The sequence below is a fragment of the Bradyrhizobium sp. 521_C7_N1_3 genome (genome assembly GCF_052075975.1).
Taxonomy (GTDB): Bacteria; Pseudomonadota; Alphaproteobacteria; order Rhizobiales; family Xanthobacteraceae; genus Bradyrhizobium; species Bradyrhizobium japonicum.
Genome location: NZ_CP197232.1, coordinates 5,578,439 through 5,693,215, shown reverse-complemented (window position 1 = coordinate 5,693,215; position 114,777 = coordinate 5,578,439). Strand labels below are relative to the sequence as shown.

Annotated in this window: 100 protein-coding genes, 1 tRNA gene and 2 pseudogenes (2 of these 103 only partly in view); 56 read left to right on the top strand and 47 right to left on the bottom strand. The window is 63.7% G+C overall.

From position 1 onward, the window contains the following. The 5 genes from AB7008_RS26450 to AB7008_RS26430 all read left to right on the top strand — a co-directional run. On the top strand, positions 1 to 2,126 hold the 3' portion of the coding sequence (locus tag AB7008_RS26450) for an alpha/beta hydrolase (protein ID WP_304489832.1). It extends 382 nt beyond the left edge of the window; 2,126 of the gene's 2,508 nt are visible here — the last part of the coding sequence; its start codon lies off the left edge, out of view; the stop codon is at positions 2,124 to 2,126. Between the two features lie 9 nt (positions 2,127 to 2,135). Beyond that, on the top strand, positions 2,136 to 2,999 hold the full coding sequence (locus tag AB7008_RS26445) for an alpha/beta fold hydrolase (protein WP_304489831.1): 864 nt from the start codon (positions 2,136 to 2,138) through the stop codon (positions 2,997 to 2,999). Between the two features lie 27 nt (positions 3,000 to 3,026). Continuing rightward, a complete protein-coding gene (locus AB7008_RS26440) occupies positions 3,027 to 3,377 on the top strand; it encodes a phasin (protein WP_304489830.1) in 351 nt (116 codons plus the stop codon). Positions 3,378 to 3,426: 49 nt separating this feature from the next. Continuing rightward, a complete protein-coding gene (locus tag AB7008_RS26435) occupies positions 3,427 to 3,603 on the top strand; it encodes a hypothetical protein (protein WP_304489829.1) in 177 nt (58 codons plus the stop codon). Between the two features lie 176 nt (positions 3,604 to 3,779). After that, positions 3,780 to 4,469, top strand: coding sequence for a MarC family protein (locus AB7008_RS26430; protein WP_304489828.1), 690 nt, complete (start codon positions 3,780 to 3,782; stop codon positions 4,467 to 4,469). Positions 4,470 to 5,005: 536 nt separating this feature from the next. Here AB7008_RS26430 and AB7008_RS26425 read toward each other — a convergent pair. Both AB7008_RS26425 and AB7008_RS26420 read right to left on the bottom strand, forming a co-directional pair. After that, on the bottom strand, positions 5,006 to 5,980 hold the full coding sequence (locus tag AB7008_RS26425) for an ABC transporter substrate-binding protein (RefSeq protein WP_304489827.1): 975 nt from the start codon (positions 5,978 to 5,980) through the stop codon (positions 5,006 to 5,008). Between the two features lie 457 nt (positions 5,981 to 6,437). Continuing rightward, positions 6,438 to 9,653 carry an ATP-binding protein gene (locus AB7008_RS26420; protein WP_441259786.1) on the bottom strand — a complete coding sequence of 1,072 codons (3,216 nt, stop codon included), beginning with the start codon at positions 9,651 to 9,653 and terminating at the stop codon, positions 6,438 to 6,440. 1,736 nt (positions 9,654 to 11,389) lie between these two features. On the opposite strand from AB7008_RS26420, the gene AB7008_RS26415 reads away from it, so the two are divergent. Both AB7008_RS26415 and AB7008_RS26410 read left to right on the top strand, forming a co-directional pair. Beyond that, positions 11,390 to 11,998 carry an acyl-CoA dehydrogenase family protein gene (locus AB7008_RS26415; protein WP_369525486.1) on the top strand — a complete coding sequence of 203 codons (609 nt, stop codon included), beginning with the start codon at positions 11,390 to 11,392 and terminating at the stop codon, positions 11,996 to 11,998. Positions 11,999 to 12,203: 205 nt separating this feature from the next. Further along, on the top strand, positions 12,204 to 14,759 hold the full coding sequence (locus AB7008_RS26410; protein WP_304494828.1) for an ATP-binding protein: 2,556 nt from the start codon (positions 12,204 to 12,206) through the stop codon (positions 14,757 to 14,759). A gap of 120 nt (positions 14,760 to 14,879) precedes the next feature. Here the strand turns inward: AB7008_RS26410 and AB7008_RS26405 are convergent, their stop codons facing one another. The 3 genes and pseudogenes from AB7008_RS26405 to AB7008_RS26395 all read right to left on the bottom strand — a co-directional run bounded on the left by AB7008_RS26405 (position 14,880) and on the right by AB7008_RS26395 (position 18,134). After that, entirely contained in the window at positions 14,880 to 15,686 is an 807-nt protein-coding gene (locus AB7008_RS26405; RefSeq protein ID WP_264621140.1) for a response regulator, read from the bottom strand. Between the two features lie 337 nt (positions 15,687 to 16,023). Beyond that, entirely contained in the window at positions 16,024 to 17,187 is a 1,164-nt protein-coding gene (locus tag AB7008_RS26400) for a VOC family protein (RefSeq protein ID WP_441259785.1), read from the bottom strand. Next, positions 17,184 to 18,134: pseudogene (locus tag AB7008_RS26395) on the bottom strand (LysR substrate-binding domain-containing protein). Before AB7008_RS26395 ends, AB7008_RS26400 begins: the two are co-directional and overlap by 4 nt. 149 nt (positions 18,135 to 18,283) lie before the next feature. On the opposite strand from AB7008_RS26395, the gene AB7008_RS26390 reads away from it, so the two are divergent. From AB7008_RS26390 to AB7008_RS26360, 7 genes are all read left to right on the top strand, one after another. After that, entirely contained in the window at positions 18,284 to 18,613 is a 330-nt protein-coding gene (locus tag AB7008_RS26390; protein ID WP_304489820.1) for a hypothetical protein, read from the top strand. Positions 18,614 to 18,986: 373 nt separating this feature from the next. Further along, positions 18,987 to 20,372, top strand: coding sequence for an FAD-binding oxidoreductase (locus AB7008_RS26385; protein ID WP_304489819.1), 1,386 nt, complete (start codon positions 18,987 to 18,989; stop codon positions 20,370 to 20,372). Then, positions 20,369 to 22,024 (top strand): indolepyruvate/phenylpyruvate decarboxylase, encoded by a 1,656-nt coding sequence (ipdC, locus tag AB7008_RS26380; RefSeq protein WP_441259784.1) that lies wholly within the window; start codon positions 20,369 to 20,371, stop codon positions 22,022 to 22,024. The genes AB7008_RS26385 and ipdC overlap by 4 nt, the downstream gene beginning before the upstream one ends. 198 nt (positions 22,025 to 22,222) lie before the next feature. Then, positions 22,223 to 22,948 carry a response regulator gene (locus tag AB7008_RS26375; protein WP_441259783.1) on the top strand — a complete coding sequence of 242 codons (726 nt, stop codon included), beginning with the start codon at positions 22,223 to 22,225 and terminating at the stop codon, positions 22,946 to 22,948. Between the two features lie 355 nt (positions 22,949 to 23,303). Next, on the top strand, positions 23,304 to 23,885 hold the full coding sequence (locus tag AB7008_RS26370; protein ID WP_028158823.1) for an isochorismatase family protein: 582 nt from the start codon (positions 23,304 to 23,306) through the stop codon (positions 23,883 to 23,885). Between the two features lie 230 nt (positions 23,886 to 24,115). After that, a complete protein-coding gene (locus AB7008_RS26365) occupies positions 24,116 to 24,727 on the top strand; it encodes a DUF1127 domain-containing protein (protein ID WP_155256071.1) in 612 nt (203 codons plus the stop codon). 183 nt (positions 24,728 to 24,910) lie between these two features. Continuing rightward, positions 24,911 to 25,189: a hypothetical protein gene (locus tag AB7008_RS26360; protein WP_441259782.1), complete on the top strand. Its 279-nt coding sequence runs from the start codon at positions 24,911 to 24,913 to the stop codon at positions 25,187 to 25,189. 311 nt (positions 25,190 to 25,500) lie between these two features. Here AB7008_RS26360 and AB7008_RS26355 read toward each other — a convergent pair whose 3' ends face one another. From AB7008_RS26355 to AB7008_RS26340, 4 genes are all read right to left on the bottom strand, one after another. After that, on the bottom strand, positions 25,501 to 25,923 hold the full coding sequence (locus AB7008_RS26355) for an Arm DNA-binding domain-containing protein (RefSeq protein WP_441259781.1): 423 nt from the start codon (positions 25,921 to 25,923) through the stop codon (positions 25,501 to 25,503). Between the two features lie 161 nt (positions 25,924 to 26,084). Further along, positions 26,085 to 26,174 (bottom strand) — tRNA-Ser (locus AB7008_RS26350). A gap of 203 nt (positions 26,175 to 26,377) precedes the next feature. Then, positions 26,378 to 26,650, bottom strand: coding sequence for a hypothetical protein (locus AB7008_RS26345; RefSeq protein WP_028158844.1), 273 nt, complete (start codon positions 26,648 to 26,650; stop codon positions 26,378 to 26,380). A gap of 505 nt (positions 26,651 to 27,155) precedes the next feature. After that, positions 27,156 to 27,446, bottom strand: coding sequence for a hypothetical protein (locus AB7008_RS26340; RefSeq protein ID WP_028158845.1), 291 nt, complete (start codon positions 27,444 to 27,446; stop codon positions 27,156 to 27,158). 576 nt (positions 27,447 to 28,022) lie between these two features. Between AB7008_RS26340 and AB7008_RS26335 the strand changes: the two genes are divergently transcribed. The 7 genes from AB7008_RS26335 to AB7008_RS26305 all read left to right on the top strand — a co-directional run bounded on the left by AB7008_RS26335 (position 28,023) and on the right by AB7008_RS26305 (position 37,202). Beyond that, on the top strand, positions 28,023 to 30,131 hold the full coding sequence (locus tag AB7008_RS26335) for a tyrosinase family protein (protein ID WP_441259780.1): 2,109 nt from the start codon (positions 28,023 to 28,025) through the stop codon (positions 30,129 to 30,131). Between the two features lie 34 nt (positions 30,132 to 30,165). Further along, the gene (locus AB7008_RS26330; RefSeq protein WP_441259779.1) at positions 30,166 to 32,445 is read left to right on the top strand and encodes a LodA/GoxA family CTQ-dependent oxidase; all 2,280 of its coding nucleotides are present in this window, start codon (positions 30,166 to 30,168) and stop codon (positions 32,443 to 32,445) included. After that, complete coding sequence (locus AB7008_RS26325; RefSeq protein ID WP_014495276.1) at positions 32,442 to 32,858, top strand: hypothetical protein; 417 nt, start codon at positions 32,442 to 32,444, stop codon at positions 32,856 to 32,858. Before AB7008_RS26330 ends, AB7008_RS26325 begins: the two co-directional genes overlap by 4 nt. A 92-nt stretch (positions 32,859 to 32,950) precedes the next feature. Continuing rightward, positions 32,951 to 33,994, top strand: coding sequence for an NAD(P)/FAD-dependent oxidoreductase (locus tag AB7008_RS26320; protein WP_441259778.1), 1,044 nt, complete (start codon positions 32,951 to 32,953; stop codon positions 33,992 to 33,994). A 10-nt stretch (positions 33,995 to 34,004) separates the two neighbouring features. Beyond that, positions 34,005 to 36,212: a multicopper oxidase family protein gene (locus AB7008_RS26315; RefSeq protein WP_248883345.1), complete on the top strand. Its 2,208-nt coding sequence runs from the start codon at positions 34,005 to 34,007 to the stop codon at positions 36,210 to 36,212. A gap of 31 nt (positions 36,213 to 36,243) precedes the next feature. Beyond that, the gene (locus tag AB7008_RS26310) at positions 36,244 to 36,891 is read left to right on the top strand and encodes a DJ-1/PfpI family protein (RefSeq protein ID WP_028158850.1); all 648 of its coding nucleotides are present in this window, start codon (positions 36,244 to 36,246) and stop codon (positions 36,889 to 36,891) included. Between the two features lie 119 nt (positions 36,892 to 37,010). Next, positions 37,011 to 37,202, top strand: a complete 192-nt coding sequence (locus AB7008_RS26305) for a hypothetical protein (RefSeq protein WP_028158851.1) — start codon at positions 37,011 to 37,013, stop codon at positions 37,200 to 37,202. Positions 37,203 to 37,260: 58 nt separating this feature from the next. Here AB7008_RS26305 and AB7008_RS26300 read toward each other — a convergent pair whose 3' ends face one another. Further along, positions 37,261 to 37,485, bottom strand: coding sequence for a hypothetical protein (locus AB7008_RS26300; protein WP_028153369.1), 225 nt, complete (start codon positions 37,483 to 37,485; stop codon positions 37,261 to 37,263). A 261-nt stretch (positions 37,486 to 37,746) separates the two neighbouring features. On the opposite strand from AB7008_RS26300, the gene AB7008_RS26295 reads away from it, so the two are divergent. Then, the gene (locus tag AB7008_RS26295) at positions 37,747 to 38,061 is read left to right on the top strand and encodes a DUF1476 domain-containing protein (protein ID WP_248883343.1); all 315 of its coding nucleotides are present in this window, start codon (positions 37,747 to 37,749) and stop codon (positions 38,059 to 38,061) included. A gap of 16 nt (positions 38,062 to 38,077) precedes the next feature. Here the strand turns inward: AB7008_RS26295 and AB7008_RS26290 are convergent, their stop codons facing one another. Continuing rightward, the gene (locus AB7008_RS26290) at positions 38,078 to 38,656 is read right to left on the bottom strand and encodes a TIGR00645 family protein (protein WP_028158853.1); all 579 of its coding nucleotides are present in this window, start codon (positions 38,654 to 38,656) and stop codon (positions 38,078 to 38,080) included. A 162-nt stretch (positions 38,657 to 38,818) separates the two neighbouring features. Between AB7008_RS26290 and AB7008_RS26285 the strand changes: the two genes are divergently transcribed. After that, positions 38,819 to 39,109: a hypothetical protein gene (locus tag AB7008_RS26285; RefSeq protein ID WP_014495284.1), complete on the top strand. Its 291-nt coding sequence runs from the start codon at positions 38,819 to 38,821 to the stop codon at positions 39,107 to 39,109. A gap of 32 nt (positions 39,110 to 39,141) precedes the next feature. Here the strand turns inward: AB7008_RS26285 and AB7008_RS26280 are convergent, their stop codons facing one another. Continuing rightward, positions 39,142 to 39,270: a hypothetical protein gene (locus tag AB7008_RS26280; RefSeq protein ID WP_441259777.1), complete on the bottom strand. Its 129-nt coding sequence runs from the start codon at positions 39,268 to 39,270 to the stop codon at positions 39,142 to 39,144. Positions 39,271 to 40,075: 805 nt separating this feature from the next. On the opposite strand from AB7008_RS26280, the gene AB7008_RS26275 reads away from it, so the two are divergent. Beyond that, positions 40,076 to 41,008, top strand: a complete 933-nt coding sequence (locus tag AB7008_RS26275; RefSeq protein ID WP_441259776.1) for a septal ring lytic transglycosylase RlpA family protein — start codon at positions 40,076 to 40,078, stop codon at positions 41,006 to 41,008. 68 nt (positions 41,009 to 41,076) lie between these two features. Here AB7008_RS26275 and AB7008_RS26270 read toward each other — a convergent pair whose 3' ends face one another. Continuing rightward, positions 41,077 to 45,603, bottom strand: a complete 4,527-nt coding sequence (locus AB7008_RS26270) for an IPT/TIG domain-containing protein (protein WP_441259775.1) — start codon at positions 45,601 to 45,603, stop codon at positions 41,077 to 41,079. A gap of 548 nt (positions 45,604 to 46,151) precedes the next feature. Here AB7008_RS26270 and AB7008_RS26265 point away from each other — a divergent pair. The 4 genes from AB7008_RS26265 (at position 46,152) to AB7008_RS26250 (ending at position 48,423) form a co-directional block, all read left to right on the top strand. Continuing rightward, positions 46,152 to 46,694 carry a phage tail protein gene (locus AB7008_RS26265; protein ID WP_441259774.1) on the top strand — a complete coding sequence of 181 codons (543 nt, stop codon included), beginning with the start codon at positions 46,152 to 46,154 and terminating at the stop codon, positions 46,692 to 46,694. A gap of 79 nt (positions 46,695 to 46,773) precedes the next feature. After that, positions 46,774 to 47,301, top strand: a complete 528-nt coding sequence (locus tag AB7008_RS26260) for a phage tail protein (protein WP_028158858.1) — start codon at positions 46,774 to 46,776, stop codon at positions 47,299 to 47,301. 48 nt (positions 47,302 to 47,349) lie between these two features. Next, positions 47,350 to 47,892, top strand: coding sequence for a phage tail protein (locus tag AB7008_RS26255; protein ID WP_441259773.1), 543 nt, complete (start codon positions 47,350 to 47,352; stop codon positions 47,890 to 47,892). A 12-nt stretch (positions 47,893 to 47,904) separates the two neighbouring features. After that, entirely contained in the window at positions 47,905 to 48,423 is a 519-nt protein-coding gene (locus AB7008_RS26250) for a GNAT family N-acetyltransferase (protein WP_441259772.1), read from the top strand. On the opposite strand, the gene AB7008_RS26245 is transcribed toward AB7008_RS26250, so the two are convergent. Beyond that, positions 48,420 to 49,376, bottom strand: coding sequence for an alpha/beta fold hydrolase (locus tag AB7008_RS26245; protein WP_441259771.1), 957 nt, complete (start codon positions 49,374 to 49,376; stop codon positions 48,420 to 48,422). The two genes, AB7008_RS26250 and AB7008_RS26245, sit on opposite strands and share 4 nt — an antisense overlap. Positions 49,377 to 49,528: 152 nt before the next feature. Here AB7008_RS26245 and AB7008_RS26240 point away from each other — a divergent pair, with 152 nt between their 5' ends. Genes AB7008_RS26240 through AB7008_RS26215 form a run of 6 tightly spaced genes read left to right on the top strand, consistent with a single transcriptional unit; the run spans position 49,529 to position 56,172 of the window. Beyond that, positions 49,529 to 50,791, top strand: a complete 1,263-nt coding sequence (locus AB7008_RS26240) for a serine hydrolase (protein ID WP_441259770.1) — start codon at positions 49,529 to 49,531, stop codon at positions 50,789 to 50,791. 2 nt (positions 50,792 to 50,793) lie between these two features. Further along, complete coding sequence (gene tmk / locus AB7008_RS26235; protein ID WP_248883334.1) at positions 50,794 to 51,480, top strand: dTMP kinase; 687 nt, start codon at positions 50,794 to 50,796, stop codon at positions 51,478 to 51,480. After that, positions 51,477 to 52,523 (top strand): DNA polymerase III subunit delta', encoded by a 1,047-nt coding sequence (locus tag AB7008_RS26230; protein ID WP_039148631.1) that lies wholly within the window; start codon positions 51,477 to 51,479, stop codon positions 52,521 to 52,523. Before tmk ends, AB7008_RS26230 begins: the two co-directional genes overlap by 4 nt. A 48-nt stretch (positions 52,524 to 52,571) precedes the next feature. After that, the gene (gene metG, locus AB7008_RS26225; protein ID WP_441259769.1) at positions 52,572 to 54,572 is read left to right on the top strand and encodes a methionine--tRNA ligase; all 2,001 of its coding nucleotides are present in this window, start codon (positions 52,572 to 52,574) and stop codon (positions 54,570 to 54,572) included. Between the two features lie 12 nt (positions 54,573 to 54,584). Further along, complete coding sequence (locus AB7008_RS26220; RefSeq protein WP_441259768.1) at positions 54,585 to 55,361, top strand: TatD family hydrolase; 777 nt, start codon at positions 54,585 to 54,587, stop codon at positions 55,359 to 55,361. 13 nt (positions 55,362 to 55,374) lie between these two features. Then, the gene (locus AB7008_RS26215) at positions 55,375 to 56,172 is read left to right on the top strand and encodes an MBL fold metallo-hydrolase (protein ID WP_441259767.1); all 798 of its coding nucleotides are present in this window, start codon (positions 55,375 to 55,377) and stop codon (positions 56,170 to 56,172) included. Positions 56,173 to 56,187: 15 nt separating this feature from the next. Here AB7008_RS26215 and AB7008_RS26210 read toward each other — a convergent pair whose 3' ends face one another. The 6 genes from AB7008_RS26210 to AB7008_RS26185 all read right to left on the bottom strand — a co-directional run bounded on the left by AB7008_RS26210 (position 56,188) and on the right by AB7008_RS26185 (position 63,778). Then, a complete protein-coding gene (locus AB7008_RS26210) occupies positions 56,188 to 57,837 on the bottom strand; it encodes an acyl-CoA synthetase (RefSeq protein WP_441259766.1) in 1,650 nt (549 codons plus the stop codon). Between the two features lie 23 nt (positions 57,838 to 57,860). Then, positions 57,861 to 59,750, bottom strand: a complete 1,890-nt coding sequence (locus tag AB7008_RS26205; protein ID WP_441259765.1) for a TRAP transporter large permease — start codon at positions 59,748 to 59,750, stop codon at positions 57,861 to 57,863. A 30-nt stretch (positions 59,751 to 59,780) separates the two neighbouring features. Further along, positions 59,781 to 60,800 (bottom strand): TRAP transporter substrate-binding protein, encoded by a 1,020-nt coding sequence (locus AB7008_RS26200; RefSeq protein ID WP_441259764.1) that lies wholly within the window; start codon positions 60,798 to 60,800, stop codon positions 59,781 to 59,783. Positions 60,801 to 61,305: 505 nt separating this feature from the next. Continuing rightward, complete coding sequence (locus AB7008_RS26195; RefSeq protein WP_441259763.1) at positions 61,306 to 61,845, bottom strand: 4-hydroxylaminobenzoate lyase; 540 nt, start codon at positions 61,843 to 61,845, stop codon at positions 61,306 to 61,308. After that, positions 61,824 to 62,573 (bottom strand): nitroreductase, encoded by a 750-nt coding sequence (locus tag AB7008_RS26190; RefSeq protein WP_441259762.1) that lies wholly within the window; start codon positions 62,571 to 62,573, stop codon positions 61,824 to 61,826. The genes AB7008_RS26195 and AB7008_RS26190 overlap by 22 nt, the downstream gene beginning before the upstream one ends. Then, the gene (locus tag AB7008_RS26185) at positions 62,570 to 63,778 is read right to left on the bottom strand and encodes an ABC transporter substrate-binding protein (protein ID WP_441259761.1); all 1,209 of its coding nucleotides are present in this window, start codon (positions 63,776 to 63,778) and stop codon (positions 62,570 to 62,572) included. Before AB7008_RS26185 ends, AB7008_RS26190 begins: the two co-directional genes overlap by 4 nt. Before the next feature lie 228 nt (positions 63,779 to 64,006). On the opposite strand from AB7008_RS26185, the gene AB7008_RS26180 reads away from it, so the two are divergent. Next, on the top strand, positions 64,007 to 64,984 hold the full coding sequence (locus tag AB7008_RS26180; protein ID WP_441259760.1) for a LysR family transcriptional regulator: 978 nt from the start codon (positions 64,007 to 64,009) through the stop codon (positions 64,982 to 64,984). 122 nt (positions 64,985 to 65,106) lie between these two features. On the opposite strand, the gene AB7008_RS26175 is transcribed toward AB7008_RS26180, so the two are convergent. The 4 genes from AB7008_RS26175 to AB7008_RS26160 form a co-directional block, all read right to left on the bottom strand. After that, complete coding sequence (locus tag AB7008_RS26175) at positions 65,107 to 65,622, bottom strand: YqhA family protein (RefSeq protein ID WP_039148654.1); 516 nt, start codon at positions 65,620 to 65,622, stop codon at positions 65,107 to 65,109. Positions 65,623 to 65,704: 82 nt separating this feature from the next. Further along, positions 65,705 to 66,634, bottom strand: coding sequence for an AEC family transporter (locus AB7008_RS26170; protein ID WP_441259759.1), 930 nt, complete (start codon positions 66,632 to 66,634; stop codon positions 65,705 to 65,707). After that, a complete protein-coding gene (locus AB7008_RS26165; protein WP_441259758.1) occupies positions 66,631 to 67,203 on the bottom strand; it encodes a DUF1097 domain-containing protein in 573 nt (190 codons plus the stop codon). The genes AB7008_RS26170 and AB7008_RS26165 overlap by 4 nt, the downstream gene beginning before the upstream one ends. 91 nt (positions 67,204 to 67,294) lie before the next feature. Beyond that, positions 67,295 to 68,467 (bottom strand): alpha/beta hydrolase family protein, encoded by a 1,173-nt coding sequence (locus tag AB7008_RS26160; protein WP_155256079.1) that lies wholly within the window; start codon positions 68,465 to 68,467, stop codon positions 67,295 to 67,297. Between the two features lie 127 nt (positions 68,468 to 68,594). On the opposite strand from AB7008_RS26160, the gene AB7008_RS26155 reads away from it, so the two are divergent. Together AB7008_RS26155 and AB7008_RS26150 are read left to right on the top strand one after the other, a co-directional pair. Next, positions 68,595 to 69,494: a LysR family transcriptional regulator gene (locus AB7008_RS26155; RefSeq protein ID WP_028158879.1), complete on the top strand. Its 900-nt coding sequence runs from the start codon at positions 68,595 to 68,597 to the stop codon at positions 69,492 to 69,494. Positions 69,495 to 69,586: 92 nt separating this feature from the next. Next, positions 69,587 to 70,558 carry a tripartite tricarboxylate transporter substrate binding protein gene (locus AB7008_RS26150; RefSeq protein WP_028158880.1) on the top strand — a complete coding sequence of 324 codons (972 nt, stop codon included), beginning with the start codon at positions 69,587 to 69,589 and terminating at the stop codon, positions 70,556 to 70,558. Between the two features lie 118 nt (positions 70,559 to 70,676). Here AB7008_RS26150 and AB7008_RS26145 read toward each other — a convergent pair. Together AB7008_RS26145 and AB7008_RS26140 are read right to left on the bottom strand one after the other, a co-directional pair. Next, a pseudogene (locus AB7008_RS26145) lies at positions 70,677 to 70,886 on the bottom strand (hypothetical protein); the annotation flags it as partial. Between the two features lie 169 nt (positions 70,887 to 71,055). Further along, positions 71,056 to 71,880 carry a helix-turn-helix domain-containing protein gene (locus AB7008_RS26140; protein WP_248883318.1) on the bottom strand — a complete coding sequence of 275 codons (825 nt, stop codon included), beginning with the start codon at positions 71,878 to 71,880 and terminating at the stop codon, positions 71,056 to 71,058. Positions 71,881 to 72,189: 309 nt separating this feature from the next. On the opposite strand from AB7008_RS26140, the gene AB7008_RS26135 reads away from it, so the two are divergent. The 5 genes from AB7008_RS26135 (at position 72,190) to AB7008_RS26115 (ending at position 78,231) form a co-directional block, all read left to right on the top strand. Continuing rightward, complete coding sequence (locus AB7008_RS26135; RefSeq protein ID WP_441259757.1) at positions 72,190 to 73,410, top strand: amino acid ABC transporter substrate-binding protein; 1,221 nt, start codon at positions 72,190 to 72,192, stop codon at positions 73,408 to 73,410. 64 nt (positions 73,411 to 73,474) lie between these two features. Beyond that, a complete protein-coding gene (locus tag AB7008_RS26130; RefSeq protein WP_441259756.1) occupies positions 73,475 to 74,350 on the top strand; it encodes a branched-chain amino acid ABC transporter permease in 876 nt (291 codons plus the stop codon). Further along, on the top strand, positions 74,347 to 76,017 hold the full coding sequence (locus AB7008_RS26125) for a branched-chain amino acid ABC transporter ATP-binding protein/permease (protein ID WP_441259755.1): 1,671 nt from the start codon (positions 74,347 to 74,349) through the stop codon (positions 76,015 to 76,017). Before AB7008_RS26130 ends, AB7008_RS26125 begins: the two co-directional genes overlap by 4 nt. Continuing rightward, the gene (locus AB7008_RS26120; RefSeq protein WP_304489792.1) at positions 76,010 to 76,753 is read left to right on the top strand and encodes an ABC transporter ATP-binding protein; all 744 of its coding nucleotides are present in this window, start codon (positions 76,010 to 76,012) and stop codon (positions 76,751 to 76,753) included. The genes AB7008_RS26125 and AB7008_RS26120 overlap by 8 nt, the downstream gene beginning before the upstream one ends. A 26-nt stretch (positions 76,754 to 76,779) precedes the next feature. Beyond that, complete coding sequence (locus tag AB7008_RS26115) at positions 76,780 to 78,231, top strand: aldehyde dehydrogenase (protein WP_041958123.1); 1,452 nt, start codon at positions 76,780 to 76,782, stop codon at positions 78,229 to 78,231. An 86-nt stretch (positions 78,232 to 78,317) separates the two neighbouring features. Here the strand turns inward: AB7008_RS26115 and AB7008_RS26110 are convergent, their stop codons facing one another. The 7 genes from AB7008_RS26110 to AB7008_RS26080 form a co-directional block, all read right to left on the bottom strand. Further along, on the bottom strand, positions 78,318 to 79,133 hold the full coding sequence (locus AB7008_RS26110) for a hypothetical protein (protein ID WP_248883313.1): 816 nt from the start codon (positions 79,131 to 79,133) through the stop codon (positions 78,318 to 78,320). 87 nt (positions 79,134 to 79,220) lie between these two features. Next, complete coding sequence (fsrB, locus tag AB7008_RS26105; RefSeq protein ID WP_304489791.1) at positions 79,221 to 80,513, bottom strand: siderophore utilization protein FsrB; 1,293 nt, start codon at positions 80,511 to 80,513, stop codon at positions 79,221 to 79,223. A gap of 59 nt (positions 80,514 to 80,572) precedes the next feature. Beyond that, on the bottom strand, positions 80,573 to 82,567 hold the full coding sequence (locus tag AB7008_RS26100; RefSeq protein ID WP_441261248.1) for a TonB-dependent siderophore receptor: 1,995 nt from the start codon (positions 82,565 to 82,567) through the stop codon (positions 80,573 to 80,575). Between the two features lie 629 nt (positions 82,568 to 83,196). Further along, positions 83,197 to 84,603 carry a Dyp-type peroxidase gene (locus tag AB7008_RS26095; RefSeq protein ID WP_441259754.1) on the bottom strand — a complete coding sequence of 469 codons (1,407 nt, stop codon included), beginning with the start codon at positions 84,601 to 84,603 and terminating at the stop codon, positions 83,197 to 83,199. 78 nt (positions 84,604 to 84,681) lie between these two features. After that, on the bottom strand, positions 84,682 to 85,386 hold the full coding sequence (locus tag AB7008_RS26090) for a hypothetical protein (protein ID WP_441259753.1): 705 nt from the start codon (positions 85,384 to 85,386) through the stop codon (positions 84,682 to 84,684). Continuing rightward, a complete protein-coding gene (locus AB7008_RS26085; protein WP_441259752.1) occupies positions 85,346 to 87,346 on the bottom strand; it encodes a primary-amine oxidase in 2,001 nt (666 codons plus the stop codon). Before AB7008_RS26085 ends, AB7008_RS26090 begins: the two co-directional genes overlap by 41 nt. Before the next feature lie 15 nt (positions 87,347 to 87,361). Next, a complete protein-coding gene (locus AB7008_RS26080) occupies positions 87,362 to 88,558 on the bottom strand; it encodes a serine hydrolase domain-containing protein (protein ID WP_441259751.1) in 1,197 nt (398 codons plus the stop codon). A 178-nt stretch (positions 88,559 to 88,736) separates the two neighbouring features. Here AB7008_RS26080 and AB7008_RS26075 point away from each other — a divergent pair, with 178 nt between their 5' ends. Then, the gene (locus AB7008_RS26075; RefSeq protein WP_028158894.1) at positions 88,737 to 89,726 is read left to right on the top strand and encodes a helix-turn-helix domain-containing protein; all 990 of its coding nucleotides are present in this window, start codon (positions 88,737 to 88,739) and stop codon (positions 89,724 to 89,726) included. A 13-nt stretch (positions 89,727 to 89,739) separates the two neighbouring features. On the opposite strand, the gene AB7008_RS26070 is transcribed toward AB7008_RS26075, so the two are convergent. From AB7008_RS26070 to AB7008_RS26050, 5 genes are all read right to left on the bottom strand, one after another. Further along, positions 89,740 to 90,513 (bottom strand): MetQ/NlpA family ABC transporter substrate-binding protein, encoded by a 774-nt coding sequence (locus tag AB7008_RS26070; RefSeq protein ID WP_441259750.1) that lies wholly within the window; start codon positions 90,511 to 90,513, stop codon positions 89,740 to 89,742. A 28-nt stretch (positions 90,514 to 90,541) separates the two neighbouring features. Beyond that, complete coding sequence (locus tag AB7008_RS26065; RefSeq protein ID WP_014495321.1) at positions 90,542 to 91,207, bottom strand: methionine ABC transporter permease; 666 nt, start codon at positions 91,205 to 91,207, stop codon at positions 90,542 to 90,544. After that, complete coding sequence (locus tag AB7008_RS26060; RefSeq protein WP_441259749.1) at positions 91,197 to 92,348, bottom strand: methionine ABC transporter ATP-binding protein; 1,152 nt, start codon at positions 92,346 to 92,348, stop codon at positions 91,197 to 91,199. The genes AB7008_RS26065 and AB7008_RS26060 overlap by 11 nt, the downstream gene beginning before the upstream one ends. A 232-nt stretch (positions 92,349 to 92,580) precedes the next feature. Continuing rightward, positions 92,581 to 94,053 carry a DASS family sodium-coupled anion symporter gene (locus tag AB7008_RS26055; protein ID WP_441259748.1) on the bottom strand — a complete coding sequence of 491 codons (1,473 nt, stop codon included), beginning with the start codon at positions 94,051 to 94,053 and terminating at the stop codon, positions 92,581 to 92,583. 115 nt (positions 94,054 to 94,168) lie between these two features. After that, positions 94,169 to 94,975, bottom strand: coding sequence for an enoyl-CoA hydratase/isomerase family protein (locus AB7008_RS26050; RefSeq protein WP_441259747.1), 807 nt, complete (start codon positions 94,973 to 94,975; stop codon positions 94,169 to 94,171). Between the two features lie 120 nt (positions 94,976 to 95,095). On the opposite strand from AB7008_RS26050, the gene nthA reads away from it, so the two are divergent. Genes nthA through AB7008_RS26035 form a run of 3 tightly spaced genes read left to right on the top strand, consistent with a single transcriptional unit; the run spans position 95,096 to position 96,752 of the window. Then, complete coding sequence (gene nthA / locus AB7008_RS26045; RefSeq protein WP_248883303.1) at positions 95,096 to 95,719, top strand: nitrile hydratase subunit alpha; 624 nt, start codon at positions 95,096 to 95,098, stop codon at positions 95,717 to 95,719. Then, the gene (nthB, locus tag AB7008_RS26040) at positions 95,716 to 96,375 is read left to right on the top strand and encodes a nitrile hydratase subunit beta (protein WP_248883302.1); all 660 of its coding nucleotides are present in this window, start codon (positions 95,716 to 95,718) and stop codon (positions 96,373 to 96,375) included. The genes nthA and nthB overlap by 4 nt, the downstream gene beginning before the upstream one ends. Further along, positions 96,375 to 96,752: a nitrile hydratase accessory protein gene (locus AB7008_RS26035; RefSeq protein WP_439034983.1), complete on the top strand. Its 378-nt coding sequence runs from the start codon at positions 96,375 to 96,377 to the stop codon at positions 96,750 to 96,752. Before nthB ends, AB7008_RS26035 begins: the two co-directional genes overlap by 1 nt. A gap of 148 nt (positions 96,753 to 96,900) precedes the next feature. Here AB7008_RS26035 and queC read toward each other — a convergent pair whose 3' ends face one another. After that, positions 96,901 to 97,614: a 7-cyano-7-deazaguanine synthase QueC gene (gene queC, locus AB7008_RS26030; RefSeq protein ID WP_248883300.1), complete on the bottom strand. Its 714-nt coding sequence runs from the start codon at positions 97,612 to 97,614 to the stop codon at positions 96,901 to 96,903. 126 nt (positions 97,615 to 97,740) lie between these two features. Between queC and mazG the strand changes: the two genes are divergently transcribed. Together mazG and AB7008_RS26020 are read left to right on the top strand one after the other, a co-directional pair. Further along, entirely contained in the window at positions 97,741 to 98,595 is an 855-nt protein-coding gene (gene mazG / locus AB7008_RS26025; protein WP_304489780.1) for a nucleoside triphosphate pyrophosphohydrolase, read from the top strand. Between the two features lie 187 nt (positions 98,596 to 98,782). Beyond that, complete coding sequence (locus AB7008_RS26020; RefSeq protein WP_441259746.1) at positions 98,783 to 99,805, top strand: DUF2278 family protein; 1,023 nt, start codon at positions 98,783 to 98,785, stop codon at positions 99,803 to 99,805. Positions 99,806 to 99,879: 74 nt separating this feature from the next. On the opposite strand, the gene hflX is transcribed toward AB7008_RS26020, so the two are convergent. The 4 genes from hflX to AB7008_RS26000 form a co-directional block, all read right to left on the bottom strand. After that, positions 99,880 to 101,259 carry a GTPase HflX gene (gene hflX / locus AB7008_RS26015; RefSeq protein WP_304489778.1) on the bottom strand — a complete coding sequence of 460 codons (1,380 nt, stop codon included), beginning with the start codon at positions 101,257 to 101,259 and terminating at the stop codon, positions 99,880 to 99,882. An 11-nt stretch (positions 101,260 to 101,270) separates the two neighbouring features. Then, positions 101,271 to 101,519, bottom strand: a complete 249-nt coding sequence (gene hfq, locus AB7008_RS26010) for an RNA chaperone Hfq (protein ID WP_007591126.1) — start codon at positions 101,517 to 101,519, stop codon at positions 101,271 to 101,273. 248 nt (positions 101,520 to 101,767) lie between these two features. After that, complete coding sequence (ntrX, locus tag AB7008_RS26005) at positions 101,768 to 103,138, bottom strand: nitrogen assimilation response regulator NtrX (protein WP_014495332.1); 1,371 nt, start codon at positions 103,136 to 103,138, stop codon at positions 101,768 to 101,770. A gap of 17 nt (positions 103,139 to 103,155) precedes the next feature. Next, positions 103,156 to 105,543, bottom strand: coding sequence for a sensor histidine kinase (locus AB7008_RS26000; protein WP_304489777.1), 2,388 nt, complete (start codon positions 105,541 to 105,543; stop codon positions 103,156 to 103,158). 45 nt (positions 105,544 to 105,588) lie between these two features. On the opposite strand from AB7008_RS26000, the gene AB7008_RS25995 reads away from it, so the two are divergent. Continuing rightward, positions 105,589 to 105,873, top strand: coding sequence for a histidine kinase (locus AB7008_RS25995; RefSeq protein ID WP_247310338.1), 285 nt, complete (start codon positions 105,589 to 105,591; stop codon positions 105,871 to 105,873). 167 nt (positions 105,874 to 106,040) lie between these two features. Here AB7008_RS25995 and ntrC read toward each other — a convergent pair whose 3' ends face one another. From ntrC to dusB, 3 genes are read right to left on the bottom strand one after another with little or no spacing between them, the layout of a single operon-like run. Further along, entirely contained in the window at positions 106,041 to 107,483 is a 1,443-nt protein-coding gene (gene ntrC, locus AB7008_RS25990) for a nitrogen regulation protein NR(I) (RefSeq protein WP_028147560.1), read from the bottom strand. 9 nt (positions 107,484 to 107,492) lie between these two features. Beyond that, positions 107,493 to 108,668 carry a two-component system sensor histidine kinase NtrB gene (locus AB7008_RS25985; RefSeq protein WP_014495336.1) on the bottom strand — a complete coding sequence of 392 codons (1,176 nt, stop codon included), beginning with the start codon at positions 108,666 to 108,668 and terminating at the stop codon, positions 107,493 to 107,495. Then, complete coding sequence (gene dusB, locus AB7008_RS25980; protein WP_304489776.1) at positions 108,665 to 109,666, bottom strand: tRNA dihydrouridine synthase DusB; 1,002 nt, start codon at positions 109,664 to 109,666, stop codon at positions 108,665 to 108,667. The genes AB7008_RS25985 and dusB overlap by 4 nt, the downstream gene beginning before the upstream one ends. 281 nt (positions 109,667 to 109,947) lie before the next feature. Between dusB and AB7008_RS25975 the strand changes: the two genes are divergently transcribed. Then, positions 109,948 to 111,129: a bifunctional 2-C-methyl-D-erythritol 4-phosphate cytidylyltransferase/2-C-methyl-D-erythritol 2,4-cyclodiphosphate synthase gene (locus AB7008_RS25975; protein WP_028161430.1), complete on the top strand. Its 1,182-nt coding sequence runs from the start codon at positions 109,948 to 109,950 to the stop codon at positions 111,127 to 111,129. 3 nt (positions 111,130 to 111,132) lie between these two features. Further along, positions 111,133 to 111,744 (top strand): CinA family protein, encoded by a 612-nt coding sequence (locus AB7008_RS25970; protein WP_028161429.1) that lies wholly within the window; start codon positions 111,133 to 111,135, stop codon positions 111,742 to 111,744. A gap of 68 nt (positions 111,745 to 111,812) precedes the next feature. Here the strand turns inward: AB7008_RS25970 and AB7008_RS25965 are convergent, their stop codons facing one another. Further along, on the bottom strand, positions 111,813 to 111,992 hold the full coding sequence (locus tag AB7008_RS25965; RefSeq protein WP_014495340.1) for a hypothetical protein: 180 nt from the start codon (positions 111,990 to 111,992) through the stop codon (positions 111,813 to 111,815). A gap of 164 nt (positions 111,993 to 112,156) precedes the next feature. Between AB7008_RS25965 and AB7008_RS25960 the strand changes: the two genes are divergently transcribed. The 5 genes in view from AB7008_RS25960 to AB7008_RS25940 are tightly spaced (at most 58 nt apart) and all read left to right on the top strand, a layout consistent with a single transcriptional unit that may run on beyond the window. Further along, positions 112,157 to 112,399 (top strand): hypothetical protein, encoded by a 243-nt coding sequence (locus AB7008_RS25960; protein ID WP_152621321.1) that lies wholly within the window; start codon positions 112,157 to 112,159, stop codon positions 112,397 to 112,399. A gap of 58 nt (positions 112,400 to 112,457) precedes the next feature. Next, positions 112,458 to 113,165 carry a c-type cytochrome gene (locus AB7008_RS25955; protein WP_212451464.1) on the top strand — a complete coding sequence of 236 codons (708 nt, stop codon included), beginning with the start codon at positions 112,458 to 112,460 and terminating at the stop codon, positions 113,163 to 113,165. An 8-nt stretch (positions 113,166 to 113,173) separates the two neighbouring features. Beyond that, positions 113,174 to 114,430 (top strand): cytochrome c, encoded by a 1,257-nt coding sequence (locus AB7008_RS25950; RefSeq protein ID WP_304489775.1) that lies wholly within the window; start codon positions 113,174 to 113,176, stop codon positions 114,428 to 114,430. A gap of 19 nt (positions 114,431 to 114,449) precedes the next feature. Then, positions 114,450 to 114,626, top strand: coding sequence for a hypothetical protein (locus tag AB7008_RS25945; RefSeq protein WP_028147568.1), 177 nt, complete (start codon positions 114,450 to 114,452; stop codon positions 114,624 to 114,626). Then, positions 114,623 to 114,777, top strand: partial view of a cytochrome C oxidase subunit II gene (locus AB7008_RS25940; RefSeq protein WP_304489774.1) — the start only. The gene runs 409 nt beyond the window's last position; only the first 155 of its 564 coding nucleotides appear in the window; its start codon is at positions 114,623 to 114,625; its stop codon lies off the right edge, out of view. The genes AB7008_RS25945 and AB7008_RS25940 overlap by 4 nt, the downstream gene beginning before the upstream one ends.

Below are 114,777 nucleotides of genomic sequence, written 5' to 3'. Positions count from 1 at the left end.
CGGGCGGCGTCCCGATCATCGGCCCCGGACGGCCGATCGACACCGACCGCTACTACGTCATCATGGTCGACCCGTTGGGCACTTGGGGCGCCAGCAAACCGTCCGACGGCCTTGGCATCAAGTTTCCGCAGTACAGCTACTACGACATGGTGCAGGCGAACTACCGCCTGCTGCGCGACGAGTTGAAGGTCGCGCGCGTCGCGCTTGTCACGGGCGTCTCAATGGGCGGCACCCAGACCTATGTGTGGGGCGTCATGCATCCGGAATATATCGGCGCCCTGATGCCGATCGGCGGCACCACGCAGTCGGACGGCGACGACCCCGTCGGCAACTGGACTTTCCAGATGATGACGGCGGCGATCGAGGGCGATCCGGTCTGGCAAGCGACCAAGGGCGACTACTACAAGCTGCCCAAAGAGAAGCATCCGGTGCCGGGCGTGGCGTTCGGTTGGTCGATCCTGGGAATGACAGGCTACGACTTTGCTTATCGGACCACCCAGAATTGGACCGCAGTGCAGCCTGAGATATTCTACTGGGATGCGCCGAACGAGAAGGCGGGACTGAACGTCACCAATCGCGCCAAGATCTACGACGCCGTTGATCTCGTCTGGCGCAACCGGGTCGGTGAGACCCATAACGTCAATCCCTATCTCGGCCGCATCCAGGCGCGCACACTGGTGATGCACATCACCAACGATCTCTGGCTGAACTTCAAGCTGGCCCAAAAAGCCGTGGATCGCGTGCCGGGCGCGGACCTGATCGCGCAGGAGAGCCCGGTCGCCCATTACGGCGTGTTCCCGATCATCAACCAGCGCAAGAACGATCCGAAGTTCGTCGCTTTCATGGACGACGTCGCGGCTCTCGATCGCGCGGGGATGTTCGTCGACAAGAATTATCGCGTACCGGGCGTCGCCGGAAACATCGATCCGAGCAAGTCCTTCTGGAAGGACTTCGTGACCTATCCCTATCCGGTCAAATACGCCAACGCCAAGGACAAGATCGGCAACACCTGGCAGATCGGCTACATGGATGAGTATGCCGGCACCGACAAGGATCCCAAGGTCCTCGTCATCATCCACGGCAAGGGCGCGTTCGGCGGGCACTATGGCAACATCATGCAATATGCGCTGCGGAGTGGCTTGCGTGTGATCGTGCCGGACTTGCCGAACTACGGCATGTCCGGGCCCGGTAATCTCGATAAGAGCCCGGCGCGCACCATGCAGGATATGCGCGAGGTCATCTACGATCTCGTCGTAAACCAGCTTGGCGTCAAGAAAGCCTATTATCTCGGCCACTCGCTCGGTGGTCAGTTCGTCACGGGGTACGCCCTGACCTGGCCGGATGCGGTGCAGGGCCTCGCGCTCGAAGCACCATCCGGGCTCGAGGAGTACCCCCGCGACATTACGATCGCGAAAGACAAGAAGGCACCTCTGTTCCAACCGGGACTCGGTCGCGACTTCGACAAGTGGAAGCAGATCTGGGACCAGACCGGCATCCTGGCGGCGGAGAAGGCCCGCGACGAGCAGAGCGTTCGTGACTTCTTCTATTTCAAGAAGCGCGACCCCGACAGCGGCGTGGTGTCGGCGGCGAAGAGCGGCTACTTCTTCAGCGACAGCGAATATGCGCGCTTCCATACCGAGCAGCGCGTCGGGCTTACCAAGGGCAACCCCAAGGAGCTCGAACAGTGGTGCAACGTCTTCATCTTCGACATCTACACGATCGGGGCTGAGCTCCAGCAGGATGATCCGAAGAACCTTTACGAGCGGGTCACCCAGATCAAGACGCCGATCTTCCTCGCCTTCGGTGACAAGGAGCCGTTCATCCCGACGCCCGCTTTCAACGGGCTGACCGATCTCGGACGCGACGTCATCACGCCGTTCATGACGCGCATGACCAATGCGGGCAACCGGCCGATTCTGAAAATCTATCCGGAGACCGGGCACTTCATCCACACCGACAATCCGGTGGAATATTCCGCCGATGTCGTGGACTTCGTCACGAAGGGAACGGTCGACACCTCATCGCCGCTCGGCACAGATCGCATGATCAAGGGTTCCGTGGTATCCGCCCTGCCAGTGGCGCCGACACCTCCCGGTGCGGCACCAACCGCCGGTCTCAACAAATAGGATCGGTCTATGCCACGGGTGCAGGCGGGTGAAATCGAGCTTGGCTGGCGGGAGTGGGGCCGAGGCGAAGTGACCGTCGTCTTCATCCACGGCAATCTCGCCAGCAAGGACTGGATCGAGCTCGCTGCGCCGTTGTTTCCAACGGGCCTGCGCGTCATCGCGATCGACTGGCGCGGCTGCGGGGACAGCGACCGGCCGAAGCCTACCGCCGATTACTCGAACTACTCCATGCAGCAGCATGCCGAGGACATGCTGGCGGCACTCGACATGCTCGACATCGGCTATTGCCATCTCGCGACGCATTCGACCGGCGGCATCATCGCCGCCCGCATGCTCTTGATGCAGCCGCAGCGTTTCGGGCGCGTGTTCGCACTCGATCCGGTGACGCCGCTCGGCATGGCTTTCAATGCCGACCAGATCGGCCTGTTTCGGGAGATGATGGCGAGCAAGGACCTGACACGAACGATGATGGCGACCGCGGCGTCCTCGCTGTTCGTGCCCGAGAGCATGGAGCTGAACGCCGTGCCTCGATTTCGGGAGGGATTGAAAGATATCCAGGCGTTGTTCGACCGTATCATCGAGCAGACCTTTGGCGTCTCCGAGGGCATCTGGATCGGAACGCCGGTCAACCTCACGAAGGAAAGAGAGAGCAGAGAGCTCGAGCGCCGCATGCCTGAGCTGAGGCATCCGCATCTGGTGCTGTGGGGCGAATGGGACGGCTGGATTCCGCCAGCCGATCTTCACGTCATGGCTGATGCGATGCCGGATTGCCGTCTCGTGATCGTGCCTCGCGTCGGGCACTCGATGAATCTCGAAGTACCGGCGCTCTACGCCGGCTATTTCGGCGCCTGGTTCGGCGGACTTGCCGCGTAATTGCTAGCACCTGAAGGGAGACACGTCATGGCAGAGATCAATCTATCCTCGGATAACGTCCGTGCCGCGCTGAGCGAGGCACTTGGCCGCCTGCGCAAGGCCAACGCCGACTATTTCGAGATGCTGGAGAAGGGGATCAGTTCGTCGCCTCTGCCGATCGCGAACCAGGCGAAGGAGTTTTGCAGTTTCATGCAGCGCAATGTCACAGCGACCCTGGACCTCAGCGACAAGCTGATCCATGCCAAGGATGTCCAGGACGCGCTCAAGCTTCAGGCCGATTTCTTCCAGGAGCAGATGCGGGCCCTGACCGACCAGACCAAGACCATGGGTGAGGCGGCGATGAAGGCGGCCGGCGGCATGTTCAGTCCGAAGAGCTGAGACTGCAACCACGGTACTGACAGACGCGGTGGCGTCAGAAAGGTCTAGTATGGCCGAGACCAACAAGCTTTCTGTCGAAAAGGCACTCCAGAAGTTGCTTCGCGACGAACCTTTGGAAACGGCGAGCGAGCAGCGAGACGAAAAAGCCGAGGCGCTCAGGGAGGAGATCAAGCGCATGCGCGCGCAGAGATCGCGTCTTGAGCGATCACCCGGCAGGGACAAGTGAGATCCGGTATCATCGGATGATGCCCCGTTTTTTTTGTCGGCATGCTGGCCCGTATCGCCAACAGCGGGTCGGCGGCCGTGCTGTTCGAGGTTCTGCGCACGGCGCTCGACCATCTGGCCGATGTCGAAGCGTCCGGCTTCACATGCCCGTAAGCCGAAGAGCGGCGCGGGCGCAGCATGCGTGATATCGCCACATCGGGGCTCGTTGCCGATTTCCTGTTCGGCTTTGGCGCGCTGTTCGCGATCATCAATCCCTACGGACTGGCCTTCATCTTTCTCGACAAGACCACAGGTCTTTCTGAAGACGAGCGCGCGAGCCTTGCGCTGCGGGTTGCCGGATACGCCTTCGTGGTCCTGCTGGTGTCGCTGTTTCTGGGCAGCCAGATCCTCAATTTCTTCGGCGTGACGATCCCGGCGCTTCGGATTGCCGGCGGCCTCGTAGTCGCAGCGACAGGCTGGTCCATGCTCCACGCGCCCTCGGACCCGGCCGGACCTCACGAGGTCTCGTCCCCAGATCATGCGACCATGAAGCGCATGGCTTTCTTTCCTCTCACAATTCCGCTGACGACCGGGCCGGGAACGATCGCGACAGCCATCGCGATCGGGATTAGCCGCACCGGCAGCCTCGATGCGATGTTCCAGTCATCGATCGTTTCGCTTCTGGTGGCGTTCGCCGTGACTGCCGCGATCTATCACGCCTACCGGAAATCGAGCGCAATGGCGCGCCTGTTCGGCGAGGAGGGCACCAGCGTGGTGACGAAATTGTCAGCTTTCCTGCTGGTCTGCATCGGCGTGCAGATCATCCTCACCGGCGTTTCCGAGGTCGCTCGGTCCATATTGGACAGCGCTTCGCGCGCTATTCAATAGGTGCTCTCGAGATTGCAAGAATGCCGGCCACTGCGAAGTACAGTTCTCTGGCGCAAGTCTCTGATTTTGCTGGGGACTTCGAGTAGCGACGAACAGAGCAGAACAATACGATATATTGGCGGAAGGGGTGTCCCGTCAATCCTCTTCAAATTGCTAGTGTTTTCGGCTTACGACGCCAGCGATCTGATCCCAACCACGGTCTTTCCGGTGACATCCTGACCGTAGTTTTCGGCCATTTCGATGAGTGCGCTGCGCTCCAGGGCCTCGGCGCTTTTCATCAGCCAAATGCCGGCAGTGGGCCCCGTGCGCACGCACTCGTCGATCTCGTGCTAATGGGGCCACTAGCGCCTTTGCCACGTCCTATAGAAGAGGTCTGCCGATCGCGCAGACTTTTGAAGCTAAAGTCGATAGTCACCTGCTAGGGCATTTACTCATCAAGCGGCCGGCCAACTGATGTCCGGTCAACTCCCAACAACGCCCCAATCGGAGACGTTCTCCCGCGTCGCAGATGGGCCAGGCGCGGAAATGGTCCGCGTCTACTCAATGACCCGATCGGCCCGCGCTAAGATATTGTCCGGAATAATAACGCCAAGCGCCGCGGCCGTCTTCAGATTTACACCAAGCTCGAAAACTACCGGCTGTTCGACTGGGTAATCGGCCGGGTTGGCCCCTTTGAAAATCCGGTCGACGTACCGCGCGACCTTCACGTAGATCGCCTCGATCTTGGGATGATAACTCGCCAGCGCGCCTAGTGGCATGAATGGGCTCGATTGGTAGACTGCCGGCAGTTTTGACTTGGCTGCCAAGCCGGGAATGGTCGGTCGCGTGACATCCCCGAGCACAAAGAGGGCATCGCAGCCTTCTCGCTTCATTGTCTCGAAAGCGGCCTCAAGATCGTCAGGCGTCGGAGCTGCTACCTGAATCGCCGACACTCCCAGAGTATTTGCGGCAATTCTGGCCAATTGGTACTGTTCAGCATGTGTTGGATTGTTGGACGTCAACACGGCAATGCGCTTAGCCGATGGGACTATTGCGTGGAGGAGTTCGACGGCTTTGCCGACGGAATCGCCCATCATGTTGGCCATGCCGGTAATATTGCCGCCCGGATGGGAGAAGCTCTTGATGAAGCCCGATCCAATAGGATCCGTCGCTGGTGCCATGATGATTGGGATGGTGGCTGTTGCGCGTTGAGCTGCAGCAATGGCCGGAGTCGTGATGGCAACAATGACGTCAGGATTTAGACCAATCAACTCAGTCAAGAATGCGGGCAAACGTTCAAGCTTTCCCTCGGCGCTCCGGTCGTCTATGACAAGGTTCTGACCTTCGATATAGCCAAGACGCTTCATCTCCGCTCGAAAAACATCGAATACCGCATGATCAGCCGAGTTCGCGAGAGAGCCCGGATAGAGATATGCGATACGCCACACCTTCGTCTTTGTCTGGCCCGTTGCCAGACTAGGGAAGGCCAAAACTGTACCGCCCAAAATTTGAATGAAGTTGCGTCGCAGCATATCTGCCCCCCGAAGACGACGGAACGATCACGCTGGCCGATCTTTGTCGCAAGAGGTGGCCTTGTACAGAGGGTGTCTTACCGTGCTGGGACGAGCGCGGTGGTGTCTGTACCTCCAATGTCACCTTTTGGGTCACAAGGGCGGTCGAGGCACGCAACCTCCGCGTCCGGTCCACCGCCGACAGCCGACATCACAATAGCTTCAGCCTTGTTCGGCTAAGGGCCACATCCGGACTCACGCAGCGCAACAAGATACGCACTCAGCCGATCACTTTATCAGTGCGCGCGAGTACCATCGGGAGTCGAACCTTGCAATTCGCTTCGAATTGCGCGGTGCTTCATTCGGCTAACTTTGTGCGTCGGCGCCAAGTTCGAGGCCATGTCCTGCGATTGGTCGAATCTTGGCCTTCAGGCTCCACGCATCACCGGCTCCAACGGTCCGATCTTAGGCGCCAACACTAGTTCAACACTCTCACCAGATCATCAGCCTCGCGCAGATCGCGGGAAGTTTCCGCGGATGCGAATTTCGCCCGGGTCGATATTAGCAGGTCTCGTGCCTCAGAGCGTCCGTCTGCGCTCTCGCCTGCGCTGACCAGCCGCGCGATGCTGATCGCCGTGCGCAATTCCCAGCCGACCGCCCCGAGCTGCCTGGCGGAGACGAGCGAGCGTTTGAACATGCGCATGGCAGCCCGGTCGTCCCGCAACGGTTCGCGAGACAGCAGCGTGCCGTGGATCCGATAGATCTCGGGAGCAGCCCAGCGTTCGCCGGTTTGCTTCATCAGGGTCGCAGCCGAAGCGGCGAAGCTCCGGGCCCTTTCTATCTGCCCGATCCGTCCGAATTCCGTGGCCAGCAGAATTCGATAGAGCGGCATCTGAATGCACTGGTTCTCGGGGGGGAGCTTATCGAGCAAGCCGCATAGTTGTTCGAGCACGTCCGGTGCGGGGCTTCGTGCCGCCAACGCGGCGGTCGCCCACAATGGGCCGATGACCCGGTACATCGGATAGCCATACTCATCAGCGACCTTTAGGCCGCGCTTTACGCTGGTAAGGTTCTCCGCGAGATCGCCCTCATACCAGTGATCGGCAACGCCGAGAATCGAGGCAAAGGCCACCATGAACGGATGCCCGATCTCGTTCGCGTGCTGCCGCGCCGTCATGCAACACTCCCTGGCCCGGCAGGGCCGGCCCAACAGCCATTCGATGTGTCCGGAATAGACCAGCGATACGATCAACGGATCATGCTGGTAGATCTGGACCAGCTTGCCGTGCTCGCGCGGATTGTAGCGTGCGCGGACCAGGGCTGCGAGCTCACTCGCCTGCTGCAAGCGACCGAGAAAGAAGTTGGCGATGACGGCAGCCGTGTAGGCCATGAGAGCGGCCTCGTCGTTGCGCCACTCTTCTGCCCGCCGGACGAAATCCTGCGCGTGTTCGAGCCCCTTGGTAAGCTCGCAGTTGACCAGCTTTGCTATGGTACTTCCCCACAGCACCGTCGCCTTCTCGCGAATGGTGCCATGGCTCGCGCAAAGCTCGAGTGCACGACTGTACGGGCCATAGACGTTCGGATCGGACCATCCGGCGTTGGCCGTGTACGCCATCGCCAGATTGGATTGCAGTCCGATTTCAGCCTCGAAGCGCCGTGGCGACGCCGGCATCTTGGAGATCAGCGAGAGACCTTCGCGAAGATGAGCCACGGCTTCCTTGGTCGCAGATCTGCGTAGTGCGGATTTGCCAGCCTGGAGCCAGGCCTCGATCGCCTCCGGAACGTTGCCCGCGCGCGCATAATGATAGCCCAGCACCGCTGGCTGGCTGCTTTCTTCAATGGAGGCGTCCTGGAGCAGCCACGATGCGACGCGCGCATGGAGTTCACGCCTTTCCTCCATGAGCAACGAGGAGTAGGCGACTTCCTGTATCATCGCGTGCTTGAACGTGAAGACCTCGCCCTGGGGTTCCTTGGTGCGATACACGATCCCCGCTCTCTCGAGAGCCCGCAGCGCTTTTGGCAGCGTTTGGCTCTGGTCCGGAAGCACGTTGAAAATCCCTGAATAGTCGAAACGCCTTCCGAAAACGGAGGCGATCTGGGCGACGCGCTTGGCGGGACCGAGACGGTCGAGGCGTTCCATCAGTGAATCGTGGATACTTGCCGGCACCAGTGTTTCCGGCAACTTCGGCGCAGGGCTCTCTGCGGCCAGCGGGACCGCGCCGGCGTCGACGACGGCTCGCGTGAACTCCTCGACGAAGAGCGGCACGCCGTCGGTCCTCTCCACGATCTGGCTGGTGATCCGGCGCGGTACGAGATCGCTGCCCGCGACGGCTGCGACCATCTGCTCGCATTCATGCGCCGCCAGCTTCTGCAGGGTGATCCGTCGAATGGCCGGGCCCGACAGCCAGTCGGCCTTGTAGTCGTCGCGATGCGTGATCAGGACCATTATCCGTTCGCCAGGACAGCGGGCTCTCACGCGTCCCAGCAGCTCGATGGTGGTCGGATCCATCCACTGGACGTCCTCGACGATTCCGAGGATCGGCTGCTTGCGCGAGGCGGCGACGAGGGCATCGACAAACACCTGGAACGCACGCTCGCGCTCAAACGGAGATCCGAAATCCGCAGGCTCGTATCCCGGACATGCGGGGATCGACAGCGCCGCTCCGTAGTAGCGAAGCGCCTGCCCGAGATCGGTGACGGAGTCCTCCAGGAGCGATCGCAGTTTCGCCAACGCGACTTCTGCGTCATCGGCCTCCTGGATGCCGGTCGCGCGCGTCAGCCGCTCGATTTCCGGGGCAAGCGGCGTGTTGACGTGGAATGGCGAACATTGCAGCGACAGAACATTACGGGGAGACACACCAAGCGAATTGCGAAACTGGCGGATCAGACGTGACTTGCCGATGCCGGGCTCGCCGGAAATGACGCCGACCTGCCCCGAGCCTGCGAGAGTTTGCTGCCACATCTCGGCAAGCAACGCACTTTCGCCGGTTCGATTTATCATCGGGGCAAGAGGTGATCTCCGCGCGCGGTCGAACCTGCTCTCGTGTGACCCAAGCGCCTCTGCACGCCAGGCCTCAACCGGCTCCTCCACGCCCTTGAGAGCTTGCCGGCCAAGCGGCGCATAGCTGAACGTCCTGCGGGTCAGGTCGTAAGTGCTCGAGCCGACCACGATACCGTTCTCGTTCGCCAATCCCTGCAGGCGGGCAGCGACATGCGCCGTACTGCCGAACACCTCCCGTCGATCGGGGGGCTCGCCGGGCACGCTGCCGACGACGACGACCCCGGTGTTGACCCCGATGCGCACGCCCAGGCGAACGAAGCTGCCGTCCGATAGCAGAAACTTGTGTTCCTTGATCGCCGCGGCAATCGCCAGAGAGGCGCGGACCGCGCGCTCAGGATCATTTTCATGGGCTTGCGGGACGCCAAAAAATGCGAGCAACCCGTCACCAATCATTCTGGCGATATGACCGCCGTAGCGGCGAATCTGCTCGTCGCAGATATCGCGGTAAGTTCTGATAATCGCGAAGAACTCCTCGGGATCGATCCGCTCGCTCAGGGGTGTCGAACCGACGATATCGATAAATGTCACGGTGAGCTGGCGGCGTTCGGCATGCGGGGCCTCATTCTCGACATTCGGCGGCCCCTGTGTCCGCTGAAGTCCGCCCAAACGATCGGGCTTCGGCTCGCTGCTCATGACCCACCAAGTTCACTTTCCGCCGTACCTGCGCGAGGCAAGATAGACGGTGAGCCGCATCCAGTTGACGCTGCCGAGCGGACCGTGCCCAGGCAGACAGTTCCAGGGATTGAATACCATGTGCTCGCAGTCGTACAGCGCATTCTGCGTCAAACTCGCGAAATGGCAGTGCTTCCCAGGCGCGCTTTAGGACGGGTCCACGGCCGCGAAGCATCCCCGACGTCATCCGACGTGACGGCGTGCCGTACCCTTTTGGAGAAATCGAACACGACGTCATCGCCGCCTTGTTGACGCGCGCGCAGAGTTGCTGCGGTCCAGACCAGCCGAGCAGTCTCAGCCTCCTGTACCCGAATTCAAAGTAGCTGATGCTTCTTCCGAACCCGGTACGAGCACGACGGCCCCTATACAAGCGGTACCCGACCTGCATCGACGTGCCAGCCAGCTCACGTCGGAGTTCTCCGTGCCGCCCCAAGTTGACGTAGAGAAGCTTCTTGCGGCCGCAAGTGACGTCGCTGCTGCCTCGATGCCCCCGGCTCTGCCGGTGGGCATGCGGCCTAGGGGGGCGGCGATGAGGGGAGGGACTGGGCGGTGACCTGGTTGGGCTTGCTGCTGATCGTCTTAGGCATCGGCTCCGTATTGAGCTCAAGCCGTGGGCTACGCGAAGCCGTTATGTTGCGCTATTGGGAATTGACGGGTCTCGGAGCCGCACCAGGAAGAGCGAACTACGGCATGTCCGCCTTCGCCAGCCGAGCGGTGCTGCGCTAATTGAGCACCATGTCGCGTAGCACAAATGAAGGCGAGGTACGTTGTTTGGTATGAGCGACCGAAAACCGGCCGGTTCACCGTACTGGATATTTCAGAGGATGTGCTGCGATTGGAAAAGGCGGAAACCTCTGTCGAGCTTGTCGCATTCCGCTGCTGAAGCAGAGGCCGAGAGATTGACGCTGTGAATCGTGTCCGCAGCCGACCGAGGGGGCCAGAAAGGGGATGATAGGGGGGCAATTGGACCGCCAGGCACCGATTGGGCACCAGCCGCGCGACCGGCATCGGCAGATGACGAATCGTCTGCGTTTACAACCCTGCAATAACGAAGGCCACAGCGAGTGAAGTCGTTCCAGCTTCTGCCAAGGCTGGAGCCGGAGCGTCTTCCGCGGCTCACGGCCGCTTCGTGAATGCAAATTTCGGCGGCTTCCTGATGTCACGCGCGGAGACATGCACACGTTGCTCGGACTGCACGCTGCCAAAGGCGACCTATTCGTGCTGATGACGATGCTCGGTTAGTCCAGCTACATGCTGATGCAATCACGTACAGCGGCGAGCGCTTCGACGGCCAAAAGCGGCCTCAGTGTCGGTCATTAATGGTGAGGTCCTCAACCGATGCCGCTGTGGCTCGTGCTGTCGTCGCGTTTAAAGGCCAATCCGATCAGCTTGAGTAATCTCATTAGAAACCCTCGGGTGATCGGTCTTATTGGAGTTACGTCGGCGAGCCGATCCGATCGCTGCGATCTCTAGGCGAGCGATCAAGGTCCCGCAACTCTTTCACCAAGGTACTTCTACGCATCGGGTTTGGTCACAATTGTAACGCGCTTCGTCCGCGCTGAAACCATGCTGTGACAGGCAGGTCGCCTCATATTTGCGCACGTCGGCGAAGATGGCGGCTGCTGCGATGGAGTGTTAGCGGCGTACTGACTCGTCCTTTGGCGTCAACACCTATTTCCAGAAAGAGCAGGTGCGCAATGGTTGACCAACACGCAGCTGAGTTTCCGCAAACACAAAAAGCGAGGGCGCGTCATAAAGCGAATATCGGAAATCTTGCCGATACCAGGTGCGGTTCTTCGGCGGGGGTGGATGAATCAGTCGTGGCTCGCGTCCGGAACCTTGTTCCAGAGCTCCGTCGCCGCTCGGAGGAGATTCACGCACTCGGCAGAATTCCGCACGATCTTTTCGACCGCCTCCTTGCGGAGGGGCTGTTTGGGCTGTCGACGCCCCAAAGCTACGGCGGCTTGCAAGCTAATGTGAGGACCAGAAAGGCCACAATCGCAGAGCTGGGACGCGGCGATCTATCCGTTGGCTGGGTTGCGGCTGTGATGAACAACGCCGCGTGGTGTCTCTACGCGTTGTTTCCAAAACACATCACAGACCGGTTGTCCGCCACGCACGGTGGCTTTCGGGGGTGCGTCACTGTGTCTTCCGTCAAGACCCCGAACGTGATGCACTGTTATCAAACCAGCGTTGGCTTCGGGCCAACAATCCGGTCGGGCTCGTCGAGGCTGACGGGTATGATCCGTTCTGGCTCCAGACCCGGCATCAGGATGTGTACGAAGTTGGCCGGCAGAACAGCCTGACCGGCGAGCCGAAGCGCTCCGCCTCGACGTTCGTCGGCGGTCCCAAGACGCTCCCGGTGCGATTCGTACTCCGGTAGTCGCCATCAGGGGTGTAGCCAACGCTCCTCTGGAAAACCTGTTTGAACCGGAGTGGCAATCGTCTCCGGTGAACGAATATTCTTAGGTTGGGGCCAGATCGCAAGTGACTCTCCTGTCAAGGCTATTCGTGCTGGTGGCTGTCGCGCTTTTGCCGGCGATCGCGCTCCAGGCGTACAACGAATTCGATCGGCGCCGCGCGCGCCAACTCGAAGTGCAGGACCATGCGCTCAGCCTGGCCAAGCTCGCGGCGGCAGACCAGCGACAGATCGTCCAGGGAATTCGTCAGGTCTTGATCGCGCTGTCGGAACTCCCACAGATCAAGTCGAGGGATAGCCTAGGATGCACGACTTACCTCGCTACGGTGAAGGAGCGGTTTCCCGCTTTCATTACCTTCTTCGCGACCGACTTGAACGGCGTGAGTTTTTGCCACACCGGCGATCAAAAGCAGATTGACGTTTCCAAGCGCGCCTACTTCGCGAGAGCGCTCGCGACCGGTGCATTCGCGGTAGGAGAATTCTCCATAGGTCTGGCGTCAGGCCGCAAGGTCATACTGTTTGCACTGCCGTTCTACGACGACAATGGGAGTATGGGCGGCGTTGTCGCTGCGAGTCTGGGCCTGGAGTGGCTCGCCGACGACATCGCTCAAAAGGGAGCTTCGAAAGGAGTCGCGCTCGCCGTCACGGACCGCAACGGAACCTATCTTGCCCGCTATCCCGACAACGACCGGTTTGTCGGTACAAAGATGCCCGGTGACAAACATTTGACGGTGGACGACCGCGGCGCGGTCGATATCGTCGATGTCGATGGCGTCGAGCGGATCGAAGGCTACTCCGCCCTTCAGGACGACTCCGGCGGGCTTGTCGTCAGCTTCGGCCTCGACAAGGCGCAGGCTTTCGCCGAGATCCGACGTGAAACGCTGCGCGACACATTCCTGATCCTCTTGAGCACCGCGCTGGTGTTGGCACTGGTGTCGTTGGGCGCCCGGCAGTTTATCCATCGCCCGCTTGGGCAGCTGGTCGATGCCGCATACCAATGGCGGCTCGGTGAATTTTCCCGCCGCGTAGACATCAGCGGAAATGCAGAAATCGCGCGGGTGGCTGACGCGTTCAACACCATGGCGGACGCGTTGGAGCACCGTGAGCAGGAATTGTCTAAGGCAAAGGAGATAGCCGAGGAGGCGGCCGCCCGGATCACTACGATCTTTGAAAGCACAAACGACAGCATAGTCATCATCGATCGGGACTGGCGCGTCAGCTATATCAACGGGCCGGCCTGGGCACAGGTCGCCGAGGGCCGCGATATCATCGGCATGACTCTGTTCGAGGCGTTTCGAGGCGACCGTGACAGGGAAATCTTGCACCAAATTCGGGAGAAAGTATCAGAGGATCATCCGGCGTTCGCCGAAGTGTACTGTCCGCGCCGGAATATCTGGTACGCAATCAATGCGTTTCCTTCCAGCCAGGGCATCGCAATTTTTTTCCGCGATATCACCGAACACAAGCATGCCCTGGAGGCGCGCCGCCTGGCCGAGGAGCAGTTGCACCAGAGCCACAAGATGGAGTCCGTAGGCCAGCTCACTGGCGGAGTTGCGCACGACTTCAACAACCTGCTCACGGTGGTCTCCGGGAATCTCGAACTCGTCGAGGCGGCCACGGATGTTGGCAAGGTTCGCAAGTTCGCCGCGGCCGCACGGCGTGCCATTAACCGGGGGACAGAACTGACAGCGCAGCTTCTGGCGTTTTCACGGCGGCAAACATTGAACCCAAAGGTGGTCAACGCTAACCAGCTCATTTCCGCGTTTCAGGGGCTCGTTCGGCAGGCCGTCGGGGCGGCATGCGAGGTCTGGCTGCGGACCGATGATCAATTATGGCTGTGCCAGGTTGATCCGTCGCTGCTGGAAACCGCTCTCCTCAACCTGGTGCTGAACGCACGTGATGCCATGCCGGATGGCGGTGTGCTCCAGATCGAAACGCGGAACATCGTGGCGGAGGAGGGCGCCATTGCGGGGTGTTTGGCGGGGGCCTACGTCAGGCTGTCCGTCACAGACACCGGGTGCGGGATGTCTCCTGAAGTGCTGGATCGGGTGTTTGAGCCCTTCTTCACGACCAAGGAGGTCGGCAAGGGGACCGGGCTTGGCCTCAGCATGGTCTATGGCTTTGTCCGACAGTCCGGAGGACACATTACCATTGAAAGTGCACCTGGAGCGGGAACCACGATTGCTCTGTATCTGCCTAAGGCCACGCAGAAACTTGAACCGGAGGAAGAGACCCGACAGGCTCAGCCTATAGCAACCGGCTCCGAGCGAATCCTGTTGGTCGATGACAACGACGATATTCTGGAAGTCACGTCGGAAATGCTGACCGTACATGGCTATCAGGTTTCTTGTGCCCGGAGCGGCGCGGAGGCGCTTCGGATCCTTCAGAGCGACCAGGAATTTGAACTTTTGTTCAGCGATATCGTGATGCAAAAAGGTATGAGCGGAGTTGAGCTTGCTCGCGAAGCGAGGCGACTGCGGAAAGGCATCAAGATACTGCTCACGTCGGGTTACGCGAGAGATGTGTTGCAACGACATGATGCGGTGGATGAGTTTTCGATCATACGCAAACCTTTTCGCTCTGTAGACCTGGCGCGGAGCCTCCAGGAAGTCCTGCGCCGTGCAGGGTCCTCGTCAGCCGACCGATAAAGCTGGGGCAGCTGTACCTGCTGCATTTTCGTTCGACCTTGATAGCAAATTGCCGGAGTTTTATCGTATCAATTTCAGCCCGTCATCAGGCAATAGGGCGGGAAAGCCCGAGCCTCGGTATCATGAGGTCGCCACAGGAAGCGTGAAAACGTAGCCGACGCCGCGTTCGGCGCGGATGATCGAGGGGCTACGCCCGCTGTCCTCGAGTTTGCGGCGCAAGCGCATGACTTGCATGTCGATGCTGCGGTCGAATACGTCTTCGTGGACACGCGTCGCTTGCAGCAGGTGTTCGCGGGACAGCGGCCGCTGTGGTGCATCGAGGAATGCTGTCAACAGCGCATATTGCCCCTTGGTAAGGGCGACCGGTTCGCCTCGCGGATTGGTGAGGCGGCGCGTCCGCCGCTCGAGGCGCCATCCCCCGAAGCGAAGGCTGCCTCTCTCGCTCTCGCGCTGCCGTTTGGTCGGTTCCGCGTCTCGGCGTCGCAAGATGGTGCGGATGCGGGCCAACAATTCCCTCAAGCTAAATGGCTTGGTGATGTAGTCGTCAGCTCCGAGCTCCAACCCGACGATACGGTCGATCTCGTCGGGCCGGTGCCCGGTCGTGATGATGACGGGTATATCGGATCGCGCGCGGAGTTCACGAAGCAGATCGAGGCCATCTTCTCGCCCGAGCCGCAAGTCGAGCACGATCAGGTCGGGTTGGTTGCGCGCGAGCAGCGGTGCCACGTCGCACAGCCGGGATGCGCAGATCACGCGGACGTCATTTTCCTCCAGATAATTCGCTACCAGGAGGCGGAGGGCGTCATCGTCCTCGACGAGGAGGCATGTGAACGTCGGGTGCTCTTTGCTGGGTGTGTCCGTTGGTCCAAGCGGTCCACCTGCCGCGCCGGCGAAAAGAGCGGTTGTTCTATCGATACATTCGTCCATTTTATTTCTCCGACGCTCCCGGATCGTTTTAGGATGCGCCATATCGAATACGCGTCTTGCGACGATAGTCCGCGGATCAAGTAATTGGCCGCGCCAGGACAAGAGTTGGTCGCAGCGCTGATGCGAAAAGGCCGGTCGTGAAATCAATTCGTATCGATTTGCCAAATGGGCCCTTTATGGGGGCCGACTACGACCTCTCCGTTGGCAGAACGTGCACACGATTACATCGGTGCGCTGGTTGATTTCCGACTGCATGAACGCTTCGCCGGAAATGGAGGCGTGGCCTGGAAGTGACCTCCTTTCGATGGGGCGCGGCAGCACCGCGCCCCAACGACTCTCACTCAGGGAGGATCGGCGTCGGTGCTGGCCGAAACGCAAGGTGTCGTTCAATTTCGGCGCGGCGCGGTTCAAGCGATTCGGGCAAACAGAGAGATTGACCGAGATCTTCCCTATCCTCGTCTACAGTAAAGTCGCTGGGCGTCGAGACGGCACAGATATGGCCGTCGGGATCACGAAAATGGAAGAGCTTCGAATAGATTGCGTCCTGAATGCCGGAAACCTCGACGCCGGCGCGCTTCAGGCGTACGCGTTGATCGGCAAGCGCCGGCTCGTTTTCGACCTCCAACGTGAAATGATGGGAAAGACCGGTTCCGAGCCGTCCCGGAGCATAGTTGGGCAGGCCGAAGAATGTGATCACCGAGCCGGGAGAAAGGTCTTGATCGCAGGCATAGTAGTAATGCGTTCCACCCTTCTCGTCGAGGTAGTCGGTCCTCTTGATCAGATGCAGTCCAACTGTTTCGACGAAAAATTTCTCCGTGCGCTCTGCGTTGCTGGAAATTGACGTGATATGGTGGAAGCCGCGCAACGCGTAATCATCGCCGATAACAGGCATCGGAGCCGGCCAGGTCTCTGACGCGATGGACAATTCGCTCCGGCCGCCGACCAGATTTTCCGCAGGCTGATGCTTGAATTCCGATCCCAGAACAACTTCGTCATGACCGAAGCCGGGTTCCGACGTTGCGATTTCGATGATCGCGCCGTCCGGGTCGGGGAAATAGATCGCATGGAAGTAGTGTCGGTTATATGGGCCAGTGACATGAATGCCAAAGTCCGTAAGCCGCCGCTTCCACTTCAAAAGTCCGTTTCGATTAGGGACGTGAAGGGCAAGATGATGGTTGGTGCCGGCGCCCCAGCGCCCCTTAGGATCACCTGCGCGCGGGTTTGAAACAGCATCTGCCACGAGGGAGGGATCGGTAAATCCCTCCTTCGGCATCATGTAGAAGATCGGATTCCATTCGAGGTAGGTTATGGTTTGCGATCGTGGCTCCTCCGCGAGGCTGTTGAAGCCGAAGGTGATCACTGGCAATCGTCCATCGAGATGGCTGACAGTGCGCTTGACAACGCGAAGACCGAGCATGAGCGTATAAAAATGCTCGACTTTTTGGAGATCCGAGCAGACGAAAGTCTGGCTGTTGACGCCGTTGATGATCATCTGATTCATGATTTTAGCTTCTCCTGTTGTTCTGCGCTAAGCCGGCTCTCCCAGCGAGGCGGACTTCCGATGTGGGCGATGATGGCAGCGGACAGCGCTCTTACTTTCCTTGCCAGAAAACGGTTCTGCGGATAAACGATGCAAAGGTCGTCTGGCACCAACTGCCAATCGAGGTCGACGATCTGGACCTCGCGCGCCTCGATCGCCCTGTGAACGATGAAGAGGGGCAGTGCTGCAATCGCCACGCCGTCTTTCACAGCCGCCAGCTGGATATCGCCGCTATTGACCCTCATGCGGCTCTTTGGCGTCACGCTCTTGATCTCGTCGCCTCGGCGGAAAATCCATTCCGACTAGGGGGTGAGATTGGCATAGCTGACGGCGTAGTGGTTCTCGAGACTCTCGATCGAGTGGGGTTTTCCGTTCTCGGCAATGTAGCGCGGCGAGCAGACCACTACCCGATTGCTCAGCCCGAACCGGCGCGCAATCAGCGCGGAATTCTTCAGCCTTCCAATTCGGACCGCCATGTCGAAGGAGTCGCCGACCAGATCATGCATGCGGTCGTCGAATTCGATCTGGAGATCGATCAAGGGATGGGTCTGCAAGAAAGTCGAAAACACGTCAGTCAGATGTAGTACAGCAAAACTCATCGGGGCGGCGATGCGGATCGTGCCGGAGAACTCGTCCTGCCGATCGCTCACTTCTTCGGCTGCGAGTTGGAAATCCTCGGCGATTTTCTGGCAACGCTCAAAAAAATATTTGCCGCTATCGGTGAGGGCCTGCTGCCGCGTCGACCGGCTCAGCAGCCGGACATTCAGGGCTGCCTCCAGTGCGCTGAGGCGTTGACTGACGACAGACTTGGAGACGCCAAGACGCCGACTGGCTTCTCGCATGCTTCCCGCTTCGACGATTGCGATAAACGTCGTGATGACATCGATACGAAGGTTGGCGGGTTTCATGCCGTTCCGTGTGAGTTCGTGAGCAACTACACCTCCCTTTGATTCATCCAAACACAAGCCCCTTTGGGTCGACCTGTCACTTTCGCCCGATGTTTTCGCCGAGTGCTCACTTCGAGAAGTAGATATTGATGCGGAAGGCAGTGTGCTCCTTGACGATGTCCATCACGCCTTCGGTGATGACCTGCCGCTTTCCGTCCGGTTGCCTCCACGGCGGAGACGAAGCCGGAGTCGAGCCAGGCATTGATCGACGCGCGATCCTGGATCGGATCATTGGGAAAGACATCCTTGGCGACCTCGGGCACGAAGGGGCCGGCGGAGGCGTTCGCGGTTGCGGTCGTCAGCAAGGTCGGAAACTTGAAGAGCTTGGCAGCCTTGGCGATGATCTGCGGATTGCATCTGAGTTTCAGGCGGTCATGGCTCTCAACGCCCATGAACATCTGCGGCTGGAAATCAATAACGAGCGCTGCGTCCTCGGGTGAGACATGCTGGAGTAAACTAGTCGGCATCGTCTTTCCTTTGAGTCGTGAACACTTCGTTGCGGAAGAGTCATAAGCCTAAGGAAGGGCGGACAGTCCAAGTAGTGCCCTGCAGACATACTCTGTATCCGACAAAACCGGACAATTGTCGCTGTATCGCCGGTGCAGCCGGCCTTCCCCGCGGCGAGATCGGGGACCGACCGAGCGCGCGGATTGTGAGCATATCGCAAGACACTACAAGGCGAGCGCTGACGCTACAATCCGTAACATCTGTAACGAATTAGACCGCACTTGAAATGGCTTTGGTACGGCTTGGCGGCCAAGCTTCACGCCTGTTGTTGGGGAAGTCGTCACGAACAACCGTCAGGAAGCCGGTATGCTAGAAAAGACTCAGGATATTGATGGTGCCCTCCGTAGGCTCAGTGGCCAGCTCGAAGGTCGGATCTCAACACAAGGCGATGAAGGCTATAAGGCCGCCTGCGCCATCTGGGCGAAGCCGGTCGGGCGGCAGCCTCGTGCCATCGTCCATTGTCGGGCGCCGCAGGACATCCAGTTTGCCGTTGCGGCCGCGCGTTCCGCAGACCTGCCGCTATCCGTGCTAGGCGGCGGCCATGATTGGGCCGGTCGCGCGTTGTGCGATGGGCTCGTGCTTGACCTTGGTGGTATGCGGGATGTGGTCGTTGAAGCCGACATTGCCTCGGTCTCCGGCGGGAGCCGTGCCTCCGATCTGCTCGCGGCGACCGATCCACTCGGGCTCGCCGCGGTGACAGGCTCGTGCAGTACGGTCGGCATGGCCGGGCTTACACTGGGTGGCGGCTACGGTCCGCTGAACGGACGTTTTGGGCTTGCGCTCGACAATCTGATAGCGGCCGACGTCGTCCTGTCGGACGGCCAGCTAGTGATCGCGGAGCGCGGGCGCAACGAAGACCTATTCTGGGCCTTGCGCGGCGGCGGCGGCAATTTTGGCGTGGTGACGGCTATGCGGATTCAGCTGCACCAACTGCCCTTCGTCGTTTCCGGCGCGCTAGTCTATCCGTTCTCGCAAGCCCGGGACGTACTTCGACGCTACGCCGACGTGGCTCGGTTCGCGCCGGACGAACTGACCGTGCAGGTCGTCGCGGGGGCGGGGCCTGATGGCACGCCGGTCATCATGATTGTGCCGACCTGGAGTGGTTCGCGCGACGAGGCCGACACCTATCTAGCGCCATTCCTTGAGCTTGGGACGGCGCTCTCCAATACTGTGGGAACGGTTCGCTACGGCGCTTCCGTGTCGCTGTTTGATCCGGCCATCGTGAATGGGCGGCGTGTGTTTATGGAAACGTGCCTGCTTCCCGTACTCGACGAGGCCGGCATCGACATGCTTTCGAAAGTAATGGCGAATGCGCCATCGGCCGGCTGTTCCATGATCACCCATGAGTTCAAGGGAGCAGCCTCGCAGGTCCCATTGGAAACGACTGCGTTTGGTCTGCGTCGGGACCATGTGTCCATCGAGATCCTTGCGTCATTTGACGACGGATCGCGGACGGAAGAACGGCGGCATCGACAATGGGTACGTGAGGCTCGCGAGGCGTTTACGAATATCGCGCTCCCTGGCGGATACCCAAACATGCTGGGCGAGGGTGAGGTCGCGCGCGCTGCAGCGAGCTTTGGCCAGAACGCCGATCGACTGCTCAGGGCCAAGCGTCTTTATGACCCGGACAATGTGTTCCGGTCCGCTATCCCGCTGCCGATCGTTGCCGAAGCTCGGGCGCGCGAAGCATGACCACGCTCGCGGCCGCGTTGCTCGAGGGCCTGAAGGAGCACGGCGCGCGCGAGATTTTCGGCATCCCGGGCGATTTCGTCCTTCCGTTCTACAAGGCGATCGAGGAATCGCGCATCCTGCCGCACTACACGCTGAGCCACGAGCCGGGGGTCGGCTTCGCGGCCGACGCGGCCGCACGCTATCACCAGGGCCTGGGCGTCGCCGTGGTCACTTATGGGGCCGGCGCGTTCAACCTGGTCAATGCAGTCGCCGGCGCCTACGCGGAGCGCTCGCCCGTGGTGGTGATCGCCGGCGCGCCGGGCGCGCGCGAGCGCGCGGGCGGCTTCCTGCTGCATCACCAGGCGCGCAGCATCGACACCCAGCTCGCGGTGTTTCGCGAGATCACCTGCGACCAGGCGGTGCTCGACGATCCCGGACGCGCGCCCGAGGCGATCGCGCGCGTGCTGCGCAACGCGCGCGAGCAGTCGCTGCCGGTTTACATCGAGGCGCCGCGCGACCTCGTCGGCGCGAGGACCGCGGCGGTGCCGACGCTGGCGTGCCGGCCGGCCGATCCCGGCGCGCTCGCCGAATGCGCCGAGGAGATCTTGGCAAGGCTCGCACAAGCGCGCGCGCCGGTCATGATCGTCGATGTCGAGATCCGCCGCTACAGGATCGAGGCCAAGACCGCAAAGCTCGCGCGGGCGCTCGAGCTGCCGGTGGTCACCACCTTCATGGGGCGCGGCCTGATGGAGGAGGCCGCCGACGTCATGGCCGGGACTTATCTCGGCGCCGCCGGCCATCCCGAGATCACCCGGCTGGTCGAGGACGCCGACGCCATGCTGCTGCTCGGTGTGATCGTCAGCGACACCAATTTCGCGCTATCGCAGCGCCAGCTCGATGCGCAGCGCACGATGCTGGCGGTCGGCCGCGAGGTGCGGGTCGGGCACCACGTCTACCGTAACGTGCCGATCGAGTACCTGGTGGACGAGCTGGTGCGGCGCACGCCCCGCCGAAACAAGCCCGCGGGTCGCAAGCGGCTGGTGCTGCCCTATCCGCGCGGGCTCGCGGCGGACGACCGCCCGATTGCGCCGTCCGACGTGGCGGCGGCGATCAACGACCTGTTCGACCGGCACGGCAAGATGCCAATGGCGGCCGACATGGGCGATTGCCTGTTCGTCGCCATGGAGATCGACAACACCGCGCTGGCGGCGCCCGGCTACTACGCCGGCATGGGGTTCGGCGTGCCGGACGGCATCGGCGTCGCGGTGGCGACACAACGCCGCCCGCTCGTGTTGGTCGGCGACGGCGCATTCCAGATGACCGGATGGGAGCTCGGCAACTGCCGCCGCCACGGTCTCGATCCGATTGTGGTGCTGCTCAACAACCGCAGCTGGGAGATGCTGCGCGCGTTTCAGCCCGAGTCCGCGTTCAACGATCTCGACGACTGGCATTTCGCCGAGATCGCGCCGGCGCTCGGCGGCACCGGCGAGCGGGTGACGACGCGGCGCGAGTTCGCGGCCGCGCTGGAGCGGGCGGTACAGAACCGCGGCCGCTTCGCGCTGATCGAGGTGATGCTGCCCCGTGGAAGGACGTCGGACACGCTGGCGCGGTTCGTCGCCGGCTTCAAGGCGGTGCGGGCGCCGGGGCCGGCGGACGCACACGGTGAATCCTGACCTGCCTGCCATTGTTGGAGGGCGTATAGGGTAGGCAAAAGCGGCCCATGCCTCGCGCGCGGCACGGTGCGGGCAAGATCGCCGGCGGCATACCGGGGCTAATTCTCGTTTCAGCCGCAGCAAGCAGCATTTCCCGTCCCAACCCAGACATAACGCAGCAATCGGGATTGCTGCTACGGCAAGTTTGAGAGATCAAATATGTTGGCAGACGTCAGCCATATCATTGTCGTCGATGATGATGCCGCTTTGCGGCAGATGGTGATCGGATATCTGGAAGAGCACAGTGTGCCGTGCAGGGCCGCATCCAGCTGGGCCGAACTGCATCTTCATCTTCAACGAACGCAGCCTAGTCTGATCATTCTCGACCTTCGTCTAGGTCAGGACGATGGATTGAATATGCTGCAAGAAATTCGCGCACATTCCGATGTGCCTGTCATCATCACGACCGGGCACCGGCTCGACGAAACCGACCGCATCGTCGGGCTCGAGCTCGGCGCCGACGACTACATCATCAAGCCATTCAGCTTGAGAGAGCTCCTGGCGCGCGTCCGCGCCGTGTTGCGCCGTCAGGAAGCGGCGCGGGCAGCGCGTGGCCGTGATCCGGAACGCGGCGGCTATCGCTTCAACGGCTGGAAACTCGAACGTCGCGGCCGCAGACTGATAGACGCCAACAACACGCAAGTCCCCCTGAGCAAGGGCGAATACACCCTGTTGCTGGCTTTTCTTGATGCGCCGCAGCGCCCCCTGACGCGCGAGCACCTGCTTCAGGCGACCCGCGTCCACGAAGACATCTTTGACCGGAGCATCGATGTTCAAGTGCTGCGGCTGCGGCGCAAGCTGGAGACCGACCCACGCGCGACGCGCATCATTCAGACCGAGCGCGGCGTTGGTTACGTCTTCACTATCCCGGTCGAGCCGTTCTAGGTTGCGACGATTGCAATTGGATGTTGCGCGCGAACGCGATCCGGCCCCGCGAGCGTATCCTGTGCCCATGGCGGGGAGAGGCAGCAGGGATGGTGAACGTGGAGGCGGCAGCCTGCAGTCGTGACCGTTTTCGCTGTGGCCGTGATGGCCGCGTGTCAGGGAGGCTTCAAGATATCTCCTGCAAACATCGCGCAGGAGAAAATCCGCGGATCGTCCATAAAAAGCGGACGAAGTGTTGCGATTTTTCCGACTTTTGCGCGGATCTTTCACTCGCTAGCTTTTACTGCGCGCAGGCAGCTTGTTTGAGGCTTGGGCGCTCCGCCGTCGCAAAAAGTTGCCTTAAGGGAGTTTTGACATGCACAAGAACGCCTTCACGCCCGACAATGCCGCGATGGTGCTGATCGATCACCAGGTCGGTACGATGTCGTGGACGCACTCTCTCGATATCAACATCGTCAGGAAAAACACGCTCAAGCTCGCGCAAATTGCAAAGGCTTTGGAAATGCCGGTGGTGTTGACCTCGAGCATGGAGGATCAGATCAATTTCACCGGCCCGCTCATCCCGGAGCTCGAACAAATCCTGCCTGAGGCATTTGCTGCAAGGATCCGGCGCCCGGGCATCGTCAACGCGATGCATCACGAAGGCTTCAACAAGGCTGTCAAGGCAACCGGTCGTAAGAAGCTCTTCGTGGCTGGTATTACCACCGAAATTTGTATCACTTTTCCAGTGCTGCAAATGCTGGAGGAGGGGTATGAGGTGCAGGTGTCGGCTGACGCCTCGGCTTCGTTTTCGCAAGTCGGTAATGATCTGGCACTGCAGCGCATGCACAAGGCGGGCGCAGCGATCGTGACCGTTCCACAGATCGTTTCCGAGTTGGCGCTCGATTGGACCAGCCCGAACGGCAGGAAGCTGGTCTCGATCATTGAATATTCGTGAGGCCGCCTGTCGTACGAGCGACCTCTCGGCTGCGGTCACGAACATTTCGCTGGTGACAGCGATGACGGTATTTCGTCGATCAGCAAGTCCGCTTCGTGACCGGCGCAAACGACTATCCAGCTCGATGCGGCCGGCTGCGGTTGTAACCATTTTTGCTGTAGCCGTGACGCCCCCGTGACAGGGGAGCTTCAGGATATCTCTTGCAAACATCGCGCAGGAGAAATCTTACCATGCTCAAACAGTACCTCTCTTCAAACGTGAATCGGATGGTTCGGCCTTGCCGGATGCGGATCGGCCAGATTGCGGACGGACTCGGCGGCAAGCTCGTCCGCGCAGTGTATCCCGATATGCCGGGATACACTCGACGGCAGCCTGTGGCGCCGACTGTGGAGGCAGATAGTCCGACCAGCCGTTGGTGCAGGACGGACTTGGCGTTCTTCATCGCAGGTTTCGCCCTCTACGGCGAGTGGTTACATCCGAGCACGACGTTCATCGCTGAGGCTGCGCTGGTCACCGCGCATGCGGCGTTGGCCACCGCACATGCTCGCCAGGCGCGCCGAGCCGTTCCGCCTTCCATGACGCACGGGCAGGGCGGCTTACGGCCGCCAAAGGTCGCGCCGGAGTTCGCAGCGAGGGCTGAGTTATGTCCGCGTCGCCGCGGAAGCTGGATGAGCGAGCTTAGTGAGAAGTTCACGGCGCTGTGGGCGCATTGGCGCCGGGAGCGGGAGATCAAAAGCGCGATCGCAGCCCTGTCGAAATACGACGAGCGGACCTTGCGGAACCTTGGCATCCACGGCCGAGCGGATATCGAGCGGATGGTGAGGTACTGCCGTGATTGCTGACACAGCTTTTGCCGGTCAACGGATATCACAGGGTTCTTGATGTGCGGTGCGAAGATGCGCCCAAAGCACGTGGCCTCGGCGAGCGCCATCGCAGAGAGCTAAATCACCCATCAATCTTCACTGCCAACAGAAATCGACGAGGACGGCGGCGTCCACGTCTGGCCAACTCAGAGGATCTCGCAGATGTACAAATTGATCCGGACCATAATTCCAATCTTGCTCCTCAGCGGCCGCGCCGCTGCCGCACACGTGATTGCGCCGGGAAGATTGTTGATCAGTTCGGCGAGCGTGCAAATCTCCTCGTCACAGCCATCCGGTCCGGGACTGCTCGGACGCCCGCCGGTTGGCCATCGACAGCCGAAGATCAGAGATGTCATTTTTGAAAACCCGAACGACCTCGAACGGCGCAGCGAAGAGGATATCAAGATCGATCGCAAGCTCATCATTTGCCGCGGCTGCTGACCAGAGCTGCCCGCGCCCGACGCCGAAGTCCGGCTGATACCAGCGTGCACCGCCAGATCCATCTAAACTCAGGGTTCTTTCTTCCCCGAAACTCAGCAAACCCAAGCTACGCACCGGAGGTGGAGGCGGCACCGAAGCCAATCCGGCCTACAACTTCTGCGACTTCGTGCGATGTCCGTTCTTCCGCCGCTGTTGGGGGAGCGGACATCGGTCGGGTCAGACGCTTAATGAGTACACGCCCTAGTGCTTCCACAACCAGCCGCGCTCGATCGCGTGTTTGAGCCCGACGCCGAACTCGCTGCCGATGCCCTTTAGCTTGAACAAGAAGGGGCGTTGATCCTCTCGATATGGATCCGGCCATCCTGAACAGCCTCAACGTTGGCTGCGAGCTCGACAAGCTTGCGCGCGGCCGCTTCCGGATTTGCATAGGGTCGTTCGTCGGCGTGCTTCATTGGCTTGTCCCATTGGCGTTCGTGGACGATGTCAACGCCGGCCGTGCTGCGATCGCCTTTGACGCGCAGCCGGGCCGCATCCTGGGCAAGCCGTGCGTCCTTTAGCGATACCTCCTTCAACGAGCCAAGACCGTGCCACCGCTCTTTCCCGTCTTTCCAATATCTGTAAGACCAGCTTTTCGAGGTTGGTCCTGTGACGATCAGGTAGAGACCGCCGCCGTCGGCGTATTTGCCGGGCTTTATAAGGCGCTCTACGTCGAGTGGTTTGAGCCGTCCAGCCATTGTTCCTCCGAAAGAATCGTCCTCCGAACCCACGGTCTTCAGCTACGGTCAGTGACCCGATTAGGAAGAACACCGACGAACTGTGAAGTACAGTCTTTCGGCATAAGTTACTGAATTTGCTGTGGAGTTCGAACGACCACGAACAGTGGTGAACAATATACTGGCGGAAGGGGTGGGATTCGAACCCACGGTACCCTTGCGGGCACGCCGGTTTTCAAGACCGGTGCCTTAAACCACTCGGCCACCCTTCCGGATCAACAGGATCAGGCACTTAGCCTAGCGGACGACCGAACGCAACGCGAACTTGGACCCAGCCCGGACCCAAAGAGCTCAGGACCCAAGAAAACCGGTAGCGAAGGCCGACAAGGTCGAGTTCAGCGGCTCGTCCGTCTGCTTCGCGCGCTTGCGCTTCGCGTAGTTTCGCAAGAGCACCGCCGGGTCCGCCGACGAACCGTTAGTTCGTTCGTTGAGCGCGCGCCTGTTTGACATTGCGAGAGACGACACGATCGTAGGCCGATAAAGCGGCATCGGTCGCCAGCTCAACCATTTCTCGATAAGCGGCGTCGTTCGTTTGAGTGAAGCTTTCGTGGATTGCTCCGGCAAGCTGTTCGTCTGATACGGCGCCCCCCGGGGCCGCTCGTCCGGTGAGTCGGCTATACAGATTCAAGCGATACACGTCGGCGGCGATTTGCCAGGCCCAATCCTCCAGTCCCAGTTGTTCAACCACCCAGCCGACCCCTTGCTCCATGCGCAGAAAAATTGGGGTAGTCGACGCCGGGCATAGAAAAAACTAACTCAGGTTAGAAAAAAATCTGCCTTACAAATTCAGGTGGAAGCCGCCGCTCAAGGCGCTGCTAAAGACCAGGCCCGCCGGTTCACGCCACGCCAGGTGCTCTAATGCATTGTCCCGGCGGTGGTGTTCATTTCCAGCCCCGGAGATGGGAACTAACAAAAACCTCGGATACAGATTTTGCGCGCGAAAGCTGGGAAGGTTTCAGGCCCTGTCAGTGCACGCTGGCGCGCCTAGCACTCCCGGGAAGCCCACCAGCGGATGATGAGGCATGGCCGGCTGTCCCACTAGTTTCAAAATAGAACGCTGCCGGGCTCGAAATACATGTCCCGGCAGCGCCTCATTCTCAAACTGAGCACTGAAATCCCAGTTAGGGCTAATTTTGCAATGGGCGTGCCACAGGTTTGTGACTGCGCCCGCCGGCTCATGCTGGCGGGATTCGCTAGTTGGGGGTGCTGCCGCTCTTGGTCTTGGACGAATTTTTCACGACCGGTTTGGCCGGCGTGGCCGGCTTCTTCGCTTCGTCGCCGCGGGCAGCTCCCCACGGATCGACTGCCTTCTGGTTGGGAACATTGCCGAGGGAGCGTTGATAGGCGCGCTCGGCCCGAATGTCGTTTGCCTTCTCGGCCTCCGTCTTGGCCTTGGACTCTTCGCCGTACATTGGAACATGGTCCTCAGCCAATGCGGTCTGTGCGATCAGGGCGAACATGACAGCGACGGCGATTTTGCGCATCGAGAAACTCCCGGTTCTGCAACCAGCATAACATCGCGCCGATTGCGGCATCAATGCATCGGAGTGGACGAAGCCGCTCGCCTTCCAAGACCGGTGCCTTAAACTACTCGGCCACCCTTCCGGACAGAGAATGCTTGTCGCTTAACGCAGTCGACCGCGCAAGGCAACGCGAAGTTGGCGCTTGCGCGGGGAAAACCAACTCCGTTGAGGAAACAGGCCGGGAAGGGCGAAGCTCGGCTTCGTCGAACAGTCGTTCGGCGCGGATTCGCTCACGGTGTGGCTCGGCTTCGTCCCACGACGACTTGCACGCTGCGCTCAATCGCGCAGCGTTTGATGACCGGACACCTCCGATGGCCGGCGCTGAGCTTGAGCAACGCACTCGTGCTCGCATCCGCCTCATCCGCACGACGCATGGCCAGATCTGTCGATTTGATAAAGGTTGTATGAAATAGATCACGCAACCCTGAAAAATATTCGCGCTTGCTTCGACGTTGAAGGTGCGTGTCTACGTGACATCACCCCAAAGTTGTGCTTAGTCTCCGACCGCCTTCTTCGTCTTGCCGTCCGGGGGCTGGAATGGACACCGAAGCATTGACCGTTGCTTATGCGCGCGTGAAGGCGATCCTGGATGAAGCTGCCGGCGACAGCACCGCTGATTATGGTGGCGCTGGACGGTTTTGGGACAAGGGCGCACAGGCGCTGGAGGCGGCCGAGATCTTCGGCATCAAGATGGTTGCTCCTGTGCCGGAGGGGCACGCCTGCTGCATCCCGCCGCATGCGCGCAGCGACGCGTCCGGATTGATCAAGGGATTGCGCGGTGACGCACCGTTCGACGGCGGCCGGTTCCCGGGGCTGCCATGGGGCGGCAAGCGCGTCGCGCCCACTGACGTCGACCGCATTGCCGACTGGATCGACGCCGGCTGCCCCGATGATGCGACCAGCGTCGCAGTCGAGCTTGCGCCTGGCAAGCCGGCGAAGACCGCGACGGTGAAGGTGAGCGAGATCGCCGAATTTGCGGTGGCTGCCGACGGCTATTCGCCGGCCGCGGATGCCGGCGAGCCCAGGCGGCGCATGAACATCGACTGCATGAGCGAGCCGCAGCTCGAACGGCTGCGCCGCGGCTTCCGTCGGCTTTACGATCTCGACCACTGGCCGGAAGACCGGCGCAACTACAACAACCAGGCGCTGATCCACCAGAACCATTGCCAGCACGGCTGGGAGCGCTTCCTGCCCTGGCACCGCGCCTATCTCTACGAGTTCGAACAGAACCTTCAGGACTTCGAGCCCGGGCTGATGCTCCCATACTGGGACTTCACGATGCCGGAGTACCGGCCGGAGGAGCCGGACAAGGGCCGCATCATTCCGAATTCGATGAAGGCCTATCTCACCGAGGAAGCGGCCGAGACGCTGTTGGCGGCGCTCGATCCGGTGCCGACGGCGGCTCAGAAGAAGGCGATCCTGGCGCTCGCGCACGACCGCGTCACCTTCACCTCGCAGCACAGCTTCTTCTGCCACCTGATCACCACGATCGGCTATTCGGCCGTCACGCCCGATCCCGCGAATGCCAACCGGCAGTGCTTCATCGACGCGCTGCTGCACTCGAACTCGCTCTGGTACCCGCTGCGCTATCCTGCGGAGTATGACGGCGGCGGCACCATCAACCAGGTCATTCACTATCATTACCCCTCGGCCGACGACATCGCCCAGATCCTGAGCCTCAACAATTTCCGCGACTTCGGCGGCGGCAGCATCTACGACGCGGCGTTCGGATTCCTCGACCAGAATCCGCACAACACCATGCACATCTGGACTGGCGGCCAGAACCCCGATGCCGGGAAGGCGGCCTATGTTTGCCAGGGCGGGCCGACCGCGACAGGAACGACACCGCAGCCGGGCGCGGAGACGGCGCGCCTGCGTGCGCTCACGACGCGTCGCAACAGCGCCGCGCAGGTTGGCGGCCGCCGCTTCCATGCCCGGCCGGATCTCTATTCGCAGCCGGATTTCGGCGACATGTTCAGCAATCTGACCGCGTCCTACGACCCGGTGTTCTGGCCGATCCACGTCAACATCGATCGGATCTGGTGGGAGTGGCAGAAGCTCAATCCGAATGCGCTGCCGGCGGATCTCGATTCCGTGCTGTCGCCGTGGAACTACACCATCCGCGACACGCTCGACATCGCGCCGTTCGGCTACGAATACGTCCGCAGCTCGCATTTCATACCGGTTGGACTCGAGGCGCCGGTCAGCCGCTTCGTGTCGCAGCTGATCAACGTGCCGCCGGCCGCGCGCAGCTTCAAACGCGCGGAGATCCGCCTGCATCAGGTGCCGCAATTGATGCGCTCCTGCTTCGTGCGCGCCTTCCTGAACGAACCCGGGGCCGATGCCTCGACGCCGATCAAGGGCAATCCGCACTACGCCGGCTACATCTCGATCTTCGGACACGGGGCCTGTTACGGCGGTCCCGGCCATTGCGATATCCCGCCGCCACAGCCGCGGCGCTTCGATCAGCGCGGCCGCAGCCACAACACGCCGCGCGTCCATCGCATCGACGTCACGGCCGCCGCCAGGCAGGCGCTCAAGAAGAAGAGCCCGCTGCAGATCACGCTGGTCGTGATCGGCGGCGACTACCAGGAGGAGAGGGAGCTTCTGAAGCTGGAAGGCGTGTCGATCAGTTTCCTGGATTGAGCAATTCCTGGGTTGAGAAGGTGGCGGGGAAGTCATGGCGACGTATCGAATCCATCCGGGCATCGGCATCGCGCGCCTGGGCAACAGCGACAGCGAATTCTATCTCGCGCCGGAGACGCCCGCGGCGATGCCGCTCGCCTGCGACAGTTTCGGCAATCCCCTGCACGGCCCCGACGGGGTCACACCCGTTCCGGTCAAGACCTTCAAGGATGCGCAGGGCCGCGTGAAGCGCCAGGCCGCGCGCTTCCAGATCTTCGTCTATGACGAAGAGTCCCCGGAAGGCAGGCCGCTGGCGCTCGGCGATGCCGTGGAGGGCGGCGGCAATCACGGCGTTCTCGTCGACATCCAGTGGCGCGTCTATGTCGCCAACAAGAAGGCCTCCTGGTACCCGTTCACCGAGCTCAAGGGCGAGCACGGTTACGCCCCCGGCAGCGCGCGCCGCAACGCCGACGTCACCGGTCAGGACCGCGACCTGCTCATCATTGATCCCGGCCCGCGCAGCGTGAACGCGACCACCAACCGGCGCGCGCATTTCGATCGTTCGGGCGGGCCCGGCGGCTACGCCACCACGTTTCCGCCGAAGGGACTCCAGCCGTTCGACATCGACACGCTGGGCGAGATGATGACCGACAACAAGGGCCGCCTGGTCGTGCTCGGCGGTCACGGCAATTCGGGCATGGACGTCAGCGGCAGCTTCGGTCCGAAGATCGAGGACTATGCCAACACCGACGGCTGGTACGACGACATCTCCGACGGCCCGGTAATGGCGCGGCTGATCATGTATTCGAAACAGGTCGGCCAGACCCGCTACATCGACGTCGAGTTTCCGGCCTGGGTCGTGGTCGGCTACCCGCGCTTCGTACCTGAGATCCTCGACATGATCACGATGGACGAGGTGCTGTACGATCTCTATGTGCGCCAGTTCGCCACCGACACCGGCATCTACGGTACGCTCGGCACCTATGACGATCCGCAGCAGATCCCGTTCCGCGACGAAGCGGCGTTGCGTCATTGGCAGGCCGGCCGTCTTGCCTGGAATCGCAATTATCGGCCATGGTTCTATCGCGACATCTGGCCGATCCTGTTCCGGCCGGATGAATTCAGGTATCTGAACGATATCCTTCAGCAATCGAACTACCCGCACGATCAGGCGCAGCGCGGCACGTTCGATCCCGACAAATTGTCGCAGGCCCCGAAACGCGCGACGCGGCCGACGGCAACGGCAACACCGTCGGATGCGCCGTTGCGCGATGCCAGTCAGGGCGAAGCGGTCATGGCGGTGGCGGCGGTCGCAGGTCCGACCCACTATTCCAAGGCCGACGATCCCTACGGACCGATGCGCCGCTTCCTGTTCGATCTGTTGCGCCGTGCGGGCGAGGCCAATTCGTTCCAGGTGCAGGACCGGGCATCGTCGCGCGTCCATTCGCTGCCGCTGATGCCATTGCTGTGCGGCGACAATCCGCTGACCAACGAGACGCCGTCGAAGTTTCTTCATCTCACCGAGTACCAGCTCTTCATCCTCGGCCAATGGGCGCGCGGCTGGTTCATCAACGAGAAGGAGGAGGGCTGGCTGCCCGACGGCTATTCACCCTTCGCGCCTTATCCGAAGACACCGCCGAAGACCGGCCGCGAGCTCGACCGCGGCGTGCTCAGCAACGTGCTCGGCGGCGCCTTTTGTCCGGGCGCCGAGCTCGGCTGGGTGATGCGCAACCCTTCGATCTACCGGGCGCCGTATCGCATCAACGCCGATCGCAGCGTCTCGGATTTCCTGCAGAGCGCCGCCCAGGCCAATCAGGACCACGGCACCGTGATTGCCGACCCGACCTTCAACGTCAACTCGCCGCTCAGCCAGGACAACGACTTCGAGACCGGTCTCCAGCCGGGTGACCTCACCAAATATATGGGGTTGCCCTGGCAGTCCGATTTCAACGAGTGCACCACGCAGCCGATCAATATCACCTACGCCGACTGGAACAATCTCTGGCCCGGCAGCGACAATGACGATCGCTTGCGGCGCGACGAGAAGACCTGGACCACGCTGTGGTGGCCGGCGCATCGGCCGTTGCAGTCGTTCGAGATCGCCTCGGTCTCGAACGGAAAGCCCAATTACGTCTGGACCACGTGGAGCCGCGGCGTCCCGCAGACGCCGGTCGGCGACCTCAAGATGGTCACCGAGTGGTCGCTGCTCGGTTTCATCGTGCGCAATCCCTACGAGCCGGCCGTCAAGCCCGCCGACAGTTATCAAGGGCCCAAATACGTCAGCGTCGAGCGAACAACCGGGTCGAGGCCCGATCCCAAAAGCGAGGCATCATGAGCGACAATCCATTCGTCGGACATTGGACCTATCGCAGCCTGCTCAATGATCCCGACGTCAACACGGCCTTCAACAATCTCGAATTCGGCCGCGGCACGATCGAGATCGTGGACGGGCCGATGCAGCTGCTGACCGGCACGATCGGCGGCCCGGGCTGGTCGCTCGCGCTGAAGGGATCGCGCGCCTATGGATCGCCGATGCAGGTGCGCTTCCAGGGCACCGGCGTCGTCGGCGGCGAGGAATGGATCTACGATTATTGGGGCTCGCTGGTGCCGGCCTGGCCCAATGGCGTCGACCAGCGTCCGGCCATCGTCGGCTCGGTGATCCGGACCATCCCGCACAGCGGCGGCTCGCCCGGCACGGTGGCGCCTGCCGGTGTGGTGGCGTCGTTCTACGCAGTCCGGGCCGACTGACCTTGGCCGCGTTCGACATCATCGTTGCAGGCGCAGGTCCAGCGGGAGCGGCCGCTTCCCGCGCGCTTGCGATGTGCGCGCCGGAGCTTCGGGTGGCCGTGATCGCGCCGTCCGAGCGGCGCGGGCGAGGCGAAGGACGGGGCCGAGGACGAGGCGAGGTCTTGTCACCGCTGGTCCAGCCGGTGCTGCGGCAGCTGGGTCTGTGGCCGACTTTCCTGGCGCAGGGCTTTGCGCCGTCGCACCGCACGCTCACCTCCTGGGACCAGGCCGGCTTGACGTCGAGCGAATTGCTGCTGGAAGCGCGCGGGCCGTCATGGCGCGTTGACCGCCGGGCGTTCGATGGCTGGCTTACGGCGGCGGGGTGCCGCGCGGCCGAGCGCGTCGATGCGAAGGTCTGTCAGCTCGCGCGCGAGGCGGACGGCTGGTCGGTCGTTTGCGACGACGGCAACAGCCATTCGGCCCGGCTGATCATCGACGCGACGGGCCGCGCCCGCGCACTCGCCGACCGCCAGGGTTCGCGGGCGAAAGCGCAGGACCGCCTGATTGCAGCCTATGCCGAGGCGACGACATCGGGGCCGGCCGCACCGGAACTGCTCGTCGAGGCCTTTGAAGACGGCTGGTGGTACACGATGGCACTCGACCAGGGCAGGCGCGCCTTTGCCTGCATGACCGATGCCGATCTGGCGCGTGGCCTCGGGCTGAACACGCCGGACGGCTGGCGCGCCGCTCTCGCCAGGACGCAATTCGTCTCGGCGCTCGGGAGCAGGATCATTCGGCTCGAGCAACCCCGCTTGATCCCTGCGGGCAGTCGGTACGCCGCAACGACTGCCGGCTTCCATTTCCTCTGCGCAGGCGATGCCGCAAGCGCTTTTGATCCGATCTCGGGCCACGGCGTGGTCAAGGCCATGCGCTCGGGCGTGTTCGCTGCCTATGCCGCCTGCGATTGCCTCGCGCGCGGTGATGCGGCCGCTCTCGATCGCTACGGCGCGTGGATCGCGCGCGAGGCTGCGGCCTACGCGACGACGCTGAGCGAACACTACGGCAGTGTTTCGCGCTGGTCCGAGCGGCCGTTCTGGCGGCGCCGGCGTGCCGACGCGCCTTCACGCAATCCTTCGAGCAGTCTTCTGGAACAGTAGGGCGGACAACATGATGAAGAGCTTCGCGCGAATTGGTCTTGTCATCGCCGCGCTGGGACCGAGCCTTCCAGCATTCGCGGCGCCGGTTCCCCGTGCTTTCGAACCGCCGCCGACGCTGCCCGGGCAGGGCAATGTCGTGGCCCTGGAGGCCGCCGTGGCGCCGGCCGTCGGCGGCTGCCGGCCGCAAGGATCGATCTCGCGCAGCGGCTCGATCGTCTCGGTGGTGCTCAACTTCGTGCGCGGCCGCTTCTTCATCAACAACCCGGATCCGACCGATCCGCAGCCGGATGGCCTCGACCCCGTCGAGCTGCGCTCCTATGGCGGCTGCAAGTCGGGCCCGGCGATCTTCGTCAAGCCCGGCGACACGCTGCGCGTCGACCTGATCAACCAGCTCGCGAAGGACGACCCGAGCTGTTTGCCCAATCCGCCGGAGGGGCTGGGCTTGCCGGCGTTGGTCGGGTGCTTCAACACCACCAACCTGCACACGCACGGCCTGCACGTTTCGCCTGCCGGCAACAGCGACAACGTGCTGCTCAACATCGCCCCGCAGACGAAGTTTCCGTATGAGATCAACATCCCCAACGACCATCCAGCGGGGACGTTCTGGTATCACGCCCACCGTCATGGTTCGACGGCAGTGCAGGTGGCGAGCGGCGCCTCGGGGGTGCTGGTCGTCAAGGGCGAGCGTCCCTATACGCCACCGTCACCGCAGAACCCGAAGCCGATTGCCGATATCGACACGGTACTGCATGACGTCAACGGCGCCCCGTTCAAGGAGCAGCTCTTCCTGTTTCAGCAGATCGCCTATGCCTGCTTCGCCAACCAGCCGAACCAGTCCGGCGGCCCGTGGCAGCAGATCTACACCACGCAGGGACTTTACAACGCCAGCAGTCCGGCAAATATCGCCAACGCGCCGTGGACGTGCCCGCTGGCGACGTCAGGCAATCCGGTAAGCCCCGGCGTCGTCGAGAACTTTGGCTTGCAACTGGACTCATCGTCGATCTGGGACACCAATGGCCGCTTCACCAGCGTCAATGGCATCGTGCAGCCGACGCTCACCGTGCCGGCGGGCGAGATCCAGCGCTGGCGCTTCGTGCATGCCGGCATTCACGACACGATCAACATTCAGCTCGTGCGCGCCACGCCGGTCGGCACAACGAACCTGATCGCGACCTCGGCTCTGAGCGGCAACCGCCAGCAGCAGAAGGCCGATCTTCTGGCCGCCTGCAACGCTTCGCCGGGCACGCTGATCCCGCAGTTCGAGATCGCATCCGACGGTCTGACCCGGACCAAATTGCGCACCGTGCACGCCTCGCAAGTCGGCGGCGTGCTCGAATCGAACTACATGCAGCCCGGCTATCGCAGCGACGTCCTCGTCGTATTCCCCTCGGACGGTGACTATTGCCTGCTCAACCAGGCGGCGCCGAAGGCAGAGCGCGTGTCCAACGGCAATGGCGGCGGGCAGGGGCCGTCGACCCCGCAATTGCTGGCCTACGTCCATGTGCGCGGAGGCCAGCCCGTGACCGGCGACCTGCAGGCCTATGTCGGCAAGGCGCTGTACGATGCCAATCCGACGCTGCCGGACGCCGTTCGCACCGGGCTGCGTGACGGCGATCTGCGGCCGTGGGCGCCATTCGAAAACCTTGCGCCGCCGGCTGCCGGCAGCCAGCAGCAGCAGGCGGCCTTCGCGATCAACTTCCCGGCCTTCACGGTCAACAACGCCTCGTACGATCCCGACGTGGTGAACTTCACGCGCGAGGTCAACACCACGGACGATTGGCTGCTGTCCGCGCAAGGCGAGCCGCACATCTTCCATATCCACGTCAATCCGTTCCAGGTGATCGACGTCACCACCACCAACACCAACGGTCAGCAGATCTCGATCTACAATCCCGACGGCACCTGCAAACCTGACATCGTGTATGCCGACAAGCAGCAACTGGCGAACCAGTATTGCGGCATGTGGCACACATTCCGCGACACGATCATCGTCGAGAACAACTATCAGATCCGCGTCAGGACGCGGTACGACCGCTACATCGGCGAGTATGTCCTGCATTGCCACATCCTGGACCACGAGGACGCGGGCATGATGGCCAACATCGCGATCGTTCCCGACCTCAACGCGCCGGGCGGCGGCCTCGGGATGGCGGGGATGCGCCATGCCAAGCAGCCGACGGCGACACCCGCGGCGACGCCCGTCGGCCACAAACATTGATCGTCACAGGAAGCAGGGAGGATTGCGCGCGATGAAGATCGGCATCCCCGTCTATGACGGCGTCGACATGCTCGACGTCGCCGGTCCCTTCGAAATGTTCGACTGGGCCGACTTCGACGTCGAGATCGTTGCGGCAAAGCCGGGAATGAAACGGTTTCGCAACCGGGGATTTCCGTTCGAGGTCGCAAAATCTTTCGCGGAATGCACCCAGTATGATGCCGTCTGGATTCCCGGCGGCGATCCAGACGCGCTCACCGAGATCATCAACGATCCGCACCGGACCTACGTCCAGTTTCTGACCAGGCAGGCCGCCGGTGCGAAGTACATGTGCTCGGTCTGCGAGGGAGCGATGCTGTTCGCGGCATCGGGTCTTCTCGACGACCACTGGGCGACGACGCACTGGGCTTTCCTGGAATGCTTCCCGACGCTGTTCCCGAAGGTGAAGGTTGCCGACGGACATCCGCGTTTCGTGCTGGATCGCAATCGCCTGACTGGAGGCGGAATATCCGCGGGCCTCGACGAGGCGCTGATGTTGATCACGCTGCTCGGAGGCACGGAGCTGGCGCGCGAGGTTCAGCAAAACACCCAATACTATCCGGAGCCGCCGGTCCGCAGTGCGATTCCCGCAGCACCGCAGTGCCCTCTCACAGGCATCAAGCCGCCGGGAGCGACGCAATAGGTCCGGCCGCGCGACGAGTGAATCATCTAACTATCTGATATGTCGAGACTTCAATCGACCGCGCCGGCCTACTTGGTTCAACTCGTGGAACCGTTTCGCTGCCTGCGCGTTGTCTCCGCATGACCGAAGACCTTTCCTTCCGACGCAAACCCTTGACCCCTGAGCAGCGCCAGGCTCGTGATGCCGCACGCCGGATCGAGGCCGAACAGGCCATGCGTGATCACGAAGAGGCGCAGAAGGCGTTTTACGCCAACAAGGAACGGCTGAGGGCCGAGCGGCTCGCGCGCGAAGCGGCCGAGGCGAAGGGCTGACCGAACGCGGTCACCGCCTCCAATCTTCTGAAGCGCTCTCCCAACCGGAGACCGGCGGCTAGTGCCGGTTGGACATGCCCGTTGCGCTCAAAGCCAGCTTGAGCGCCTGGACGGCGCCGGCGAACGCGCCGCGGGGCGCTTGCGCCTCGATCGCTTCGGCTGCGATGCGACAATCGTCGGCGACCTTGAGCAGCCCGCTTCGCGCGAGATCCATGGTGGAGAGGGCGGCCTGCTCGAGGCAGACCCGTTCAAGCCGTCGAAACTCCCGCAGCTCTTTGTTCATGCGTCAGCTCTCGATGTCCCCCGGCCCATCCGGCGCCGAGTCTGCTTAACGGACGGTAAACATCTCTACCTAGCCGATTTGGCTGGCGCGGCGCTGGCGCGTGCCGTGCCCACGCCCGGGCTGCGGCGCACCACCGCGCAGGCTTGACGGCCTCTGCCTTCCGGGAGGAAGATTCAAATGATCCTAAACTGACGAGAACCACGGAGACGTTCGCTCCCAGCCAGTCCGATTCTCCTCAGCGAAAACGCATTGGAGCTGACCATGACCACGTTCGACAAGCGCGAGCAGGGCTTTGAGGCCAAATTCGCCCACGACGAGGAATTCATGTTCAAGGCCACGGCCCGGTCCAACAAGCTGCTCGGGCTCTGGGCCGCGGGCCAGCTCGGGCTCAGCGGCGATGCCGCGGCAAGCTACGCAACGGCGCTGGTGACGGACAATCTGGAGAGCCAGACCGACGATGTCGTGAGCAAGGTGTCTGGCGATCTTGCCGCCAAGGGCGTCGCGCGCGAGCAGGTCGCGCAGAAGCTTCAGGAGTGCCTGCACCAGGCGCTCGCGCAGCTCGAAGCAGACAAGTAGAAGGCAGCTTCGCGCCTCACTCGGCGTGCCTGCGCATGCCTGAATCGCTGAGCTTATCGACGAAGGCGATGCCGAGCGCCGAGACGATGAAGGTGAGGTGGATCAGCACCTGCCACATCACGCCGGTCTCGGTAAAGCCGGCGCGGTTCGAGCCGAGATTGCCGGCCTCGATGAAGGTCCGCAGCAGCGCGATCGAGGAGATACCGATGATGGCCATGGCGAGCTTGATCTTCAGAACGCTCGCATTGACGTGGCCGAGCCATTCCGGCTCGTCGGGATGGCCCTGGAGGTCGAGCCGCGAAACGAAGGTTTCGTAGCCGCCGACGATGACCATCACGAGCAGGTTGGAGATCATCACGACGTCGATGAGCGCCAGCACGCTCATCATGATCTGCTGCTCGGTGAGGTCGATCGCGTGCCAGGAGAGATGCCAGAGCTCCTTGAGGAACAGCACGATGTAGACGCATTGCGCCACGATCAGTCCGAGATAGAGCGGCAGTTGCAGCCAGCGCGAGCCGAAGATGATCATCGGGAGCACGCCCAAACGCGGCGACGGCGGGCGGGGTTCGGTCCTGGGTGCAGGCTCAACCGACATTCAGGCAGCATCCTCGCGAGCTGAAATGATCTCGCTTTCATGTAACCCGACAAGATGGCCGGCGGAAGACGGCCAAGCCGCCGGCTGCGGCCGACAGGTCGCGCAGTCTCGTGCTACCGTGCCGAACGGCCAAAGAGCCAGGGCTTGAATCGGGAGGCGGGGGTGTCTTGGAGCGGCTTCGGCAAAGGGCTCGGCGGCATCGCGGTCGCCGTCGCAATCGTGGTTGGCGCCGGTGGCGCGGAGGTCTCGGCGACACCGCTGACGCCGTTTCGCTACGAGGCGCAGGCGCAACGTCATTGCCCGCACGATCAGGTGGTCTGGCTCGATTTCAGGAAAGGCGTCTATTACGGCAAGAGCCAGAAGCGGTACGGGCAGGGTTTCGACGGCAGCTTCGTCTGCCTGAGCGAGGCCCGCGACGGCCTTTATCGCCGCTCGTTATTGGGCCTGCGCTGAGCAGCGCGTGATTCGGAAAGCTTGGAGGACGGCTATTTCTGGGCGGGCAGATTCACCGGCACGTGCGGGGAGGTGCTGATCACCCGGGGGCTTCCGTCGGGATAGGTGCGGTCGCCGCGGATCAGCGATTCCAGAACCAGAAAAAATTTCTCAGCAAGCATTTGCGTCACCCTCGTTGGTGATGGCCTCTTGAAATGAGTCGAGGCGCCGAACGCAGAAATTCAATCAACTAAACGGGAGCAGGGCAATACCGGACAGCGCTGTATGCTGCATCGCGGTGTGGTTGTGGTTGGAAAGCAAGAGCGTGGTGGTGGTGCTCAGCCGAAGGCCAGTGCCACGAGGCTCGAGCAGAGAAGAACCAAGCCGCCGGCGGTCAGTGCCAGGAAGCTATCGGATACGAAGTCATGGTTGCGCATGGGACACCTGCCGCTCTCGTGTTCGATGCTCGGTCGGATCAATTAAGATTGTCCGAACGTGCCGTCTTGAAGAGGTGATCCTTGCCGTCCGCCCGAATGCCCTCAGGCCCTCGTGCGGTAACCTTCAAACGCATGGGCCAGGAAGATCCCCGCGCTTACCAGACCCATCAGTGCCGAAACCGTCTCGATCATCGTCAAATTCCAGTTCGCCCCTGCAACCGAGAAAACGCGTGCGGCCTTGCACAGTCAAAAGAATTCCAGTGAGCCACAAGACAATGGGGGTGGAGTGAGGATTTGGCGCAACAGAATGTCTAGGAGTGGCACAGAGCAGGGTGCTTGCGCTCCGTAGATCAACGGGGGAGAGGCGAACGTCCCGTTTACCATCCCAGCGCGAAGGCTGTGGGCTCCCCATTTCCGCCGTGTTCGGGTTGCGTTATCCTTACTGCTTCCGACGCGGTGGTGGGCCGCCTCGGATTTTGGGACCGGACAGCGCTCCCCCGTAGCCAAAGCGGGGTTGGGTGCGCCTCCGGCGAAGTGGTATTTGGGGCGCATGGGGATCCGACGGTCAGATTCGGTTTTGCGGGCCGCACGCGGTGTTGCCGCGGTCGCGACCTGCCTCGCGCTTGCCAATTGCGCCTCCTCGAACAAGTTCGCCAGCCGGGTCGATCCGAAGTACGGCGTGTCCTCGAGCCCGCGGGTCGTGGCGTTTGGGGATCCGGTTCCGAAAGGCGGCGGCACCTACCGCGTCGGCAAGCCCTATGTCGTTGCCGGCCGGACCTACGTGCCGGAGGAGGACGTCAACTACCGCGCCGAGGGTATGGCGTCCTGGTACGGCGACGATTTCCACGGCCGCCTGACCGCGAATGGCGAAGTGTTCGACATGACCTCGCTGACGGCGGCGCATCCGACCCTGCCGATGCCGTCCTATGCGCGGGTGACCAATGTCTCGAACGGAAAATCGCTGATCGTGCGCGTCAACGACCGCGGACCCTATCACGGCAACCGGCTCATCGACGTCTCGAACAAAGCTGCTGAACTGCTTGAATTCAAAGGCAATGGCGTCGCCAAGGTCCGTGTCGAATATGTCGGCCGGGCGCCGCTGGAAGGCTCCGACGACCGCCAGCTGATGGCGACCCTGCGCACCGGAATCCCGGCGCCGTCGCCCTCGATGGTGCGGGTTGCCTCGGCAAGGCCTTTCGTGCCGGAGCTGCCATCGTCGAACCGTGGCGCCATTCGCGGCGAGGTTCCGACGCCGGAAGGGCGGCCCTATAATCTCGGCAACACCTCCGCCGACATTGCGTCGCTCAACGCGACCTCGGAGATGTCGGCCTCGAGCCGCAGCCGGGGCCGGGGCCGGGCGCTCCAGAACGCGCGCGCCGTGTCCTATGACGAGGATGGCCGCTACGCGACCGAGAACGCGCCGTCATCGGCCGACGGCGCCGCCGAGGCCCGCAGCATCCTGAGCGGCCGCGGCCTCTACTAGGCAGGTACCAAGCCGGCAAATCCGGCGGCGGCGTGGCGCCGCCGCTGGCGCGTCGTCGCGCCCAGTGATCAGAATGGGATGCGCGCGCGTCCCGTGAACGTCCATATCTGCGTGTTGCTGCCGATGCCGCCGAGTTCGGCGCCGAAGCCGACCGTGCTGCCGCCCGCGAGCCTTGCGCCGATGCCGCCCGTGAAGCGGGCTGACCAGCCTTGGAGTAATGGTGTCGAAGCAAGCGGGATGCCGCCCGCAGCAACGATCGCGGCCGCATCGTCCTGCGTGAAGTAATAGTCGGCAAAGACGCCGGCATAGGGGACCAGCAGCACGCTATCGAGCCACGGCACGGGATAGGAGACCCTGTTGCCGGCAGACGCGCGGCCGCTCGAGAAGGTGCGGGCCGCCTGCTGGGTGCCGAGCGAGTCGACATAGGCGTTTTCCCGCTCCCAGATCGCGTAGACCTTGGCCGACGGTTCGATATTGAAATTGGCCCAGCTGTAGCTGCCGGTGAAGCCGGTCGCGAAAATCCAGCGATTGCCGTTGAAATTGCCTTGGGCCGTCCCGGCGGTGCCGTCATAGCCGATGCCGGAATAGGTCACGGCCACGTCGTAACGCAGCGTCGGGATGATCTTCCAGCCGAGATAGGCGCCGACGGTCCAGCCGTCGCCCTTCAGCTTTCCGTTGATGTCGGTCTGGGTGTAGCTGAAGTTCTCGTAGCCGCCGGTCACACCGACCAGCAAATTGGGTCTCGCCCGGTAGGTCAGTCCGGACAGCAGGTTGACCTGCTGGCCGAAGAGCGTGGCCTGGGTTGCACCCTGACCGATGTTGCCGGACGAGCCCCATTGATCGATGCCGCTGCCGCGCACGTCGATCCAGAACAGCCAGTCCTTCTGCTCCCTGAAGCGCGCAGCCGGTGCCTTGGTCGGAGCGGCCCGATCGATCGCGGCGAAGGCGTCATCGATCCGCGAGGAGCCGCGCCCGCGGCCGCCGGTCCGGCCGGGGCCGCCGTCGCCCGAATAGGCGTTCAAACTTTGAGAACCGGGCTGCTGACCGGATTTGGGCTTGTCGTCCTCATCGCCGTCGGGCGCGGCGGCGAAATTGACGCGCAGCCCGCCCGCGCCCGGCGTGATGTATTGCCCGCCGTCGCTGAACCCTTCGGAAATCGCGGTGTCAATCGAACCGGAGATCGCCTGTCCCGAACTCTGCGCCACGATCTTGGTGACGTTGAGCTGGAGGGCGCGCAGCTTGGCGCTGTCGGCGGGAATGTCGACCGACTGGTTCAGGGCCGGCGAGGTCGAGGCGTTGAAGGCCACACTGCCGTTGTAGCTCGCCGTGATGCTGTGATTGCCGACGGCGAGCGTGGTCGTGGCAAAGGTGGCGACACCGGCCGACAGGCTAGACGTGCCGATCGGCGTGCCGCCGTCGTTGAAAGTGACCGTTCCCGTCGGCGTTCCGCCCAAGCTGTTCACCTTGGCCGTGAACGTTACAGACTCGCCGTAGCTGCTCGGATTCTTCGACGAGGTGAGCTCCGTGGTGGTCGTCGCGGACAGATAGGTGAACCTGTCTGCCGCCGAGGTCGGCGACGTCCCTCCGCCCGTCGTCACGGTGACATCGACCGTGCCGGCGCCGGGCGGCGAGGTTGCCGTGATCGACGTTGCCGAATTAACTGTGAAGCTGGTCGCGTTGTTGGCGCCGAACTTCACTGCGGTGGCGCCGGTGAATCCGGTCCCCGTGATCGCCACGGAGATGCCGCCGATCGCGGATCCGGAGTTCGGTGAGATCGAGCCGACCGTCGGTGCCGGCGTGTAGCTGAATTGGTCCGATGCCGATGTCGCGGACGTTCCGCCTGGTGTCATCACGGTGATATCAACCGTACCGGCGCCGGCCGGCGAGACCGCGGTGATCGAGGTTGCCGAATTGACAGTGAAGCTGGTCGCATTGGTTGTGCCGAACTTCACCGCGGTGGCTCCGGACAGCGCGGTGCCCGTGATGGTGACCGAGGTGCCACCCGTCGTCGAGCCCGCATTCGGCGCAACCGACGTCACCGCCGGCGTCGCGGCGTAGCTGAACTGATCCGCCGCGGAGGAGGCCGACGTTCCGCCCACCGTCGTGACCCTGACGTCCACGGTGCCGGTCCCAGCAGGCGATGTCGCGGTGATCTGGGTTGCCGAATTGACGGTGAAGCCGGCCGCCGCCGTGGCGCCGAACGTCACCGCCGTTGCACCTGACAGATTGGCGCCGGTGATCGTGACAATGGTGCCGCCGGCCAGGGGGCCGCCTGTCGGCGAAATCGACGTGACGGAGGGAGAGCCGGCATAAGTGAACTGATCAGCGGCCGAGGTTGCGGACGTCCCGCCAGGGGTCGTCACCCTGACGTCCACGACGCCGGTCCCGGGCGGCGATGTCGCGGTGATCGAGGTCGCTGAATTGAACGTGAAGCCGGCCGCTGTACCGCCGAATGACACGGCCGTGACGCCGGTGAAATTCGTGCCTGTGATCGTCACCACCGTGCCGCCTGTCTGCGGGCCGGCGGTGGGCGAGATCGAGGTGACGGTCGGGGAGGGAGCATAGGTGAACTGGTCCGCTGCAGATGTTGCCGACGTGCCGCCGGCTGTCGTCACCCTGATGTCGATCGTGCTGGTTCCTGCCGGCGATGTCGCGGTGATCTGGGTCGCCGAATTGACCGTGAAGCCAGTCGCAGCCGTTGCTCCGAACACCACGGCCGTCGCGCCTGTGAAGTTGGTGCCGGTGATGGTTACGGTGGTGCCGCCGGAGCCCGGCCCCGAGGTCGGCGAAATCGAAGTGACCGTCGGTGCCGGGATATAAGTGAATTGATCGGCAGCCGATGTGGCGGAGGTTCCGCCCACGGTCGTCACCGTGATGTCGACCGTGCCAGTGCCTGCGGGCGACGTCGCGGTGATCTGGGTCGCCGAATTGACCGCGAAACCGGTTGCCGCCGTTGCGCCGAACGTGACCGCAGTTGCTCCGGAGAAGTTCGTGCCGGTGATGACCACGGTTGTGCCGCCGGTCTGCGGGCCTGATGTCGGCGAGATCGATGTCACGGTCGGCGGACCAGCATAGGTGAACTGATCCGCAGCCGAGGCCGCTGATGTCCCGCCCGGTGTCGTGACCCTGACGTCAACAGCACCGGCGGCACCTGCCGGCGAGGTCGCCGTGATCGATGTCGCTGAATTGAACGTGAAGCCGGCCGCCGCGGTCCCGCCGAACGTCACGGCCGTGACTCCGGTGAAGTTGGTGCCGGTGATCGTCACCGACGTCCCGCCGGCCGCCGGACCTGCGGTCGGGGAGATCGAGGTGACGGTGGGAGCGGCAATATAGGTGAACTGGTCCGCTGCGGATGTTGCCGACGTCCCGCCGGCCGTCGTCACTCGGACATCCACGGTGTTGATCCCGGCCGGAGATGTCGCGGTGATCTGTGTTGCCGAATTGACTGTGAAGCCAGTCGCAGCCGTTGCTCCGAACGTCACGGCCGTCGCGCCTGTGAAGTTGGTGCCGGTTATGGTCACGGTGGTGCCGCCGCCACCCGGGCCCGTCGTCGGCGAGATCGAGGTGACGGTGGGCGCGGCTACATAGGTGAACTGGTCGGAGGCCGTGGTCGCGGATGTCCCGCCTACTGTCGTGACGGTGACGTCGACGGTGCCGGTTCCGGCAGGCGCGGTGGCCGTGATCTGTGTATTGGAATTGACCGTGTAGCTCGCGGCATTGGTGGCGCCGAACTTCACGCCGGCAGCGCCCGTGGTCGTGCTGAAATTCGTGCCGGTGATGATCACCGATGTGCCGCCACCGGTTGGACCTGACGTCGGCGAGATCGAGGTCACCGTTGGCGCGGCAACATAGGTGAATTGGTCCACCGCCGATGTCGGCGATGTCGAGCCGTTCGTGACCGTAATATCGACGGTCCCGGCGGACCCCGCGGGCGCGGTCGCCGTGATCTGCGTATTGGAATTGACGGTATAGCTCGTCGCGTTGGTGGCGTCGAACTTGACGCCGCCCGCGCCGGTCGTGCCGGTGAAGTTGGTGCCGGTGATGACCACCGAAGTGCCGCCCGCGAGCGGCCCGGACGTCGGCGAGATCGACGTCACTGTGGGGCTGGGCAGATTGATCGTGAAAACGAAGGGGGTGTTCGCGATCGAACTGCCGGAGCAGCTTGCGGTGAAGTCGCTGCAGCCCGGCGCGTAATAGAGCGTGATCGCTTCGGCTCCGCTGCCCGTCTTGCTGTTCAGCGTAATGTCGATCTCGGCATGGCCGGAGTTCGCGGTCTGACCGTTCTGGTTCGGGTTGGTCGGATGAAACGTATAGGTCGCCTTCGCCGTCGTCGGATTGTAGTCGGCGGCGGTGAGCTGCTGGTTGCCCTGATTGGTACCGCTCGAATTGGCGATCGGCGCGTTGTAAAAGGAATCGGTGCCGGCGACGGAGTATAGGCCCCACACAACGGAGTCGTCGGCTGGGGCGGAGCCCGTGCCGATGGTGAAACACAGGCGGTAGACCTGACCGACTGACGTGAAGTTCACGGTCACGCCTGATGTGGAATTCGTTGTCTGATCGCAGGCGGCGTTCGCCGCCGCCATCGCGCCGAGCATCAAGACAGCCGCGATGCAAACGCGCTGAGCCGCTCGCCAAAGAGCGAGCCAGATCCGCCAAGGCAAAGCTCCGCCATCGCGCATCCGGACCGCAAATTCTCCGGTCGCTTCTGGCACGGCCACCGCAATTGCGTGACTCAACGGCCCCCCTCGGCGGCGGCTCTCACAGGAGAACTCCCGCTACGAAATCCCTGATTGTGAAATTGTTCGCGTATATTCTTGCGTGTATTTAGGACTGGAGGCTGCTTCCAAATGCAAGCAGGTGCGGGCTGCAACATCCCGAAAAGTCATCTTTCAGGACCACTTTGCGGCGAACCGTTGCGCCGCGGCAACAACTGCGTGTGCAAGTCATGACTGCCGAAATAACGCTAGAACTATTTATGATTGTATCTATTTATAATTGTACCCACGCTTGACTGTCAGCGTGAGCTGTTGAACAATCTCGGCGAGCAAAAGATATCGATACGCCCAGTCGTTCTTCAAACCACATTTGAGAAGTCGCGCATCATCAGGCGAATGCGTTCGCATGCGCGCATTTGGAGGGGAAATTGCCCGCAACACCCATTCTTGGGCAGATTATGCCTTTTGCCGGCTCCATCATTCCCAGGGGATGGGCCTTGTGCAACGGCGCATTGCTGTCGATCCAGCAGAACACCGCGCTGTTCTCGCTGCTCGGCACGTATTATGGCGGCAACGGCGTGACGGTGTTCGGACTGCCGAACCTGATGGGACGCGCTATCCTTGGCGCGGACAGCCAGGGCAGCTACGTGCCGGGAATGATCAGCGGCACGACCGCAGTCAACCTGACCACGGCCACGCTGCCGAGCCATCCGCACGGGATCCAGGCCAAGACCGATCAGGGCGGCGGCCGCGGCAACGTTGTGCCGACGGGCAACACCTTCGCAACGAACACGCTGCCTGCCGCAAATCCGACCAAGATATTCGTCGCTGCCGGCCAGCAGGAGACCCCACTCGCCATCGGCACCAATGTCCTGAACGAAGGCGGCGGCGCGCCGCACAACAACATGCAGCCCTACCTCACGATCAGTTATCTGATCGCGCTGCAAGGCGTTTATCCGTCGCGGGACTGAGCGCGCGCCGACGGCGGCAGGCGACAACTTTCACTCCGCACTTAGACCACGCATTCGCGACACGATTGGAAACGCGACCATGTCAGATCCCTTTATCGGTGAAATCAGGCTCTTTGCCTTTCCGCGCGTGCCGAACGGCTGGCTCGCCTGCAACGGGCAGAGCGTGTCGATCGCGGAATACCAGACGCTGTATGCGATCATCGGCACGATCTATGGCGGCGATGGGCAGACGACTTTCAACCTTCCCGATCTGCAGGGACGCGTCGCTATCGGACAGGGGCAGGGCACGGGTTTGCCGAACTTCAGTCTCGGGCAACCGGGTGGTGAAGAAGCGCACACATTGAACGAGCCGGAGATGCCGGTCCACAGCCATGCGTTGATGTCGTCAACGGCGACGGGCGACGCGGTAACCCCGGGCCCGACGCTGCATCTGGCGACGGCGACGGACGGGACTCTCTATGCACCGGCTGCCAACATCCCGTCCTATGATGTCATGGCGGCGTGCGTCGTCCCCGCCGGCAACAGCGTTCCGCACGACAACATGATGCCGACCGTCACATGCAATTACTGCATCTGCTGGGCGGGTATTTTCCCATCACAGGGCTGATCGTGCCGTCGAGGCAATCAAGCTCGCGCAATCGTCAGGGAGAACAAGGTGTCAGATCCGTTTGTCGGTGAAATCCAGGCGTTTCCGTTTTCTTTTGCTGTCCAAGGTTTCAACAATGCCTGGCTGCCGTGTCTGGGACAGCTCGTTCCCATCCAACGCTTCACGCCACTGTTCAGCCTGATCGGCACCTATTACGGCGGCAACGGCCAGACCAATTTTGCGTTGCCGAATCTTTCCGGCTCGGTCGTCATGAGCCAGGGCCAGGGACGGGGACTTTCACTGCGGAACATTGGTGAAGTCGTGGGCTCCCCCACGGTCACGCTGACAACAGATAATATGGCCCGTCACACCCACGGGCTGCAGCTTGGCGTCAAGACGGCCACGAACGCCACCACCGGCCCCGGAACGTCCTCAAACCTGACGGCGATCGATCCGGCGTTCAACGGCTTTGCCGCGCTCCCCGGCAACACGGTGCTGTCGCCGAACGCGATCGCGCCTAACGGCCAGGGCCAGCCTCACGACAACATGCAGCCGACCCAGGTGCTGATCTGGTGCATTGCCTACTCCGGGGTATTTCCAAGCTTCAGCTGAGCGGTCCCGGCCGTGGCGGCGCCCGCGCCGGGCGAGATGATCGGCATCGGGCATCACGGCTTGGCCATGCGGCTGACCGAAACGGGGGACGAGTCGTTCGTCCGGCATTTGTTCAAGACGGCGCGCGCCGAGAGCCTCGCGGTCGCCGGACTGCCTCCGGCGGCGCTCGACTCTCTGCTCGAACAGCAGTTCCGCGCGCAGTCCGCCGGCTACGCCGCACAATTTCCCGATGCCGTCTCGCTCCTGATCGTGCGACGGGATGAACCGATCGGGCGCCTGATCCTGCACTGCACGGCGCTTCGCTGGCATATCGTCGATATCGTGCTGTTGCCGGCCGAGCGCGGCCATGGTCTCGGGACAGAGGTCATCGACGCTCTCGAAGCGAGCGCTCGGCAGCAGGGTGTCGGTGCGCTGACGCTCTCGGTGCTTGCGGGCAATCCGGCCGCACATAGGTTTTACCTGAGGCGAGGGTTTGCCGAGACCGGGCAGGCGGGCGCCGCCCACATCGCAATGAGAAGGGATCTCGCCTAACGCTCAGCCGCCTCGCGCAGGAACTTCAGCAGCGCAGCGTTGACCTCGTCGGGCCGTTCCTGCTGGACCCAATGGCCGGCGCCCTCGATGATCAGCTTCCGCGTCAGATTGGGCAGCACGCGCTCGAGCTCGTTGACGCGCTTGGCGCCGATCAGGCCGGTGATGACGGCGTCTTTCGAGCCGGCAATGAAGAGCGATGGCTGATGGATCTGCGCGTCCTGCCAGGGCGCCGTCAGCTCCCAATTGCGGTCGAGGTTGCGGTACCAGTTCAGCCCGCCGCGGAAGCCGGACTTGCGGAAGCTTTCGGTGAAATAGGCGAGGTCAGCCTCGCTGAGCCAGCTGGGCAGCGGCTCCTCGGCGAGCGCGTGACCGAGAAAGCCCTTGCCCTCCTGGACGAACATCGCGGCGCTGGGATCGGCAAGGCCGCGCCCGCCGAGCACGATGCGCATGGTGCGGGCGATGTCACGCTCGAACTCGGCCTCGGCGACGCCGGGTGTCTGGAAATACTGCCAGTAGAAATTGGTGACGCCGCCCTGGCGGAGCAGATCGAGCGGCTTGCCGCGGCCGCGGAATGGCGGCGGTACGCTGAGGCCCGCCACCGCGGTGAAGATGTCGGGCCGGAACAACGCCGCGTGCCAGGCGACCGGCGCGCCCCAGTCGTGGCCGACCACCATCGCCTTGCTCTCGTCGAGCGCGTGCACGAGGCCAACGATGTCGCCGACCGTGTCGAAGATCGAGTAGGCGGCAACGTCCGCCGGAGCCGCGCTCTGGCCGTAGCCGCGCATGTCGGGGGCCACGACGCGAAATCCGGCGTCGGCGAGCGCCGGGATCTGGTGGCGCCAGGAGTAGGATAGCTCGGGCCAGCCATGGCACAGCACCACCAGCGGACCCTGGCCGGCTTCGCGGATGAACAGGTCGATCCCGTTGGCCTTGATGACGCGGGTGGACAACATCGCTTTTCCGCCTTGTTTCAGGGGTTTGGTCGGGAAATATGAGGTGCCACGATAGGGGCGCGCCGAGAATCGTGCAATCTCGGGTTCGGCGGCCAGCCCCGTGTTGTTCGCACCGGTTCCTGCTGTTAGAACGCCGCTCTCAGGGCTTCGCCATGGCATTTCGTCTTTTTCCGCTCCGTCGCACCCGGTTCTCAGCCGGTGCGCTGGCGCGTGGGCTGATCGCGGCGGTTCTGGTGGCGGGCATCGGCTGGGGCGGAGCGCTCTACGCCGCCAACCAGAGCATCCAGGGCGCCAAGAAAACGGAGGATTCCGGCTTCGATGGCGACGCCCCCACCGCGATCCTGATCGAGGCCTCCAGCGGCAGCGTGCTGTTCGAGAAGAGCGCCGACGAGCTGCGCGCGCCCTCCAGCATGATGAAGCTGATGACGGCGGAAGTCGTCTTCAATGCCATCAAGAAGGGCGACATCAAGCCGACCGACGAGTACCGGATCAGCGAGAACGCCTGGCGCAAGGGCGGGGCGCCCTCGGGCGGCTCGACCATGTTCGCCGCCATCAACAGCAAGGTTTCGGTCGACGATCTCCTGCATGGTGCGATCATCCAGAGCGGCAATGACGCCTGCATCGCGCTGGCCGAGGGCATCGCCGGCAACGAGAAGATCTTTGCCGCCGACTTCATGACCAAGCGTGCCCGCGAGCTCGGCATGACGAAGTCGACCTTCGGCAATTCCAACGGCTTGCCCGATCCCGGCAACAAGATGACGGTGCGCGAGCTCGGCATCCTCGCCCGCCACATCATTCTCGACTTCCCCGAATTCTACAAACTGTTCGGCGAGAAGGAGTACACTTGGAACAAGATCCGCCAGCCCAACCGCAATCCTCTGCTCAATTCGATGGAAGGCGCTGACGGTCTGAAAACCGGCTACACCAAGGAAGGCGGCTACGGCATGGTCGGCTCGGCCGTGCAGAACGGCACGCGGCTGATCGTGGTCGTCAATGGCCTGGAAGATCCTGAGGATCGCGCCACCGAAGCCAAGAAGATGCTGGAATGGGGCTTCCGCAATTTCGAGACCCGCACCTTGATCGCGGCCGACCAGCAGGTTGGCTACGCAAAAGTGTTTGGCGGCGAGAGCCGCTCGGTCAAGCTTGTCGCCAAGACGCCCGTCAAGGTGATGGTGCACAAGAACAGCAGCGACAAGCTGATTGCGCGCGTCGTCTATAGCGGACCGGTGCGCGCGCCGATCGAAGTCGGCCAGAAGGTCGGCGTGGTCAAGGTCTGGCGCAGCGGCAATATCGCGGTGGAGACGCCCGTCTATGCCGCCGAAGCGATCGGCACCGGCTCGACCATGCGCCGCGCGATCGACGGTGCCAGCGAGCTCGTGATCGGCATGTTCCGCGCGGGCGCCGAGAAGCTCTGATCATGAGTGAGAGCGCAGCACAGCGGACGTCCGGGCGCGGACGCTTCATCACCTTTGAAGGCGGCGAGGGCACCGGCAAGTCGACCCAGATCAAGAAGCTCGCCGACCGCCTCAATGCGGCCAGGATGCGGACCCTCGTCACGCGCGAGCCCGGCGGCTCGCCGGGTGCCGAGATCATGCGCCATCTCGTGCTGTCGGGGATGGGCAAGCTGCTCGGGCCCGAAGCCGAGACGCTGCTGTTCGCGGCTGCTCGCGATGACCATGTCCGCACCGTGATCCAGCCTGCGCTCAATCGGGGCGCCTGGGTGCTGTGCGATCGCTTCGCCGACTCGACGCGGGCCTATCAGGGCAGCCTCGGCCGCGTGCCGATGGGCCTGATCAACGCGATGCAGCGGGTCACGATCGGCGATCTCAAGCCGGACCTCACCTTCATCCTCGATTTGCCGGTCGAGATTGGATTGCAGCGCGCCGCCGTGCGTCGTGGTAGCGGCACACCTGACAGGTTCGAGGGCGAGAAGCTCAGCTTCCATCAGGGCCTGCGCGAGGCCTATCGCAAGATCGCCGAGGACGATCCCGGCCGTTGCGTCCTGATCGATGCCAATTCCGATCCTGACACGGTTGCTGGACGAGTCTGGGCGGCGCTGCGCGATCGCCTTCTCCCAACCCCTGCATCGGTGGTTTCCCTATGAGCCCGCGCCAGGCCGAACGTGAAACCGCCATTCCGCATCCACGCGAGACGAGCCTTCTGTTCGGCCATCGCGAGGCCGAGACAGCGCTGCTCGCGGCCTATCGCAGCGGGCGCATCCCGCATGCCTGGCTGATCGGCGGGCCGCAGGGGATCGGCAAGGCGACGCTGGCCTATCGCATGGCGCGCTTCGTGCTTTCCAATGGCCAGCCGCTGGCGCCGTCCGTGCAGCGCGCCGAGACCCTCGCGGTCGATCCTGATGACGCCGTGGCGCGGCAGGTTGCGGCCAGCTCGCATGGTGGGCTGTTGACGCTGGAACGCACCGCCAATGATCGCGGCGTGATGCGCACGGTGATCACCGTGGACGAGACGCGGGAGACGATCGGTTTCTTCGGCTCGACTGCCGCGGCAGAAGGCTGGCGCGTCTGCATCGTCGACACCGTCGACGAGCTCAATCCGAATGCCGCCAACGCGCTGCTGAAAATCCTTGAGGAGCCGCCGCAGCAATCGCTGTTCCTCCTGGTCAGCCACGCACCGGCGCGCGTGCTCGCCACGATCCAGTCGCGCTGCCGCAAGCTGCGCCTGCGCCCGCTCGACACGGATGATGTGATCGGCGCCGCAGCTTCGACGGCTGACCTCGATCCGAACGATCCGGCGCTGCGCGAGGCCGCGGAGGCCTCCGAGGGCAGCGTCGCGAGGGCGCTGACGCTGCTCGGCGGTGATGCCCTGAAGCTGCAGCAGCGCACGGCGGCGCTGCTCGCGCGCCTGCCACAGGTCGATCCGCGCGAATTGCACACACTCGGCGATTCGCTCGGCACCAGCGATCGAGTCGCGCTGGCGGCCTTCATCGACGGCATCGATCGCTGGATCGCGGAACGCCTGCACTCCGACGAGGCCAATGCCAACCAGAATCTGCCGCGCCTTGCGCGCCTAGCTGAGGTATGGGAAAAGATCGTCCGCGCCGCGCGCGACACCGAAACCTACAATCTGGAGCGAAAGCCCTTGGTTTTCTCGGTGTTCGGCTGGCTGGCGGACGCAACGCGCTAGGCGCAGGTTCGTTTCCAAATTTTTAGAAGCCGGTAAAGGAAATTCGTCGTGGCCACGCGAGCTAAAAAATCCGTCAAGCGCAAGAGCGGCAAGAAGGCTGCGAAGAAGGCCACCAAAAAGGCCGCGAAGGCGCATGCAGGTGCCAAGAAGGTCAAGAAGAGCAAGAAGGCAGCGGCCAAGAAGGGCGTAAAGAAGAGCGCTGCGAAGACGACAAAGAAGGCCGGCAAGAAGGCCGCGAAGAAGCAGGTCGTCGCCAAGAAGGCGGTGAAGAAAGCGGCCAAAAAGGCAGCCAAGTCTTCGGCGAAGAACAAGGCTCCGGCCAAGAAGGTCGCCAAGAAAGCGAAAGTGACCGCGCCTGCCGTGACCGCCGCACCGGCTCCTGTCGCCGTGCCGCCGAAGGTCGTGAAGCCGAAGGTGTCGATGCCCAAGGTGCCGAAGCCTGAGGCGCCGCCTGCGCCGAAGCCCGTGGCCGCTCCGCAAGCCGCAACTCCCGTTGCTACGCCCGTGCGCGACAACGTCTTCTATATCTCGACTGCCATCGCCTATCCCAACGGCAGCCCGCATATTGGCCACGCCTATGAGGCGATCTCGGCCGACGTGCTGGCGCGCTTTGCGCGGCTCGACGGCAAGGACGTGTTCTTCCTGACCGGCACCGACGAGCATGGTCAGAAGATGGTCCAGACCGCGCAGAACGAGGGCCTGACCCCGTCCGCGCTCGCGACCCGCAATGCTGGCCGCTTCAAGGAGATGGACGAGCGTCTGAACGTGTCGTTCGACCGCTTCATCCGCACCACCGAAGAGCAGCACCATCGCTCCAGCCAGGAAATCTGGCGACGCATGGAAGCGAACGGCGACATCTACGCCGACACCTATGCCGGCTGGTACTCGGTGCGCGACGAGGCGTATTACGCCGAGGACGAGACGCGGCTGAACGACGACGGCGTGCGCCTCGGCCCGCAAGGCACGCCAGTCGAATGGGTCGAGGAGAAGAGCTATTTCTTCCGCCTGTCGGCCTATCAGGACAAGCTTCTGGAGCTCTACGAAGATCATCCCGAATTCATTGGCCCGGACTCGCGCAAGAACGAGGTGGTGAGCTTCGTGCGCGGCGGCCTGCGCGATCTCTCGATCTCGCGCACGACCTTCGATTGGGGCGTGAAAGTGCCCAGCGACGAAGAGCACGTGATGTATGTCTGGGTCGACGCGCTGACCAATTACATCACCGGCGTCGGATTCCCCGACGAGAGGGACAAGAACTGGCGCTACTGGCCGGCTGACGTGCACATCATCGGCAAGGACATCATCCGCTTCCACGCGGTCTACTGGCCCGCATTCCTGATGTCGGCCGGCATTTCGCTGCCGAAGAGGGTCTATGCCCATGGCTTCCTGTTCAACAGGGGTGAGAAGATGTCGAAGTCGGTCGGCAATGTCGTCGACCCCTTCAATCTTGCCGACCAGTATGGCGTCGACCAGATGCGCTATTTCTTCCTGCGCGAGGTCTCGTATGGCCAGGACGGCAACTACAACCACGAAGCCATCGTCGCGCGCATCAATGCCGATCTCGCCAACGACCTCGGCAACCTCGCGCAGCGCTCGCTGTCGATGATCGCCAAGCAGCTCGGCGGCGTGCTGCCGGAGCCGGGCGAGTTCAGCGACAATGATAGGGCGATTTTGGCGATGGCGGACGGCATGATCGCCGCATCGCGCGAAGCGATGGCGACGCAGCAGATCCATCACTGGCTCAACGCGGTGTGGGCCGTGGTCGCGGAGGCCAACCGCTATTTCGCGGGCGAGGCGCCGTGGGCGCTCGCCAAGACCGATCCTGTCAGGCAGAAGACGGTGCTCTATGTCACCGCCGAAGTCGTGCGCCAGATCGCGATCCTGGCCCAGCCGGCGATGCCGACCGCCTCGGGCCTGCTGCTCGACAGCCTCGGCATTCCCGCGGGCGAGCGGAATTTCGCGATGCTCGGGGGCGCCAAACGGATCGCGCCAGGCTCGACGCTGCCGGCGCCGACACCGGCGTTCCCGCGCTACATCGAGCCGGCGGCCTAGGGCGTTCGGGCGATGCTGGTCGACAGCCACTGCCATCTGGATTTTCCGGACTTTGCGGAAGACCTCGACGGGATCGTCTCGCGTGCACGTGCGGCCGGCATCGGCCGTATGGTCACGATCTCCACGCGGGTGCGAAAGCTCGATCAGCTTCTGGCCATCGCTGAGCGCTACGACGACGTCTACTGCTCGGTCGGCACCCATCCGCACAACGCGGACGAGGAAGACGGCATCTCGCCGGACGAGCTGATCGGGTTGACCGGGCATCCCAAGGTGGTCGCGCTCGGCGAGGCCGGGCTCGACTATTTCTACGACAATGGCGCGCCGGAGGCGCAGGCGAGGGGCTTTCGCGCCCACATCGCGGCGGCCCGTGCGACCGGCCTGCCGCTGGTGATCCACACCCGCGAAGCGGACGAGGATTGCGGCCGCATCTTGGAGGAGGAAGCTGCCAAGGGATCGTTTCGCGCCGTGCTGCATTGCTACACGGGCGGGCGCGAGCTGGCGCTGAAGGCGGTGTCGCTCGGGCTCTATATCGGCTTCACGGGCATCCTGACCTTCAAGAAATCGGAGACCCTGCGCGCGCTTGCGGCTGAACTGCCGTCTGACCGTATTCTGGTTGAAACAGACTCGCCCTATCTTGCGCCCGGCAAGTTCCGGGGCAAACGCAACGAGCCGGCCTATGTGGTCGAGGTCGCCAAAGTGCTCGCCGAAACGCGCGGCGTGCCGCTCGAGGAGATCTCACGCCAGACCACCGAAAACTTCTTCCGCCTGTTCTCCAAGGTGAAATCTTAAGGTTGGGAGCCGCATGACGCTGACGCTGACGATCCTGGGCTGCGGCTCCTCCGCCGGCGTGCCGCGCCCGGCGCTCGGCTGGGGTGCCTGCAATCCCAACAATCCAAAGAACCGCCGCCGCCGCTGCTCGCTGCTGGTCGAGCAGACGTCGAGCCACGGCACCACGCGCATCGTGATCGACACCTCGCCCGATCTACGCGAGCAGCTCATCGATACCCATGTCGACCACATCGACGCGGTGTTCCTGACCCATGAACATGCCGACCAGACCCACGGCATGGACGATCTGCGCTCCGTCGTGCTCCACATGCGCAAGCGCATTCCGGTCTATTTCAATCAGTCGACCGCGAAAGACATCATGGCGCGGTTCTCCTATTGCTTCATCTCGCCCGAGGGCAGCGACTATCCGCCAATCCTGCACCGGCATTCGATCGAGGCCGGCGAGAGCCGGACCATCGGCGGCAAGGGCGGCGACGTGACCATGACCGCCTTCCTGGTCCAGCACGGCCAGATCCCCGCGCTCGGCTATCGCATCGGCAATGCCGCCTACACGCCCGACCTCAACGACATCCCGCGCGAGAGCTGGGGCGCGCTGGAAAATCTCGATCTCTGGATCGTCGACGGCTTGCGCTACACCCAGCATTCCAGCCATTTCAGCATCAACGATGCGCTATCCTGGATCGAGCGTTTCAAGCCGAAGCGTGCCGTCATCACCAACATGACGGCCGACGTCGATTACGAGGTGATCAGGCAGAAGCTGCCCGCGGACGTGGTGCCGGCCTACGACGGCATGCGGCTCGAGACACACTGATCGCGCCGGCTCGGTTCAGGCCGAGATCGCCTTCGCCGATCCCACCTCGTTGCGCAGCAGGAATTTCTGGATCTTGCCCGTGGACGTCTTCGGGATCGGGCCGAAGATGACCGCCTTCGGCGTCTTGAAGCCGCTCATATGCGTGCGGCAGAAGGCGATGATCTCGGCTTCGGTCGCAGTCGCGCCGTCCTTCAGCTCGACGAAGGCGCAGGGCACCTCGCCCCATTTCGGATCGGGCTTTGCGACGACGGCTGCGAACAGCACTGCCGGATGCCTGTAGAGGATGTCCTCGACCTCGACGGAGGAAATGTTCTCGCCACCGGAGATGATGATGTCCTTGGAGCGATCCTTGATGATGACGTAACCGTACTCGTCGAGCACGCCGAGGTCGCCGGTGTGAAACCAGCCGCCCTCGAAGGCTTCCTTCGTCGCCTTCTCGTTCTTGAGGTAGCCCTTCATCACGATGTTGCCGCGGAACATGACCTCGCCGATGGTCTCGCCGTCGCGGGGCACCTCCTGCATCGTCTGCGGATTGATGACGGTGACGCCTTCCTCGAGCGGGTAGGGCACGCCCTGCCGCCGCTTCATGCTGGCGCGCTCGGCGGCGGGCAGATCGTCCCAGCCGGGTTGCTCGGCGCAGACGGAGGCGGGGCCGTAGACCTCGGTCAGGCCGTAGACGTGCGTGAGCTTGATGCCGATGCTTTCTGCGCCTTCGAGCACCGCGACCGGCGGCGCGGCGCCGGCGATCAGGCCGACGACGTGGCGCGCGGCGCTGCCCTTCGGCGCATCGGGCGCGTTGATCAGCGTGTTGTAGACGATCGGCGCGCCGCACATGTGGGTGACGCCGTGTAGCTTGATCAGCTCGAAGATTTTTGTCGGCTCGACCTTGCGCAGGCAGACGTTGATGCCGGCGGCCGCTGCGATGGTCCAGGGGAAGCACCAGCCGTTGCAATGGAACATCGGCAGCGTCCAGAGATAGACCGGATGCTGGCCGAGCTGGCCGGCGAGGATGTTGCTGACGGCGTTGAGATAGGCACCGCGATGATGGGTGACGACGCCCTTGGGATTGCCCGTGGTGCCCGAGGTATAGCTCAGCGCGATGGCATCCCATTCGTCCTTGGGCCGGATCGGGGTGAAATCCGGATCGCCTTGCGCGAGCGCTGCCTCGTATTCGATCTCGCCGATCGGCTTGCCGCCCTTGAAAGCGGCGTCGGCGACGTCGACGACGAACGGCTTCGGCCCCTTCATCTGCGCGAGCGCGTCGGTGATGACAGTCGAAAACTCCGGATCGACCAGGATGATCCTGGCGCCGCCGTGATCGAGCTGAAATGCGATCGAAGGCGCATCGAGACGGATGTTGAGCGCATTGAGGACGGCGCCGGTCATGGGGACGGCGAAGTGCGCCTCGTTCATCGCCGGAATGTTCGGCAGCATCGCCGCGACGGTGTCGCCGACGCCGATGCCCTTGCCACCGAGCCAGGACGCAAAGCGTTTGCAGCGCTCATGCGTCTCACGCCACGTGAAGCTGCGGCCCTCATAGACCGCGCTGACGTGGTTGGGATAGACGGCGGCGCTGCGCGCGAGGAAGCTCAGCGGGCTCAGGGGGACGTAGTTGGCGGGGGTCTTGTCGAGGCCGATATTGTACTGGTTCTGCCGCTCGCTCATCGAACCCTCCTTGACGCCGCGCTTTACAGGAATCCGATCGAGATCCAGGGGAAGATCGCGACGATGATCAATCCCACCAGCAGCGCCAGCAGATAGCCCCAGATCGGCCTGATGCCTTCGGCCGGATCGACGCGTCCGATGGCGCAGGCGGCATAATAGCCGACGCCGAAGGGCGGGGCGAATAGTCCGATACCCATGGCGAGAATGATCACCATGGCATAGTGCACCTCGTGCACGCCGACGGTACGGGCGATCGGAAACAGCAGCGGCCCGAACAGCACGATTGCCGGAATGCCCTCGAGCACGCTGCCGAGGATGGTGAAGGCCAGGATCGACACGGCGATGAAGGTCGCAGGCCCCCCAGGCAATCCGGTCATGGCTGAAGCCAGAGAGCGCGAGAAGCCGGATTGGGTGAGCCCCCAGGCCATGCCGGTCGCCGTGCCGATGATCAGGAGGATCGCGCCCGACAGCGCCGCGGTCTCGACCAGCATGGGAAACAGCCGCTGCCAGTCGAAGCGGCGGTAGACGAGGAGGCCGACCAGGGCGCCGTAGACGATGCCGATGGTGGAGACTTCGGTCGCGGTCGCAATGCCCTCGACCACGGCGTAGCGGATCACGAAGGGCAGCGCGAGCGCGGGCAGGGCGATGATGAAGGTCTTGCCGATCTCGCCACCCGTGGCGCGGCGGACATGGCTCATGTCCTCGTGGCGGTAGCGCCACCACACCAGCATGCAGAGCGTGATGGCGAGCACGATGCCGGGCAGCAGGCCACCGGTAAAGAGGGCGGCGATCGAGACGCCCGTGACCGAGCCGATCGTGATCAGCACGAGGCTCGGCGGAATGGTCTCGGTTTGGGCGCCTGTAGCCGCAAGAAGCGCCACGAGGTCGCCGGGCTTGGCGCCGCGCTGCTTCATTTCCGGGAACAGCACGGGCGCCACCGCCGCCATGTCGGCCGCCTTGGCGCCCGATATGCCCGAGACCAGATACATGGCGCCGACGAGGACGTAATGCAGGCCGCCGCGGACATGGCCGAGCAGGCTCGCCAGGAACGCGACCATGGCCCGCGCCATGCCGGTCATCTCGATCAGGAGCCCCAGGAACACGAACAGCGGCACCGAGAGCAGGATGAGGTGGCTCATGCCCTCGTCCATCCGCCCGACCAGCACCATGACCGGCGTCCGCGTGGTCAGCGCCAGATAGCCGAAGATGGCGAGGCCAAACCCGAACGCAATGGGAACGCCGGCAAAGACGCAGAAGCCGGCGACGCCGACGAAGAAGATGACGAGGTTGAGATTGCCGAGCGGCCGCAGATAAGGCTGCGCCAACCAGAACAGACCGACGATGACGGCAACCGATATTACCGCCGTCAGCACCATGCGGTAATCGGCGGCGCGCAGCAGGCGCAGCAGCGCGAACACTGCCATCAGGCAGATGCCGGCCGGCAGCGCCGCGGCGCGCCACATGTTCGAGATCTGGAGTGCCGGCGTGGTGATGAAGCTTTCCTCGTAGGCGTATTCGGCGGATGGCCAGACGATCAGCGCCAGGAACGCCAGCGCCGCGCAGGTCGCGACCATGTCCAGATAGGCGCGCAAGGCCGGCCGCGCGCTCGCGACGAGCGCCGTCATGCGCATGTGCTCGGAGCGGCGGAACGCGACCGCGGCGCCGAGCATGGCGAGCCACAGAAACAGGATGGAGGCGAGCTCGTCCGACCAGATCAGCGGCCGGTGCACGCCGTAGCGTGCGACCACGCCGGCAAACAGGATCACGATCTCGGCGACGACCAGGATTGCCGCGGGGATCTCGACGGCGAGGCCGAGGATGCGCTCCAGCGAGGCGAGCACGGGGGATCGGCGAGGGGGCTGAACAGCCACCTCGCCCACCACTTCAGTCGCCTCAACCTCGACATGAGCCATCTCGATAAGAACCTCGGCGGCCCCGACGCGTTACGACAGCTTGCCGACGGCCTTTTCCAGGAGATCCCAGGCCTGGTCGCCATACTTGCCCTTCCACTCGGCATAGAAGCCGGCGGAGCGCAGCTTGTCACGGAACGGCGCCACCGCAGGCTGGTTGAAGGTCAGGCCCTTGCCCGCGAGCTCCTGCTGGAGGTTCGCATTCAGCTTGGCGGTATCCTCACGCTCCTTGACGGCGGCGGCGTTGATGTTCTTGGCGACGATGGTGCGCACATCCTCCGGCAGCGCGCTCCAGGCGCGGCGGTTGGCCAGGAACCAGAAGCCGTCCCACATGTGGTTGGTCAGCGAGCAGTACTTCTGCACCTCGTACAACTTGGCGGTCGAGATGATCGCCAGCGGGTTCTCCTGGCCCTCGACGATCTTGGTCTGGAGCGCGGAATAGACCTCGGCGAAATTGATCGAGGCGGGCGCCGCATCGAACGCCTTGAACATCGAGGTCCACAGCGGCGACACCGGCACGCGGATCTTGAAGCCCTTGAAATCGTCGGGCCCGTTGATCGGCTTGCTCGACGACGTGGTCTGGCGGAAGCCGTTGTCCCAGATCTTGTCCATGACCTCGAGGCCGGCCTTCTTGATCTCGCCGCGGACATGGGCGCCGAGGTCGCCGTCCATGGCCTTCCAGACCGTGCCGTAGTCCGGGAACGCGAAGCCGATGCCGTTGATGGACGCGGCCGGCACCAGGGTCGACAGGATCAGGCCTGACAGCGTGAAGAATTCGACGCCGCCGGACCGGATCTGGCTCAGCATGTCGGTGTCGGACCCGAGCTGGTTGTTCGGGAAGATCTGGAGGTCGAACTTGCCGTTGGTCTCGGCCTTGATCGCCGCCGCCATCTCCCTGGCGCGCACGTTGAGCGGATGGGTGTCAGGCAGGTTGTTGGCGTATTTGTAGGTGAACTCGGCGCTCTGGGCGCGGGCCACATGGGGCGCACCGAGGCCACCCAGGGCCGCGGTCGCGGCGGAGGCCTTAAGAAGCGTGCGTCGGGTAAAACTCATGGGTCTGCTTCCTCGGAAGTTTGTTGTTGTTCTGAGATGCAAACCTATACGGACGGAAGGCCTGAAGGTCATCTGCGATCTCGCGAGGTCTCGCTTATTGCAGCCGGACACCGTCGCGGCAATATCGGCTTTCGGCAGATGGGCCGGATTCAAAATCTGAAAAACAACCCCATGCACGGTAGCCGTCGAGAGCCGAGAGGCTGGTCGCGGCCCAGATCGAAAACGGGCGGCAAGCGAAGGCGTCGTGTCAGGAATTCGATCTAAATAGCTGATCTAATTGTATATAAATATATTCCATAATATACCTTATGCGAATTATGGATATGGCGGTCCAGGCTGGGTGCCGCCTGGCGCATGGTCGCCGAAATCCCTCCCCACCGTTCATGGTGAGCCGCCTTGCTGGCCGTGGCGTCGTGGCGCATCTCCGCGCGCGGACTCAGCTGTGCATTCTTCTGAACGGGTGACGCTCGCGCACGGCGTCACCCGAGACCGTCCGGGCCGGCGGTCAGGACGGCGCGGCGAAGTCGTAGGAGATGCGTCCGGCGGGCAGATAGAACAGGGCGATGACGGCGCCGCCGCGGACCTCGGGATAGTGCCGGCTGCCGGGATCGGGCGCGGTCCAGCCGGGCCCTTGCCAGCCCTGCAGCCCCTTCAGCTCGGCGCCCTTGTCGAGCGGCACGACCAGGTTCAGTTCCCCATATGGGTGACCGTGATATTGCCCGCGGAGCACGTCGTGGTCGTCCTCGTCCTTGAAGCGGCGCGGATCGGTGCTGTTCATGTAGACGGCCGTGATGCTGAACTGGAACGTTTCGGGCGTCGGCTCCAGGATGCGGCTGCGCCGGTAGTTCGGGCCTTCGACCTCCTGGTTCGCCGCCCAGCCTTCGGCGACCCCGAGCTTAATCAGGCGGGCCAGGTCCTGGTAGAGCTGGCTGCGCTCGCCGTATTTCTCATTGAGCCACCGCTCCATCTCGGCGCCGGGCGTCATGTCCTTGACCTCGCGCAGAAACGGAATGCTGCACTGAATCAGTTCGTCTCGGCTTCCCATGGCCTAGTCCTTTCCATTTGGGTTGCACTTTGTTCTTCAAAGCCCGCAAACGAGGCGAAGTCCGCGATGTCCGCGCGCGGCATCAGCCTGCCCGCGATTTGGTCCCTGGCGCGGCCGATCGAAATGCCGCACACGACCATTTGCTCCGCCGGGATCGACAGCAGCGGGCGCAGGATCCGGTGATATCTGGAGAATGTTTCCTGCGGACAGGTCTGAAGCCCATGGCCCGCCGCAGCCAGCAGCACGTTCTGGACGAACATGCCGAGGTCGAGCCAGCTGCCGACTTCCAGGCGCCGATCAATCGTGACGATCAGCCCGACGGGTGCGCCAAAAAACGCATAATTCTTGGCGGTTTGTCCGCTCCTGGCTTCGATATCGGTTTGGGCGATGCCGAGCGAGCCGTAGAACAATCGGCCGAACTCCTGTCGTCGCTGCAAATAGGGTTCGGGCAGGTCGCTGGCGTAGTAGCGGTATTCCGACACATGCGCTTCACGGGCGGTTTCGTGCGCCTCGCGCAGCGCCGCCGAGACCCTGTCTTTGGCATCGCCGGCCAGCACGTAGACGTGCCAGGGCTGAATGTTGGCGCCGCTTGGCGCAAACCGTGCCACGCGCAGAATCTGCTCGATGGTCCCTCGCCCGACCGGCGCGCCCGAGAAGTCGCGGCATGCAAATCGGCCTGCGATGATCTCGTCGATGCCGCTCTGCACGGCTGCGCCCTCGCCGATCATGGCTGCTTCAGGAGGGAACATCCGCCTTGCTCCATCGGCCGGAAGGCTTCCTCTCCCGGTATCGTCGCCAGCAGCTCGTAATAGTCGAACTTGTATTTGGACTGCTCGGGTGACTTGACGCGGAACAGATACATGTCGCGGACCAACCGGCCGTCCTCGCGGATCCGGCCATTTTTCGTCATGAAATCGTTCACGGGCATGTCGCGCATCTTGGCGGCTATGGTCGGCCCATCCAGCGTGCCGGCCGCCTGGACCGCCCTAAGGTAGTGCATCACCGCGCCATAGGTGCCGGCGTGGATCATGGTCGGGACCTTCTGGGCCTTGCCGATGAAGCGCTTCGACCACGCCCGCGTGTCCTCGTTCTGGTCCCAGTAGAACGCCGAGCTCAGCATCAGGCCCTGGGCGCTCTGGAGCCCGAGACTGTGGATGTCGGCAATGAAGACGAGCAGCCCGACCAGCTTCTGCCGCTGCGTGATGCCGAATTCGCCGGCCTGCTTGACGACGTTGATGAAGTCGCCGCCGGTGTCGGCAAGTGCGATCACGTCCGCCTTCGAGGACTGTGCCTGGAGCAGGAAGGACGAAAAATCCGGCGTGTTGAGCGGATGTTTCACCGCGCCGATTACCTTGCCACCCATGGCATCGATGACCTTGCGGCTGTCTGCTTCGAGCTGGGCGCCGAGGGAATAGTCGACCGAGATGAAGTACCAGGAGTTTGCGCCGAGACGCGACATCGCCCGCGTCGTTCCCTGCGACAGCGCATAGGTGTCGTAAGTCCAGTGAATTCCGGTCGGCGAGCATTCGTCGCCAGTCAGGCGCGAAGTGGCGGCGCCAGTGGCGAGGAACAGCTTCTTCTTGTCGCGTGTGATGCCCTGCACCGCCAGCGCGACCGCGGAATTGGGCACGTCGAGGATCACCTCGACGTTTTCATTTTCGAGCCAGCGCCGCGCGATGGTCGCGCCCACATCGGCTTTGTTCTGGTGGTCTCCCGCGACGATCTGGATGCTGCGCCCCAGCACCCGACCGCCGAAGTCGTCGACCGCCATTTGCGCCGCGACCACCGAGCCCTGGCCGCCATTGTCGGCGTAGAGCGAGGACATGTCGGTGAGAACGCCGAGCTTGACCGGACCATCCTGCGCAAGGACCGGTCCCGTGAACAGCGCCAGTGCCAGTCCGAAAGCTCCGATCGACATCCCGCAGGATTTCATTGCCCGTCTCCTCCAAATTCGGCGTCGGGATCATGACGGGATCGCGCGAATGCGGAAGTGAAACTCTTGCAGAGTGATCCTGAACCGCCTTCAGATTGGTGGCGCGAACGCCCGGGCGTCGCGGTCCGGGCGCCCTGCTCGGTTGCGTTGGCCGCGCGCATGGCCTTAACTGGAAACGATCGCAGGTACGCAACGGGCGCGCGATCCGCCTGCGACGGTGTCCTGCACGTGGCTGTTTCCTTCAAGACCCTGGACCTGAACCTGCTCAAGGTCTTCGACGCCGTCATGGAGGAGCGCAGTGTGCTGCGGGCGAGCCAGCGGGTTGCGCTCAGTCAATCCGCCGTGAGCCATTCGCTCGCCCGGCTCCGCGAGATGCTGGAAGACGATCTGTTCGTGCGCACGGCGACCGGCATGCAGCCGACAGCGCGCGCGTTGACGATGGCACCACAGGTTCGCGAAGCGCTGCGATCTCTCGAGGCGGCGGTCGAGCAGCCGCGTTTCGTTCCGGCCGCCTCCACCAGGCAGTTCACCCTCGCCGCCAACGACTTCACCACGATGGTGCTGGCGTCACCGCTCCTGAAGATACTCAGGCTTGAGGCGCCGGCGATCGACCTGATCATCAAGCCGGTGACACGGATCGACCTTGCCGAGCAGATCGACCTTGGTCGCATCGACGTTGCGATCGGCGTCTTCTCGGATCCGCCGAGCCGCTTTCGGACGTCACTCTTGTTCGAATATGACGACGTGCTGATCGTGGGCGGAAAGCGCAAGCTCGGCCGGATCGACAACGCGGCTCTGGCGCGCATGCCGCTGGTCGTTGTCTCCTTCGGCGGCGAGCAGGAGGGAGCGATCGGAGGCTTCATCTCCGAGCGCGGCCTCGCCAGGCGATCGGAAATGTATGACCGCGCGGCGCTCGAACGGGCATTGTCCGAAAGCGACCGGCCGCCGCGCATAGCTGTTTCGCTGCCGCATTTCCTTGCCCTGCCCGCCCTGCTCGCGGACTCCAAATTGGCGGCCATCGTTCCGCGGCCATTGGCGCGGGCGTTCGAACGCGCGCATGCCGTCACGACGTACGAACTGCCTTACGCCACAACCCCGGTCGAGGTCCGGCTGCTGTGGCACGAACGTATCGAGGGCGAGCCATCGCATGACTGGCTTCACGATATTCTCAGGCGCGCGACCGCGGACCTCAGGGGTGGGCGCTAGCTGGAGACGCTCGCATTGCATCAATGTTGGAGGTGATCGCCGCGCACGGCTCGGGCACCACCAAGCAACAATTGTCGGACAGCTTGCGTGTCGCCGAGGCCAATCGCGGCCTGTGGTCTCGTCTACTGCTTTGGCGGCTCAATGTGTCCGACACGCTCCGCGAGCGCCAGGAGAAGCATCGTAAGCGCAAACCCCAACATGATCGCAATGAGCCATCCGAGCTTGGTGCTGTCCGCGTTGTGTTCGATATCCAGGAACCATTCGAGGACATTCACTGCCGCAATGGCGACTATGGATGCGAGGAGCCTTTGCTTTAGGCCCGAGAAGCCCACGTTCGCGAGGCCAGTTGGCCAGGCAGGACGCCGCTGCACGTCAATTGGCGCCTGGAAGTTCTCGTAACTCGAGCAAATCACGATGACGATCAGATTGGCCGTGAGGGCGACGTCGACCAGTTTCAGGCTTCCAACAATGATTTCCGAGGGATCGGCGACCCGGGCGCGCGCGAAGAAATCGAACAGCTTGAGCGCAAAATTGTAGAAAAGTCCCGCGAGCGTAAGTATCAGGCCGAGTAGAAATGGAGCAAGCAACCAGCGGGAATTCGCAATTGTTGCTTCGAGCGTTAGGCGCAGGCGATCCATGACACACTCCCTGCCCTGGGCCCTGCCCCGAGCGCCCCTTTGGGCCGGGCTCCAAATTGCCAGAATTGACCTGTCAGGCCAATCACAAGGTGGCTGACAGAAGAATTGCGGTCGTGAGGGTCGCGACGCTTGCAATTGTGCTCACGATCAAGGCTGTTCCGACCCTCGGGGACGCAACATTGTACCGGATCGCAAACAGGACCCCGAATGCCCCGGAGGGGACCGCCATCAACATGATTGCGACCCGCGCCTCCGTGTGATCGAGCAGCGGAATGGCGAGCAGCGCCGTCATCAATGGTTGCAGTATGTTCTTTGTCATGACGGCCAATCCGACCTCTGCCCTGAACTGGATCGGCTGAGCAGACAAGACGAGGCCAGTGAGAAACAAGGCCGTTCCCGACGCGCCCTGACCGACCAGGGTCAGCGTGCTGTCGAGGAGTGGCGGGAGCGACAAGCCGGCGAGCGACCATAGCAGGCCAAGGAGCGGCGCAATCACAATCGGCTTGGCCAGCGCGGCTGTGACGATCGACATGGCACTTCGGCTCTTGCCGGCGCAGGACTCCAGCAGCAGAAGGGACAGCGGCGTGAGCACGATTGCGGCTACGGCGACCGCGACGGCCACCGAGATCGAGGCCGATTTGTTGAACAAGGCGGCGACAATCGGAAGGCCGGCGGATCCCACATTTGGACCGGACGCAGTCAGCGCGATCAGCGCGCTCTCGCGCCGGTCGCCCCCAAGCAAGCGGACCTGGACAAAGTATGTGACGGCAAATGCAAGCAGCATTGTGCCAAGGAGCACGAGCGCAAGCCGAGCCTGACCGATCATGGCCTGGCGCGGCGCCTGTGCCATTGCCGTGAACAGCGCCGCGGGCAGTGCAAAATCCATGACGAGCGCATTGAGCGAACCGATATTGTGGTTGTCGAACTCCTTGGTTCGGCCGGCCGCATAGCCCATCGCCATGACAAGAAAAACGGGCGCGAGCAAAGCCAGAATGGTCGCGGTCTCGGTCATGCTTCGCCTCCCTTCGAGGCGTGTGCCTCCGAAAGACTTCGCCTCCCCTCGCCACCCTGGCAGGCAAGAATGCGCGCAAGTGAGGTGTGAGCGATCCCGAGGAACGTACCGACAAGCAGGGAGAGCGGCACACTGAAAACGGCATTTCTCAAACTTGGCGAGATCAGGGCCTCGATGGTGAAAGCTCCCGGCGCGAGGCTGAGATAGGCGAATGTCGAAGCGAAACCATAGAAGGCGGCCGGCACAATGCGAAGTGACCGCAAGCGTGAGGCCGCCACGATCACGAACGAGGCAATGCCGGCAACGATGGCCGTCAATAGGGTCGCGCTCGCTGGAGATCCTCGGGTCGCCACGATGATCGCGACCAGCCACGCCATGATGGCGCCAAACGAGAGCGCTACCGAAGAGCGTAACGCCGCCTGCCCCGTCGCCCCGGAATGGTCGTAACTTGCCCAGCCGATAAAGGCGGCCCATACGAACAGGGCCGGGAATTGCGCAAGAGCCAGGACAGAGGCCGCGGCAATGAACGCCGCGGCCAGTGCTGATGCTTTCAGCGAACTCAGTTTCATCTTGATCACCCTTGCAAGGACGGGGCTGCGTCGTTGCGATCCCTGATCGAGCCCCGCGCGGCGAGGCGTCTTGTCGAGGCGTCCAGCGCCATCAAGCGGCGACGCTGGCCGGTTTCACACTCTCGCTCACGGGCATGCCGGGGTAGAAGCTCGCAAGCCAGTATACGATCGCGTGACGAGCGACCGCCGAGTTTCCGAGTTGGCAATGCTGCTCGGCACCTTCCCGCGCGGTGAATATCCGCGTCGTCACTGATTGTGCGCAGACGAGTTCACGCATGGTCCGATGCACCCAGCCGACGTCGAAGAGATGATCCTGCTCGCCCTCAGTGAGCAAGACGTCCTGCTTGACGTTGTGCAAAATGCCATCGAGAGAATGCTTCGCAATCGCCGTCAGGAAGTCGAACGGCGTCTTGGTGCCGGTGATATGCATCCCCTGGACAACACACCATTCGAACACGGAGCTCGGCAGGCGTTCCTCGGCCACGAGCGCCTCTGTTCCCTTGCGGTCACCGGCCTTGAACCGGGAGATCAGATCTTGAGCCCTGCCGGGCCGCATCTGCTTGAGCGTCATATCGAGTCCCGAATAGGATGTGGGCATCGAGATGATGTGCTTGATGCGGGGCTCGAACGCCGCCGCCCGGATCGACATGTAACCGCCGCAGGAGGCACCGAGCCAATCCACGGCATCGAGTTCGAAGTAGTCGATCGCCGCCTTGGCCGGCTTCTCCCACGCGTGGTCCAGATAGATTCCCTGTCGTAGGGCGCCGCCCTGGCCAGGTCCGTCGAAGGCGATCACGGTAATTCCAAGCTCGGTCAGCGGCAGAAGGAAGTTGTAGAACTCCTCGACGAACGAATCGTATCCGCCGGTGAAGATCAGCGTACTGCGCTCTTTGCCTTTTGCCTGGAGTCTGAAGCCCGGAAGATGTCCGCCAGGATACGGAATTGCGACGCGCTCGTAGCCGGCGACGCCTTTCATTCCGAGAGTCCAATTTCGCGCAAAGTCGTCGTAGAGCCCATTGCGAACATCGCCGGCGGGCAAATAGAACTCCGCGCCGTGATAGTAAGAGGCAGCATCCAGGTATCGCTTCTCGGCTTCCGCCCTCTTGGCGACCTCAAGCCAAACTGCATGCCAGGACTCGTAATCCCTGATGCGCGGTGCAATGGCGCCGAGTTCCTTGAGACGCGCCGGCGACGTGCCGTCAAGCAGCGGCCGGTTGAAGGTGTAGTTCATCCCGGGGTCGGGTAACATGCGGATGAAGGGCATCACGTTCTCCGTTGGGTGGGTTTAGTCGCGCCGGGACAATTGACCTCGAACCGGTGTTGATGCCATATCAATACGTGCACCATCCTGTTGCCGAAAACGCAACACACGCAGAAGGGAGATCCAAGCGATGGATTTCACGGCCCTTCGCTATTTCAGTGCCACCGCCCAGTCCCGCTCGATTCGCGCCGCGTCCGACCGGCTTCACGTCTCACCGTCGGCTATCAGCAGACAGATCGCGAAGCTCGAACACGAGCTTCGCGCGCCCATCTTCGATCGCCACGCGCAGGGCATGAAATTGACCCCGGCCGGAGAAATCCTTCTCTCGAAGATGGACAGCGTGATGCGCGAGTTCTCGCGCGTAAAATCCCACATCGCGGCGCTGCAGGACCTCCAGGCCGGAAATGTCGACATCTACTGCTTCCAGACGGCGATCGAGAGCTTCGTGGCGCCAGTCCTGAACCGCTTTCATACGCAATATCCGGATGTGACGTTCAATGTCAGGATGAGCAGCACCGATGAGGCGATCGAGGCGCTCATCACGGGGACGGCGGAGATCAGCCTCGTCATCAATCCGCCCGCACACGACAACATCACCAGGCTCGAGGTGTTTCGTGACCGAATGGTCGCGGTCTTCTCGCCCCAGCATCGGCTCGCCGGAAGAAAGATCGTGTTGCTGCGCGAGCTTGAAGACTTCCCGTTCGCCTTGACCGAGCCATCGTTCGGCCTTCGCCAACAGCTCGATCGCGTATTCGCAAGACACGGATTTGAGCCGAACACATTTTGCGTCACGAACTCGCTGGCGCTGGTCAAGGAGGTGGCGAGCATAGGCAACAACTGCACTGTGCTTCCGCGCTTTGCCGTGGAGCGGGAATTGGCGGCTGGCTCGATCAAGTCGGCGGCTGTCCGCGAGTTCGGGGCAGAGCCCCTGGGGTTCTTCATTTGCACACTCAGCGACAGGTCGCTGTCGCCCGCAGCCAAGGTATTCATGGATATCGTCGTCGATTATTGCCGCCGATATCGCGTTTGAGCTAAGATCGGGCGCCACCCGGTGCGGGTCGACGCCGGAAAGCCTGCGCGGGCAAGTTCATTGATCTCTATTCAAACGGGCGGGAGCTTCGCATGCTCCGACGTCGAAAGTTCGTTCAGTTTGCGGCGCTCGCGATCGCGGCATCAGCTAGCCATGTGTTCGCTTTGCGGGGATATCCGAACAGGCCGGTGTATCTGATCGTCGGCTTTTCGCCCGGCGGCAATACGGACATTGTCGCTCGTACTGTCGGCCGGTGGTTGTCGCAGCAGTTCAGGCAATCCTTTATCGTAGAGAACCATATCGGTGCGGCGACGAATCTTGCGACCGAAAAGGTCGTGCGCGCCGCACCTGACGGTTGCACTCTGCTGGTCGCGTCGGCCGCGAATGCGATCAACGCAGCCCTCTACCGGAATTTGAAATTCAACTTCATTCGCGACACCGTGCCGATCGCAATGATCGCCAGCACGCCGCTCGTCATGTGTGTCAATCCTGCCCTTCCCGTACGGTCGGTCAGCGAGTTTGTCGCACGCGCAACGGCGGAGCCGGCTCGGTTGAATTTCGCTTCGAGCGGCCTAGGGAGCCCACCCCACGTTGCTGCGGAATTGTTCAAGATGATGGCCGCCGTCGACATGATGCACATTGCATATCGCGGCGACGCTGAAGCGATCGCCGATCTGATCGGCGGGCGCGTGCACGTCTACTTCGCGACTCTCCCGGGCGCAATGGGATTCATCAGGAGCGGAGCGTTGCGCGCGTTGGCAATCGGTGCCGCAGAACGCTCTCCGTCGCTGCCCGATGTCCCGGCCATGGCTGAATTTCTGCCCGGCTATGAAGCGACGATTTGGAATGGTCTCAACGCGCCGAAGAACACCCCGGATGACATCGTCTTGCAGGTCAACCGTGCCGTCAACGCGAGCCTCAGCGATCCGATATTGATGGCACCTCTCGCCGAGCTCGGCGCGAGGGCCCTCCCCGGGTCGCCCGACGACTATGCCAGGTTCCTTGCCGCCGAGACGGTGAAGTGGGGGCGGATCGTCGATTCGATAGGCGCGCGATTGGAATAGGCTTCCAAGCAAGGGGCTGTCGCCGTTCGATGCGCGAAGTCCGCGTTCTCGTCCCCCTAACCTGACGTCGGGTATCGGTCCCCTACTCTACTGGATAGTGCTTTCAGGCGCTTGGATCTTTGGCGAAGGCCGAGTCTTGGATGGCTTGATAGTAGAAGCGGTCCGACTTGAACGCGGCGCCGATCTCCTGCGGCATGCCAGGCCCTTGATCGTGAACCGGTCCGATCAGGCCGAGCAGCACGCCCGTCAGCTCGTTGAGCGCCGCATCGTGCTGCTGTCTAGAGGTCTCGTCGTTCTCCTTGGCTTGGGAGAATTTTGCGATGTAGCGTTATGCGAACTACGGGCGTGCGCAGGTCAAGCCAGATAGACTCGGCTACCCCAGGGCCCCGCTCCAGCACTCAACCTGGTGACCGTCCAGCCGCTGATCGGGCGGTCGTCGGCGGACAGCCACGGCTCGAATCCTGATCCGAACCCGATCCACTCTGGCCGGGCGGCGTTTACGGCCAGTCGGAAAAATTCAGCGCCGGCCTCGATTGTCCGGCTCTCGCGCGGGCCGCAACGCGGCGGCGCCACACGCCGGGCGCCTCGCCGGTATGCTTGCGAAAGAAGCGGCTGAAATACGCGGTGTCCGTGAAGCCAAGCGCGAATGCGATCTGCTTGACAGCAACTGCGCCGGCCTCTAGCCGTGTTGCGGCTTCCTTGACGACGCGCTGCTGGATCAGCTCACTCGGTGAGCGCTTCAGCTCGCGACTACAGAGTGCGTGCAGGCGATCCGGCGTCATGCCGAGGAGCTTGGCGTAATCGCCGACGCGTAGATGCTGCTGATAGCGTTCCTCGAGCAGCCTGCGGAAGCGGCTCAGAATCTCGGCACTGCTGCCCTCCTCGTCCCGGTCGCTGTCGCCGGCGAACAGGCGCCAGAAGCGCAGCACGCACAGCGTCAGCTCGGCCGACATGATCGATGCCGCACCGCTCCGTGCGGGCGAGGCGATCTCGGCGGCGATCGCCGCGATCGAACGCGCCATCGTGGTCACGAGATCAGGTTCGACGGGAAGTGCCATGATGCCGCCGGCACCTTCGAGCGCGAGATAGGCAGCCTCCGCCGACGGCGGCAGGTAGCGATGCCACACGCCGGCGCGCAGTTGTAGCAGCTCGGCGGTCGCCCCCGCCGACACCTCCAGATACTCGGCGGATCCCGCCGGCAGCCAGACTATCGCGGGGCCGACTAGCGTCATCGTCTTGCCGGCATGGCCAAGCTCGGCGGCGGCGCCGCTGTGGAGACACAGCAGATGAATGAACGGCCGGGCGGCTTTGGACGTCAGCATCCAGCGCCGCCCGGCGTAATGCGATCCAATCAGCTCGGCGCCAACTGGCGCGGCGCCGCTCGCTGTGGCGGCCGGCGCCGGACCAGCGCCCGCGACGCCTCGACGCACTTGCCCGTCCCGACCAGAAGCGTCCAATCTTTCGCCGGATTTGTCCATTGTGCGAACAAACCCCGGGGTGCTTGCTAGGTCAAGTCCTGGTCGCGGCCGGCTCGATGAAGCCACACCGAAAAAGAAACCGGGACCAAGAGGAAACGACCCACTCACATCGTTGCGAACAATCGCTTGAGTGAAACACGAGGGAGGATCGACATGTTTTCGGCGAACCGTCGAACGTTTTTGCGCGTCACCCGCCTGGCCGCCTTGGCTGCGGCGCTGGGGAACTTTGCGTCCCCGGCCGATGCGCAGGAGAAGATCCGGATCGGCTATGCCATCTCCAAGACCGGTCCCTATGCCGGCGGCGCGGGCATCACCACGCTGCCCAATTACGAGCTATGGGTGAAGGACGTGAATGCCGCCGGCGGCATCAAGCTCGGCGACAGGAAGCTCCCTATCGAGGTGGTCGAATACGACGATCGCAGCAGCTCGGAGGAAGCGGTCAAGGCGATCGAGCGTCTCGCCAACCAGGACAAGGTCGATTTCATTTTGTCGCCCTGGAGCACCGGCCTCAACCTTGCGGTCGGACCGACGCTGAACCGCCTCGGCTACCCTCACCTGGCGGTAACTTCGGTGACCGACAAGGCGCCGGAGCTCGCCAAGCGGTGGTCGAACGCGACGTTCTGGCTCGGCACGTCGGCGCAGATTTCCGAGGCGCTGGCCGATCTGCTCGGGAAGCTGAAGAGCGACGGCAAGATCGGCGCGAACGTCGCGATGGTCAGCATCGCCGACCAGTTCGGCATTGAGCTGTCTGCCGCCGGCCGCGAGGCCCTGAAGAGGCATGGCTTCACGCTCACTTACGACAAAACTTATCCGATGGGCGCGCAGGATCTTCAGCCGCTGCTGAAGGACGCGATCGCGTCCAACCCGGATACGTTCATCGCCTTCAGCTATCCGCCGGATACGATCGCCCTGACCGAGCAGGCGCAGCTCCTGAAGTTCAATCCAAAGATCTTCTACGTCGGCGTCGGGACCGCCTTCCCGCTCTACAAGGGCAAGTTCGCCGCCAACAGCGACGGCGTGATGGGGATCGGCGGCTGGAACGCGGACTCGCCAGAGCTGAAGGATTATCTGGCGCGCCACAAGGCCGCGACCGGCAAGGAGCCGGATCGCTGGGCGAGCTCGATCACCTATGCGAGCCTCCAGGTGCTGCAGCAGGCGATCGAGAAGGTCGGCAAGCTCGACCGCGTCGCGGTCGCGGCGGAAATCCGTTCGGGCACGTTCGACACCATCATCGGCAAGGTCAAGCTGAAGGATGGGCTGCTTCAGGAGGTGTGGAGCGTCGGCCAATGGCAGAACGGCGAGTTCTACGCGCTCGCACCCGCCTCGCTTCCGGGCGCGCGTGCGCCGGTCGTGCCCAAGGCGCAGTGGCAGTAAGGCTTGGTTGGCAGGCCTCGCGCTGCAAGGCCTGCCTGCCGTCCGGTCCAGGGGACGTCGTTTCATGCTGCTTGTCGACATCGTCCTGCCGGGCCTCGTGCTTGGTGGCATGTATGCGCTGATCGCGCTCGGCCTGACGCTGCAATATGGCGTCGCGCGGATCATGAACCTCTCCTATGGGGAGTCGCTGGTCGCGGCCGCCTTCGGCGCGTTCTCGCTCTACAGCGGTATCGGCCTCAGCCCGCTCGCCGCGCTGCTGTTCGCGGTTCCGGTCGCAATGGCGCTGAACTGGCTGCTCTATCGCTTCCTGCTCGAACGGCTGATGCGGCGGGGCAAGGACAGGGGCGCGCAGGAGATCGACAGCATCCTCGTCACCTTCGGCGTGCTGTTCGTGATCCAGGGCGCCATGCTGGTCGCGTTCGGCGGCCAATATTATAGCTACAGCTATCTCTCCATTCCCGTGGTCGTTCTGGGATCAACCCTTGCGGTCAATCGCCTCGTCGCGCTGCTGTTCGCAGCGCTGGTCGGCGGTGCCGTGTATCTCGCCCTCACCCGCACGCGGATCGGCACCGCCGTCCGCGCCATCGCGGTGGACGCGAATGCCGCGCGCCTTGTCGGGATCGACGTGGCAGCACTGTCAGGGCTTGCGTTTGCCTTCGGTGGTGGCCTCGTGGCCGTCGGCGGCGTGCTTGTCAGCATGTTTCTGACCTTCAATGCCGCGATGGGCGTGGTCTTCACCATGAAGGCGCTGGTCGTCGTCATCATGGGCGGCGTCGGCAATGTAATGGGCGCGCTGGTCGCGGGTCTGCTGCTCGGCGTGGTCGAAACGGCAGTGGCGCGGCTGGTCGATCCCGGCTTGACGCTGGCCGCCACTTACGCGCTGTTTCTCGGCGTGCTCCTGATCAAGCCGACCGGTCTGTTCGGGAGAGCTGCGTCATGACGGCGGCTGTCCGGACATTGCTGTGGTGCGCCGGCCTTGCTTTGGCCGCGGCGATCGTCGCCTATCCGCTCTATGCCAACGGCTATTATCTCGCGCTCGGCATCAGCGTCCTCTATTTCACGATTCTGTCGACCGCCTGGGCGATGTTCTCGGGCCCGACGCGCTACATCTCGCTCGCGACGGTCGCGTTCTTCGGCCTCGGCGCCTACACTGCCGCGGTGCTCGGTGAGACGATGCCCTGGCCCGTCGTGCTGCTGGCCGCGGCCGGCGTGGGCGCGCTCACCGCCGCCATCACCGGGCTTTCGACGCTGCGGCTATCCGGCATCTATTTCGTGATCTTCTCCTTCGGGCTTGCCGAGCTGATCCGCCAACTCGTGATCTGGTACGAAGTCAACATCCACAAATCGGTCGGCCGCTATCTCTTCAGCGCCGTGACGCAGGACATTCTCTACTGGCAGCTCCTTGGCCTTGCCGCACTCGTCTTCCTGGCGGGCTGGCTGCTCCGGCGCTCGCGTTATGGGTTGGCCTTGCGCGCCATCGGCGCCGATGAGACCGCAGCGAGCCATTCCGGCATCGATGCCACGCGGGTCAAGCTCGGCGTGTTCATTCTGAGCGCGACATTCATGGCGATGACCGGCGCGGTAATGGCGCCGCGCTGGACCTATATCGATCCGGCGATCGCCTTCAATCCGACGATCTCGTTCCAGGTCGTGATCATGGCCTTGCTGGGCGGTGCGGGCTCGCTGTTCGGCCCCGTGCTCGGCGTCATTCCGCTGGTCCTGTTGTTCGAGGTCCTGACCGCGACGCTGCCCAACCATTTCAGCATCGTGCTCGGCAGCGTTTTCGTCCTGATCGTCATGGTGCTGCCGAACGGTGTGATCGGCCTGTTCGGCGCCGGACGCTGGCGCGTCCCGGCGGAGCGTCGCGCCGCCGCGTCCGCCCGCACAATGGATGCCCCGCTCCTCGGGGTCGAAGGCGTCAGCAAATCGTTCAGTGGATTGCGCGCGGTCGATGACGTCAGCTTCACGGTGGCGCCGGGCGAGATCGTCGGCATCATCGGGCCCAACGGCTCCGGCAAGACGACGCTCCTGAACACGTTGTCCGGCGCCTTGCGGCCGTCGTCCGGCACGATCCGCCTTGGCGGCACCGTGCTCAACGGCCTGCGCGCACATCAGATCGCGCGGCTAGGCCTCGCCCGCACCTTCCAACTGGTGCGCGTGATGCCTGACATGACTGTCGCGGAGAACGTTGCCGCCGCGCGGCTGTTCTCCACGTCAGGCGGTTCGGACGCAACGGGAAGTGAGCTGCTCGATCTGGTTGGGCTCGGCGCGATGCACGAAGCGCCCGCGGGCGATCTGACCTATATCGATCAGAAGCGGCTGGAGCTTGCCCGCGCGCTGGCATTGCAGCCGCGCCTGGTGCTGCTCGACGAGTGGCTGGCGGGACTCAATCCGAGCGAGCTGGAAACCGGCATTGCCCTGATCGCAAAGCTGCGCGACCGGGGCCTCACCATCATCATGGTCGAGCACGTCATGGATGCGATCCGCGCGCTGTGCGGCCATTGCATCGTCATGAACGCCGGCAGCGTGATCGCGCGCGGCGCGCCGGACGAGGTGTTGACCGATCCAAAGGTCGTCGCCGCCTATCTCGGAGGTGAGGATGCTTGAGGTCGTCGCCCTCTCCCACTTCTACGGCAAGCACCAGGCCCTGGCCGACGTCGCGCTCGCCATCGAGCAAGGCGAGATCGTCGCCATCCTCGGCGCCAACGGCGCCGGCAAGTCGACCCTGCTCAAGAGCATCGCCGGCCTGGTCAGGCCCGCGCCGGGTGCGGTGATCCGGTTCGATGGACAGAGCATTTTCGAGCTTCCGGCCCATCTGATCGTGGAGCGCGGCATCGCCCTGGTGCCGGAAGGGCGCGGCGTCTTCGGCGACCTGACCGTTGCCGAGAATCTGCAGCTCGGTGCTTATCCGGCCCGGGCTCGCGCGGGCGAAGCGGACCGGCTCGCAAAAATCCTGCAACTGTTCCCGCGCCTTGCCGAGCGCATGAGTCAGGCCGTCCGCACCATGAGCGGCGGCGAGCAGCAGATGGTTGCGATCGGCCGGGCGCTGATGTCGAACCCGTTGCTCCTTTTGCTCGACGAGCCCTCGCTCGGCCTGTCGCCTTTGCTCAGCCGCGAAGTGTTTCGCGCGCTGACCCAGATCCGCGCCGGTGGCGTCAGCGTCTTGCTGGTCGAGCAGAATGCACGCGCGAGCCTCGACCTTGCCGACCGCGTCTACCTGATCGAGTCCGGCCGTAATGCCGGCAGCGGACTGGCAGCCGCAATGAAGAACGATCCCGAGATCCAGCGCGCCTATCTCGGCAAGGCGCGCGCCACGTCACCTGCACCAAATTCACTCCCCTAACCCTCCTGCAATCCTTGGAGAGCTCCATGAACGCAATCGACCTTCTCATTGGCGGCAAGGACCAGTCGGCCAGCAACCAACGTACCTTTCAGCGTCACAATCCGATCTCCGGCGAGGTCGCGACGACAGTGGCGGCAGCCTCGATCGACGATGCGATGCGCGCCGCCGACGCTGCGGCCGCCGCCTTTCCGGCCTGGTCGCAACTCGGCCCGACCGAGCGCCGCAAGCGGCTGAGCGCGGCCGCCGATATCCTCGCGCGCCGAGCGGCGGAGTTCAGCGCGCTGATGGTTGCCGAGACCGGCGCCACCGCGGGCTGGGCCGGCTTCAATGTGCATCTTGCCGAAGGCATGTTGCGCGAAGCCGCCGCCATGACCACGCAAATCTCGGGCGAGGTCATCCCGACCGACAAGCCCGACAATCTCGCCATGGCCTTCCGCCAGCCGGTTGGCGTCGTGCTCGGCATTGCGCCGTGGAACGCGCCGGTGATTTTGGGCGTGCGCTCCGTCGCGATGCCCCTCGCCTGCGGCAATACCGTCGTGCTGAAGGCCTCCGAGATGAGCCCGGGCGTGCACCGCCTGATCGGAAGCTGCCTCGCTGAAGCAGGCCTTGGCGACGGCGTCGTCAACGTCGTGACCAACGCGCCCGAGGACGCGCAGGCCGTGGTCGAGGCGCTGATCGCCCATCCCGCCATCCGCCGCGTCAACTTCACCGGCTCGACCCGTGTCGGCCGCCTCATTGCGCTGGCCTGCGCAAAACATCTCAAGCGCGCGCTGCTGGAGCTTGGCGGCAAGGCGCCGCTCGTCATCCTCGACGACGCCGACCTGGACGCCGCCGTGAACGCCGCTGCCTTCGGCGCCTTCATGAACCAGGGCCAGATTTGCATGTCGACGGAACGGATCGTCGTTGACGACAAGGTCGCCGACGCCTTCATCGCCAAGTTCGCTGCCAAGGCGAACGCGCTTCCTTTCGGCGATCCCCGCAAGGGTAACGTCGTGCTCGGCTCGCTGGTGAGTAGCGCGGCCTGCGACCGCGTCAGGCGCCTCATCGACGATGCCGTCGCCAAGGGCGCCACGGTCGTGGCGGGTGGGCACGGCAGCGGCACCATCATGCCGGCCACCATCGTCGATCACGTCACGCCGGCGATGCGCATCTATGGCGAGGAAAGTTTTGGTCCGGTCGTGACCGTCGTCCGCGTCAGCGGGGTGGACGACGCCGTCCGGGTCGCCAACGACACCGAATATGGCCTCTCCTCCGCAGTGTTCGGCCGCGACATCGCGCGCGCCCTTGGCGTTGCCAAGCGGATCGAGGCAGGCATTTGCCATGTCAACGCGCCCACCGTGCACGATGAGCCGCAGATGCCCTTCGGCGGCACCAAGGCGTCCGGCTACGGCCGCTTCGGAGGAAGAGCGGCCATCGACGAGTTCACCGAGCTGCGCTGGATCACCGTGCAGACCGGACCGCGCCACTATCCGTTCTGAATCGTGGCCTGCGCCCGGCGACCATCCGACTGTTCATCGACGGTCGTCGGCAGGCGGCCGTGGCCCGAATCTCGACGGCAGTTCGCTTAGCGCAGCGGCAGCAGGTCGAGCTGGCTCTGCGCCTTCTTCACTGCCGTCGCGTACCAGCTCTGGCTGGGTGCTTCCTTGGCGAAACATCTGGTGTAGGCGTCCATGGCCTGGTCTTCCTTGGCCATGGCGTCCTCCGGGGTCTTCCTGGCCATCATCTGCTTCCAGACGTTTTCGCAGGCCGGGATCTCGGCCGTCTTCACGGCGTCGGTTGCGGCGAGGAAATAGACCTTGTCGCCCTGGATCGCGACGACGTCGATTTCATGCGGCGCGCCCTTCAGGTCGCCGTTGCCGCGCACGCCCAGCACGGCGACCGCGGCAGTCGCGGATGCGGGCTTCGTGATCGGCAGCTCGGCATATTTGGCGAAGGCCGAGTCCTGGATGGCCTGGTAGTAGAAGCGGTCTGACTTGAAGGCTGCCGCGATCTCCTGCGGCAGGCCGTCCTCGCGGTGCTCGCGCAGCCAGTGCTTGAGCAGAGTTGTGGTGGTCACCACGGCCTGCATCTTGTCGCCTTCGGACGCGAAGCCGAGCCCGTCGAGATGGCCGAAGCCCGAGTCGCCCTTGAACAGCGTGTCGGCGTTCGACTTGCCCTCCGCCGGCAGCCCCTTGATCGTGACCGGTCCGACCAGGCCACGCAGCAGGCCCGTCAGCTCGTTGAGCGCCGCGTCGTGCTGCTTGAAAGTCTCGTCGCTCTCCTTGGCCTTCGAGAACTTTGCGATGTAGCGATCGCGCTGGTCGAGGTAGTGCTGTTCGGGCGTGGCTGCGTAGGTGGGTGTCGCGAAAACGAGCAGGCAGAGCAAGGCGAGCAATCTCATTGCAATTTCCGGAAGACTGGGAGCGATCTCCAGTCTTTGTGCCGCTGCCGGGCGGGAAGGTTCATCCCGCGAAAGCCGGCGGGAGCCCTACTCCGCCGGCGTGAGCTGCTGCCGGCTCAGGCGCATCGCCGCCGTCTCGCGCACTCGGACGCGGGCGCGGCGCTTGCGCCACCAGATCACGACGCCGGTGACCGACAGGGCCGCCACCACGAGGCCCATGATCGAAATCAGGATACGCCCAAACAGCCCGACGATGCGGCCTGAATGCAGCGGGAATTGCGCCTGCACGAAGATGTCGGCGGCGGTGCCGACCCAGGGCAGCCGTTCCCCGATCGGGCGGCCGTCCTCGCTGTCGTAATAGAGCTGCGCGGGCCCGACGCCGCCGGCGCCGTGATCGTCGCCGGGATGGAAGAAGGCCGCGGCGTAGACGCCATGGGCCGGGCCGTAGCTGATCGAGCCGACCGGGACGGTCCACCCTCGCCCCTTGCCGGCGGCCGCCGCGCGCGCAGCGATGTCGTCAAACGTCACCCTGGGCTCGATGGGATCGTCGAGATCGCGATAGGGCCGCTGCTCATAGGGCGTCGGCGTATAGTTCGACACCATCTTCATCATCGGCGAGAACACCTCGAAATAGAGGTTCAGCGAGAACGCCGTGAAGGCGATGATGAACAGCACGCCCCAGGTCCACAGGCTGAAGGCGCGATGGATGTCGAAATTGATCCGGTAGGCGCTGCCCGATGCCTTGATGGTCCAGGCCGGCGCCCAGCGCGCCCAGAAGCCGCGCTCGAGCTGGCGCGTGACCTGGGGCGCCCGCGCGGCCTTGGCGCGCCGTCGCGAGGGCAGCGTCAAATAGAAGCCGACGAAGCAATCGATAGTCCAGATAATGGCGATCACGCCGAGCACGCGCATGCCCCAGCGATCGCTGCCCCAGAATTCCGGGATGTGCATGGTGTAGTGGAGCTTGTAGAGGAACGAGACGAAGTTTTCGCGCGTCACCGGCCACACCGCGCCCCAGTAGCGCCGGCCGAGCTCGACACCGGTGTTGGGATCGAGGAAAATCTGGTTGTAGTCGATCGCGAAGCGTTTTCCCGTCGCCGGATCGATCCGCGGCATCACGAAGAACCACAGCGAGTGCCCCTCCTCCGGCGTCATGAAGAGGTAGACGACGCGCGCGCGGGGATCGCGCTGCTCGATCATCTTCGCGAGCTCGATCGAGGGAATCGCCGGGCCTTTGCTGGTGACATCGAACAGGTGGTGGTTCAGCACCTCGTCGATCTCATGATCCCAGGAGATGATCGCGCCGGTGATGCCGGAGAAGAACAGGAACCCGGCGGTGAGAAGTCCCGCCCAGCGATGCAGCCTGCCGAATATCGCTCTCATCGTCTCGACTCTCATCAAGCGGGTCCGGCTGACATCGCCGGACCGTCCTCACTTCGAACTCACCAGCGGTAGGTCAGCTTGCCGATGGCTTTCCGCCCCTCCGCGTAGAAGCAGCCGGACAGGCTGTAGCAGGCGGCGACATAGCGCGTGTCGGCGAGGTTGGTGACGTTCAGCGACAGGCGCCAATTGTCGCGGGTGTAGGCGAGCAGCGCGTCCAGCACGGTGGACGATCCCACCTTGAACGTGTTGGCGTCATCGCCCCAGGTCGCGCCGACATAACGGATGCCGCCGCCGAACTGCAGGCCTGCAAGCGGCCCGGTCTGGAGCGTGTAGTCGCTCCACAGCGAGGCGCGGTTGAGCGGCACGGTCGGCGGCGCCTTGCCGAGATTGACGGGATCCTGCGACAGCATCGCGTCGACATAGGCGTAGGCGGCGCGCAGGTTCCAGCCGTCGGCGAGCGACATCGTGCCTTCGAGCTCGATGCCGCGCGATTTCACCTGGCCGATCTGTTCGGCGAGGTAGCTCGGCGGCGCGAACGTGACGACGTTGTCGCGCGTCAGGTCGAAGGCGGCGAAGGTGAACAGCGCATTCCAGCCGATCGGCTGGTACTTGACGCCGACCTCGTACTGGACGCCGGTTTCGGGATTGAGCATCTGCCCCGACGGACCGGTCGCGAGCACCGGCAGGAACGACTCGGAGTAGCTGAAATAGGGAGCGATGCCGTTGTCGAAATTATACATCACGGCGGCGCGGCCGGTGAAGGCCGAGGCATCTTTCGAGACCGACGTATTGGAGGTGGGGAGATTGCTGTCGACCTGCGTCGTCACGAAATCCTGGCGGCCGCCGAGCTGGAACGACAGCCGGCCGAGCTTGATCTGATCCTGCGCATAGAGCCCGACCTGCGACTGCCTGACACCGGTGTTGTCGCTCATGGCGCCGATGGTCCAGTCGTAGCTGTAGACCGGGTTGAAGACGTTGATCTCGGGCGCCGACGTCGTGACGCCAAAGGCGGTGTCGCGGAACGACGTGTTGCGATAGTCGATCCCGACCAGCGTGGTGTGGCTGAGGATGCCGGTGGTGAACTTCCCCTGGAGCTGATTATCCACCGCGAAGGAGTTGATGTAGGAGTTGCTGTAGCTGCCGAAACGCGCGAGCTGCCCCGCGGCCTCGTTGGTATAGCCTCCGCCGTAAAATACCTTTTCCTCGTTGTGCTGGTAGGCGTAGCGCAGGTTCTGCCGGAACGTGATGTTGTCGGTGAAATTGTGCAAGAGCAGGTAGCCGGCGGTTGCGATCTCGGTGTTGAACGCGTTGAAGCTCGGCACGCCCGCGAAGAACGAGACCGGGATGGTGCGGCTGTTGTTCGGCCATACCGTGCCCGACGCCGGCAGGAACTGGAGGCCCCACCCTGCCCGGTCCTTCTGGTAGTCGGCCAGGATCGTGATGGTGGTGTCCTCGTTCGGCTTGAACGTGACAGCGGGCGCGATGAAGACGCGGTTGTCCTTGGTGAAGTCGACCTGGGTCTCGCCGTCGCGGACGACGCCGGTCAGGCGCCACAGCACGGTGCCTTCCTTGTTGGCGGGGCCGCCCATGTCGAACTGGCCCTGATAGCGGTTGAAGCTGCCGCCGGAGATCGAGACTTCGCCGAATTGCTGCGCGGTCGGCAGCTTGGTGACGTAGTTGAGGATGCCGCCGGTGCCGCTGCCGCCATACATCGCCGAGGATGGTCCCTTGAGAACCTCCAGGCGTTCGGCACCGTAGGGATCGAGGCCGTTGAAGTGCACGTAATTACTGGATGGAATCCTGAGGCCGTCGATGTAGAGGCCCGACATGGTCGTGTCGAAGCCGCGGATCTGGAGTGCGCCGAAGCGGGTGTCCGAGCCGCCATTGACGTCGCCGCTGACGCCTGCGGTGTAGCGCAAGGCCTCGCCGATCGAGACCGCGCCCTGGTTCCTGATCTGGTCGGTGGTGACGACGGACACCGACTGCGGCGTTTCGATCAGCGGCGTGTCGGTCTTGGTGGCGGTGCCGCTCCGCGTCGCCACGAAGCCGCGCACCGGCCCGTTGGCGCGTTCACCCGTGTCGCGATTCGCTGATGCCGACTGCGTCGGCATGGCTTGCTGCGCAGGAGAACGCCGGTTGGCGCGTGCGGTCCGTGTCGTCGCGGACCGCCGCGACGAGGCCGCCGCCGCGGGTCGGGCGCGCTGCGCCGGCGCTTCCACCGAGACTGTGGGAATTTGAGTCTGCGCCTGCACGGGCGCGAAGGGAATGCAGAGAGCGAACATGCTGACGGCACCAAAGAAAAGCACCTGAAGCTGTCGAACACGCGCATTGGAGCACGAGCGAAGTTGGAAGTCTGACACGTCTATCGAGGCCCCACGCACTGCCGGCTTCGCCGGAATGATTTTTGGACTCTCGCCCTAACGCGGGGGCATCTTCAGTGCGAGAGACGCAGAGTTAGAATCTATCGAGACCGGGGAATAGATCGTGCGACCAATGCGCCCATATGCGCGTCGAGGTGCATCGCCGGCTTCTGCGAGCGCTTCGATATGGAATGCTTCTAGAGTGAGAACATTCGCCGCTTGTCCGCATCGCCTGGAGACGGCGGACTCGCTGCCGCGAACGAATGGTTGCGACGACGATGCAACTGTTGACGAAGGCGCGTCACCAGGACATTGCCGGCAGTTCAACCTTGCGCGGCAATCATCGTGTTGAGCGCTTTAACGCTCGGCGCAAACAGCACTGCGACGCCCTTGTAGCGGATAAATTGCTTCATCTGGAACGTCACGGAGGCGTCCCCCGCGAGCGGAACCTGGAACCGGGTCTCGGCCTTTGGGTCTGCCCGGTTTCCGGTCAAGGCATCCTGCGCGTTGGCTCCGTTCGGAAGGCGCATGTAGGCGTCGGCAAAGTCCGTCTGATGCATCCACCGCAGGATGGTATAGAATTGCTCGTTGATCCTGGCGAAGTAGAAAAGCCCAACGATGCCGCGGTCCTTGCCGTCGTCCTCGGTGCCCTCGAGATGAGGGCCGTAGGAAAATCCGCGGCGTATGACTCGCGGCGGCCCCTTGGGGAAACGAATCCGATTGGCAAATTTCAGCGGCTGATCGCGGCAATTGACAATGCGAATGTGAGCCCCGAGCGGGCATTTGACGCCGTTTGGATCGTCGCCATAGCCGAATGCATCGCTCAACTGCGGGGTCGACGGTGGTGCATCCGGAAAACGTGACAGCGGCGATCCGTGGCGCCAGCGCCCCATCATCTTGGCCGCGATCCATTCTTCCTCCAGCTCCGGGCCGACATGCGGCGCCGCCAGCGGTGCATTCGCCTTCAGGAACTTGTTGAAGGCCGCGACGTCCTGATAAAGCCACGACAGGCCGACGAACGATCCATCGCGCGCGAACTCCTGCCATGGACCGGGCTTGAACGGTGAAGTGGGAAAATCGCTGTTGGGATAGCCGGCGACGATCTCGCGACAATCGACGGCGTCGGAAGCCCTGGCAGCCGGCGCATCCTGCCAGTCAACATTCGGCGCGGTGATTCCATCACGATAGCCAAAATGCAGGCGGCCGTCGGCTGGCCGACAGCCGGACAGCGCACCGTCGTCCCAACTGTCGAGCGACAATTCCCGGACACCGAGGCCCGTCGCCGACTGCCGCACCTGTACGAGGCAATCGGCTTTCTGCTCGGGCGTATCGAACCCGATGTGGATGGCGAGATCGATGTCGCTCGACTTGAACTTGCCGTCCCACCATCCGGCCGGAGCGCTGGCGTCAAGGAAACCAAGCTGTGTCGCAATGCCGCCGTCCGGTGCCTGCGTCGGGTCCACGAAAGCCGCCTCGAACTCCCGACGGCCCTGCGCGACGTCGAGAGAGGCGCGCCCCGACAACAACGTCGCGACGCCGTTCCAACTGAACATGAAGTGGAACGCGGGACCATCGGCGTCTGGGCCCGCCCCCACCGCTGTCCTCGGTATCCATTGCCGCAGGAAGGACCTGGCACCGCCGGCGTCGCCAAACTTGAACAACAGAACCGCGAGTAGCGGCTTGGCGGAGCTTCGAGCGACGATCGCCTGCAAATTGCTGAGATCCACCATGGCGCCTGTCCTGCAATAACGGTCAGCCGATAGACAGCCTCAAAGCTCTATCTCGAAAGCGCAAATCCGCTCTGAAAGCTATTTCCCGAGCTTTGTCAAAATGTCTGCGACGGTCATGTGATCGTAAGCCGAGAACAGCCAGCCGGATGTGTTACCACTGATGTCGGTTGAGCCGTCGGTCGCCGTGCCCAGCGAACGCGCGTTGCGGTTCTTCGAGAATTCGAAGAACGAGGCGGGATCGTTGATGTCCAGGCCTTGAGTATCTGCCAGTGAAAAAATCTGGGCAAATACCGGCGTAAGCGCACGGCGGAAGAACTCCGTATATTCCTGGTGCGATCCCTCATATTCGGTGATGACCTGAATGTACTTGTCGTCGATGACGACGACGCGCGCGAAATGAACGATCCGGGATTGCTTCAACGCGTCCGCGATTTTGGACTGGACCTGGTCGGCGAAGATGTCTTTGAGGAGCTGCAGCTTTGCCAGGGTCTCGGCATCCTGCTTGATCGGCAGCGTGAGATTGAGTGCGTGGGTCACGGGAAATCTCCTAAAGAAATACAACTTTAGGATGGTATCACTCCCGAAAGGAATTGGAAGCGATCTTTCGACCTGCGGCCAGCCGTCGCGCCGCGGGCCGTTCGAAAGGGGCAGCAATACTCCCCTGACAATTCGACCGCGAGCGCATGCGACCAGCGAACCAGCGCTGGTCGGCCTGCTGCGAACGTTGTGCCGCGCGACGAGCCTAAGCTTTGCCGTCGTGGCAGCACGCGCCAGCGGCAGCATCCTTCGGGCCGCCAGCCAGCACGCTGCGGCTGTTGCGCTCCGGCGGAATGTCGCCGGCGGCATTGGCCGAAAAGAATCCGGTCGGCTTCAGCATGAAGCCGGCATATTCGACCGGCATGATCGGAAAATCCTCGGGCTTGCAGACGTGGGTGTGGCCGAAGGAGTGCCACACCACGAGATCTGTATTCTCGATGTTGCGGTTCTGCGCGGCGTAGCGCGGCAGGCCGTCGCCGCCGGCATGGACATTGGGATAATCGCCGCTGGCGTATTTCTCGTCCTTGTCGAAAGCGGTGACCCAGACGTGCTTCGTCGCAAAGCCGCCGCGGCTGCGCACGTAGCTTCCCTCCTGCGCCAGCATCAGCGGGCTCGGATTGACCACCAGCTTGTAGGCCGGCGCGTTGCCGACGGAGTTGGTTTTGTTGGGATTGCTGATCTTCCAGAACCGGCCGGTCTCGCCGTTGGCGATCGCCGCCGCGTCGCGCTCGCGCGACAGCACGCGCGTGGTGGTGTCGAAGGCATTGCCGTGCGGATTGTCCGCGCCCCAGGGCCGCGGCACGAACTCATGCTCCGTCACCGTGTTGCCGCCGCCGTCGAGATCCATGTGCATGCGCACGTTGAAGAAATGCTGGTGCGTCGGCCCGCCCAGATTGTCGTCGACCATCCCGCCCCATTTGTATTTTTCGCCTGATGGCACAGCGGCGGTCTGGATGATGCCGGTGAGTTTTGTCTCCAGCTGGATCGTGCCGTCCTGGTACAGGTACCAGTAGAAGCCGTAGTCGTAATTGCCGACGGTGGCGAAGAACGAGATGACGAGGCGCCGGGATCTGCGGACCTCGAACAGGCCGTTGCGGAATTCGTAGTGTTTCCAGGCAATTCCGTAATCTTCTTCATGCATGCAGATGGCGTTCTGCATGACGTAGGGCGCGCCCTTGTTGCCGGCGGCCGGCACGTCGAAATAATGGATGTTGCCGAGACAGTCGCAGCCGAGCTCGAGCGCGTTGGCGAGCATGCCGAGCCCGTATTCGCCGGCATCGAACGCCGACTTCCAGAAGTGATTGGCGGTCGGATCGGCATAGGGCACCACCATCTCGGTGACGCTGGCGCGATGGATCAGCGAGCGCTTGCGATCACCGTCCTGGTAAGCGAGCTGATGCAGCACCAGGCCCTCGCGCGGCGTGAAGCCGACGCGAAAACTCCATTTCTGCCAGTCGACCTTCCAGCCATCGACCTTGAAACTCGCACCCTCCGGCTGCTCGATATGCAGCGGCTTGATGTCGGTGCGCGGGTTCTTGACCTCGTGTGCGCCGTAGTTCCGCTTCTTGCGCGGGATCGGCACGATCGGGTCTGCGTCCGTGAGATCGATGACCTTGCCGGCGATCAGATCGACGACGGCGACCACGCCCTCGATCGGATGCGCGTAGCCGTTGTCCTGAAGGTGCTCGCGGAAGAAGCTGACGGCGCGCACGATGCGGGCGCCGCGCTCGTACTCGAAATCGAAGAAGCCCGAGGAGAACGGATCGACCTGGACCAGCTCGATATCCTTGTCGGTTAGCCCGCGCCGGACCATTGCCGCGCGCCAGCCGGGGTCGGCCTTCACCACGGCCTCACACTTGAAGAATTCCTCCAGCATCACCGGCGGCTGCCCGTAGGGCGCCTCGCGGTTCGGAATGACCTTGCGCGCGACGATCTCGTTGCGGCCGAGATCGACGATGTGCTCAATCGCCTCGCCCGTCGTCACGTCGAGCGTCAGCGTGAAGGCACGGCGCCCTGTTCCGCCCGCGGCCAGCTCCTGCTTGGTCGGCTCCTCCAGCCGGACCGTCGGGAAGCGGCAGTTCTCCGGCGAGGTCGCGGCGGCGCGAACCAGCGTGCAGGCGGCCGTGATCTCTTCGGCTGTCAGAGGATCGAGCGGATGTGGTGTCGCGGTCTGCGTTTGCGATGTGGCTTTGACGGTATCGAGCATGATGATGACCAGAGATCAGCGCGGGGCGAGATGCGCGGTGATGGCGCGGAAGGCGGCGAGCCAGCGGTGGTCGAGCGGAACGTCCATTGCCTTCGGCTGTGTCGCGAGCTTGACGATGACGGTGTCGGTGGCTGCGTCGATATAGAGCCACTGGCCGTGGATGCCGATCCCCGCGAGATCGTTGCGAGAGGGATCGATCGTGTACCATTTGCTGCGGTAGCGGGCGCCCGGGAAGATGTCGGCGAGGTCGCCGTCTTTCCACGCCTGGGGATCGCCGTTCTCGTGGATGTCGTCGATCCACCAGCCCGGCACCACCTGCCGGCCCTCGACCACGCCGCGGCAGCGGATCATCTCGCCGAAGCGCAGGAGATCGCGTGCGGTGACGGAAAGGCCGCCGGCGATGCGGCCCATGCCGTGGCTGTCGAGCGTGAGGGAGCCATCCTCCTCGGCGCCCATCGGCTGCCAGAGATAGTCGGAGAGGACGCGATGGTAGGGCATGCCGCAGGCGCGCTCATAGACCCAGCCGAGCACTTCCGTGTTGGTCGAGACGTAGTGGAACACCTTGCCGTGAGGCTTTCCTGTCCCGCGCAGCGTGGTGAGATAGGCGCGCTGATGGCCGGGCTTGACGCCCGGCGGCGGCACGTCCCAGCCCGAGGAGAAACGATAGCGTGCGACGTCGCCGGCGGGATCCTCGTAATCCTCCTCGAACTTGATTGCGACCGCCATGTCGAGGACGTTGCGGACGGTGCAGCTGCCATAGACCGAGCTCTCCAGCTCCGGCACGTAGCGCACCACCCTCGCCTCGGGATCGAGCAGGCCGCGCGCGGCCAGCACGCCGCCGAGCGTGCCGGCGACCGACTTGCTGATGGAGCAGATCAGATGCGGCGTGGTCGCGCTCATGCCGTCGCCGTACCATTCGTGAATCAGCGTGCCCCGGTGCATAACGAGCAGCGCATCGCCGAAGGTTTCGCGCAACGTGGCCTCGACCGTGGTCGGCTTGCCATCGGGCGCGGTGAAGCCGAGCTTTTGAAGCTCGCGCGGCGCGCTTGCCATCGGTGTGGGATGCGCGGAGCGACGGACTTCCGCGGTCGGCAGCACTTCGCGGGTGTGGGTGAAGCCCCAGCGGATGGCGGGAAAGCTGCGCCAATTGGCACGGGTCACTTGGGCCTCGGGCGCAGGCGGGCTGCCGCGCATGATGTCCGTCGGTCGCATCTCGATCCTCCGCAAGGCGATCCCGACTGCGATGTCGGAACTGCAGGGGAGAAGACTGCACACAGGCCGCATCGGGCGTTATCGAGATCCGGCAATATTTTGCTGGACAGCGGCCATGGCCGTGCCAGTCTGGCGTGGTTCTTGCTAGCTCCGGGCTACTAAATTTCGACGTGATGTCATGGCCTTAAGCGCAACTCTTCCGACTCCGGACTCGGCTGCAAGCCTGTTTCAGGCGCGCAGTGCCGACGTCGACGAGCATTGCGCCGCGCTCGGTCGCTGGCGCCTGAGCTACGACCAGATCAGCGCCGGCGCCTTCAGGGGCAGCTTCACCCAGCTGTCCCTGCCCCGGCTCGAAGTGTTCCGCGAAATCACCAGCCAGCAGGTCCGCCAATACGGCCAGCTCGGTGCCGACAGTTTTGGCATTGGTCTGCCCTGGCACGGCGACGGCGAAGTCAATTGCAACGGGGCCAGTGTTGCAGGCTCCCAGGTCATCGCCAGCATCGATGCCGAGATCGACATGTGTACGCCGAAGGCCTTCGAGCTGCGCGGTGTCGTCGCCAGTGCGGTGCTGATCGCGGAGCTTGCGGCCCGGCTCGACATCGAATTGCCGCGCGCCGTCTGGCACCAGTTGCGGGTGATCGAGATGGCGGCGGCGCCGGTCGCGCGGCTGCGCGCCCACCTCGCCGCCATTCACGAGACCATCACGGCCGCACCCGAACGGTTCGACGATCCGGCCGCGCGGCAGGCGCTGGAGGACGCCCTCCTCGTCGAGATCATGGACATGCTGCCGACGGCCCGGCCCGGCGATCCCGGCCGCAGCGCCACGGCGCGCAAGCGCACGGTGGATCGCGCCCGCGAGCTGATGCATGGCAGCGGCGATCGCTCGCTGTCGCTGCTGGAGGTCTGCAAGGCGGTCGGCGCGAGCCCGCGCAAGCTCGGCTATTGCTTCCAGGAAGTCGTGGGCACGAGCCCGATGCACTATTGGCGCGCGATGCGGCTGAACCGAGCGCGCCGGGATCTGAAGCGCGCCGGCGGCGCCGAGACGTCGATCTACGACGTCGCCGTGCAGCACGGCTTCTGGCACTTCAGCCAGTTCTCGCTCGACTACAAGCGCCACTTCTCCGAGTTACCCTCGGAGACCTTGCGGCGCGCCAGGCTCGCGGCCTGACGCGCCCACTTCCTTACCATGTCGGCAGGTACGTGCCCTTGAAGCGCGTCTCCAGGAATGCCTTCACCTTGTCCGAGTGATAGACCTCGATCAGCTGCTTCACCCACGGCTTGTCCTTCTCCTCCTCGCGGACGGCGAGGATGTTGACCCAGGGACCATCGGGGTTCTCGCGCGCGATCGCATCGGTCGCCGGATTGAGGCCGGCCTGCACGGCGTAATTGTTGTTGATCGAGACGACGTCGACGTCCTGCAGCGCGCGCGGAAGCTGGGCGGCATCGAGCTCGACGAAGCGGAGCTTCTTCGGGTTGTCCGTGATATCAGCGATGGTCGAGGAGACGTTGTTCGGGTCCTTCAGCTTGATCACGCCATGCAGGGCCAGGATCATCAGGCCGCGGGCGCCGTTGGAGGGATCGTTGGCAATCGCAACGCGGGCGCCTTCTGGCAAATCGGCGAGCTTCTTGTATTTCTGCGAATAGACGCCCTGGGGCGACCCGATCGTGTTCGCGACCTTGACGATCTTCCAGCCGGTCTTGGAGATCTGGTTCTTCAAGTACGGCTCGTGCTGGAACGAGTTCGCCTCGAGATCCCTGAGCGCCAGCGCCTGGTTCGGAATGACGTAGTCGGTGAACTCGACCACCTTGATGTCGAGGCCGCGCTCGGCGCCGACCTTCTTCACCACGTCCAGGATCTCGGCATGGGGGCCGGCGGTGACGCCGACGCGGATGGTTTCAGCTTGAGCGGTGGTCGCAAGCAAGGCTGCAGCCGCAAGGGTTGCGAGAAAGCGCATTGAAGTCTCCAGTTTCAGGGAATGTGGTTCAGCGCTGCCGCAGCCGCCGGTTGACCCGGCGCGCCAGATAATCGCCCGCGCTCTGGACGAGCTGCACCAGCGCGATCAGAACGACCACGACGGCCAGCATCATCTCCGGCATGAAGCGCTGATAGCCGTAGCGGATGCCGAGATCGCCGAGCCCGCCACCCCCGACGGCGCCGACCATGGCGGAGTAGCCGAGCAGGCTGACCACGGCGAGCGTCAGCGCCAGCAGCAGTCCCGGCAGCGCCTCGGGGATCAGCACCTTGAGCACGATCTGGATCGGCGAGGCCCCGAACGAGGACGCTGTCTCGATCAGGCCGCCATCGACCTCGCGGATCGCGGCCTCGACAAGGCGCGCGATGAACGGCGCCGATGCGATGGTCAGTGGCACGATCGCCGCGGTCGACCCGATCGAGGTGCCGGCGACGAAACGCGTGAACGGGATGATGGCGACGACCAGGATGATGAAGGGCGTGGAGCGCGTCGCATTGACGACCATGCCGAGCACGCGATTGACGGCGGGGGCTGCGAATAGCTCCCCTTTCCGGCTGGTCGCGAGAAAGACGCCGAGCGGCAGGCCGAAGGCGGTGCCGAGCAGCGCCGCGATTCCGACCATGTACAGGCTTTCGCCAGTCGCCTGGATGATCAGGTTGATGAGTTCAGGCGACATAGCCGAGACGCTCCGCCGAGAGTTGATATTGAGAGAGCCAGGCCAGCGTTCGCGTCACCGCGTCCTCGCCGCCAGGAATGCCGAGAGGAATGCCGAGAGTCAGCGAGCCCACATGCTGGCCACCGATCTCGTCGATGCGGGCCGACAGCAGCGAGACGTCGAGACCGAGCTCGCGGGCGAGCCGCGCTACCAGCGTGTCGCCGGCCCCTGCCCCGCGCACCTGGACGCGGATCACGGCCTGCCCGCCGACAGACGGCTCCGCCACGATCCGGCTCGCCAGCGACACCGGCAGACTGTCGCCGATGACTTCGGCGAGGAAAGACTGTGTGATCGGATGTTTTGGATGGGTGAAGATGTCGGCGACATGGCCGCTCTCGACGACGTGGCCGGCATCGAGCACCACGACTTCCTTGGCGAGCTGGCGCACCACCGACATTTCGTGGGTGATCAGCACGATGGTCACCCCGAGCTCGCGGTTGATGTTGGCGAGAAGATCGAGGATCGCGCGCGTGGTCTGCGGGTCGAGCGCCGAGGTCGCCTCGTCCGACAGCAGCACGCTCGGCCGGGTCGCCAGCGCACGGGCAATGCCGACGCGCTGCTTCTGGCCGCCCGAAAGTTCGGAAGGATAGCGGTCGTGCTTGTCGGCGATGCCGACCAGCGCCAGCAGTTCGGCGACGCGGGCCTTGATGTCAGACTTGGCCCAGCCGGCGATCTCCAGCGGCAGCGCGATGTTGTCGGCCGCCGTGCGCGACGACAGCAGGTTAAAATGCTGGAAGATCATCCCGATCGAGCGCTGCGCCAGCCGCAATTCGCGGCCTGCCAGCGCCGAGATATCGCTGTCGTCGACGATCACGCGGCCCGTGGTCGGCTTCTCCAGGCCGTTGATCAGCCGGACCAGGCTCGACTTGCCGGCGCCGGAGCGGCCGATGACGCCGGTGATCGAGCCGCGCGCAATCGCGAAGTCGATGCCTTGCAGCGCGTTGACGCCGGGCTTGCCGCGATAGGCCGGATAGATCTTCGAGATGCCCTCGAAACGGACCATCGCGTCGGCGTTCCGGGCGGCAGGTGAAATCGCTTCAAGCGTTTCGATCTTCTGTCCGATCGCGAGCGATTGGTGGGCGTTCATGGAGGCGGCCTTCATGCACAACAGTTCCTGCTGCCCCCGTGGGGCATGCGGAACCGGTCGCGTCACGCGACGGAGAGTGAAATCGCAGTGAGGATTCGGGTGGAACGCGCTGCACTGCAGCACGCACCATCGCCTTTTCAGGTCTTCCTTGCAATGTCAGATATTTGCGGGGAGTTGGACGAAGTTTTCCCAATCCCACCCCGGCGAAGAAAATTCGTCTGCCGGGGGTATGAGCTTCCGGCCCCGCTCAGCTGATCTGCAACCAGGGCAGCACGATCAGCAGCAGTCCCGCGAAATAGAGCAGCCCGAACAGCAGCCCAAAGCCCCAGAACTGGCCCTTCCCGATATAGCCGCTGCCGAAATACATCGGCGCGGGTCCCGTCGCGTAAGGCGAGATCACGCCCATCAGGCCGAGCGAATACATGCAGAGCATGGCGAGCGTCGCGACCGGCAGGCCGGGAATCCCCGATCCGACCGCGAGCACCACCGGCAGCACGGCCGCCGCATGCGAGGTGATGCTCGAGAAGAAGTAGTGGATCCAGAAGAACAGCGCGACCAGCAGGATCATCGCGGTCGACGGCGACAGCCCCGCGAGTGGTTTGGCGTATTCGGTCGCGAACCATTTGATGAAGCCGATTTCGTTGAGGCCCGAGGCCAGCGTCAGCAGCGAGGTGAAATAGAAGAACACCTCCCAGGCGCTCTTCTCGCTGACGATGTCGGCGAACTCGATCACGCCCGTCACCAGCATCAGCGAGATCACGATGAACACGACGGTGGTGGCGTTGACGAAGTTCGAGCCGATCAGCGGCACGTGGATGTCCGGGCTCGAGCCTGCGATCCACAGGAACATCGCAAGCACGATCAGCGCCAGCATGATCCACTCGTTGCGCGACATCGGGCCCATTGCGCTGAGCTCCTTCACCGCCCATTCGGCGATTTCCGGGCTGCGCTTCACCTCGGGACGGCAGACCACATAGCTGAGCAGCGGCACGAGGATCATCAGGAGGATGCCGAGCGGCGCAAAGCCGACGAACCACTGCGCCCAGCTCACCTCGACGCCGGCGGTCTTCTTGGCGATCGCAAGCGCGGCCGCATTGGGTGCGAGCGCGGTGAAGAACAGCGAGCTGGTAATCGCGGTTGCCGCAAACGCCGTCCACATCACATAGGTGCCGATCTTGCCGGCGGTCGGTCCGGGCTCGGAGCCGTAGATGCGCGGGATGTTGCTGATGATGGGATAGACGATGCCGCCGCTGCGCGCGGTGTTGGACGGCGTCGCTGGGGCTAGCAGGAAGTCCGACATCGCCACCGCGTAGCCGAGACCGAGCGTGTTGCGGCCAAGCCTCTGCACCAGCACCAGCGCGATGCGGCGGCCGAGCTGGCTCTTGCGATAACCGATCGAGAATACGAACGCGCCGACGATCAACCACACCGTGCTCTCGGCAAATCCTGCCAGCATCCAGCGCAGCGATTTGCCGGGATCGGGATCGATATAGCCGGCGACGCCCGCGACCGTCAGCCCGATGAACCCGACCGCGCCGACCGGCATCGATTCCAGGATGAGTCCGGTGATGACGGCCGCGAACACGGCAAAATAGTGCCACTGATTGGCGTTGAGACCCGTCGGCACCGGCCACAGATAGATGGCCAGCCACACCGCGAGCGGCGCGATCAGCTTCCAGCTGAACCCTTTTGCCTGAGGCGTCTGCGAGCTAGCGGCCATGGGCCCTCCCCCCTCGATTGTCGTCGCATTGTACCGCCCGTTGGCCGAGCCGTTTTTGTCCTAGCGCGGCGTATACGGACTGTCCGCGGCGCGATCAATGGCCTGACTTCACGTTCTACTGCCCCTTAAAGCGCGGCTTGCGGCGGGTCAGGAACGCCTCGACGCCCTCCTTGTGGTCTTCGGTGAGACTCGCCAGCGCGAACTGGTCGACGTCCATGTGGCTGGCGAGATCGTCCAGCGCATGTGCGAGCCGGTTGACGGTCAGCTTGGTCATGGCGACCGAGAGCGACGGCTGCGCGGCGACCTTCCGGGCAAGCTCCATGGCGGCATCGAACGCATGGCCGGGATCGGCGACCTGCTCCACCAAACCCCACTCGTAGGCCTCATCGGCCGAGATGCGCTGGTCGGCCAGGATCACCGCCTGCTTGGTGCGGGCCGGCCCGATCAGATGCAGCATGCGCGGGATGCTCTGCCAGCTCATGTTCATGCCGAGCCCGATCTCGGGCACGCGCAGATGCGCGTCGTGCCCCATCACGCGGAAGTCGAGCGCCACGGCCAGCGCGACGCCGCCGCCGACGCAAAAACCCTCGATGGCCGCGATCGTGACCTGCTCCATCTCATGCCAGGCATGGGTCAGACGCGGCCCGAGCTTGAGATGCCGCCGCAGCGTGCCGAGATCCATGTCCTTGCGCGAGCGCCCTTCGGCATCTTTCAAGTCGAAGCCGGCGCTGAAGGCGCTGGTGCTGCCCGTCAGAACCACGACGGACGTTGCGGCATCATCCTCGAAGCTGCGCGCGGCCGCGGTGAGCTGGCGCAACGCCTCCGGCGAGAGCGCGTTGATGCCGTCGCCGCGGTCGAACCGCACCACCGCAATCCGCCCCTCCGGTCCGAGCCCCTTCTCGATCGTCACGAAGTCCGTCACCGATGTCTCCCTATCCGCTCTGCTGCGAGGCTAGCCTACATCCGGCCTCACGAATATGGGACCCGGTTGCGCCCCAGCGCATACTCGACAGGCAGGGACCATTGCGCCTATCTTTGCGCCATGAGCCACGATCACGACCATCATCACGACCATTCCGAGCTGTCGGAGACCGAGCTGCGCGTGCGCGCGCTCGAGACGATCTTGACAGAAAAAGGCTATGTCGAGCCGGCCGCGCTCGACGCCATCATCCAGGCCTATGAGACCAGGATCGGACCGCACAATGGCGCGCGCGTCGTCGCCAAGGCCTGGACCGATCCTGCCTTCAAGAAGGCGCTGCTGGAGGATGGCTCGAAGGCCATCGGCACGCTCGGCCATGTCAGCCGCGTCGGCGACCATCTCGTCGTGGTCGAAAATACGCCGGAGCGACACAACATGGTCGTGTGCACGCTGTGCTCCTGCTACCCCTGGGAAATGCTCGGGCTGCCGCCGGTCTGGTACAAGGCCGCGCCCTATCGCTCGCGCGCGGTGAAGGACCCGCGCGGCGTGCTCGCCGATTTCGACGTCGCGCTGCCCAGGGACATGGAAATCCGTGTCTGGGATTCGACGGCCGAGACCCGCTTCCTGGTGCTGCCGATGCGTCCCAAAGGCACGGAGGGCTGGAGCGAGGAACAGCTCGCGGAGCTCGTCACGCGCGATTCCATGATCGGCACCGGCTTTCCCAAGACGCCTGGAGCGCCCTCGTGAACGGCGTGCACGACATGGGCGGCATGGACGGGTTCGGCAAGGTCGAGGCCGAGCCGAACGAGCCGATGTTTCACGAGGAGTGGGAATCGCGTGTTCTCGCCATGGTGCGCGCGATGGGCGCCGCCGGCGCCTTCAACATCGACACCTCGCGCTTCTATCGCGAGACGCTGCCGCCACACGTCTATCTGTCGAGCTCTTACTACAAGAAATGGTTTCTCGGGCTCGAGGAGATGCTGATTGAGAAGGGCTACCTCACCCGCGAGGAGGTCGCCGCCGGCCATGCGATGCAGCCTGCAAGGGCGCTCAAGCACGGCAAGTTCGACCTCGCCAATGTCGAGCGCGTCATGGTGCGCGGCAAGTTCGCCCGCCCTGCTCCGGCGCCGGCAAAATTCAACATCGGCGACCGCGTCCGCGCCAGGAACATTCATCCGACCACGCATACGCGGCTGCCGCGCTATGTGCGCGGCCATGTCGGTGTCGTCGAGCTGAACCACGGCTGCCACGTATTTCCGGATTCGGCGGCGATGGAGCTCGGCGAAAATCCGCAATGGCTTTACACCGTCGTCTTCGAAGGCCGCGATCTCTGGGGCGCAGATGGTGATCCGACCTTGAAGGTGTCGATCGACGCCTTCGAACCCTATCTGGACCCGGCGTGATGAGCAGCACGGCTGCGGCCGCCGCGACGGCGGCCATTCCGAGCATCCCGCGCGATGACGACGGCCCGGTGTTCCGCGCACCCTGGGAAGCGCATGCGTTTGCGATGGCGCTGACGCTGCACGAGCGCGGCGTGTTCACCTGGCCGGAATGGGCCGCAGCCTTGGCCTCCGAGATCAAGCGCGCGCAAGCTGCCGGCGACCCTGACACGGGCGAGACCTATTACCTGCACTGGCTCGCCACGCTGGAAGGTTTGGTCGCAAGCAAGGGTGTCGCATCGGCGGAGACGCTGCACCGCTACCGCGACGCCTGGGACCACGCCGCCGACCGCACGCCGCACGGCAAGCCGATCGAGCTGCGGGAAGAAGATTTTCGGTAGTTCGGCAAGAGGCACGCTCGTGCCAGGCCCTCCGCTGTCATTCCCCGCGGAAGCAGGGATCCAGTACGCCGCGGCCTCTCGGCTCAAGCACGGTCTCTGGGATACTGGATCACCCGCTTTCGCGGGGAATGACACCGAATGTCTGGCCTCAGCGCCCCGCCGCAAACTCCCGCCATCCCTTCGCCCGCAAGCTGCACGCCGGGCACTCGCCGCATCCGTATCCCCAATCATGCTGCGCGCCGCGTTCGCCGAGATAGCAGGTGTGCGACTGTTCGCGGATGAGGTCGACCAGCCCTGCGCCGCCGAGGTCGTGGGCGAGCTGCCACGTCGCCGCCTTGTCGATCCACATCAGCGGCGTATGCAACTCGAATTGCCTGGCCATGCCGAGCGAGAGCGCGGCCTGCATGGCGCGGATGGTGTCGTCGCGGCAATCGGGATAGCCGGAATAATCGGTCTCGCACATGCCGCCGACGATGTGGGTGATGCCGCGCCGGTAGGCGAGCGCCGCGGCAAACGTCAGGAACACCAGATTGCGGCCGGGCACGAACGTGTTCGGCAGGCCGTCGGCGCCCATCGCGATCGCGACGTCGCGCGTCAGCGCCGTCTCGGACACGGCCGCCAGCGTCGGGATCGACAGCGTGTGGCTCTCGCCGAGCCTTGCGGCCCAGTCTGCGCGCAGGCCCTTGATGCCGTCGAACAGCCGGTCGCGGCAGGCAAGCTCGATGGCATGGCGCTGGCCGTAGTCGAACCCCAGCGTCTCCACGCGTGCAAAGCGATTCAGCGCCCAGGCGAGGCAGGTGGTGGAATCCTGGCCGCCGGAAAACAGCACCAGCGCGGTTTGTGATGAAAATGCGTCACTCATGGCCCGCGCTTTAGCACCTCGCCAATCTGCCGCCAATCAGTGGAAATCGGCCTGTTCCGGCGCGCCGTGCTGGGAACGGCGGGCCGCTTTTGGCATAAGGCTTCGGAGCCAGGAGACTGCCCCGCAATGACCCCTTCCCGTGACATTTCCCGCCTGATCGAGATCATGGCGGCGCTGCGCACGCCGGTGACCGGCTGCCCCTGGGACCTCGAGCAGAATTTTGCGACGATCGCGCCCTACACGATCGAGGAAGCCTATGAGGTGGTCGAGGCCATCAGCCGTGGCGATCTCGACGATCTCAGAGAGGAGCTCGGCGACCTTCTGCTCCAGGTCGTGTTTCACGCCCAGATGGCTTCGGAGCAGAATGCCTTTGCCTTCGGCGACGTCGTGGAAGCCATCACCCGCAAGATGATCAGGCGCCATCCCCATGTCTTCGCCGACAAGGACGGCAATCTCGCCTCCTCCCACGTCAAGGAAGTCTGGGATCGCATCAAGGCCGAGGAGAAAGCCGAACGTGCGGCGCGCCGGCCGCCGGAGGAAGCGCCGACGCACAAGTCGTTACTCTCGGGCGTCAAGGCCGGTCAGCCCGCGCTGACGCGCGCGATGGAGCTCCAGCGCAAGGCCTCGACGGTCGGCTTCGACTGGAACGACCCGCGCGCGGTGCTGGCGAAAATCCGCGAGGAAGCCGACGAGATCGAGGCCGCGCTCGATCGCAACGACAGCGAGGGGCTGGCGGAGGAAACCGGCGATCTCATGTTCGCGCTGGTCAATCTCGCCCGCCACGTCGACGCCGATCCGGAAGCCGCGCTACGCGCGACGAATGCAAAGTTCGAGCGGCGCTTCGCCTTCATCGAGCGCGCGCTCGAGGCGCAGGGGCGGACGCTCGAGCAGGCGTCGCTGGCGGAGATGGACGCGCTGTGGAACGCGGCGAAGAGTGAGGCGAAACCGGTATCAGAGCCTCGCCGAGAGGCCCGCCGCTAGCGTTGTGGCATGCTCCATCGGCTTATCCGCAAGGATCGAAGCGGTCGCGAAGGAGATATAGGTCAGCATCTTTTCCCGAATGCAGCGAGCGGTCATGGCGGATCGCAGTGAAGCCATGAAACCGTCACGACAAGCAGTCTAAAGTTGAACAACGGAGCCCGCGCAGCCGAAACCTCAGGTGAGTGCGATGCCACTAAAGCACTATTCGGTCCTCAAGGGACGCCCGATCGCGATGCGTTTCGGCACCGGCCAGTCGCCGCACTATCAAGTCCATGTCGTGGCCGACAACGCGGATTTCCGCATCGCCGTCAATGTGCAGTCAGGCGACGGAAGCGAAGTCGAGTTCCTGGTGCGATCGCACTTTGTCCATCCGATCACCGATCATCTCGCGACGCTGCCGGAGGGCCTGCACCCGCAGCCGCCGAAGCCGGCCAGCATCGCGCTGGACTTCATTCGCGGCAATCTGATGCAGCCCCAGGAGATGATCCCGCTGCCGCTGTCCGTGCCCGGACCCGACAATGACCTCAACGAGAAGCTCGACCAGTTCGTCCAGCGCGCGCTCTCAAACGAAAGCGCGATGATCTACGCATTCGGTGAGACATGGGGGCCGGAGACCAAGGCGGACAATTATTTCGGCTTCCGGCCGGGTCGCGGCATTCACGACATCCATATGAATCAGGGAAATCCGATCGGAAGGTTCTCGGGCGACAACGGGCCATGGCAAGACGGCGGGCTGGTGTTCGAATTCCCGGATCAGAAGCTATGGACGGCGGTCTTCCTCAAATTCCAGACGCAGGCCTGGCACACCGACGACAAGACCGGCGACCCCATCGATCTCGGCGCGCCGACACAGCCACCAGATCCGACCGCTCCTCCGACCGGGCAGATGCCTGACGGACTCGTGCGCATCATTGCAGCACTCGTCAACGCCTTGAAGACGCCCGAGCGGGAAGTCGTCACGCTGCTCAATACGGCCGATCGCGACATCGACCTCACCGGCTGGATGCTGGCCGACAAGCAGAAGAACAAGATGGTCCTGTCAGGGAAGATCGCTGCCGGGGGCACGCTCGCCGTCGTCGTGCAGAAGCCGATGGAATTGTCGAACCAGGGCGGTATCATTTCGCTGCTGGACGAGCGTGGCATCAAGGTCCACGGCGTCGCCTATACCAAGGCGCAAGCGAAAAATCCGGGCCTGACCATTCCTTTCTAGCGTTACGCGTCTCAACCCGGAAACGAGGATATGGTCGATATCGCAGGCCGGTCGGGCGCACCGCGCCCCTCGGATCACGCCACGCGCGGCACGGCATCGAACCGGTTCACCACGATATCCCGCTTGGTCTCGTCGACCCGTACGGTCATGTCGAAGCGGCCGTCGTGCAGCTCCTTCGCCAGCACCTCCGCATTTCGATGCAGCCAGCTGATGCCGGCGCCGTCGGCGGCGTCGATGGAGAGATCGAGCGTGGTGCGCTTTGCGGCGAGCCGTTCCTCGATGGCGGCGAGCAGTGCGTCGATCCCCTCGCCTGACACGGCCGAGACCAGCATCGCCGGGTGATCCGCCGGCCGGCGCGCGGCGATGTTCAGAAGCTCTTCGCGCTGTTCGGCATCGTAACGGTCGATCTTGTTCCAGACCTCGATGATGCGGCCGGAATCGTCAGGGTTGATGCCGAGCTGGCGCAGCACCGCGTCGACGTCGCTCTGCTGGGCCTCGGCATCCTCGTGCGAGATGTCGCGCACATGCAGGATGACGTCGGCTTCCAGCACCTCTTCCAGCGTGGCGCGGAAGGCGGCGACGAGCTGAGTCGGCAGGTTAGAGATGAAGCCGACGGTGTCGGACAGCATCGCCTTGCCGCCATGCGGCAAGGTAAGCGCGCGTAGCGTCGGATCGAGTGTCGCGAACAGCATGTCGGCGGCCTGAACGTCGGCGCGGGTCAGGCGGTTGAACAGCGTCGACTTGCCGGCATTGGTGTAGCCGACCAGCGCGACGACGCGATACGGCACGCGCTGGCGCCCGGCGCGATGCAGCCGCCGCGTCGCCTGCACCTTCTTCAGCTCGCCCTCGAGTTTCGAGATGCGCTCCTGGATCAGGCGGCGGTCAGCCTCGATCTGCGTCTCGCCGGGACCGCCCATGAACCCGAAACCGCCGCGCTGGCGTTCGAGATGGGTCCAGGAGCGCACGAGGCGCGAGCGCTGGTAGTTGAGATGCGCAAGCTCGACCTGGAGCGAGCCTTCCTTGGTCTTGGCGCGGCGGCCGAAGATCTCCAGGATGAGGCCGGTGCGGTCGAGCACCTTGGCGTGCAGCTCCTTCTCGAGATTGCGCTGCTGGATCGGCGCCAGGGCGCAATCCATCACCACGAGCTCGACGTCGAGGCTCTTGGCCAGCGCGGCGATCTCTTCGACCTTGCCCTTGCCGATATAGGTCGCGGGGCGGATCTGGCTGATCGGCGCGATGATGGCGTCGGCAATGACGAGGTCGATCGCCCGCGCGAGGCCGGCGGCCTCATCGAGCCTTGCCTCCGCGTCACGCTGAACATGGCTTTCCGATTGCGTGTCGGCACCGCCCGCGCGCACACGCAAGTAGGGGCCGATGACAAGCACCCGCCCCGTCTGCTTCGCCCCTGCCGACCGCGGACGGTCGGCCTCCCCGTCGAAATTCCGGGGTTCCAATCAGATCACTCTCAAGCCGGCTGATCCTCGCCGCCTTCGAACAACTGGATCGGAGCGCCCGGCATGATGGTCGAGATCGCATGCTTGTAGACAAGCTGCGAGTGACCGTCGCGCCGAAGCAGCAAACAGAAATTGTCGAACCAGGTCACGATGCCCTGGAGCTTCACTCCGTTGACCAGAAAGATCGTCAGTGGCGTCTTGGTTTTGCGAACGTGATTGAGGAAGGTGTCCTGTAGGTTTTGTGCGCGGTCTGCCGCCATTGTTTTTTTCTCGCTTTGAGTTTCTTTTTATTGCGCCGGTTGTGGCCCTCTTTATGAAATTCGGGGCCTCTTCCGGTTGCTATTCCTCATGAGATCCCCCTCGGAGGAACAGCGGTTCAATTAGAGGACAGGACGGGTTATTAGGCAAGCCGCTTCACGCGGCAGGCCACGCCCAATTGCCCCGAAAAACTACGGAAATCGATGATTTTCCTCGCTAATCCCTGAGGTGCGGCCGCGACGTCGCGGTGTCAGCCGACGCCGAGCGCCTTCAGCTTCCGGTGCAATGCCGAACGTTCCATGCCAACAAACTCAGCCGTGCGAGAAATATTTCCTGAAAAACGGCTGATCTGTGCAATCAAATAGTCGCGCTCGAACACTTCGCGCGCTTCGCGCAGCGGCAGCCCCATGATGTGCTCACCGTTGTTGCTGGTCGGCATCGCCGGTACCATCGAGCCGACATCCTGCGGCAGCATGTCCGCGGTGATGATCACCTCCGGTCCGCCCGCAGCCAGAATCATGACTCTCTCAACGTTGTTGCGGAGCTGGCGCACGTTGCCCGGCCACACATGCGATTGCAGCACCGCCATCGCGTCCTGCCCGATCTGCCGCTTGGGCAGGCCGCTGCCGGCCGAGATCTGCTCCATGAAATAGTCGATCAATTCCGGGATGTCCTCGCGCCGCTCCGAGAGCGCGGGCACGCGGATCGGCACCACCGAGAGCCGATGATAGAGGTCTTCGCGGAAATGGCCGGCCGCGATCTCCTCTTCGAGATTTCGCGCGGTGGAGGAGATGATGCGGACGTCGACCTGCACCTTGGCGGTGCCGCCGACGCGCTGGAACGACTGCTCGACCAGCACGCGCAAGATCTTGTTCTGGGTCTCGCGCGGCATGTCCGCGATCTCGTCGATGAACAGCGTGCCGCCATGGGCTTCCTCGAGCGCGCCGGGCTTGCGCGGCTGCTCGCCATTGGACTGTTCGACGCCGAACATCTCGTGCTCCATGCGCTCCGGCGTGATCGCGGCGGCATTGATCACGACGAACGGACCATCGGCGCGGCCCGAGGCCGTATGCAGCGTGCGCGCGGTCAGCTCCTTGCCGGCGCCGGCCGGGCCGACGATCAGGATGCGGCTGTTGGCCTTGGCCGCGCGGTCGATGGTCTGGCGCAGCTGGTTCATGCTCGGCGAGCGGCCGACGAGCGAGCTTGCGCTCGGCGCGAGCTGCTTCAGCTCCTTGACCTCGCGCTTGAGCCGCGAGTTCTCGAGCGCCCTGTTCGCGACCAGGATCAGCCGGTCGGCCTTGAACGGCTTCTCGATGAAATCGTAGGCGCCGCGCTTGATCGCGGCGACCGCGGTCTCGATGTTGCCGTGGCCGGAGATCATCACGACCGGCAGATCGGCATTGTCCTTCTTGACCTGCTCCAGCAGCTGCAAGCCATCGAGCTTGGAGCCCTGGAGCCAGATGTCGAGAAACACCAGATGCGGCCTGCGATTGGCGATCTCGGCGAGCGCCGTATCGCTGTCGCGAGCGGTCCGGGTCACGAAGCCCTCGTCTTCGAGAATGCCCGCGACGAGATCGCGAATATCGGCCTCATCATCGACAATCAGAATTTCACTTGCCATGGTTCGCGCCTGTCTTGTCAGATGCCTGTTGAGGCTTCGATCTTCGTTGAATCATTGGTCTTTTCAGCCGGCTCTTTGGTTTCGGCGGCCGGCTGTTTTGTTTCGGGGGGCTTGGCGATGTCCGTGACCGCGTTTGCGGCCGGCGATGCCTGCACGGTCCCCTCGCTCTTCGCGGGGGCACCGGAGATCGCAAAACGCATCCGCATCCACGCGCCGCGCTGGCCCTCACGGAAATCGGAAGCGTCCTTCAGCTCAATGCGCCCGCCATGGTCTTCGAGCACGCGGCCGACGATCGCCAGGCCAAGGCCGGTGCCCTTGGCCCGCGTCGTCACATAAGGCTCGAGGAGTCGCGAGCGCGCGACCTTGGGCAGGCCGATGCCGTTGTCGATGACGTCGATCAGCACGTCCTCGCCCTCGCGCGAGACCACGACGTCGATGCGGCCCTTGCCGTAATCCTTGCCGAGCTCCTCCGGCGGGACCTGCTCGATCGCCTCGGTGGCGTTCTTGACGATGTTGGTGACCGCCTGCGAAATCAGCCGCCGGTCGAACTGGGCGCGCAGCGGATCTTCCTTGAATTCGGCCTCGATATCGATCTCGGGATGGGCGACCTTCATCAGGAACACCGCCTGCCGCACTGTGTCGGCGACATCCTCGCCCTCCATCACCGGCTTCGGCATCCGTGCGAAGCGCGAGAACTCGTCGACCATGCGGCGGATATCGTCGACCTGGCGCACGATGGTGTCGGTGCACTGCTCGAAGATCTGCTTGTCCTTGGTCTCGGTGATGTCCTTGCCGAACTTGCGGCGGATGCGCTCGGCCGAGAGCTGGATCGGCGTCAGCGGATTCTTGATCTCGTGGGCGATGCGGCGCGCGACGTCGCCCCAGGCCGAGGTGCGCTGCGCCGAGACCAGCTCGGTGATGTCGTCGAGCGTGATGATGTAGCTGTCGTGCGGTTGGCTGGTCTTCTCGGCGCTGACGCGGACCGACAGGTTGCGCTCGGTGCCGTCGCGCGTGATCGTGATCTGGCCCTGTACCAGGCGCTGGGTCCCTTCCCGCGCCGTCTTCATCATCTCCTCGAGCTCGGGCAGCACGTCGGAGAGCGGATGGCCGAGCGTCTCGGCTTCGGAGTGCCCGATCAGCTTCTCGGCGGAGCGGTTGAGGATGCCGACGCTGCCCGAATTGTCGACGCCGATGATGCCGGCGCTCGCCGAGGACAGCACGGCCTCGATGAAGCGGCGGCGGCTGTCGATGAGATCACTCGCGTTGACGAGCTCGTCGCGCTGGCTGCGCAATTCCTGCGTCATCTTGTTGAAGGTCTCACCCAGCTGGGCCAGGTCGCCTTCCGACTGATGCACGGGCACCTTCACATGGAGGTCGCCGGTCGAGACCGTGTGGGCCGCGTTCATCAGCCTCCGGATCGGGGCCACCAGCGAGTTGGCGAAGTTGAGGCCGATCAGCACCGAGGCCATCAGGATGGTGAGCGCGATCACCGCGAACATCAGCGCGAAGGCGACCTGGATGCCGAGCCGGCGCGACTCGATCTGGGCGTATTCGGCGACGCTGACCTCGGTCTGCTTGAGCTGGTTGACGACGTTCGGATCGAGCGGCCGCGCGACATAGAGGAAGGTGTCGCTGAAGGCGCGCAGGCGGATCACGGCGGCGACGAAGCTCGCATCCGGCAACACCGCGATCTCGGGCTCGGATTCGTTGACATTGCTGAGGAAGTCCGGCGCCGGCGGCGAATAGGCGAGCCGCATGCCGGTGTCGGCCGATTCCAGGATGTTGGTGTTCTTGTCGATGATCATCGCGCCCGGCAGGTTGCGGGAGCCGGCGCTGGCGGTCAGCAGCTCACGGAACGAGCGGCGGTCCTGGTCGTAGAGCGGCCGGGCGTGGGCGATATCATTGGCCATGCCGAGAATGTCGCCGCGGATCAGCTGCGCGTGGTCCTGCATGTAGGCGCGTGCGATCGTCAGCGAATTCTGGATCACCTCCTTGGTCGGGCCGGAGAACAGCCGGTCGAGGCCGCGCTCGATGGTGACGTTGGCGACGACGGCGACCAGCACCGCCGGCAGCACCGCCACGATCGAGAACAGGCTGACGATCTGGACGTGGAGGCGCGCCGCCGCCCGGCCTCGCCGCCGCGCCAGGATCAGCTGCCAGAGCTCGCGGACGATGATGCCGACCAGCAGCAGGATCGTCGCCGCATTGATCAGATAGAACGAGCGGACCACCTCCGGCGTCGTTTCGATCCGCGTGAGACCGGTCAGGACCAGGAAGGTCAGGAGGGCCGATAGCAACGCCATCGCCACGGCAAGGGGCGCCAGCCAGCGCCGCACCGACCAACGTCGGGGTTCTTCCGCTGGAGCCGTGTCGAAGTGTGCGGCCGAGGTGTCTGCGCTGGTCATTCCGGCAATGGTGCTGAAAACGGGGTCCGCGGTGGGCGGATACTGATGTATTCCTACCACATTGTTGCCGAATTGCGACAATTCCGCGGCGCCCTCGCCGCGACGGACCGGCGCATCCACAGGCCGCTGTTCTGGCAAACCTCGCTTGCGGGAACGGATTCCCGCCCCTGCGGCTTGACCGCCATGGACAGGTTCTTTCTCGCGATGATGGTGTCGGCCGTGCTGCTGCTGATCGTAGCCGCCGACCTCTTGGTCAACGGTCTCGGGGTGCAGCAGCCGCTGGCGAACGTCGCCAGCGCCCAGCCGGCCTCGGCGCGGCTGATCAGATGAGCGCGATGCAGCGCGCCGCGGTTGAATAACAATTCATACGTTCCAACGGAACGTTTCGGCCCGATTCGGACTTTTGCTCATCGCGTCAGCCACAACGGCCAACGCGATCCGGACAGGCTCAGCTCCGCTTTGGTAGGGGGAGCTGAGCCACCGTCCGTTCGGGAAGACTAGCCCCCGCTCCGATACACCTGGATATCGAGATCCCGGATCTTCTTCCGCAGCGTGTTGCGGTTGAGGCCGAGCAAATCGGCGGCGCGGATCTGGTTGCCGCGGGTGGCGGCGAGCGCGGCCGTGAGCAGCGGCACCTCGATCTCCTTGAGGATGCGATGATAGAGGCCCGGCGGCGGTACGCCGTTCGGGAAGCCCTGGAAGTGCGAGGACAGATAGGCCTCGACCGCGCCGCCGAGATTGTCGACGCCCTGCTGGACTGCGGCACCGGGGCTGACCGTGGGGGGCGCCAGCTCGCCGTCGATGACGGAGCCCGTGATCACGTCCTGCGGGTAAAGCGCGGCGAGGCGCCGGGCGAGGTTCTCGAGCTCGCGCACGTTGCCGGGCCAGCGGTGCTGCTTCATCCGCTCCAGCGCCAGCGCATCGAGCTTCTTCGGCGGCAGGCCGTCCTTCTCGGCCAGCGTGAAGAAGTGCCGCACGAGGTCCGGCAGGTCTTCGATGCGCTCGCGCAAGGGGGGCAGCCGCAGCGGCACAACGTTGAGGCGGAAGAACAGATCCTCGCGGAACAGGCCCTGCTGGATCAGGACGCGCAGGTCCTTGTTGGACGCCGCGACGATCCGCACGTCGGTCTTGATCGGAGTGCGGCCGCCGACGGTGGTGTATTCGCCCTGCTGGAGCACACGCAGCAGGCGGGTCTGCGCCTCCATCGGCATGTCGCCGATCTCGTCCAGGAACAGCGTGCCGCCCTCGGCCTGCTCGAACCGGCCCGAAGCGCGGGTGTTGGCGCCGGTGAAGGCGCCGCGCTCGTGGCCGAACAGTTCGGACTCGATGAGGTCACGCGGGATCGCCGCCATGTTGACCGCGACGAACGGGCCGTTGCGGCGCTTGCCGTAATCGTGCAGCGCGCGCGCCACCAGCTCCTTGCCGGTACCGGACTCGCCCGTGATCATCACCGTGAGGTCGGTCTGCATCAGACGCGCCAGCACGCGGTAGATTTCCTGCATCGCCGGCGAGCGGCCGACCAGCGGGATCGCCTCCATCTCGGCGTCCTCGTCCGGCGTCGAGACCCGTTCCTTCGGCTCGGCAAGCGCGCGGCCGACGATGGCGATCAGCTCCTTCAGGTCGAAGGGCTTTGGCAGATATTCGTACGCACCGCGTTCGGAGGCGCGGATCGCGGTCATGAACGTGTTCTGCGCGCTCATGACGATGACGGGCAGATTCGGCCGCATCTTCTTGATTCGCGGCAGCAGGTCGAAGGCGTTCTCGTCGGGCATCACCACGTCGGTGATGACGAGATCGCCCTCCCCCTGGCTGACCCATCGCCACAGCGTTGCGGCATTGCCGGTGAGCCGGACTTCGTAGCCGGCGCGGGACAGCGCCTGATTGAGAACCGTGCGGATGGCGGTGTCGTCATCAGCAACGAGAATGCTACCTGCGGGCATCGTTAATCCTCATTTCGCCCCCTGTGACGCAGACGACGACTTCCCGGCAGAGCCGTCGCGGCTGCTTTGATCGGCATGTTTGACCGATGTGGAATACATCGGCATCAGCACGCGGAAGGTGGTCTTGCGTGGCTGAGACTCGCATTCGATGATGCCCCCGTGATCTCCGATGATCTTTGCGACCAGCGCCAGGCCAAGACCCGAGCCGGTCTGCTTGGTGGTCACGAAGGGATCGAACAGGTTGGGCAGAAGATCGTCCGGCACGCCTGGTCCGTTGTCCTTCACGCAGAACTCAAGCGGCAGCGATACACGGGATTTTTGACCGGGGACTGACAGGCGCACGCCGGGACGGAACGCCGTGGTGAGCTGGATCTCGGCGTCGGGGACGTCGATCAGCGCTTCGGCGGCGTTCTTCACGAGGTTGAGGAACACCTGGACGAGCTGATCCTGGTTCGCCAGGACCGGCGGCAGCGAGGGATCATAATCTTCGATGAAGCGGATGTTGCGGGCAAAGCCCGACTGCGCCAGTCGCTTCACGTGGTCGAGCACGGAATGGATGTTGACGGGACCGCGCACCACGGGGCGCTCGTCGCCGAACACCTCCATGCGGTCGACCAGCGTCACGATGCGGTCGGCCTCGTCGCAGATCAGCCGCGTCAGCATGCGGTCCTCGGACGAGGCCTGCTGCTCCAGCAGCTGCGCCGCGCCGCGGATGCCGGAGAGCGGATTCTTGATCTCATGCGCGAGCATGGCGGCTAGCGCGATCACCGAGCGCGCGGCGCTGCGATGGGTGAGCTGGCGGTCCATCTTGTCGGCGATGGAGCGCTCCTGGAGCATCACCACGATATGGCCGGGCCGCTCCGTCAGAGGAGCGACATGCAGATCGACCTGGCGGTCGCCGCCCATGCGCGGCGTGCCCAGATCGACCTTGTATTCGTTGACCGGCGAGTTGGACGAACGAACCTGGTCGATCAGCGCCAGCAAGGGGCTGCCGAATGGGACCAGCTCTTTCAGCGACTGCCGTTTCAGGAATTGCGTCGAGATGTCGAAGAAGGCTTCGGTCGCGATGTTGGCGGCGACGATCTTGCCGTCCGGCCCGATCATGAGCACGGGATTGGGCAGCGCATCCAGGATCGCATCGCTCTCGGACGGAAGCGGCCGGCGATGGTCAGCGGCTGAGCTCATGCAGCAGCGCTCCATGCGAAATCGTCGAAGGCATCTTGCAGCGACTGGTGGACGAGGCGCGGATCCTCGGAGGTGAGGATCTTCTGGCGCCAAGCTTTCAGCTTCTCGGCCGGCGCACGGCTCACATCGGCCGCGATGTCGAGCGCCCAGCCGAGATGTTTGCGTGCGTGCCGGAGGCCGATGCGCAGGCCGTAGAGCGCGCAGACGCCTTCATAGAGCGTACGGACATAATGCAGCTGGGTCTCGAGCGACGGCGCGGCTTCGACCGCCCCGCCCTTCAGACGGCGGCCGATCTCGCCGGGCAACCAAGGTTGCCCCTGCGCGCCGCGGCCGATCATCACGGCATCGGCACCGGAGGCCTCCAACGCCGCGAGCGCCTTCTCGTAAGTGGTGATGTCGCCATTGACGACGAGCGGAATGGAGATCGCTTCGCGCACCGCGCGGATCGCATCCCAATCGGCCTCGCCCTTGTAAAACTGACAGCGGGTGCGGCCGTGCACGGTGACGAGCTTGATGCCGGCGGCTTCCGCACGCCGCGCCAATTCCGGCGCGTTGCGGGTGTGATCGTCCCAGCCGAGCCGCATCTTCAGGGTCACCGGCACCTTCACCGCGGCGATCGTCGCATCGATCAGGCTGACGGCATGATCGAGATCGCGCATCAGGGCGGAGCCGGACTGGCCGCCGGTGACGTGCCGGGCCGGACAGCCCATGTTGATGTCGATGATGTCGGCGCCTCCGGCTTCGGCGATCCGGGCCCCCTCGGCCATCCAATGCGCCTCGCAGCCGGCGAGCTGGACCACATGAGGCCCGATCCCGGTCGCTTCGCAGCGCAACCGAGACATCTTGTGGCCGTTCGCGAGCTCATCGCTGGCGGTCATTTCGGACACGACCAGACCGGCCCCAAGCTCGGCGGCAAGCCGGCGGACGGGCGAGTCGGTGACCCCCGACATCGGCGCCAGGAAGACCGGGGTGGCGACCTCGATATCGCCAATTTTCAACGGCTTAGAGCCTGATACTGCCGAGCCGGTCACAGGGGTCTCGTTGCGTAGGCAGGGCCTCATCGCGCCTGCCATGACCTATCTTGCGCACAATTCTTGTGCAGTCAAGCGTCATGCCTACAGTTTAGACAGTTCTGCAAATCTTTCAAGTGCAGTGCAGCAAAATGCTGTTTCCCACAATCCGGGGAAACCCCTTTTTTTGCGGGCCTGCCGTGCTAGAGGCATGCGGCAATCACCGCTCTCCCCGACTCTCTTCATCACCAACTGAGTATTTGAGTCCTATGGCGAAATCACAGCGCACCGCAGTCGTCCTCGTCGCGGCCGGACGCGGCCTGCGGGCTGGCGCGGGTGGCCCCAAGCAATATCGCGAGATCGGCGGCGTGCCCGTGATCTATCGCGCCATGGAAGCCTTCAGCCGCCACCCCGACGTGTTCGCCGTGCAGCCGGTGGTGAACCCCGACGACAGCGCCATGTTCACGGCAGCGGTCGCAGGTCTCAGCCACGAGCCGCCGACCAATGGCGGCGCGACGCGGCAGGCCTCCGTGCTCGCAGGGCTCGAAGCACTCGCCAGGCATAAGCCCGATATCGTGCTCATCCACGACGCCGCGCGCCCCTTTGTCTCGGCAGGCGTGATCTCGCGCGCAATCGAGGCGGCGAGCCGCACCGGCGCTGCGCTCCCCGTGGTTGCCGTCACCGACACCATCAAGGTCACCGGCGAGAGCGGCAATGTCGAGGACACGCCGGACCGCGCAGCCTTGCGAATCGCGCAGACGCCGCAATCCTTTCGTTTCGACGTCATCCTCGAGGCGCATCGTCGCGCGGCGAAGGACGGGCGCAGCGATTTCACCGACGATGCCGCGATTGCCGAATGGGCAGGATTGACGGTCGCAACCTTTGAAGGCGATGTTGCCAATATGAAGCTCACCACTCCCGAGGATTTCGTGCGCGAGGAAGCGCGCCTGGCCAGCCTGCTCGGCGACATCAGGACCGGCACCGGCTATGACGTGCACGCCTTCGGCGAAGGCGACCACGTGATGATCTGTGGCGTGCGGGTGCCGCACACCAAAGGCTTCCTCGCCCATTCCGACGGCGATGTCGGCCTGCATGCGCTGGTCGACGCCATCCTCGGCGCCCTCGCCGACGGCGATATCGGCTCGCACTTTCCGCCGAGCGATGCGAAATGGAAGGGGGCTTCCTCCGACCAGTTCCTGAAATACGCCATCGAGCGCGTTGCCCAGCGCGGCGGCCGCGTCGCCAACCTCGAGGTGACGATGATCTGCGAGCGGCCGAAGATCGGCCCCTTGCGCGACACCATGCGCGCCCGCATCGCCGAGATCTCCGGGGTCGACATCTCCCGCGTCGCGGTGAAGGCGACCACCAGCGAGCGGCTCGGCTTCACCGGCCGCGAGGAAGGCATCGCGGCCACCGCGAGCGCCACCATCCGCCTGCCCTGGAGCGTCTAGGTCATGGGCGGCAGCGACGCACGCGCCCTCTCCCGCTCGCTGCTCGATCTGTGCCGGATGCGCAAGTTGACGATTGCCACCGCCGAGTCCTGCACCGGCGGCCTGGTTGCCGGCGCGCTGACCGATATTCCTGGCTCCTCCGACGTGATCGACCGCGGCTTCGTCACTTATTCCAATGACGCCAAGCGTGCGATGTTGGGCGTCGAGGCGAGCACGCTCGCGAATTTCGGTGCCGTCAGCAAGGAGACCGCAACCGCGATGGCGGTCGGCGCTCTGGAGCGTGCCGGCGTCGATCTCGCCGTTGCCATCACCGGTATCGCCGGCCCCGGCGGCGCCACGCCCGGCAAGCCGGTCGGTCTCGTGCATTTTGCGGTTGCCGCGCGCGACGGCCGCATCGTCCACCGCGAGCATCGCTTTGGCGCGATCGGTCGGACCGCCGTGCGCCAGCGCTCGGTGGTCGAGGCATTGCGCATGTTGATGGATCTCGCCCGCGGCCCGAAGGCCCAGCCCAAGCCCCGGCGCGCGGCCGCGGCAACCCGCCTGCGGCCTCGCGTGACCCGCTCGCCGCGCCGGCATGCGGTGAAGCGCAGGACGCCGCGGTCACCGCGCGGCTAGAGACACGTCATGCCGCCGCCAGCAGCGCGCTCGGCGCAAAGGAGCCGAATCGGTTCCGCGACATCCAATTATTGTTCCTGGCGCTTCGTCCGACAAATGACAGGGAGCTTCTGCTCAATCGCCTTCGCCAGCACCGTGCCGCTGGTCCGGCCGAGCTCTTTCGCTATCAGCGCAATCGGCTTGGTGCCTGCCAGGACCTTCAGCCTGCCAAGGTCTTCTTCGCTCCATGCCTGCTTCCAGCGTGCCATCTCCCCGATCCCGCGACAAAGCGCCCGCGCCCGACTCGGATTGTAGTCGAACCCTTCGCAAAGGGCAGAGCTCGTGGTGCGCCGTTTGCGGCAAGGGGTGTTGCGTCAGCGCGCTGCGTTTTGGCACAAACTGCACTTGTCGCCCGATCAGAAGATGCACTCTGATGGAAAGTCGTCTGCCGGCCCAAGCGGCAGAACATCCGCGCGCGCGAACGGATTCCACATTGCCGCGCTTCCCGCTCGTGGAGCAAAGCTCGGGCGGAATACGCCGCGAGATCGCAGCGTTTTGTCCAGTTTTCAAAAAGCACGCAATTCTTGTCGAATTCGAGCAGGATCGCAAATGTGCAACCGCGACCAAGCGTCGTCGCTCATGTCCGATCTTGCGCGCGACTGTATTGGCGCAATAATGCGGCTCTACGCTGTGGCCAGGAATCAACCCGGTCCTGCTTTCTGGAGGGCGGCGGCGTGTTCGCTCGCGACACTGCACTGGCAATCGCCATTGCCACCTTGGCCGCCATTGATGGTACGGCCGCACAAACGGCCAACCAGCCGCCGGATACGATGGCGGCGCGGGTGGAGGCGTGCACGCCCTGTCACGGCAACAAGGGCGAAGGCACCAGCGACGTCTATTTCCCGCGGCTTGCCGGCAAGCCGGCCGGCTATCTCTACAACCAGCTCCTCGCCTTCCGCAGTGGCCGGCGCAAATACCCGCCGATGAACTATCTGCTGGAGTTTCTGCCTGATCCGTATCTGGAGGCGATGGCCGAATATTTCGCCAGCGAGCATCCGCCGCTGCCGCAGCCCGCGCCGAGCGAAGTCAGCAAGGAGGTGCTGGCGCAAGGCGAGCTGCTCGCGACCAGCGGCGATGCCGGTCGTAACATACCGGCGTGCGTGAGCTGTCACGGGCCGGGCCTCACCGGCATGCAGCCCGGCATTCCCGGTCTGCTGGGCTTGCGCGCCGCTTACGTCAGCGCGCAGCTCGGCGCCTGGCGCTACGGCACGCGAACGGCAAAATCGCCTGACTGCATGCAGCTCGTGGCCGGCCATCTGACGGAAGCAGATGTTACCGCCGTTGCGGCCTGGCTCGCGACGCGGCCGGCGCCCGCCAACCCGGCCCCCGTCCCGAAGGGCACCTACGCGCTGCCGTTCGGCTGCGGCAGCCAGCCCAACTAACGAGGCGCATGATGGGCTCAAGACTGTCGATCACGCTGCTATCGATCAAACTCCTGGCCTTCGCCGTGCTCACCACGGCCGCGCAGGCCCAGGACAAGAGCAGCGATGTCATCGCGCGCGGCGAATATCTCGCCCGCGCCGGCGATTGCACGGCCTGCCATACTGCGGCCGAGGGCCGGCTGTTTGCCGGCGGGCGCCCGATGCCGACCCCATTCGGAACGATCTACACCTCCAACATCACGCCCGATCCGGAGACCGGCATCGGCAAGTGGAGCGCGGACGATTTCTACAGAACAATGCACAACGGCCGTTTCCCGGATGGGGGGCTGATCTATCCGGCGATGCCGTTCGCGTCCTATACCAAGGTAACGCGTGCCGACAGCGACGCGATCTTCGCCTACCTGCGCTCGATTCAGCCGGTCAACCAGAAGAACAAGCCGCACGAGCTGCGCTTTCCCTATGACAACCGCCAGCTCATCCTGGGCTGGCGCACGCTGTTCTTCCGCGAGGGTGAATTCAAGCCCGACCCCACCAAGTCGGCGGAATGGAATCGCGGCGCCTATCTGGTCGAAGGGCTCGGTCATTGCGGCATGTGCCATTCGCCGATCAACGCGCTCGGCGGCACCTCGCAATCGGACGCCTTCAAGGGCGGCCTGATCCCGATGCAGAACTGGTACGCGCCGTCCCTCACCTCCAACCGTGAGGCGGGTCTCGGCGACTGGAGCATCAAGGACATCACCGATCTGCTCCAGACCGGCGTCTCCATGCGCGGCGTGGTCTACGGCCCGATGGCCGAGGTCGTGCACAACAGCCTGCAATATCTCAACGACGAGGACACGCGCGCCATGGCGGTGTACCTCAAGGGAATCGCGGAGCCCTCGCCTCCGCCGGCGCCGAGCTCGGCGCTGCCGACCACCGAGAGCAGCCTGCTGATCAGCCTCGGCAAGACCGTCTACGACAAGAATTGTGCGAGCTGTCATGGCACCCAGGGCGAAGGCAAGCCGCCGCACTGGCCGCCGCTCGCCAACAACCAGTCGATCGAGATGCAGTCGGCGGTCAATCCGATCCGCATGGTGCTCAATGGCGGTTATCCGCCGGGCACCAAGGGCAATCCGATGCCCTACGGCATGCCGCCCTTCGCCGGCCTGCTCTCGGACAACGAGGTCGCGGCCGTCGTCTCCTACATCCGCACCGCCTGGGGCAATCGCGGTACGCCGGTCTCGGCGCGCGACGCCAACGAGCTGCGCTCCGCACCGCTGAACTGAGAGGCGCCAGAGAACCATCATGATCAATTCCGATCCGCCGACCAGCCCAGCCGCCGCCGACCAGGCCGTCGAGGAGGTCGTTGCCCGGGGACCGTCAGGCGCGATCATGCTTGCCGGCATCGCAACGGCCTGCGTGGTCGCGATGTGGCTCGCGTTCTATCTGTTCGTCTTCCTGCCGCGCGGATCACTGCAATGAGCGCAGAGGACACCCATGGCAGCGCCGAGGTCGCCGCCCGCGTCGAGCGACGCTGGGCCACCATCGCCGTGATCATCATCGTGATGATGGCGCTGCTGGCGGCGTTCGCCGGCATCCATCGCGCGACCATGCCGCAGCCGCGCGTCGAAAC

Bases quoted from the DNA above. Each gene is read 5' to 3' on its own strand.
- AB7008_RS26070 (WP_441259750.1), bottom strand. From the start codon at position 90,513: ATGCGCTTTCTCGCAACCCTTGCGGCTGCAGCCTTGCTTGCGACCACC.
- AB7008_RS26130 (WP_441259756.1), top strand. From the start codon at position 73,475: ATGCTGCTTGTCGACATCGTCCTGCCGGGCCTCGTGCTTGGTGGCATG.
- AB7008_RS26420 (WP_441259786.1), bottom strand. From the start codon at position 9,653: ATGAGCAGCGAGCCGAAGCCCGATCGTTTGGGCGGACTTCAGCGGACA.
- AB7008_RS26370 (WP_028158823.1), top strand. From the start codon at position 23,304: ATGCACAAGAACGCCTTCACGCCCGACAATGCCGCGATGGTGCTGATC.
- tmk (WP_248883334.1), top strand. From the start codon at position 50,794: ATGAGTGAGAGCGCAGCACAGCGGACGTCCGGGCGCGGACGCTTCATC.
- AB7008_RS26120 (WP_304489792.1), top strand. From the start codon at position 76,010: ATGCTTGAGGTCGTCGCCCTCTCCCACTTCTACGGCAAGCACCAGGCC.
- AB7008_RS26290 (WP_028158853.1), bottom strand. From the start codon at position 38,656: ATGTCGGTTGAGCCTGCACCCAGGACCGAACCCCGCCCGCCGTCGCCG.
- AB7008_RS26115 (WP_041958123.1), top strand. From the start codon at position 76,780: ATGAACGCAATCGACCTTCTCATTGGCGGCAAGGACCAGTCGGCCAGC.
- AB7008_RS26215 (WP_441259767.1), top strand. From the start codon at position 55,375: ATGACGCTGACGCTGACGATCCTGGGCTGCGGCTCCTCCGCCGGCGTG.
- fsrB (WP_304489791.1), bottom strand. From the start codon at position 80,513: ATGAGAGCGATATTCGGCAGGCTGCATCGCTGGGCGGGACTTCTCACC.
- AB7008_RS25975 (WP_028161430.1), top strand. From the start codon at position 109,948: ATGGCGAAATCACAGCGCACCGCAGTCGTCCTCGTCGCGGCCGGACGC.
- AB7008_RS26360 (WP_441259782.1), top strand. From the start codon at position 24,911: ATGTACAAATTGATCCGGACCATAATTCCAATCTTGCTCCTCAGCGGC.
- AB7008_RS26200 (WP_441259764.1), bottom strand. From the start codon at position 60,800: ATGAGTTTTACCCGACGCACGCTTCTTAAGGCCTCCGCCGCGACCGCG.
- AB7008_RS26170 (WP_441259759.1), bottom strand. From the start codon at position 66,634: ATGACCGAGACCGCGACCATTCTGGCTTTGCTCGCGCCCGTTTTTCTT.
- AB7008_RS26415 (WP_369525486.1), top strand. From the start codon at position 11,390: ATGGTTGACCAACACGCAGCTGAGTTTCCGCAAACACAAAAAGCGAGG.
- AB7008_RS26155 (WP_028158879.1), top strand. From the start codon at position 68,595: ATGGATTTCACGGCCCTTCGCTATTTCAGTGCCACCGCCCAGTCCCGC.
- AB7008_RS26430 (WP_304489828.1), top strand. From the start codon at position 3,780: ATGCGTGATATCGCCACATCGGGGCTCGTTGCCGATTTCCTGTTCGGC.
- AB7008_RS26140 (WP_248883318.1), bottom strand. From the start codon at position 71,880: ATGCTGACGTCCAAAGCCGCCCGGCCGTTCATTCATCTGCTGTGTCTC.
- AB7008_RS25985 (WP_014495336.1), bottom strand. From the start codon at position 108,668: ATGAGCTCAGCCGCTGACCATCGCCGGCCGCTTCCGTCCGAGAGCGAT.
- ipdC (WP_441259784.1), top strand. From the start codon at position 20,369: ATGACCACGCTCGCGGCCGCGTTGCTCGAGGGCCTGAAGGAGCACGGC.
- AB7008_RS26375 (WP_441259783.1), top strand. From the start codon at position 22,223: ATGTTGGCAGACGTCAGCCATATCATTGTCGTCGATGATGATGCCGCT.
- AB7008_RS26055 (WP_441259748.1), bottom strand. From the start codon at position 94,053: ATGGCCGCTAGCTCGCAGACGCCTCAGGCAAAAGGGTTCAGCTGGAAG.
- AB7008_RS26300 (WP_028153369.1), bottom strand. From the start codon at position 37,485: ATGAACAAAGAGCTGCGGGAGTTTCGACGGCTTGAACGGGTCTGCCTC.
- AB7008_RS26425 (WP_304489827.1), bottom strand. From the start codon at position 5,980: ATGCTGCGACGCAACTTCATTCAAATTTTGGGCGGTACAGTTTTGGCC.
- AB7008_RS26275 (WP_441259776.1), top strand. From the start codon at position 40,076: ATGGGGATCCGACGGTCAGATTCGGTTTTGCGGGCCGCACGCGGTGTT.
- AB7008_RS26095 (WP_441259754.1), bottom strand. From the start codon at position 84,603: ATGGTGGATCTCAGCAATTTGCAGGCGATCGTCGCTCGAAGCTCCGCC.
- AB7008_RS26210 (WP_441259766.1), bottom strand. From the start codon at position 57,837: ATGAGCGAGCGGCAGAACCAGTACAATATCGGCCTCGACAAGACCCCC.
- hfq (WP_007591126.1), bottom strand. From the start codon at position 101,519: ATGGCGGCAGACCGCGCACAAAACCTACAGGACACCTTCCTCAATCAC.
- AB7008_RS26160 (WP_155256079.1), bottom strand. From the start codon at position 68,467: ATGCCCTTCATCCGCATGTTACCCGACCCCGGGATGAACTACACCTTC.
- AB7008_RS26295 (WP_248883343.1), top strand. From the start codon at position 37,747: ATGACCACGTTCGACAAGCGCGAGCAGGGCTTTGAGGCCAAATTCGCC.
- AB7008_RS26195 (WP_441259763.1), bottom strand. From the start codon at position 61,845: ATGGGAAGCCGAGACGAACTGATTCAGTGCAGCATTCCGTTTCTGCGC.
- AB7008_RS26435 (WP_304489829.1), top strand. From the start codon at position 3,427: ATGGCCGAGACCAACAAGCTTTCTGTCGAAAAGGCACTCCAGAAGTTG.
- nthA (WP_248883303.1), top strand. From the start codon at position 95,096: ATGAGCCACGATCACGACCATCATCACGACCATTCCGAGCTGTCGGAG.
- AB7008_RS26110 (WP_248883313.1), bottom strand. From the start codon at position 79,133: ATGAGATTGCTCGCCTTGCTCTGCCTGCTCGTTTTCGCGACACCCACC.
- AB7008_RS26165 (WP_441259758.1), bottom strand. From the start codon at position 67,203: ATGAAACTGAGTTCGCTGAAAGCATCAGCACTGGCCGCGGCGTTCATT.
- mazG (WP_304489780.1), top strand. From the start codon at position 97,741: ATGACCCCTTCCCGTGACATTTCCCGCCTGATCGAGATCATGGCGGCG.
- AB7008_RS26075 (WP_028158894.1), top strand. From the start codon at position 88,737: ATGGCCTTAAGCGCAACTCTTCCGACTCCGGACTCGGCTGCAAGCCTG.
- AB7008_RS26035 (WP_439034983.1), top strand. From the start codon at position 96,375: ATGAGCAGCACGGCTGCGGCCGCCGCGACGGCGGCCATTCCGAGCATC.
- AB7008_RS26385 (WP_304489819.1), top strand. From the start codon at position 18,987: ATGCTAGAAAAGACTCAGGATATTGATGGTGCCCTCCGTAGGCTCAGT.
- AB7008_RS25945 (WP_028147568.1), top strand. From the start codon at position 114,450: ATGATCAATTCCGATCCGCCGACCAGCCCAGCCGCCGCCGACCAGGCC.
- AB7008_RS26440 (WP_304489830.1), top strand. From the start codon at position 3,027: ATGGCAGAGATCAATCTATCCTCGGATAACGTCCGTGCCGCGCTGAGC.
- AB7008_RS26175 (WP_039148654.1), bottom strand. From the start codon at position 65,622: ATGGATCGCCTGCGCCTAACGCTCGAAGCAACAATTGCGAATTCCCGC.
- AB7008_RS26135 (WP_441259757.1), top strand. From the start codon at position 72,190: ATGTTTTCGGCGAACCGTCGAACGTTTTTGCGCGTCACCCGCCTGGCC.
- AB7008_RS26325 (WP_014495276.1), top strand. From the start codon at position 32,442: ATGAGCGACAATCCATTCGTCGGACATTGGACCTATCGCAGCCTGCTC.
- AB7008_RS26315 (WP_248883345.1), top strand. From the start codon at position 34,005: ATGATGAAGAGCTTCGCGCGAATTGGTCTTGTCATCGCCGCGCTGGGA.
- ntrC (WP_028147560.1), bottom strand. From the start codon at position 107,483: ATGCCCGCAGGTAGCATTCTCGTTGCTGATGACGACACCGCCATCCGC.
- AB7008_RS26125 (WP_441259755.1), top strand. From the start codon at position 74,347: ATGACGGCGGCTGTCCGGACATTGCTGTGGTGCGCCGGCCTTGCTTTG.
- AB7008_RS26270 (WP_441259775.1), bottom strand. From the start codon at position 45,603: ATGCTCGGCGCGATGGCGGCGGCGAACGCCGCCTGCGATCAGACAACG.
- AB7008_RS26205 (WP_441259765.1), bottom strand. From the start codon at position 59,750: ATGGCTCATGTCGAGGTTGAGGCGACTGAAGTGGTGGGCGAGGTGGCT.
- AB7008_RS25995 (WP_247310338.1), top strand. From the start codon at position 105,589: ATGTATTCCTACCACATTGTTGCCGAATTGCGACAATTCCGCGGCGCC.
- AB7008_RS26230 (WP_039148631.1), top strand. From the start codon at position 51,477: ATGAGCCCGCGCCAGGCCGAACGTGAAACCGCCATTCCGCATCCACGC.
- AB7008_RS26340 (WP_028158845.1), bottom strand. From the start codon at position 27,446: ATGCGCAAAATCGCCGTCGCTGTCATGTTCGCCCTGATCGCACAGACC.
- AB7008_RS26020 (WP_441259746.1), top strand. From the start codon at position 98,783: ATGCCACTAAAGCACTATTCGGTCCTCAAGGGACGCCCGATCGCGATG.
- AB7008_RS26400 (WP_441259785.1), bottom strand. From the start codon at position 17,187: ATGAATCAGATGATCATCAACGGCGTCAACAGCCAGACTTTCGTCTGC.
- AB7008_RS26240 (WP_441259770.1), top strand. From the start codon at position 49,529: ATGGCATTTCGTCTTTTTCCGCTCCGTCGCACCCGGTTCTCAGCCGGT.
- AB7008_RS26365 (WP_155256071.1), top strand. From the start codon at position 24,116: ATGCTCAAACAGTACCTCTCTTCAAACGTGAATCGGATGGTTCGGCCT.
- AB7008_RS26190 (WP_441259762.1), bottom strand. From the start codon at position 62,573: ATGATCGGCGAGGGCGCAGCCGTGCAGAGCGGCATCGACGAGATCATC.
- queC (WP_248883300.1), bottom strand. From the start codon at position 97,614: ATGAGTGACGCATTTTCATCACAAACCGCGCTGGTGCTGTTTTCCGGC.
- AB7008_RS26335 (WP_441259780.1), top strand. From the start codon at position 28,023: ATGGACACCGAAGCATTGACCGTTGCTTATGCGCGCGTGAAGGCGATC.
- AB7008_RS26260 (WP_028158858.1), top strand. From the start codon at position 46,774: ATGTCAGATCCCTTTATCGGTGAAATCAGGCTCTTTGCCTTTCCGCGC.
- AB7008_RS26405 (WP_264621140.1), bottom strand. From the start codon at position 15,686: ATGGACGAATGTATCGATAGAACAACCGCTCTTTTCGCCGGCGCGGCA.
- AB7008_RS26185 (WP_441259761.1), bottom strand. From the start codon at position 63,778: ATGAAATCCTGCGGGATGTCGATCGGAGCTTTCGGACTGGCACTGGCG.
- AB7008_RS26085 (WP_441259752.1), bottom strand. From the start codon at position 87,346: ATGCTCGATACCGTCAAAGCCACATCGCAAACGCAGACCGCGACACCA.
- AB7008_RS25970 (WP_028161429.1), top strand. From the start codon at position 111,133: ATGGGCGGCAGCGACGCACGCGCCCTCTCCCGCTCGCTGCTCGATCTG.
- AB7008_RS26245 (WP_441259771.1), bottom strand. From the start codon at position 49,376: ATGTTGTCCACCCGCGTCATCAAGGCCAACGGGATCGACCTGTTCATC.
- AB7008_RS26355 (WP_441259781.1), bottom strand. From the start codon at position 25,923: ATGGCTGGACGGCTCAAACCACTCGACGTAGAGCGCCTTATAAAGCCC.
- AB7008_RS25965 (WP_014495340.1), bottom strand. From the start codon at position 111,992: ATGGCACGCTGGAAGCAGGCATGGAGCGAAGAAGACCTTGGCAGGCTG.
- ntrX (WP_014495332.1), bottom strand. From the start codon at position 103,138: ATGGCAAGTGAAATTCTGATTGTCGATGATGAGGCCGATATTCGCGAT.
- AB7008_RS26000 (WP_304489777.1), bottom strand. From the start codon at position 105,543: ATGACCAGCGCAGACACCTCGGCCGCACACTTCGACACGGCTCCAGCG.
- AB7008_RS26060 (WP_441259749.1), bottom strand. From the start codon at position 92,348: ATGAAGGCCGCCTCCATGAACGCCCACCAATCGCTCGCGATCGGACAG.
- AB7008_RS26220 (WP_441259768.1), top strand. From the start codon at position 54,585: ATGCTGGTCGACAGCCACTGCCATCTGGATTTTCCGGACTTTGCGGAA.
- AB7008_RS26330 (WP_441259779.1), top strand. From the start codon at position 30,166: ATGGCGACGTATCGAATCCATCCGGGCATCGGCATCGCGCGCCTGGGC.
- AB7008_RS25950 (WP_304489775.1), top strand. From the start codon at position 113,174: ATGATGGGCTCAAGACTGTCGATCACGCTGCTATCGATCAAACTCCTG.
- AB7008_RS26310 (WP_028158850.1), top strand. From the start codon at position 36,244: ATGAAGATCGGCATCCCCGTCTATGACGGCGTCGACATGCTCGACGTC.
- AB7008_RS26080 (WP_441259751.1), bottom strand. From the start codon at position 88,558: ATGCGACCGACGGACATCATGCGCGGCAGCCCGCCTGCGCCCGAGGCC.
- AB7008_RS26090 (WP_441259753.1), bottom strand. From the start codon at position 85,386: ATGCTGCCGCTGGCGCGTGCTGCCACGACGGCAAAGCTTAGGCTCGTC.
- AB7008_RS25960 (WP_152621321.1), top strand. From the start codon at position 112,157: ATGGAAAGTCGTCTGCCGGCCCAAGCGGCAGAACATCCGCGCGCGCGA.
- AB7008_RS26280 (WP_441259777.1), bottom strand. From the start codon at position 39,270: ATGCTTGCTGAGAAATTTTTTCTGGTTCTGGAATCGCTGATCCGCGGC.
- AB7008_RS26305 (WP_028158851.1), top strand. From the start codon at position 37,011: ATGACCGAAGACCTTTCCTTCCGACGCAAACCCTTGACCCCTGAGCAG.
- AB7008_RS26445 (WP_304489831.1), top strand. From the start codon at position 2,136: ATGCCACGGGTGCAGGCGGGTGAAATCGAGCTTGGCTGGCGGGAGTGG.
- AB7008_RS26150 (WP_028158880.1), top strand. From the start codon at position 69,587: ATGCTCCGACGTCGAAAGTTCGTTCAGTTTGCGGCGCTCGCGATCGCG.
- AB7008_RS26065 (WP_014495321.1), bottom strand. From the start codon at position 91,207: ATGTCGCCTGAACTCATCAACCTGATCATCCAGGCGACTGGCGAAAGC.